This is a genomic window from Nonomuraea sp. KM90 (assembly GCF_052246675.1).
Taxonomy (GTDB): Bacteria; Actinomycetota; Actinomycetes; order Streptosporangiales; family Streptosporangiaceae; genus Nonomuraea.
The window spans coordinates 1-84,361 of sequence record NZ_JBQQCB010000043.1 but is presented as its reverse complement, the minus strand read 5'-3'; the positions used below and the strand labels follow the sequence as shown (position 1 = coordinate 84,361).

69 protein-coding genes and 3 pseudogenes are annotated in these 84,361 nt (G+C 71.9%); 37 read left to right on the top strand and 35 right to left on the bottom strand.

All coding sequences use genetic code 11. The features are described from left to right. Positions 1 to 601, bottom strand: a pseudogene (locus tag ACTWPW_RS33230) (histidine kinase); the annotation flags it as partial. Between the two features lie 109 nt (positions 602 to 710). On the opposite strand from ACTWPW_RS33230, the gene ACTWPW_RS33225 reads away from it, so the two are divergent. After that, on the top strand, positions 711 to 2,060 hold the full coding sequence (locus ACTWPW_RS33225) for a cation:dicarboxylate symporter family transporter (RefSeq protein ID WP_443170916.1): 1,350 nt from the start codon (positions 711 to 713) through the stop codon (positions 2,058 to 2,060). A 234-nt stretch (positions 2,061 to 2,294) separates the two neighbouring features. Here ACTWPW_RS33225 and ACTWPW_RS33220 read toward each other — a convergent pair whose 3' ends face one another. Continuing rightward, positions 2,295 to 3,695: an ATP-binding protein gene (locus ACTWPW_RS33220; RefSeq protein WP_443170915.1), complete on the bottom strand. Its 1,401-nt coding sequence runs from the start codon at positions 3,693 to 3,695 to the stop codon at positions 2,295 to 2,297. A 75-nt stretch (positions 3,696 to 3,770) separates the two neighbouring features. Beyond that, positions 3,771 to 5,264 carry a glycoside hydrolase family 13 protein gene (locus tag ACTWPW_RS33215; RefSeq protein ID WP_443170914.1) on the bottom strand — a complete coding sequence of 498 codons (1,494 nt, stop codon included), beginning with the start codon at positions 5,262 to 5,264 and terminating at the stop codon, positions 3,771 to 3,773. 295 nt (positions 5,265 to 5,559) lie between these two features. Here ACTWPW_RS33215 and ACTWPW_RS33210 point away from each other — a divergent pair. From ACTWPW_RS33210 to ACTWPW_RS33180, 7 genes and pseudogenes are all read left to right on the top strand, one after another. Beyond that, positions 5,560 to 6,831 (top strand): annotated as a pseudogene (locus tag ACTWPW_RS33210) (sugar ABC transporter substrate-binding protein). 4 nt (positions 6,832 to 6,835) lie between these two features. Then, on the top strand, positions 6,836 to 8,419 hold the full coding sequence (locus tag ACTWPW_RS33205) for an ABC transporter permease subunit (protein WP_443170913.1): 1,584 nt from the start codon (positions 6,836 to 6,838) through the stop codon (positions 8,417 to 8,419). Between the two features lie 2 nt (positions 8,420 to 8,421). After that, a complete protein-coding gene (locus ACTWPW_RS33200) occupies positions 8,422 to 9,255 on the top strand; it encodes a sugar ABC transporter permease (RefSeq protein ID WP_375116577.1) in 834 nt (277 codons plus the stop codon). A 6-nt stretch (positions 9,256 to 9,261) separates the two neighbouring features. Beyond that, positions 9,262 to 11,043, top strand: coding sequence for a glycoside hydrolase family 13 protein (locus ACTWPW_RS33195; protein ID WP_375116512.1), 1,782 nt, complete (start codon positions 9,262 to 9,264; stop codon positions 11,041 to 11,043). Positions 11,044 to 11,124: 81 nt separating this feature from the next. Further along, on the top strand, positions 11,125 to 12,363 hold the full coding sequence (locus ACTWPW_RS33190; protein ID WP_375116511.1) for a right-handed parallel beta-helix repeat-containing protein: 1,239 nt from the start codon (positions 11,125 to 11,127) through the stop codon (positions 12,361 to 12,363). Positions 12,364 to 12,384: 21 nt separating this feature from the next. Then, entirely contained in the window at positions 12,385 to 12,696 is a 312-nt protein-coding gene (locus tag ACTWPW_RS33185) for a hypothetical protein (RefSeq protein WP_375116510.1), read from the top strand. A gap of 93 nt (positions 12,697 to 12,789) precedes the next feature. Continuing rightward, positions 12,790 to 13,185, top strand: a complete 396-nt coding sequence (locus ACTWPW_RS33180) for a VOC family protein (RefSeq protein WP_443170912.1) — start codon at positions 12,790 to 12,792, stop codon at positions 13,183 to 13,185. Here the strand turns inward: ACTWPW_RS33180 and ACTWPW_RS33175 are convergent. The 3 genes from ACTWPW_RS33175 to ACTWPW_RS33165 all read right to left on the bottom strand — a co-directional run bounded on the left by ACTWPW_RS33175 (position 13,172) and on the right by ACTWPW_RS33165 (position 15,659). Next, entirely contained in the window at positions 13,172 to 13,870 is a 699-nt protein-coding gene (locus ACTWPW_RS33175; RefSeq protein WP_375116508.1) for an SDR family oxidoreductase, read from the bottom strand. The two genes, ACTWPW_RS33180 and ACTWPW_RS33175, sit on opposite strands and share 14 nt — an antisense overlap. After that, on the bottom strand, positions 13,867 to 15,027 hold the full coding sequence (locus tag ACTWPW_RS33170) for a thiolase family protein (RefSeq protein ID WP_375116507.1): 1,161 nt from the start codon (positions 15,025 to 15,027) through the stop codon (positions 13,867 to 13,869). The genes ACTWPW_RS33175 and ACTWPW_RS33170 overlap by 4 nt, the downstream gene beginning before the upstream one ends. A 68-nt stretch (positions 15,028 to 15,095) precedes the next feature. Then, on the bottom strand, positions 15,096 to 15,659 hold the full coding sequence (locus ACTWPW_RS33165) for a TetR/AcrR family transcriptional regulator (protein WP_375116506.1): 564 nt from the start codon (positions 15,657 to 15,659) through the stop codon (positions 15,096 to 15,098). Between the two features lie 53 nt (positions 15,660 to 15,712). Here ACTWPW_RS33165 and ACTWPW_RS33160 point away from each other — a divergent pair, with 53 nt between their 5' ends. From ACTWPW_RS33160 to ACTWPW_RS33145, 4 genes are all read left to right on the top strand, one after another. Then, positions 15,713 to 18,832 carry a bifunctional cytochrome P450/NADPH--P450 reductase gene (locus tag ACTWPW_RS33160; RefSeq protein WP_443170911.1) on the top strand — a complete coding sequence of 1,040 codons (3,120 nt, stop codon included), beginning with the start codon at positions 15,713 to 15,715 and terminating at the stop codon, positions 18,830 to 18,832. Between the two features lie 194 nt (positions 18,833 to 19,026). After that, the gene (locus ACTWPW_RS33155) at positions 19,027 to 19,641 is read left to right on the top strand and encodes an ACT domain-containing protein (protein WP_375116504.1); all 615 of its coding nucleotides are present in this window, start codon (positions 19,027 to 19,029) and stop codon (positions 19,639 to 19,641) included. 61 nt (positions 19,642 to 19,702) lie between these two features. Next, positions 19,703 to 20,215, top strand: a complete 513-nt coding sequence (locus ACTWPW_RS33150) for a MaoC family dehydratase (protein WP_375116503.1) — start codon at positions 19,703 to 19,705, stop codon at positions 20,213 to 20,215. Positions 20,216 to 20,228: 13 nt separating this feature from the next. Further along, positions 20,229 to 21,392: an acyl-CoA dehydrogenase family protein gene (locus ACTWPW_RS33145; protein WP_364112296.1), complete on the top strand. Its 1,164-nt coding sequence runs from the start codon at positions 20,229 to 20,231 to the stop codon at positions 21,390 to 21,392. A 10-nt stretch (positions 21,393 to 21,402) separates the two neighbouring features. Here the strand turns inward: ACTWPW_RS33145 and ACTWPW_RS33140 are convergent, their stop codons facing one another. Next, on the bottom strand, positions 21,403 to 21,756 hold the full coding sequence (locus tag ACTWPW_RS33140) for an ArsR/SmtB family transcription factor (protein ID WP_364112298.1): 354 nt from the start codon (positions 21,754 to 21,756) through the stop codon (positions 21,403 to 21,405). 49 nt (positions 21,757 to 21,805) lie between these two features. On the opposite strand from ACTWPW_RS33140, the gene ACTWPW_RS33135 reads away from it, so the two are divergent. The 4 genes from ACTWPW_RS33135 (at position 21,806) to ACTWPW_RS33120 (ending at position 27,006) form a co-directional block, all read left to right on the top strand. After that, complete coding sequence (locus ACTWPW_RS33135) at positions 21,806 to 22,951, top strand: cation diffusion facilitator family transporter (protein WP_375116502.1); 1,146 nt, start codon at positions 21,806 to 21,808, stop codon at positions 22,949 to 22,951. Between the two features lie 321 nt (positions 22,952 to 23,272). Beyond that, on the top strand, positions 23,273 to 24,616 hold the full coding sequence (locus ACTWPW_RS33130; RefSeq protein ID WP_443170910.1) for an acyltransferase family protein: 1,344 nt from the start codon (positions 23,273 to 23,275) through the stop codon (positions 24,614 to 24,616). Positions 24,617 to 25,042: 426 nt separating this feature from the next. After that, positions 25,043 to 26,233, top strand: a complete 1,191-nt coding sequence (locus tag ACTWPW_RS33125; protein ID WP_443170909.1) for a hypothetical protein — start codon at positions 25,043 to 25,045, stop codon at positions 26,231 to 26,233. Positions 26,234 to 26,358: 125 nt separating this feature from the next. After that, complete coding sequence (locus ACTWPW_RS33120) at positions 26,359 to 27,006, top strand: Uma2 family endonuclease (RefSeq protein WP_443170908.1); 648 nt, start codon at positions 26,359 to 26,361, stop codon at positions 27,004 to 27,006. Here the strand turns inward: ACTWPW_RS33120 and ACTWPW_RS33115 are convergent. Both ACTWPW_RS33115 and ACTWPW_RS33110 read right to left on the bottom strand, forming a co-directional pair. Continuing rightward, entirely contained in the window at positions 27,003 to 27,626 is a 624-nt protein-coding gene (locus ACTWPW_RS33115; RefSeq protein WP_375116499.1) for an FMN-dependent NADH-azoreductase, read from the bottom strand. The two genes, ACTWPW_RS33120 and ACTWPW_RS33115, sit on opposite strands and share 4 nt — an antisense overlap. A gap of 140 nt (positions 27,627 to 27,766) precedes the next feature. Further along, positions 27,767 to 29,059 (bottom strand): ABC transporter ATP-binding protein, encoded by a 1,293-nt coding sequence (locus ACTWPW_RS33110; protein ID WP_375116498.1) that lies wholly within the window; start codon positions 29,057 to 29,059, stop codon positions 27,767 to 27,769. A gap of 235 nt (positions 29,060 to 29,294) precedes the next feature. Here ACTWPW_RS33110 and ACTWPW_RS33105 point away from each other — a divergent pair, with 235 nt between their 5' ends. From ACTWPW_RS33105 to ACTWPW_RS33095, 3 genes are read left to right on the top strand one after another with little or no spacing between them, the layout of a single operon-like run. Beyond that, entirely contained in the window at positions 29,295 to 30,788 is a 1,494-nt protein-coding gene (locus ACTWPW_RS33105) for a glycoside hydrolase family 13 protein (protein ID WP_443170907.1), read from the top strand. Next, complete coding sequence (locus ACTWPW_RS33100; RefSeq protein ID WP_375116496.1) at positions 30,785 to 31,810, top strand: LacI family DNA-binding transcriptional regulator; 1,026 nt, start codon at positions 30,785 to 30,787, stop codon at positions 31,808 to 31,810. Before ACTWPW_RS33105 ends, ACTWPW_RS33100 begins: the two co-directional genes overlap by 4 nt. Further along, complete coding sequence (locus ACTWPW_RS33095; RefSeq protein WP_443170906.1) at positions 31,807 to 32,679, top strand: carbohydrate kinase family protein; 873 nt, start codon at positions 31,807 to 31,809, stop codon at positions 32,677 to 32,679. Before ACTWPW_RS33100 ends, ACTWPW_RS33095 begins: the two co-directional genes overlap by 4 nt. A gap of 5 nt (positions 32,680 to 32,684) precedes the next feature. Here ACTWPW_RS33095 and ACTWPW_RS33090 read toward each other — a convergent pair whose 3' ends face one another. Further along, on the bottom strand, positions 32,685 to 33,896 hold the full coding sequence (locus ACTWPW_RS33090; protein ID WP_375116494.1) for an MFS transporter: 1,212 nt from the start codon (positions 33,894 to 33,896) through the stop codon (positions 32,685 to 32,687). A gap of 140 nt (positions 33,897 to 34,036) precedes the next feature. On the opposite strand from ACTWPW_RS33090, the gene ACTWPW_RS33085 reads away from it, so the two are divergent. The 4 genes from ACTWPW_RS33085 (at position 34,037) to ACTWPW_RS33070 (ending at position 37,485) form a co-directional block, all read left to right on the top strand. Continuing rightward, positions 34,037 to 34,963, top strand: a complete 927-nt coding sequence (locus ACTWPW_RS33085; RefSeq protein WP_443170905.1) for a sugar kinase — start codon at positions 34,037 to 34,039, stop codon at positions 34,961 to 34,963. 23 nt (positions 34,964 to 34,986) lie between these two features. Continuing rightward, on the top strand, positions 34,987 to 35,607 hold the full coding sequence (locus ACTWPW_RS33080; RefSeq protein ID WP_364112322.1) for a bifunctional 4-hydroxy-2-oxoglutarate aldolase/2-dehydro-3-deoxy-phosphogluconate aldolase: 621 nt from the start codon (positions 34,987 to 34,989) through the stop codon (positions 35,605 to 35,607). Positions 35,608 to 35,612: 5 nt separating this feature from the next. Further along, on the top strand, positions 35,613 to 36,332 hold the full coding sequence (locus ACTWPW_RS33075; protein ID WP_375116492.1) for a FadR/GntR family transcriptional regulator: 720 nt from the start codon (positions 35,613 to 35,615) through the stop codon (positions 36,330 to 36,332). A gap of 247 nt (positions 36,333 to 36,579) precedes the next feature. Then, positions 36,580 to 37,485, top strand: a complete 906-nt coding sequence (locus ACTWPW_RS33070; protein ID WP_443170904.1) for a D-isomer specific 2-hydroxyacid dehydrogenase family protein — start codon at positions 36,580 to 36,582, stop codon at positions 37,483 to 37,485. Between the two features lie 167 nt (positions 37,486 to 37,652). Here ACTWPW_RS33070 and ACTWPW_RS33065 read toward each other — a convergent pair whose 3' ends face one another. The 7 genes from ACTWPW_RS33065 to ACTWPW_RS33035 form a co-directional block, all read right to left on the bottom strand. Further along, positions 37,653 to 39,644: a protein kinase domain-containing protein gene (locus ACTWPW_RS33065; RefSeq protein ID WP_443170903.1), complete on the bottom strand. Its 1,992-nt coding sequence runs from the start codon at positions 39,642 to 39,644 to the stop codon at positions 37,653 to 37,655. Between the two features lie 100 nt (positions 39,645 to 39,744). Then, positions 39,745 to 40,881, bottom strand: a complete 1,137-nt coding sequence (locus ACTWPW_RS33060) for a cytochrome P450 (RefSeq protein ID WP_443170902.1) — start codon at positions 40,879 to 40,881, stop codon at positions 39,745 to 39,747. 155 nt (positions 40,882 to 41,036) lie between these two features. Further along, complete coding sequence (locus tag ACTWPW_RS33055; protein WP_375116488.1) at positions 41,037 to 41,837, bottom strand: IclR family transcriptional regulator; 801 nt, start codon at positions 41,835 to 41,837, stop codon at positions 41,037 to 41,039. Positions 41,838 to 41,935: 98 nt separating this feature from the next. Beyond that, positions 41,936 to 42,709, bottom strand: a complete 774-nt coding sequence (locus tag ACTWPW_RS33050) for an XdhC family protein (RefSeq protein WP_443170901.1) — start codon at positions 42,707 to 42,709, stop codon at positions 41,936 to 41,938. Next, complete coding sequence (locus tag ACTWPW_RS33045) at positions 42,706 to 45,054, bottom strand: aerobic carbon-monoxide dehydrogenase large subunit (RefSeq protein WP_364112336.1); 2,349 nt, start codon at positions 45,052 to 45,054, stop codon at positions 42,706 to 42,708. The genes ACTWPW_RS33050 and ACTWPW_RS33045 overlap by 4 nt, the downstream gene beginning before the upstream one ends. Next, positions 45,051 to 45,551: a (2Fe-2S)-binding protein gene (locus ACTWPW_RS33040; protein ID WP_375116486.1), complete on the bottom strand. Its 501-nt coding sequence runs from the start codon at positions 45,549 to 45,551 to the stop codon at positions 45,051 to 45,053. Before ACTWPW_RS33040 ends, ACTWPW_RS33045 begins: the two co-directional genes overlap by 4 nt. Position 45,552: 1 nt before the next feature. Continuing rightward, positions 45,553 to 46,416, bottom strand: coding sequence for an FAD binding domain-containing protein (locus tag ACTWPW_RS33035; protein ID WP_375116485.1), 864 nt, complete (start codon positions 46,414 to 46,416; stop codon positions 45,553 to 45,555). A gap of 85 nt (positions 46,417 to 46,501) precedes the next feature. Between ACTWPW_RS33035 and ACTWPW_RS33030 the strand changes: the two genes are divergently transcribed. Beyond that, a complete protein-coding gene (locus ACTWPW_RS33030) occupies positions 46,502 to 47,410 on the top strand; it encodes a LysR family transcriptional regulator (protein ID WP_375116484.1) in 909 nt (302 codons plus the stop codon). A 251-nt stretch (positions 47,411 to 47,661) separates the two neighbouring features. On the opposite strand, the gene eda is transcribed toward ACTWPW_RS33030, so the two are convergent. From eda to zwf, 4 genes are all read right to left on the bottom strand, one after another. Continuing rightward, a complete protein-coding gene (eda, locus tag ACTWPW_RS33025; RefSeq protein ID WP_375116483.1) occupies positions 47,662 to 48,273 on the bottom strand; it encodes a bifunctional 4-hydroxy-2-oxoglutarate aldolase/2-dehydro-3-deoxy-phosphogluconate aldolase in 612 nt (203 codons plus the stop codon). 63 nt (positions 48,274 to 48,336) lie between these two features. After that, positions 48,337 to 49,302 (bottom strand): glucokinase, encoded by a 966-nt coding sequence (gene glk, locus ACTWPW_RS33020; RefSeq protein WP_375116482.1) that lies wholly within the window; start codon positions 49,300 to 49,302, stop codon positions 48,337 to 48,339. A gap of 75 nt (positions 49,303 to 49,377) precedes the next feature. Then, the gene (edd, locus tag ACTWPW_RS33015; RefSeq protein WP_375116481.1) at positions 49,378 to 51,321 is read right to left on the bottom strand and encodes a phosphogluconate dehydratase; all 1,944 of its coding nucleotides are present in this window, start codon (positions 51,319 to 51,321) and stop codon (positions 49,378 to 49,380) included. Then, positions 51,318 to 52,793, bottom strand: coding sequence for a glucose-6-phosphate dehydrogenase (gene zwf / locus ACTWPW_RS33010; RefSeq protein WP_375116480.1), 1,476 nt, complete (start codon positions 52,791 to 52,793; stop codon positions 51,318 to 51,320). The genes edd and zwf overlap by 4 nt, the downstream gene beginning before the upstream one ends. 142 nt (positions 52,794 to 52,935) lie before the next feature. On the opposite strand from zwf, the gene ACTWPW_RS33005 reads away from it, so the two are divergent. After that, positions 52,936 to 54,147, top strand: a complete 1,212-nt coding sequence (locus ACTWPW_RS33005; protein WP_375116479.1) for an ROK family transcriptional regulator — start codon at positions 52,936 to 52,938, stop codon at positions 54,145 to 54,147. 99 nt (positions 54,148 to 54,246) lie between these two features. On the opposite strand, the gene ACTWPW_RS33000 is transcribed toward ACTWPW_RS33005, so the two are convergent. After that, on the bottom strand, positions 54,247 to 55,821 hold the full coding sequence (locus tag ACTWPW_RS33000) for an ABC-F family ATP-binding cassette domain-containing protein (RefSeq protein WP_443170900.1): 1,575 nt from the start codon (positions 55,819 to 55,821) through the stop codon (positions 54,247 to 54,249). 70 nt (positions 55,822 to 55,891) lie between these two features. On the opposite strand from ACTWPW_RS33000, the gene ACTWPW_RS32995 reads away from it, so the two are divergent. Then, positions 55,892 to 56,686 (top strand): TetR/AcrR family transcriptional regulator, encoded by a 795-nt coding sequence (locus ACTWPW_RS32995; protein WP_443170899.1) that lies wholly within the window; start codon positions 55,892 to 55,894, stop codon positions 56,684 to 56,686. Between the two features lie 176 nt (positions 56,687 to 56,862). Here the strand turns inward: ACTWPW_RS32995 and ACTWPW_RS32990 are convergent, their stop codons facing one another. From ACTWPW_RS32990 to ACTWPW_RS32975, 4 genes are all read right to left on the bottom strand, one after another. Then, complete coding sequence (locus ACTWPW_RS32990) at positions 56,863 to 58,344, bottom strand: MFS transporter (protein ID WP_443170898.1); 1,482 nt, start codon at positions 58,342 to 58,344, stop codon at positions 56,863 to 56,865. A gap of 111 nt (positions 58,345 to 58,455) precedes the next feature. Next, on the bottom strand, positions 58,456 to 60,615 hold the full coding sequence (locus ACTWPW_RS32985; RefSeq protein ID WP_443170897.1) for a bifunctional polysaccharide deacetylase/glycosyltransferase family 2 protein: 2,160 nt from the start codon (positions 60,613 to 60,615) through the stop codon (positions 58,456 to 58,458). Further along, the gene (locus ACTWPW_RS32980) at positions 60,612 to 61,142 is read right to left on the bottom strand and encodes a hypothetical protein (RefSeq protein ID WP_443170896.1); all 531 of its coding nucleotides are present in this window, start codon (positions 61,140 to 61,142) and stop codon (positions 60,612 to 60,614) included. The genes ACTWPW_RS32985 and ACTWPW_RS32980 overlap by 4 nt, the downstream gene beginning before the upstream one ends. 113 nt (positions 61,143 to 61,255) lie before the next feature. Then, positions 61,256 to 61,957 carry a DUF2470 domain-containing protein gene (locus tag ACTWPW_RS32975; RefSeq protein ID WP_364112364.1) on the bottom strand — a complete coding sequence of 234 codons (702 nt, stop codon included), beginning with the start codon at positions 61,955 to 61,957 and terminating at the stop codon, positions 61,256 to 61,258. A gap of 75 nt (positions 61,958 to 62,032) precedes the next feature. Between ACTWPW_RS32975 and rpsD the strand changes: the two genes are divergently transcribed. Next, the gene (gene rpsD / locus ACTWPW_RS32970) at positions 62,033 to 62,647 is read left to right on the top strand and encodes a 30S ribosomal protein S4 (protein WP_375116576.1); all 615 of its coding nucleotides are present in this window, start codon (positions 62,033 to 62,035) and stop codon (positions 62,645 to 62,647) included. Between the two features lie 76 nt (positions 62,648 to 62,723). Here the strand turns inward: rpsD and ACTWPW_RS32965 are convergent, their stop codons facing one another. Continuing rightward, a complete protein-coding gene (locus ACTWPW_RS32965) occupies positions 62,724 to 63,509 on the bottom strand; it encodes an ion transporter (RefSeq protein ID WP_364112366.1) in 786 nt (261 codons plus the stop codon). Positions 63,510 to 63,535: 26 nt separating this feature from the next. Between ACTWPW_RS32965 and ACTWPW_RS32960 the strand changes: the two genes are divergently transcribed. Then, on the top strand, positions 63,536 to 63,946 hold the full coding sequence (locus tag ACTWPW_RS32960; RefSeq protein WP_443170895.1) for a DUF4190 domain-containing protein: 411 nt from the start codon (positions 63,536 to 63,538) through the stop codon (positions 63,944 to 63,946). On the opposite strand, the gene ACTWPW_RS32955 is transcribed toward ACTWPW_RS32960, so the two are convergent. Continuing rightward, positions 63,854 to 64,579: a TetR/AcrR family transcriptional regulator gene (locus ACTWPW_RS32955; protein WP_375116472.1), complete on the bottom strand. Its 726-nt coding sequence runs from the start codon at positions 64,577 to 64,579 to the stop codon at positions 63,854 to 63,856. The genes ACTWPW_RS32960 and ACTWPW_RS32955 overlap by 93 nt on opposite strands. A 66-nt stretch (positions 64,580 to 64,645) precedes the next feature. On the opposite strand from ACTWPW_RS32955, the gene ACTWPW_RS32950 reads away from it, so the two are divergent. Beyond that, positions 64,646 to 65,401 carry an ABC transporter ATP-binding protein gene (locus tag ACTWPW_RS32950; protein WP_443170894.1) on the top strand — a complete coding sequence of 252 codons (756 nt, stop codon included), beginning with the start codon at positions 64,646 to 64,648 and terminating at the stop codon, positions 65,399 to 65,401. Beyond that, positions 65,401 to 66,126: an ABC transporter permease gene (locus ACTWPW_RS32945; protein WP_443170893.1), complete on the top strand. Its 726-nt coding sequence runs from the start codon at positions 65,401 to 65,403 to the stop codon at positions 66,124 to 66,126. Before ACTWPW_RS32950 ends, ACTWPW_RS32945 begins: the two co-directional genes overlap by 1 nt. Positions 66,127 to 66,168: 42 nt before the next feature. Here the strand turns inward: ACTWPW_RS32945 and ACTWPW_RS32940 are convergent, their stop codons facing one another. Further along, on the bottom strand, positions 66,169 to 67,527 hold the full coding sequence (locus ACTWPW_RS32940; RefSeq protein WP_375116469.1) for a S8 family serine peptidase: 1,359 nt from the start codon (positions 67,525 to 67,527) through the stop codon (positions 66,169 to 66,171). Positions 67,528 to 67,713: 186 nt separating this feature from the next. On the opposite strand from ACTWPW_RS32940, the gene ACTWPW_RS32935 reads away from it, so the two are divergent. The 3 genes and pseudogenes from ACTWPW_RS32935 to ACTWPW_RS32925 form a co-directional block, all read left to right on the top strand. Then, a complete protein-coding gene (locus tag ACTWPW_RS32935; RefSeq protein ID WP_375116468.1) occupies positions 67,714 to 69,753 on the top strand; it encodes a spermidine synthase in 2,040 nt (679 codons plus the stop codon). 244 nt (positions 69,754 to 69,997) lie between these two features. Next, on the top strand, positions 69,998 to 71,338 hold the full coding sequence (locus tag ACTWPW_RS32930; RefSeq protein WP_375116467.1) for a hypothetical protein: 1,341 nt from the start codon (positions 69,998 to 70,000) through the stop codon (positions 71,336 to 71,338). 49 nt (positions 71,339 to 71,387) lie between these two features. Further along, positions 71,388 to 72,440: pseudogene (locus tag ACTWPW_RS32925) on the top strand (cytochrome P450 family protein); the annotation flags it as partial. Between the two features lie 206 nt (positions 72,441 to 72,646). Here ACTWPW_RS32925 and ACTWPW_RS32920 read toward each other — a convergent pair. Then, positions 72,647 to 74,239: an LCP family protein gene (locus ACTWPW_RS32920; protein ID WP_375116465.1), complete on the bottom strand. Its 1,593-nt coding sequence runs from the start codon at positions 74,237 to 74,239 to the stop codon at positions 72,647 to 72,649. A gap of 132 nt (positions 74,240 to 74,371) precedes the next feature. After that, the gene (locus ACTWPW_RS32915; RefSeq protein WP_375116464.1) at positions 74,372 to 75,382 is read right to left on the bottom strand and encodes a neutral zinc metallopeptidase; all 1,011 of its coding nucleotides are present in this window, start codon (positions 75,380 to 75,382) and stop codon (positions 74,372 to 74,374) included. Between the two features lie 606 nt (positions 75,383 to 75,988). Between ACTWPW_RS32915 and ACTWPW_RS32910 the strand changes: the two genes are divergently transcribed. Next, positions 75,989 to 76,858, top strand: a complete 870-nt coding sequence (locus ACTWPW_RS32910; RefSeq protein WP_364112390.1) for a LysR family transcriptional regulator — start codon at positions 75,989 to 75,991, stop codon at positions 76,856 to 76,858. Between the two features lie 139 nt (positions 76,859 to 76,997). On the opposite strand, the gene ACTWPW_RS32905 is transcribed toward ACTWPW_RS32910, so the two are convergent. The 3 genes from ACTWPW_RS32905 to ACTWPW_RS32895 all read right to left on the bottom strand — a co-directional run bounded on the left by ACTWPW_RS32905 (position 76,998) and on the right by ACTWPW_RS32895 (position 80,236). Then, positions 76,998 to 78,137 (bottom strand): ScyD/ScyE family protein, encoded by a 1,140-nt coding sequence (locus ACTWPW_RS32905; protein ID WP_443170892.1) that lies wholly within the window; start codon positions 78,135 to 78,137, stop codon positions 76,998 to 77,000. An 85-nt stretch (positions 78,138 to 78,222) separates the two neighbouring features. Beyond that, positions 78,223 to 79,569 carry a sensor histidine kinase gene (locus tag ACTWPW_RS32900; protein WP_443170891.1) on the bottom strand — a complete coding sequence of 449 codons (1,347 nt, stop codon included), beginning with the start codon at positions 79,567 to 79,569 and terminating at the stop codon, positions 78,223 to 78,225. Then, on the bottom strand, positions 79,562 to 80,236 hold the full coding sequence (locus ACTWPW_RS32895; protein WP_364112396.1) for a response regulator transcription factor: 675 nt from the start codon (positions 80,234 to 80,236) through the stop codon (positions 79,562 to 79,564). Before ACTWPW_RS32895 ends, ACTWPW_RS32900 begins: the two co-directional genes overlap by 8 nt. A gap of 127 nt (positions 80,237 to 80,363) precedes the next feature. Here ACTWPW_RS32895 and ACTWPW_RS32890 point away from each other — a divergent pair, with 127 nt between their 5' ends. From ACTWPW_RS32890 to ACTWPW_RS32880, 3 genes are read left to right on the top strand one after another with little or no spacing between them, the layout of a single operon-like run. After that, positions 80,364 to 81,530, top strand: coding sequence for a LolA family protein (locus ACTWPW_RS32890; RefSeq protein WP_443170890.1), 1,167 nt, complete (start codon positions 80,364 to 80,366; stop codon positions 81,528 to 81,530). Beyond that, positions 81,527 to 82,501: an ATP-binding cassette domain-containing protein gene (locus ACTWPW_RS32885; RefSeq protein ID WP_443170889.1), complete on the top strand. Its 975-nt coding sequence runs from the start codon at positions 81,527 to 81,529 to the stop codon at positions 82,499 to 82,501. Before ACTWPW_RS32890 ends, ACTWPW_RS32885 begins: the two co-directional genes overlap by 4 nt. Then, on the top strand, positions 82,488 to 83,459 hold the full coding sequence (locus tag ACTWPW_RS32880; RefSeq protein ID WP_375116459.1) for an ABC transporter permease: 972 nt from the start codon (positions 82,488 to 82,490) through the stop codon (positions 83,457 to 83,459). Before ACTWPW_RS32885 ends, ACTWPW_RS32880 begins: the two co-directional genes overlap by 14 nt. 176 nt (positions 83,460 to 83,635) lie before the next feature. Here the strand turns inward: ACTWPW_RS32880 and ACTWPW_RS32875 are convergent. After that, the coding region (locus tag ACTWPW_RS32875) for a YcnI family copper-binding membrane protein (RefSeq protein WP_443170888.1) at positions 83,636 to 84,361 on the bottom strand (726 nt) is incomplete at its 5' end.

Sequence of the window (84,361 nt, the reverse complement as noted above, 5' to 3'; positions counted from 1 at the left end):
GGCCAAGGCCGTGCGTCTGGCGGCGCAGCCGGGCGGTGACCAGCCAGGTGCCCGCCGCGCCCAGGGACAGCGCGAGCGCGACGAGCAGCGCGCCCCAGGCGAGCTGGTCGCGCAACCTGCCGCTGATCCTGTCGATCGTGATGCCGGCGCTGACCAGCGCGCGCACCCGCCCGTCCGCCATGACCGGCGTGACCGCCCGCCTGGAGGCGCCGAGCGTGCCGGTGTAGGTCTCGGTGAACGTCTCACCCGCCAGGGCCCGCCCGGTGTGCCCGAGGAACCGCTTGCCGATCTCGGCCCGGTTCGGGTGGGTGTAGCGGGTGCCGTCGGGCTTCATGATGGTGACGAAGTCGACCCCGGTCGCCGTGCGCACGCGCTCCGCGTACGGCTGCAGCCGCGTGCTCGGATCCGCCTCGTCCAGGGCGTCCAGCACGTCCGGGGAGGCCGCCACGCTGACCGCGACGGCGCTCGCCGTGCGGCCCGCCTCCTCGGTGAGCAGCTCGCGGGCCTGCACCAGGGCGAGCGCCGCGCCGCCCGCCACGGTGACGGCGACCACGAGCAGTTGCAGGACGAGCATCTGCCCCGCCAGGCTCCAGCGCCGCATCTGACATCTCTTTCGTGAACGAAACTTACTCAATAGTGACCTGCATCACTGGTGAGCCGCATAGTCGCACATCAAGAAGGTCCCTCCCAAAAAGCCGGAGAACCCCCCTATGCGCGATCGCACTCGCTATCTCTACCTGGCCGTCATCGTGGCGGTCCTGCTCGGGATCCTGGTCGGCTTCATCTGGCCGGACGTGGGCAAGGAGCTCAAACCCCTCGGCACCGGTTTCGTCGCGCTGATCCAGATGGTGATCGGTCCCATCATCTTCTGCACGATCGTGCTCGGGATCGGCTCGGTGCGCCAGGCCGCCAAGGTCGGCAAGGTCGGCGGCCTCGCCCTCGGCTACTTCATCGTCATGTCCACAGTAGCGCTGGTCATCGGCCTGGTCGTGGGCAACCTCATCGACCCCGGCTCCGGGCTGCAGCTCACCGACACCGCCCGGCAGGCCGCCGAGGCGGAGGCGGCCAAGGGGGCGGACGCCAGCACGGTCGACTTCCTGCTCGGCATCATCCCCGAGACGGTCGTGTCGGCGCTGACCGACGGCTCCGTGCTGCAGGCGCTGCTGGTCGCGCTGCTGACCGGGTTCGCGCTGCAGGCCATGGGGCCCAAGGGCGCGCCGATCCTGCGCGGGGTGGAGCACTTCCAGCGGCTCGTGTTCCGCATCCTCGCCATGATCATGTGGGCGGCGCCGGTGGGCGCGTTCGGGGCGATCGCGGCCGTCGTGGGCGCCACCGGCATCGAGGCGCTCAAGAGCCTGGCCATCATCATGGTCGCCTTCTACGTGACGTGTCTGCTGTTCGTCGGCGTGGTGCTGGGCACGATCCTGTGGCTGGTCGCCCGGATCAACCTGTGGTCGCTGCTGCGCTACCTGGGCCGCGAGTTCCTGCTGATCCTGTCCACGTCGTCGTCGGAGACGGCCCTGCCCAGGCTCATCGCCAAGATGGAGCACCTGGGCGTGAGCAAGACCGTGGCGGGCATCACCGTGCCGACCGGCTACTCCTTCAACCTCGACGGCACCGCGATCTACCTGACCATGGCCACGCTGTTCATCGCCACCGCCACGGGGTCGCCGCTGGAGTTCGGGGAGCAGGTGGCGCTGCTGCTGTTCATGATGATCGCGTCCAAGGGCGCGGCGGGCGTGACCGGGGCGGGGCTGGCCACGCTGGCCGGCGGCCTGCAGGCGCACCGGCCCGAGCTGGTGGACGGCGTGGGCCTCATCGTGGGCATCGACCGGTTCATGTCCGAGGCCAGGGCACTGACGAACTTCGCCGGCAACGCCGTGGCCACCGTACTCGTCGGCACCTGGACCGGGGAGTTCGACCGGGAGCGGGCCGACCGCGTGCTGGCCGGGCAGGCGCCGTTCGACGAGGCCACGCTGCTGGACGACGACGACGCCGGGACCGGCGGGGACACGGGCGACGAACCGCGCGAACCCGCCAAGCAGATGTCCCCCGCCTGACGCCCCACGACCGCCGCCCGGCGTCCTGCCGGACGCCCCCACAACGGCCGCCCGGCGCCCTGCCTGACGGCCCCACGACCGGCTGCGACGGGCCTCCCCTGCCGGAGGCCCCATCGCGGCCGCTCCGGCTCTCCCCGCCGAGAGGCGGCCCGCTCCTCATCAGGACCCCAGCCGAAGTGCGGTGGGAGAGAGCCTGCGGGACGACGAAAGCGCCGGACTTCTGGAAAAGGCCGCTCAGACGGCCGGAAGGCGCAGGACGAACCTGGCGCCTCCCCTGAAGTCCTCCACGCAGATCTGGCCGCGGTGCGCCATCGCCACGTCCCGCGCGATGGCCAGCCCCAGCCCGGTGCCGCCGGCGTCGCGGCTGCGGGCGGCGTCCAGGCGGGTGAAGCGCTCGAAGATGCGCTCGCGGTCCTCCACGGCTATCTCCATGCCGTCGTTCTCCACCGCCAGCACCGCCGTGCCGCCGTCCCTGTGGCCGTCTCTGGGGGTGTCTCTGTGCCCGTCCCTGGGGCCCTCCCTGGGGACTTCCCGGGAGACCGTGACCCGGACCGTGTGCTCGGCGTGCCGCTGGGCGTTGTCCAGCAGGTTCGTCAGGACCCGGGCCAGCTGCAGGCGTACGCCCTCGACCACCACCCCCTCGGCCAGGTCCACGCGCACGGGGATCTTGTCGCTGCGTACCGCGAGCTCCTGGCGCACCAGGTCGGCCAGGTCGATGCGCTCCTTGGCCATGTCCACCCGGGAGCCGATCCTGGCCAGCAGCAGCAGGTCCGTGATGATCGCCTCCAGCCGGTCGGTGTCCCGCAGCGCGCTCTCGACCAGCGCCTCCATGTCGGTGTCGTCCGGGTAGAGCTGGGCGCTCTCCAGCTGGGCCCGCAGGCCGGCGATCGGGGTGCGCAGCTCGTGCGAGGCGTCGGAGGCGAACTGGCGCTGCTGCTGTGCGGAACGTTCCAGCCGGGCCAGCGTGCCGTTGACGGCGCGGGCGAGCTGGGCCACCTCGTCGTCGCCCGGCGGCTGCGAGACGCGGTGGCTGAGGTCGCCGGCGTGCACGGCGTCCAGCTCGGCGCGCATGGTCGCCACCGGTCTCAGCGCCCGGCCGGTGACCAGCCACGTCGCCCACGCGGCCAGCGCGATGAGCAGGGCCACCTCGGCGAGCACGATGACCTCGAGGGTCCGGCCGGCCAGCGCGTCGGGTGTGCTGCGGCCGGCGTAGACGATGGGGGAGTCGGAGTACATGGACACCCGCACCGCCGACAGGTGTACGCACTCGGTGGGCAGGCAGCTGGTGGTGTTGACCACCCGGTTCTCCGTGGTGGGGCGCACGTCGCTGAGCGGCGGCAGGTTCCTGGCCGCGTCACTGGTGGCCAGGAACCGCCCGTCGGGCCCGACGATCTGGATCAGGTCCACCGACGGGTCGGGCAGCGGGATGGAGGCGCCCATGGGCAGGGCGCCCCCGCGCATCTCGTACGCGATCCGCTCGGCGGTGTCCCTGGTGGCGTTGTAGACGCTGGCGGCGATCAGGGCCCGCGCGGTGAGGATGCCGCCGATGGCCACGGGGATCAGCACGAGGGCCGCTACAGCCGTCGCGATGAGGGTGACGCGTCCGCGCAGGGACCTGGCCCACCAGGGTGCCACTCCCCGAGGTTACCGAGCGTGATTGCTGCCATTTGTCGGGTATTTGCCGGGTAGAGGGAAAGATTCCGCCAATCGTCAGCGCTGCAGCCAGATTGTGGTGTCGGGCGGGAGGGTGCCGTCGGCCGCGAGCGGGCCGCTGGACAGCAGCACCTCGCCGGCCACGTCGAGCCGCACCGGCTCCTCACCGGTGTTCAGCACCACGACCAGCCCGGGGTCGCGCTCGATGGCCAGCACGTCCTTGGGGGAGTCGAGCCACGTCAGTGTGCCGCCGCCGAGCGCCGGGTGCCGCTTGCGCAGCTTCAGCGCGGCCCGGTAGAGGTTCAGCGTGGAGGCGGGGTCGTCCTCCTGGGCCTCGGCCGACAGCGCCGACCACTCGGCCGGGATCGGCAGCCACGGGTCGCGCCAGCCCAGGCCCTCGGCGGAGATCCACGGGAGCGGCACCCGGCAGCCGTCGCGGCTGTCGCCCCGCCGCCGGAACGCCGGGTCCTGGCGCAGCTCGTCGGGCAGGTCGAGCACCTCGGGCAGGCCGAGCTCCTCGCCGTTATAGAGGTAGGCAGAGCCGGGCAGGGCCAGCATGAGCAGGGTGGCCGCCCGGGCGCGGGCCAGGCCGCCGTGCCGGGTGACGTGGCGCGGCTTGTCGTGGTTGGACAGCACCCATGTGGTGGGCGCGCCGACCAGCTCGGCCTCCTTCAGGGACTTCTCGATCACGTTGCGGAACGACTTTGCGTGGAAGTCCGCCATCATGAACTCGAAGTTGAACGCCTGGTGCAGCTCGTCCGGGCCCACATAGCGGGCCAGGCGCTCGGGCGAGGACACCCACGCCTCGGCCACCGCCATCCGCCCGCCCGGGTAGGAGTCGAGGATCGGCCGCCACTCGCGGTAGATGTCGTGCACGCCGTCCTGGTCGAAGTAGGGCACCTGCTCGTCGCCCAGCATCTCGGCCTGGGGGCCGTCCTTCTGCCCCACGTCGGGCAGGCCCGCGGCCTTGATCATGCCGTGCGCCACGTCGATCCGGAAGCCGTCCACGCCCCGGTCGAGCCAGAAGCGCAGGATGTCGCGGAACTCGGCGCGCACCTCCGGGTTGTCCCAGTTGAGGTCCGGCTGCTCGGGGGCGAACAGGTGCAGGTACCACTGCCCGTCCTCGACCTGCGTCCACGCCGGGCCGCCGAAGATCGACTCCCAGTCGTTGGGCCGGTCGCGGAAGACGTAACGGTCACGCAGGCCGGCCTTGAACCAGGGGTGCTGGTCGGAGGAGTGGTTCGGCACCAGGTCCACGATGACCCTGATGCCCTTGGCGTGCGCGTCGGCGACGAGCGCGTCGAAGTCTGCGAGCGAGCCGAACATCGGGTCCACGTCCCGGTAGTCGGCCACGTCGTAGCCGCCGTCGGCCATGGGGGAGGTGTAGAAGGGGCTCAGCCAGATGGCGTCCACGCCCAGCTCGGACAGATAGTCCAGGCGCTCGCGCACGCCTGCGAGGTCGCCGACGCCGTCGCCGTTGGCGTCGGCGAAGCTTCGCGGGTAGACCTGGTACACAACGGCGTCGCGCCACCAGTCGTCGTTGCCGAGCATGGTTGTCCTTCCCCCGGATGACCCGAGATGTCGGGTGATGTTCTGTGAAGGATGTCGCGATCGCCCGCCCATGGTCAAGTGCAAGTTTCGGAAAGTTGCAGATCTCCTCCGCAGCCGCCGGGACGGGTTGCCCGCCAGGTCAGGCAGGCTGGGCAGGATCTGGATCAGGTAACGCTCTTTCGCAAGTTCTTCCAATTCTTGCAAAGAGCCGCTAACGTCCCGGAAACGTTCAAGCTTTCCTCTGACGGCGGCGCGTGTCGCGCCGCCGTTCCTCCGTGACCTCAGGAGGTCCCCCATGCGCATGCGGGCTCTGGGTGTGGCAGCCCTCGCCACCCTCGCGTTCGCCGCGACGGCGTGCGGCAGTTCCCAGTCGGCGGCACCGGCGGCACCCAGTGCGTCAGCCTCCGCCCCCACCGCGGCGGCCGGCGGCGGCACGCTCGTGATCTGGGCGGACCCCAGCCGGGTGCAGCCGCTCAAACCCTTCGCGGACCGGTTCGGCACCGAGAACGGCGTGACCGTGGAGGTGAAGGAGATCAGCAAGGACAACCAGATGACCTTCCTGACCGCCTCCCAGCAGGGCAGCGGGCCGGACATCATGATCGGCGCGCACGACTGGATCGGCAACCTGGTGCAGAGCGGCGCCATCGACCCGGTCACCCTGACCGAGGAGCAGAAGGCGGCCTTCTCCCCGAAGGCGATCCAGGCGGTGACGTTCAACGGCCAGATCTACGGGGCCCCGTACGCGGTCGAGAACATCGCCCTGATCCGCAACACCGAGCTCGCCCCCGACGCGCCCGCCACGATCGAGGACATGATCGAGAAGGGCACGGAGCTCAAGAAGGACGGCAAGGTCAAGGAGGTGCTCTGCATCCCCGTCGGCCAGAAGGGCGACGCCTTCCACGTCTACCCGATCTTCGCCTCCGGCGGCGGCGCCCTGTTCGGCGCCACGGCCACCGGCGACCCCGACCCCAAGCAGGTGCGGCTCGGCTCGCCGGAGTCGGTCAAGGCGTTCTAGAAGCTCAAGGCGCTCGGCGAGAAGGGCGACGGCGCCCTGCGCACCTCGCTGACCAACGAGAACTACATCGTCAACTTCGCCGGCGGCAAGTGCGCCTACCTCGTCTCCGGCCCGTGGGCGATCAGCGAGGTCAAGAAGGGCGGCATCACGTACGACATCACGGCCGTGCCGTCGTTCAAGGACGGCGAGCCCGCCACCCCCTTCGTCGGCGTGCAGAGCTTCTTCGTCGCCTCCAAGGGCAAGAACAAGGCCCTGGCCCAGGAGTTCGTCGCCAACTACGTGACCGACAAGGACGTCGCCAAGGCGCTCTACGACGCCGACCCGCGGCCCCCGGCGCTGACCGCCGACCTCCAGGAGGTCCAGGCGAGCGACCCGGACGCGGCCAAGTTCATGGACGCCGGCAAGGACGGCATGCCGATGCCCGCCATCCCCGAGATGGCCGCCATCTGGGAGCCGTTCGGCATCGCGGAGACGGCCGTGGTCAAGGGCGGCGACGCGGCCAAGGCCGCCGCGGCGGCGCAGAAGGCCATCGACGGCTCGCTCAAGAACTGACGTCATGGCTCTGGACGTGCGTGAGGCACCCAGAGAGGGCGCGGGGCCGGCCGAGCCGGCTCCGCGGCCCCGCCGGGAGATCACCACGGCGTTCGTGGTGAGCAGGATCGTGGTGCTGGCCATCGCCGCCGCGATCCTGCTCTACGCCGTGCCGCCGCTGGTCGCCGCCGGGTCGTGGGTCTCGCTGGGGCTGCTGTGCGCGGTGGGCGCGCTCATCGCCTACCTCTACCTGACCCGGCGTTTCATCCCCGCCAAGTACCTCGTTCCCGGCACCGTCTTCCTGCTCGCCTTCCAGGTGTTCCCCGTCGTCTACACGGTGACCACCGCGTTCACGAACTTCGGCGACGGGCACCGCGGTGACAAGGCCGCCGCGATCACCGCCATCGAGACCGGCTCGGTCCGGCAGGCGCCCGGCTCGCCCGAGTACTCCCTGACCGTGGCGCTGCGCGGCGAGGAGCTGGTGTTCCTGCTGGTGGACCCGGCGACCGAGCAGGTTTCGCTGGGGACCGCCGACGGGCTCTCGCGGCTGGACGGAGCGCAGGTCGGCGTCACGGGCAAGGTGCTGAGCGCGCCCGGGCTGACCGTGCTCAAGGCGCCCCAGGCGGCCGCCCGCGGGCCGGAGGTCTCCGCGCTGGCCGTCCCGACCGGCGACGGCCTGATCAAGGCGAACGGGCTCAGCCGGGCCGTCGAGGGCAAGGCCGCCCTGGTGTACGACGCCGGCTGCGACTGCGTACGCGGCGAGGGCGGCACCTGGACGGCCGACGAGGGGCAGGGCTACTTCGTCAACGCCGAGGGCGAGCACCTGGCACAGGGCTGGCAGGTCAACGTCGGCCTGGACAACTTCTCCCGCGTGCTGACAAATCCCACTATTTCGGGATACTTCGCGGGGGTGCTGGGCTGGAACATCTTCTTCGCCCTGGTCTCCGTGCTCGGCACGTTCGGGCTCGGCATGTCGGTGGCCCTGGCGCTGCACCATCCGCGCATGCGCGGCACCCGGTTCTACCGGATCGCGCTGATCCTGCCGTACGCGATGCCCGCCTTCGCCATGCTGCTGGTCTGGCGCGACATGTTCAACCGCGACTTCGGCCTGATCAACCAGCTGCTCGGCGCCAACATCGACTGGCTCGGCGAGCTGGGCACCGCCCGGTTCGGGGTCATCCTGGTCAACCTGTGGCTCGGCTTCCCGTACATGTTCCTGGTCACCACCGGCGCGCTGCAGGCCATCCCGCGCGAGCTGACCGAGGCGGCCGCCATCGACGGGGCCACGCCGTGGCGGGCGTTCCGCCGGGTGACGCTGCCGCTGCTGCTCGTCGCCCTCACGCCGCTGCTGATCTCGTCGTTCGCCTACAACTTCAACAACTTCAACGCCATCGCGCTCACCACCGACGGTGGCCCCTTCCCCGCCGAGAACCCGCAGGTGGGCGGCACCGACCTGCTCATCACCTACACGTTCAGGCTGGCGTTCGGGGCGGGCGGCGCGCAGTTCGGCTTCGCGGCGGCGATCTCGGTGTTCATCTTCACCATCGTGGCCGTCATCTCGGCCGTGGCGTTCCGGCGCACCCGCAGGCAGGAGGAGATCTACGCGTGAAGATGACGCTACGGCACGCCTACGTGCTCATCGTGTGCGCGTTCGCGGTGTTCCCGATCCTGTTCGTGCTCTCCGCCGCGATCAACCCGATGGGCACGCTGGCCTCCACGGACCTGCTGCCCACCGGCGCGAGCCTGAACAACTTCGCCAACCTGCTGACCTCCGACACCTACCCGTTCGCCCGCTGGTTCTTCAACTCGGTCTTCATCGCCCTGGTGTCGTCGTTCGCCAGCCTGCTGCTGTCGATGCTGGCCGCGTACGCCTTCAGCCGCATGCGCTTCGCCGGGCGGCGCGTCGGCCTGCTGGCGCTGCTGCTCATCCAGATGTTCCCGCAGTTCCTCGCCATCGTGACGATCTTCATGATCTTCACCGAGGTGACCGAGCTCTACCCGGCCTTCGGCTTCAACACCGTCTGGGGGCTCCTGCTGCTCTACCTCGGCGGCGCGCTCGGCGTGAACACCTGGCTGATGAAGGGGTTCCTCGACACGGTGCCCAAGGAGCTGGACGAGGCCGCCACCGTGGACGGCGCCACGCACGCCCAGATCTTCTGGCGCGTCATCATGCCGCTGGTCACGCCCATCCTCGCGGTCACCGCGCTGCTGGCGTTCATCGGCACGATGAGCGAGTTCCTCATGGCCAACGTGTTCCTGCGCGACCCGGAGAGCAAGACGCTCGCCGTCGGCATGTACGGCATGATCGCCGGCGACCACCGCAACGCGAACTTCGGCATGTTCGCCGCGGCCACGCTGATCACCGCCGTTCCCACGGTCGGTGTGTTCCTGTGGTTGCAGAAGTACATCGTCTCCGGGCTCACCGCCGGAGCTGTCAAGGGATAGGTGCAGATGCGCTATCTGGGGGAGCCGCATCACGACGGCTCAGCTCTGTATGTCTCCGACCAGCGGCCCGAGCTCGGCTCGCGGGTGACGGTCTGGCTGCGGGCGCCGCTGGCCGCGGGGGTCACCGGCGTGCACGTGCGCGCGGTGCACGACGGGGAGCCGCGCTACTTCGAGGCGTCCCCGGACCCCTCGCGCCGGGACGCGGGCGGGTACGGCCGCACCGACGTCTGGTGGCGGGCCGAGATCACCGCGGTCAACCCCGTCACCCCGTACCGCTTCCTGCTGCGCACCGGGAGCGGGCACTCCTGGCTGACCGCGGCCGGGCTGTTCGGCCACGACCTCACCGACGCCGGCGACTTCCGCCTGGTCTGCCACCAGGCGCCGCCGTCGTGGATGCCGGACGCGATCGTCTACCAGATCTTTCCCGACCGCTTCGACCGCTCCGGGCCCATGCCCGACGTGCCCGACTGGGCGATGCCGCGCGACTGGGACCGCGACCCGGTGATCGCCACCGGCCCCGGCACCTCGCAGCAGTTCTACGGCGGCGACCTCGACGGCATCGTGCGGCGGCTGGACCACGTCCAGAGCCTCGGCGTCGACACCGTCTACCTGACGCCGTTCTTCCCCGCCCGCTCCAACCACCGCTACGACGCCTCGAACTTCGAGCACGTGGATCCGCTGCTCGGCGGCGACGACGCCCTGCACCGCCTGTCCGGCGCGCTGCGCGACCGGGGCATGCGGCTGCTCGGCGACATCACCACCAACCACTGCGGCGACGCGCACGAATGGTTCACCGCGGCCGTCTCCGACGTGAACGCCCCCGAGCGCGAGATGTTCTACTTCGACCCCGAGACCGGCGACTACGAGTCCTGGTGGGGGTTCAAGACGCTGCCCAAGCTCAACTGGGGCAGCGAGCTGGTGCGCTCCAGCATGACGGCGGTGCTGAAGAAGTGGCTCGGCCCGCTGGACGGCTGGCGGGTGGACGTGGCCAACATGACCGGCAGGCGCGGGGGCGACGACTACGCCCACGAGGTCGCCGCCCTGCTGCGGGCCCAGCTCGGCCCCGAGGCCGCCTTCATCGCCGAGCACAACCACGACGCCACCCGCGACCTCGACCGCGACGGCTGGCACGGCACCATGAACTACGGCGGCTTCACCCGGCCCGTCTGGGCCTGGCTGCGCGACCCCGGCCTGGACCTGGAGCACTTCCTCGGCGCCCCGGGCGGCGTGCCGGAGCGCGACGGCCGGGCCACGCTGGCCGCGTTCCGGTCGTTCGCCTCGCAGATGTCGTGGCGCTCGCTCGTGCACTCCTGGCAGCTCCTCGACTCGCACGACTCGCCCCGCATCCGCACGGTGACCGGCTCGCGCGAGCGCCACCTGCTCGCGCTCGGCCTGCAGGCCACGCTGCCGGGCACGCCCATGGTCTTCGCCGGCAGCGAGTTCGGCCTGACCGGCGTGAACGGCGAGCACTCCCGCACCCCGATGCCCTGGAACCGGCCGCACGACCAGGACCTGGAGACGCTGGCCGGCTACCGGGAGCTGTTCGGGCTGCGCCGGGCCGAGCCCGCCCTGCGGCACGGCGGCCTGCGCTGGCTGCACGCCGACGCCGACTGCCTGGTCTTCGCGCGCGAGACGTACGAGGAGTCACTCCTGGTGTGCGCGCGCCGCGCGCCGGGCGAGCCGCTCGCCCTCGGCACGCACGCGACCGGCCTGTACAACGCGCCGGACGGTGACGTCATCCCCGGCGAAGGACCTTCGCTACGTGTGTGGCGCCTCACGCGTCGATGACGCTACGGTTGCCTCTGCTGATTCTCCGTGTCCCCAACTAGATAGTGGTGTGCTCGCATGAGGTTGCTCTCCGTAGCCGTTATGGCCTCGCTCCTGCCTGCCGTACCGTCCGCGGCCGCAGCCCAGACGAGCGCACAGGCGGGCACCACCTACTACGTCGACTCCAGGTCGGGCGACGACGCGGCGGCCGGCACCAGCGCGGCCGCCGCGTGGAAGTCGCTGGCCAACGTCAACGCCGCCGAGCTCAAGCCGGGCGACACCGTCTCCTTCAAGCGGGGCAGCTCCTTCACCGGGCCGCTCACGCTGGAGGCCAACGGCACCGCCGCCCGGCCCATCGTCGTCCGGGCCTACGGCAGCGGCGCGCTCGCCAGGATCAGCGGCGGCGAGGCCGACTGCGTGGTCGTCAAGGGCAACCACTGGCGCATCAGCGGCCTGCGCGCCTCCGGCTGCCGCTGGTCCGGCTTCGAGGTCGGCGGCGACTCCAACGAGCTGGCCGGCGTGCAGGCCGACCGCAACATCGCCGGCGTGTACGTCACGCCGTCCGGCTCGCGCAACACCATCCGCGACAGCGTCCTGACCGACAACAACCGGATGAGCGTCAACGACGACGGCGGCGACAACGACTCCGGCGCGTTCGGCGTGCTCCTCAACGGCGACGACAACGTGGTGACCGGCAACACCATCACCGGCAGCTTCGCCAAGAGCGAGGACTACGGCACCGACGGCGCCGCCGTGGAGATCTTCAACGGCGACCGCAACCGGGTCACCCACAACACCTCCCGGAACAACGAGACGTTCACCGAGCTCGGCGCCCAGAAGGGCAAGACCGCGACCGGCAACCTCTTCGCCTTCAACGTCGTCACCTCCTCGCGCAGCCGCGGCTCCTTCCTCATCACCCGCGGCCCGCGCCACATCGTCGGCCCGGTCAAGGGCACGGTCGCCGTGCACAACTCGGTCTATCTGCCGGCCGCGGACACCATCGGCTGGTCCTGCCACGACGGGTGCTCGCCGTCGATCCTGAAGCTGCGCAACAACGTGATCCTGGTGGGCGGGGAGGCGGGCTGGGAGGACGGCGCGGGCGCCGACGAGGCCGGCAGCGTGTACAAGGGCCGCACGGCCAGGTTCAAGCTCGGGCCCAAGTCGGTCATGGCCGACCCGAAGTTCGTCTCCCGTACGGACCTGCGCCTGCGCCCCGGCTCCCCGGCGCTGGGCCGCGGCGTGTCCCTCACCGCCAGGTGGTACGGCGGCAAGGCCTTCGCCAAGGACCTCGCGGGCAAGCCCCTGACCGGTTCCCCGGACGCCGGGGCGTACCAGCGCTGAGACGTGTCTAGAGTGGTCAGCGTGGTTCCAGAGGTTCCTGAAGATCTTCGCCGGCCGCTGGTGCGGCAGCTCGCCGAGTCCGACGCCCCCCGCCACTACTGGCACATGGGCGACGACGACGGGCGCGCCTGGCTGTTCGAGAGCGTCGAGGGCGACGGCGAGCACTGGGCCGTCCGGCAGGTCGAGGTGGGCGCCGACCGCGCCGCCCGCCGCTACTGGTGGCGGCACCTGCACGACGAGCAGGGCTTCCTCACCGACCAGCCGCTGGAGATCTGGGAGCTGACCGAGATCACCCCGGTGGCGTTCGAGGCCGTCTGGGAGGCGGCGGGCTGAGACGATCCGCCGGGAGAGCCGGTCGAATCCGGGGCCGCCTGTTCGACGCTTTGGTGACAGACCAGCACAGAGCATCGGAAAGGAAGGGACCCAGTGGACTGGAAGCTCGAGGTGGTGTCGATCCCGGTGGCCGACGTGGAGAAGGCGAAGCAGTTCTACAGCGAGCGGCTCGGGTTCGTGGTCGACCACGACACCCGGATCAGCCCCGGCACGCGGATCGTGCAGCTCACCCCGCGCGGGTCGGCCTGCTCGATCGTGATCGGCGCGCCCGCCGGGGGTGCCGTGCGGGGGCTGCAGCTCGTGGTGCCCGACATCGACGCCGCGCGGGCCGAGCTGGCCGGGCGCGGCGTCGAGGTCAGCGACGTCAAGCACTACGAGAAGGACGGCACCCTGGCCGACGGCAAGGGCAGCCGGTGGAACTCGTTCGTGTTCTTCAACGATCTCGACGGCAACGGATGGGTGCTGCAGGAACGCCCTAGCGGGGAGTGAGCGCGGGGTAGAGGAGCTCGAGGCCGCCCGACAGGGCGGCCTTGACGTTCTGGCTGACGCCGTCGGCCAGGACCTCGTACGCGCCCTGCTCCAGGCCGTCGAGCGCCTGCGCGACCACCTCGGCCGGGCTGACCTTGGGGTCGGTGACGCCGGCGGCCATGTCGGTGTCGATGTAGCCGGCGTGCACGCCGAGCACGTGGGTGCCCTGCTCGCGCAGCTCCACCCGCAGCGCGTTCGTCAGCGACCAGGCCGCCGCCTTGGCCGCCGAGTACGTGCGCAGGTGCGGGAACGTCACCCACGACAGCACCGACAGCACGTTCACCAGGGCCCCGCCACCGTTGCGGGCCAGCACGGGCGCGAAGGCGTCGCTCATGGCGAGCGTGCCGAAGTAGTTGACCTCCATCTCCGCGCGGGCCGATTCCTGGCCGGGGCCGTACGGCAGGAGGACGCCCGCGTTGTTGATCAGGAGGTCCACGTCGGTGCAGCGCCCGGCTGCGGCCGTCACGGCGGCCGGGTCGGTGATGTCGAGCGCGATGGGCGTCAGGTCCGGGTCGGTGACGGTGTCCGGGTTCCTGGCGGCGGCGTAGACGGTGCGGGCGCCGCGCTCCAGGAGGGCGCGGGCGAAGACGGCGCCGAGGCCGCGGTTCGCGCCGGTGACGAGGGCGGTGCTGCCGGAGATCTTCATGAGGTGTGCTCCAGGATGAGGGCGTTGGCCAGGCCGCCCGCCTCGCACATGGTCTGCAGTGCGTAGCGGGCGCCGTGCTCGCGCATGGCGTGGACGAGGGTGGTGGTGATGCGGGCGCCGCTGGCGCCCAGGGGATGGCCGAGGGCGATGGCGCCGCCCTTGACGTTGATCTTGGCGGGGTCGGCGCCGGTCTCCTGCTGCCAGGCCAGTACGACGCTGGCGAACGCCTCGTTGACCTCGAACAGGTCGATGTCGGCCAGCCGGAGCCCGGCGCGGCGCAGGACCTTCTCCGTGGCCGGGATCACGCCGGTGAGCATGAGGACCGGGTCGGAGCCCGTGACGGCGAAGGTGTGCAGCCGGGCCAGCGGTTTCAGGCCGAGGCGGGCCGCCGTCTCCGAGGTGGTGATGAGCACCGCCGCGGCCCCGTCGTTGATCGGGCTGGAGTTGCCCGCCGTGACGGACCAGGAGATCTGCGGGAACCGCTCGGCGTAGCCGGGGTCGGCGAAGGCGGGCCGGAGCCCGGCGAGGATCTCCCCGGTGGTGGACGGCCGTACCGACTCGTCGTGGTCGAGGCCCGCCACGGGTGCGAGCTCGTCGGCGAAGGACGCGGCGGCGGCCTTGGCGTGCGAGTGCGCGGAGAACGCGTCGAGCTGCTCGCGGCCGAGTGACCACTTGGCGGCGATCAGCTCGGCGCTGATGCCCTGCGGCACCAGGCCCTCCGGGTAGCGGGCGGCCACGGCGGGGCCGAACGGGTCGGCTCCGGCGGGCACGTTCGACCACATGGGCACGCGGCTCATTGACTCCACGCCACATGCCACGACCAGGTCGTACGCGCCGGACAGGACTCCCTGGGCGGCGAAGTGCACGGCCTGCTGGGACGAGCCGCACTGCCGGTCGACGGTGACCGCGGGCACCGAGTCCGGCAGGCCGGCCGCCAGCCAGGCGTAGCGGGTGGTGTTCATGGCCTGCTCGCCCACCTGGTCGACGCAGCCGCCGATCACGTCGTCCACCAGGGACGGGTCGATCCCGCTGCGCTCGACCAGCGCGCTCAGGGCGTGGGCGAGCAGGTCGACCGGGTGGACCCCGGACAGGGCCCCGCCGGGCTTGCCCTTGCCGATCGGGGTGCGTACGGCCTCCACGATGACGGCGTCACGCATCGCGGCCCCTCCTTGTCAGTTGGAAAACCGAACCCACTCTAGGTGAGTTGGATTTTCCAACGCAACACTTAGCTGGAGAAACCCGCCAATCCATGGATGATCAGCCGGATGGCCGTGTCGAAGTCGCGGCTGATCTCGTCCGGGTCGTCCGGCAGGTGGCCGCGCGTCTCGGCGACGACGAAGCCCGTCACGAACGCGTGCAGCACGTCGCTCGTGCGCCGCAGCTCCGACTCCGGCACCCCCGCCAGCCGCAGGATGCGATAGAGCGCCTGCCAGATCGACATCTGCCGGTCCGCGACGGCCTCCGGATGGTTCTGCAGGTAGGTCCACAGGCTCTGGTGCTCCCGCGCGTGCCGGTAGTAGGCCAGGGCCAGCTCCCTGAGCTGCTCCTGCCAGGGCGAGCCGTCGTCCGGCGGCAGCTGGACGTGGTGGGCCGCCGTGGCGCAGATCAGGCCGATCAGCGCCTCCTTGCTCGCCACGTGGTGATAGAGCGACATCGGGTTGACGTTCAGCTCGGCCGCCAGCTTGCGCATGGACAGCCCCTCCATGCCGCCCTCGTCTATCAGGCGCAATGCCACGGAGCTGATCTCTTCGAGAGTCAGGGGTGCGCCCCTGCGCGCGCTCACTGCCATACACCGTATGGTAGCGTCAGCCATACGGTGTATGGCTATGGAAGGGAGCACTCATGGCGCGGATCCCCGCCCCGCAAGGTCTGCCGATCGTGGGCAACACGCTGCAGATCCCGTCGCACTCGCCGGTGGAGCACTTCGTGAAGGTGGCCGCAGAGCACGAGGAGGGCATCTTCCAGCTGGAGATCGCCGGGCGCCGGGTCGTGCTGGCGTACGACCCGGACCTGGTCGTCCAGCTGTGCGACGAGAGCCGGTTCGTCAAGCGGATCAACCCGCCGCTGTCGATCGTGCGCGACTTCGGCGGCGACGGCCTGTTCACGGCCGAGCTGCACGAGCCGGTGTGGGGCCAGGCGCATCGCATCCTGATGCCGGCCTTCAGCCAGCGCTCGATGAAGGCCTACTATCCCCAGATGCTCGAGGTCGCCGAGCAGCTCGTCGAGTCGTGGGCAGGTCGCCAGGGGGAGGACCTGCCCGTCGCCGACGACATGACCCGGCTGACGCTCGACACGATCTCGCTCACCGGGTTCGGCTACCGGTTCCACTCGTTCGACTCGCCCGAGCTGCACCCGTTCCTGAAGGCCATGGGCGGCGCGCTGACCGAGGCCATGCTGCGCAACCAGCAGCTGCCGTTCGTCACCCGGCTCAAGAAGAAGCACGAGGAGACCTACCGGCGCGACATCGCCACCATGCAGGCGCTCGTCGACGACGTGATCAGGCAGCGCCGGGCCGAGGGCGGCGGGGGCGCCAAGGACCTGCTGGGGCTCATGCTGGAGGCGTCCGACCCGCGGAGCGGCGCCCGCCTGTCCGACGAGAACATCCGCAACCAGGTCCTCACGTTCCTGATCGCCGGCCACGAGACCACCAGCGGCCTGCTCGCCTTCGCCCTGTACAACCTGCTGCGCGAGCCGCACACCCTGGCCCGCGCGTACGACGAGGTGGACCGGCTGCTGCCGGGCGACGAGCCGCCCACGTACGAGACGATCATGAAGCTCGACGTCATCCCCCGCATCCTGGAGGAGACGCTGCGGGTCTGGTCGCCGATCCCCGTCTTCGCCGTGAGCGCCGTCCAGGACACCATGCTCGGCGACTACCTCATCCCGCGTGACCAGGGCGTCGGCGTGCTGCTGCCGCCGCTGCACCGCAGCGCCAAGGCGTGGGAGCGGCCCGACGAGTTCGACATCGACCGCTGGCTGCCCGAGCACAAGAAGCACCACCACCCCGGCGCGTACAAGCCGTTCGGCAACGGCGAGCGGGCCTGCATCGGCCGCCAGTTCGCCCTCACCGAGGCCCGGCTCGCGCTGGCGATGATCCTGCGGCGCTTCGCGCTGTCCGACCCCGGCGCCTACCGGATGAAGATCAAGCAGACGCTCACCCTCAAGCCGGACGGGTTCACGCTCCGGGTCCGCGAGCGGCGCGCGCACGAGCGCGCCGTCGTGGCCGAGCAGCGGGCGCAGGAGAGCGAGCAGCAGGACATCGCCGTGACGGGCGTGCCGCTCACCGTCGCGTACGGCTCCAACCTCGGCACCAGCGCCGACCTGGCCGAGCGGCTGGCCGAGCGGGCCGGGCGGGCCGGGTTCGCCACCACGCTGACCACGCTGGACGAGCTGACGCCGCCCGCCGAGGGCCTGCTCGTCGTGGTCGCCTCCTCCTACAACGGCAAGGCCCCCGACAACGCCCAGCGCTTCGACGCCCTGGAGTCCCTGCCCGACCTGTCCGGAGTGCGGCTGGCCGTGCTGGGCTGCGGCAACACGCAGTGGCCGACGTACCAGGACTTCCCCCGGCGCGCGTTCGAGAAGCTGACCGCCGCCGGGGCCGTGCCGCTGGTCGAGCGCGGCGAGGCCGACACCGACGGCGACTTCGACGGCGACGTGTCGGCCTGGACCGCCCGGCTGTGGGCGGCGCTGGCCGCGGAGTACAGCGCGGCCACGGATCTGGGGGCGGGCGCCGGGCCGCGCTACGCCATGGAGGTGCTCACCGAGGCCGAGGTCAGGCCCTCGGTGGTCTCCGAACGGGCCGTCCCGCTGACCGTCGTCTCCAACGAGGAGCTCACCGGCGACCCCGAGGGGCTCTGGGACTTCTCGGTCGAGGCGCCGCGCCCCGGCGTGCGCTCCATCGTGGCCCGGCTGCCCGAGGGCGTGACGTACTCGGCCGGCGACCACGTGGCCGTCTTCGCCAAGAACGACCCCGAGCTGGTGGAGTGGGCGCTGCGCTGCCTGCGCGTCCCGCGCGAGCAGGTCGTGCGCCTGCGCACCGCCGGCGCGACCCACCTGCCCGTGGACACGCCGGTCACGGCCGGGCTGCTGCTGACCGAGTTCGCCGAGCTGCAGGAGGTGGCCACCAGGTCCGACCTGCGGGCGCTGGCGGACCACACCGCCTGCCCGTGGACCACGGGCCAGCTCGCCGAGCTGACCGAGAGCTACGCCGACGAGATCCTCGCCAAGCGCGTCTCCCCGCTGGCCCTGCTGGAGCGCTTCCCGGCGATCGAGCTGCCGCTGCCGGTGTTCCTGGAGCTGGCCGGGCCGATCAAGCCGCGCTACTACTCCGTGTCCTCCTCGCCGCTGGCCGACCCCGCCCTGGTACGCCTCACGGTCGGCCTCGTCGAGGGCCCCGCCTGGTCCGGCACCGGCACCTACCAGGGCATGTGCTCGGCCTACCTGGCGGGGCTGAAGGAGGGCGAGGTGTTCTACGGCTACGTCCGGGTGCCCGCGCCGCCGTTCCGCCTGCCGGACGACCCGGCCACGCCGGTGATCCTGGTGGGCCCCGGCACGGGGTTCGCGCCGCTGCGCGGCTTCCTGGAGGAGCGCGCGCTGACCGGGGCCACCGGGCGGGCCGAGGTGTTCACCGGGTGCCGCCACCCCGAGCACGATCTGCTCTACGCCGCCGAGCTGGCCGCCTGGGACGAGGCCGAGGGGGTGACGGTGCACCGCGCGTACTCGGCCGTGGCGGGGCACCCGTACCGGTTCGTCCAGGACGCGGTCGCCGCCCGCGCGGACGAGGTGTGGGAGCTGCTCTCGCAGGGCGCCCACGTCTACGTCTGCGGCGACGGCCTGCGGATGGCGCCCGCCGTGCGGCAGGCCCTGCTGGACATCCACCGCGACAGGACCGGTGCGGACGGGGCCGCCTGGCTGGCCGGGCTGGAGGCGGTGGGCCGCTACCAGCAGGACGTGTTCGCCTAGCGGCAGGTAATGAGGGAATTGTCAGAAATTGGCAGCAACAACACGATGACCTGCGGAAACCCCAACTCCCTTTTATCGACAATCCGGACTTAACACTGCATCCTGGGATATAACCGCAGCATGTGCGACATATCCGTGGAACATGCTGGAAACCTTTCCACGGCACTGTGAGAGCCTCTGGAAAGGGGGCGGCAATGCTGCTGCGACTGAGGGTGTCGTTGCCCGACCGGCCGGGCGGTCTCGGGCAGGTCGCGAAGGCGCTGGGTGCGCTGGGAGCGGACATCCTGCAGGTCACCGTGCTCGAGCGGGAGGCCGGTCGGGCCGTGGACGACTTCACGGTGTCCTGGCCGGGCCCGGTGACCGCCGCCGAGGCGCGCGAGCGGCTGTCCGCCATGCCTGGCGTACGCGTTGAAGGGGTTTGGCCCACCAAGGAGGTGCCCGGCTCGGCCCTCGACTACGACCTGCTCATGCACGTGGCCGCCGAGCCCGCCAGGGGCTTCGCCACGCTGGTGGACGCGCTGCCGGGGCTGTGCGGCGCGGAGTGGTCGGTGGCGGTGGTCGACGGGGCGGTGCGGCACGCCTCGCTGGCCGCCCCCAGCGAGTTCGAGCTGCCCGAGCCGCCTCCCCGGGCCATCACGATGGACGCCAAGGAGCTGCGGCTGATGTTGCTGCCGGTGGTCGCGGCCGGGCTGCACCTGGTGGTCGCCCGCGCCGAGGGGCCGGTCTTCCACCGCGCCGAGGTCGAGCGCGCCGCCCGCATCGTGGACGTGGTCTCGAAGATGGCCGCCCGGTCGTACGTGGCTGATTGACCGAACAATCATCTGGTCACTAACGTGAGCGGTCTGATCGTTGTCAACAGGAGCAGAGCCCTTGACCGTTCACGAGCCCGCCATCGGCCGCTACTACGAGGACTTCACCGTCGGGGACGTCTACCAGCATCCCATGGGCCGCACGATCAGCGAGGCCGACAACACCTGGTTCACGCTCCTGACCATGAACACGAACCAGAACCACTTCAACGCCCACCTCGCCGCCAGGTCCCCCACCGGCAAGATCATCGTGAACTCCGGGCTGACCGTGGCGATCGTGCTCGGCATCTCCGTCATCGACGTGAGCCAGACGGCGATCGTGAACCTCGGCTGGGAGGACATCAAGCTCACCCACCCGGTGTTCGTGGGCGACACCCTCTACGCCGAGTCGAAGGTGACCGCGAAACGCGAGTCGAAGTCGCGCCCGTACGCGGGGATCGTCACCTGCTACACGCGCGGGCTCAACCAGGACGGTGACGAGATCATGTCCTGGACGCGGACCGTCATGGTCTACAAGCGCCACGCCCCGCACGACAAGGGCTACTTCCCCCAGGCCAGGACCGGCCCGCTCTGAGGAATTGAGGCACATGGACTTCGAGCTGACCGACGAGCAGAAGGCCTTCCGCGAGACCCTGCGCGCGTTCGTGGAGAAGGAGATCCTGCCGGTGGCCACCGAGTGGGAGCACTCCGGCCGCTATCCCACCGAGATCGTCGACAAGATGAAGCAGATGGGGCTGTTCGGCCTGTCCGTGCCGGAGGAGTACGGCGGCATGGAGGCCGACATGGTCTCGTTCGCGCTGGTCTTCGAGGAGATCGCGCGGGGCTGGATGGGCGTGGCGGGCACCATCGGGTCCCACTCGCTGGCCTGCTGGATGATCGCCCGCCACGGCACCGAGGAGCAGAAGCGGCTGCACCTCGCCGACCTGGCCAGCGGCGCGCGCCGCACCGCGATCGCGCTGACCGAGCCCGGCGCGGGCACCGACCTGCAGGGCATCCAGACCCGGGCGGTACGCGACGGCGACCACTACGTCGTGACCGGCACCAAGACGTGGATCACCAACGCCCGGCACGCCGACCCGCTGCCGGTGCTGGTCAAGACCTCCATCGCCGAGCCGGCGCACAAGGGCATGTCGGTGCTGCTCGTGGACCCGTCGTCGGCGGGCTTCAGCGTCAGCCGCGACCTGCCCAAGCTCGGCTACAAGGGCACCGAGACGTGCGAGGTGGTGCTCGACGAGGTGCGCGTGCCGGTGTCCGGCCTGCTCGGCGGCGTCGAGGGGCGCGGCATGCAGCAGGTGCTCGGCGGGCTGGAGATGGGGCGGATCAACATCGCCGCCCGCGCCGTCGGCGTCGCCCAGGCCGCGTACGACGCCGCGCTGAACTACTCGCGCGAGCGCACGGCCTTCGGGCAGCCGATCGCCGAGTTCCAGGCCATCCAGCTCAAGCTCGCCGACCTGGCCACGGAGATCCAGGCCGCCCGGCTGCTCACGTACTGGGCCGCGTCCCAGGCCGACGGGGGCAAGCGGGTCGACATGGAGGCGGGGATGGCGAAGTACTTCGCCTCGGAGGTGGCGCTGAAGGCGTCGCTGGAGGCGATGCGGATCCACGGCGGGTACGGCTACTCGCAGGAGTTCGTGGTCGAGCGGCTCTACCGGGACGCGCCGCTGATGGCGATCGGCGAGGGCACCAACGACGTCCAGCGCATGGTGATCGCCCGCGCGCTCATCTCGGGCAAGGGCAAGGTGGGCTGGTAACCTCCCCGGATCAGTCGTGCCGGGGCAGGCCCGACACCTCGTGGTCGGCGTGGAACAGGGCTTCCGCGATCAGCGCCCGTACGTGGGAGTCCCTGGCCCGGTAGAGCACCCGGCGGCCGTCCCGGCGGGTGTTCACCAGTCCGGCCAGCCTGAGCTTGGCCAGGTGCTGGGACACCGACGGGCGGGGCACGCCGATGGCCCCGGCAAGTGAGTTCACATCGCGTTCCCCGGACGACAGAAGCCACATCAGGCGGAGACGGGTGCCGTCGCTGAGCATCCTGAACGCCTCGATGGCCGCGTCCACCTGGGCGGGGGTGGGTTCTTGCGACGGTTCCGCACCTGAGGTGTTGTCGCGTGCGTACATGACTACATATCCTGGTCAAAAGGGACGAATTGCGCAAGCGAGGGATGCCATGTCTGACCAGCGCGACCCGGCTTCGACACCGCACCAGCACGATCATGGGGACGAGCACGGTCATGGGCACGGTCATGGCCACGGTCATGGCCACGGTCATGGGCACGGTCATGAGACCGGCCACGGCCACGGGCACGGTGAGGAGCGGGGCCGGGGGATCAAGGCGGTGCTGGGCCGGGTCGTCCACGCGCTCGCCCCCCACAGCCACGACACCTCGGACAAGACCGACTCCGCCCTGGAGAGCAGCAGCCGCGGCATGCGCGTGCTGGGCATCTCGTTCGCCGTCCTCATGGTCACCGCCGCCGTCCAGGCGGTCATCGTCGTGGCCTCGGGCTCCGTCGCGCTGCTCGGCGACACCCTGCACAACCTGGCCGACGCGCTCACCGCCGTGCCGCTGGCCATCGCGTTCTCGCTCGGCCGCCGCGCCGCCACCCGCCGCTTCACCTACGGGTACGGCCGGGCCGAGGACCTGGCGGGCATCGTGATCGTCGCGCTCATCACCGCCTCGGCCGCGCTGGCCGGGTACGAGGCCGTCCGGAGGCTGCTGGATCCCCAGGAGATCACGGCACTGGGCTGGGTGGCCGTGGCGGCGCTGATCGGGTTCGCGGGGAACGAGTGGGTGGCCCGCTACCGGATCAAGGTGGGCAAGGAGATCGGCTCGGCCGCCCTGGTGGCCGACGGCCTGCACGCCAGGACGGACGGCTTCACCTCGCTGGCCGTCCTGCTGGGCGCGGGGGGCGCCGCGCTCGGCTTCCCGATCGCCGACCCGATCGTCGGGCTGCTGATCACGGTCGCCATCTGCTTCGTGCTGCGCGACGCCGCCCGCGAGATCTACCACCGGCTCATGGACGCCGTGGACCCCGCCCTGGTGGACGACGCCGAACGCATCCTGGCCGGGGTCGACGGGGTGCGGCAGGTGGGATCCGTACGGCTGCGGTGGATCGGGCACGCGCTGCATGCCGAGGTGGAGATCCTCGTCGATCACGACATGTCGGTCGTGGCGGCGCACAAGGTGGCGGTGGAGGCGGAGCACCGGCTCATCCACGAGCTGCCCCGGCTGCGGGCCGCCACCGTCCACACGGACCCGCACGGCCCGGCCGGCGCCGACCACCACGCCTCCCTGACCGCCCACCGCACCCGCTGACCCTCCCCTCCGCCCACCGACGTCTCATCCGCCCGTCTCATCCGCCCGTCTCATCCCCCCGGCCCATTTCGGCTGCCCTGACCAGCCGCCCTGACCGGCTGCCCTGACCGGCCGCCCTGACCGGCTGCCCTGACCGGCTGCCCTGACCGGCCGCCCTGACCGGCCGCCCTGACCGATCGCGTTCCGGTCCCGCGCCGCACGCCGCACGTCCTCGCCGCCGTGCCGCGCCCTCCTGACGGACTGCCGCAACCCCGCGGGAGGTGGGGCCCGAAAGGCGCCAACCCCCGCATCACCCCCTGCGGAACGGGTAAGTTGGGGCGAGTGTCCGCCACCGCCGCCGCCCTGCCCGCGCCCACCCCCGTCGCGAGGCTCGCCTGGCTGGACGCCCTGCGCGGCATCGGCGCCCTCGCGGTGGTGGCCGAGCACCTGCTGCCCTGGTTCCTGCCGGCTCTCCGGCCTTACTGGTTCAACCTGGGCGTCTACGGCATTCTGGTGTTCTTCCTGGTCAGCGGCTACATCATCCCGACCTCCCTGGAGCGCCACGGCGACGTGCGCGCCTTCTGGATCAGCCGCTTCTTCCGCCTCTACCCCCTCTACCTCGCCGTCATCGTCCTGGTCCTGGCGCTGGCCTGGTGGGTGCCGGTGCGGGAGGCCGTGCCGCGCGACGGGAGCGCGGTGGCGGCGCACGCGACCATGCTGCTCGACGTCGTCAGCGTCGGCGGGGTGGCCGACACCATGTGGACGCTCTCGTACGAGATGGTGTTCTACCTGCTGGTCACGGCGCTGTTCCTGACGGGCGGGCACGGGCGCAGCGGGCTGCTGGCGATGCTGTTCGCGGCCGGGGCCGTGGTGGTCGGGCTGGTCGCGCCGGGGGCGGTGCTGGGCGGCGGGTGGCCGGCGTACGCGTCGTGCGCGGTGTTCGTCGTGGGGCTGGCGGGCGTGCTGCTGGGCAGGCTCCGTACGGCCGCGGCCTGCGTGCTCGGGCTCATGGCGGTGGTGTTGCTGGTGCTGAGCAGCCGGGTGCCGTGGCTGGGGACGGCGGTGCTGGCGGTGATGTTCGCGGGCACGGCCATCCACCGGTGGGAGCGGGGCAACGGCGGCCTGTGGCCGGTGGCGGTCACCGCGGCGCTGGTCGGGATCTCGCCGCTGTGGGCCATCGAGAGCGGCTGGTGGTGGGTGCAGGCCGACGTGTGGTTCACGACGATCGCGCTGGCCGGAGCCACGTTCGCGGGCGGGATGGCGCTGCGCGGGCGGCGGCTGCCCCGGCTGCTCGTGTGGTTCGGGCTGATCAGCTACTCGCTCTACCTGGTGCACCATCCGCTGCTGAAATACTTCGTGGAGGTCACCGGTGACCTGCGGCGGGCGGAGGTGCCCCGCCAGGTCGCCATGGCGGTGCTGGCCGTCGCCCTGGTCGTGGGCGCCAGCGCGCTGACCTACCGCTACGTCGAGCGTCCCATGCAGGAGATGGGCCGCCGCGTGTCACGCCGGTGCCGTGGCGGGCTCCAGGGCGGGCCTGAGGGCGGGCTTCAGGGCGGGCTTCAGGGCGGGGGCGATGCCGGGGTGGCGGGACAGGGCGCGGGAGACCACGGGGTCCTCGGCCATGAGGAAGGCCAGGTGCCTGACCGCGTGCGCGACCACGTTGGCCAGGGCGAGCCGCTCAGGTGACGGCGTCGCCGGGGCCCGGCCGCGGGCGATCTCCAGCACGGGCACCTCGACCGCGGGCAACCAGGGCGACGGATCGGGGCAGACCGCGTACGTCAGCACGACCTTCCCGTCCGGCTCATATCGCCAGCTCGTGGAGTGCACGACGACGTCCGGGTCGCCGGCGGCGACCCCGCTGAGCCGCCGCGCCGCCTCATCAGGGCTTTCCCCGCGTAGCGGCTGGGTAATGGCATGCCGGTAGGACCAGCGATTGTCGGTGCCCACCCGTAGCATGAGCGTCTCAACCGAGACCACGTGTCTTCCCGTCACCGCCACCAACTTCCTGCCCATCATATGCAAGTGCGTTCCCAACGCATATTGTCTCCCGCTCTTGAACACCGCGGCGGACCGGGCTGTAGTCGAGGGCGTGCGAGAGAGAGGCCGACAGCCATGCCCGGTTTGCTGGTGCTGATGGGGTCGGGCGAGACGAGCCCGACCATGGTCGAGATCCACCGTGCCGCGGCGCGGACGCTCCGCCCGGGGGCGCGAGCCGTGCTGCTCGACACTCCCTACGCCTTCCAGGAGAACAGCGCCGACATCTCCGCCCGCGCCTGCCGATACTTCGCCCACAGCGTCGGGCTGGATGTCGAGGTGGCTCCCGCGATCACGGGCGCCGACTGGGTGTTCTCCGGGCCCGGCAGCCCGACGTATGCGCTGGACCGGTGGGCGGGCTCCGGGGTCGCGGGCGACCTGCGGGCCCGGATTCGCGCTCGCGAGGGGGTGACCGTGCTCGCCTCGGCGGCGGCCTGCACGGCGGGGCTGGCCACCGTGCCGGTCTACGAGATCTACAAGGTGGGCGCGGAGCCCCACTGGCGCGAGGGCATCGACCTGCTGGAGCCGCTGGGGCTGCAGGCCGTGCTGATCCCGCACTTCGACAACGCCGAGGGCGGCACCCACGACACCCGCTACTGCTACCTCGGCGAGCGCCGCCTGTCGCGCATGGAGCGCGAGCTGCCGGCGGGCACGGCGGTCCTCGGGCTCGACGAGCACACGGCGCTGGTCGTCGACCTGGAGAGCGAGTCGGTGCGGGTGGCGGGCCGGGGCGGCCTGACCGTGCGCCGGCCGGGGTCGCTGACGGTGCTGCCGTCGGGGAGCCGTACGCACCTGGCCGAGCTGCGCCGCCTGGCCGAGGGCCGGGCCGGCACCCCGGCCCCGCCCCCGCCCGGCCCCGTCGAGACCACTCCCGCCGAGGTGACGCTGGAGGAGTCCATCCAGTCGTGCGAGGAGCTGTTCAAGGCCGCCGCCGCCCGCCCCGACATGGTGGCCGCCGCCCAGGCCGTGCTCGACCTGGAGGCGGAGATCGTCAAGTGGGCCGCCGACACGGAGGAGGACGCGGGCGGGGTGGAGCAGGCCAGGGAGCTGATGCGGCTGCTCATCGCCCGGCTCGGCGAGCTCGCCTCGACGGCGACCCAGCGCTCCCAGGGCCTGCCCGCCCTGGTGGAGCCGCTGCTGGTGCTGCGGGCGGAGCTTCGGGAGAAGGGGTGCTACGACGTGGCGGACGCGCTGCGGGCGGCGATGGCACGCGGCGGCGTCCTGATCGAGGACACCCCGGACGGCCCCCGCTGGACCCCGCCCTCCTGACCCCGGACGAACATCCGCGGATCACGGACAGCCCCGGTAAAGCGCAGGTAATCTGATCACGTCACTCGACGTGCTCGTCCGGTCACGCCTGGCTCCCGGCTGGTGTCCGTGCGAGACTCTCATTCATGGAAGGCGATGAGGCGATGACTGCTCTGCCGGATCACGGCTGGCTGGATGCGCATCCGCCGCCCGGCCGCGCGAGGCTCTTCTCCGTGCCACATGCCAAAGGTGACTACACCGTCGAGGACTGGCTCAGGCTGCCCGAAACCGGGGAGCGCATAGAGTTGATCGACGGGAGTTTCCTGGTGAGTCCCATGCCCGGCTACGATCACGCGATCGCTGCCAAGCGCCTGCTCCGGATTCTTGACGACGCCCGTCCCGAGGACTACGAGGTGGTGGAGACGGGCAACCTCGAGGTCGGTGAGGACGGCCTGATCCCCGACATCGTGGTGGGGCATGCCGAGGCGATGCTCTCGGGGGTGTCCAAGCTCTCATCGGGCGACGTCGTCTGCGTGGTCGAAATCGTCAGCCCCGGCAAGAGCAGCCACCGACGCGACTACGAGATCAAGCCGCCGAAATATGCCGCCGGTGGCATACCGGTCTTCATCAGGGTCGAGCTGCAGGGTGACGGTGCTCCGCGGGTCGAGGTCTTCAACCTGGGTGCCCGCGGTTACGAGCTGGTGGCCGAGGCCAAGGCGGGGGACACACTGACGGTCGGCATCCCCTACCCGGTCTCCTTCGATCCGGCCGCGCTCACCGGGCTCCGCCGCTAGAACGTCCTGGCGACTTCCCTGGCCCGCTCGCCCGCCTGCTTGCGCTCGTTCTCGTACGACCCCGTCAGCGTCGGATGGTGCCGGATCTCCTGGACGTCGGCGATGCCGGCCCACGTCAGCCATCCGCCGAAGAACGTGGACTGGAAGTCGGTGCCGAACTCCGGCCCCAGCGCCGGGCCCCAGACGGAGCTGGTGTAGACGACGGCCGCGCGCTTGCCGGTCAGCAGGGCGCGGTAGCCGGTCTCGGGATGCACGTCGAAGATCATCGCCGGCTGGCTGACGACGTCGATGAACTGCTTCAGCTTGTACGGCACCCCCGAGTTCCACATCGGCACGCTGAACAGGTAACGGTCATAGGCGTCGAACCGCTCGAAGGTTCGCACGGCGGCCGCCCACGCCTCCGCCTGCTCGCCCACCGGCGTGCCGCCCCCGAACACGGTCATCTTGGCGCCCGCGGCGGCGGGGCCGAACTCCGGGAGCGTCCCGTCCCACAGGTCGAAGTGGTCCACGCGGGAGCCCGGGTGGGTGGCCAGGTACTCGTCGGTGAAGGTCCGCGCGAGGTCCAGCGAGATCGACTCGCTGCCGCGCGGGGAGGCCGAGATGTGCAGCAGGTGGCTCATGAGATCAGGTCCCTTCAACTTTCCGGACTGCGGTCCGGTTGCTGCTCCCGAAGATACGGACTGTGGTCCGGTTGGTCAAGGGCAAAAGAAACGGCCGGTCGCCATGGTGGCGTCCGGCCTGGAAGGGGGAGAAGGAAGGGCTAGCGGCGCGGGGGGTCGATGCGGGCGCCGTCCGAGGTGAAGATCATGATGCGGGAGAGGTCCACCGCCACCTTGGCAGCGTCGCCGGCGCGCCAGACGGGGCGGTTCCCGAGCCGGATGATCAGGTCCGACCGGCGGTGGATGCCGCTGTTCGGGTGCTGGCCCACCTGCTCCTGGTCCTGCGGCTCCTCCCTGGGGTGCGAGAACAGCCGCCGTACCAGGTTGGACACCATGCCGTGCCCGTTCTTCTCGCCGTTGACGCGGCTCCCGCGCCCGCGCGGGTCCGGCGGCTCGGGCACCGGTACGGCCGGCATGCCGCACTCCAGGTACGCCAGCCATTCGTGCCCGTGATACTCCAGCGCCCGCACCCGCCCGAAGAACGACGGCCCGTCGTACGACTCCGGCACCGGGGCCAGCCCGTCCGGCCGCAGCCCGATGAGGACCTGCCCGCCCGTGTGCTGCGAGATGGCGTACGCCCTGGGATCGCTCCACGGCATCGTCAGCCTGTGCGGGCCGAAGTCGAGCATCACATATTGGTTCTGCGGAGTCCTGACACCCGCCGCCAACAGGTTCAACTGCTGGGAGTTGAGAAAAGCCGCCACGAAGGCCGTCGCTGGATCGTTGTAAATCTGGGCCGGAGTTCCGACGTCCTGCAGGACGCCGCGATTCAGGATCGCGATCCGGTCCGCCAGCGTCAGGGCCTCCACCTGGTCGTGCGTGACGTAGATCGTGGTGACGCCGAGCGACCTGACCAGCGACGAGATCTCCATCCGCAGCTCGGTGCGCATGCCGGCGTCCAGGTTCGACAGCGGCTCGTCCATGAGGAACAGCTTGGGCTGGCGGACGATCGCCCGGCCCATCGCCACCCGTTGCCGCTGGCCGCCGGAGAGCGTGCCAGGACGGCGGTCGAGCGTCTCGTCGATGTGTAACGCCTTGGACAGCTCGGTGACGCGCTCGCGCACCAGGCCGGGATCGGACTTGGCGATCTCCAGGGGGAAGGCGATGTTCCCGCGTACCGTCCGGTGCGGGTAGAGCGCGCCGTTCTGGAACACCATCGCCACGTCGCGGTCACGCGGGGCCAGGTGGTTGGCCATCTGCCCGTCCAGCCAGAGGTCCCCTTCGGTTATCTCCTCCAAGCCCGCGATCATGCGGAGCAACGTGGACTTGCCGCATCCGGAGGGGCCGAGGAGGACGAGGAACTCGCCGTCTTCCGCCCGCAGGCTCAGCCGGTCGACTGCGAGGTAGTCGCCCGGATACACCTTGGTCACTTTGTCGAGAACGACCGAGCTCATGGGCCCACACCTTGCGTGTCACCTGTGACGAGGCTGATTGAAGAGGTAGTACATCGCGCCTTAACGCTACATGTCCACCCTTGACATAAAGATTCTCGTTCGTGGGGGTTTCGGTCGGGGGTTTTGGGTGTCCGTACACCGAAATTTCCGGTTCTGGGCTCTGTGGAAGGGCTTGCGTAAAGTTGCGGAAAGAGCTTTCATAGTCGGAACGTACGGGGGAGATTCGGGGGAAACCATGACCGCTTGGTGGCGGAACGCCGCGATCTACCAGGTCTACGTGCGCAGTTTCGCTGATGGCAACGGCGACGGGATCGGGGACCTGATCGGCGTTCGCGATCGCCTGCCGTATCTCGCGGAGCTGGGCGTGGACGCCATCTGGCTGACGCCGTTCTACACCTCGCCCATGGCGGACTTCGGCTACGACGTGGCGGACTACAGGGACGTTGACCCGCTGTTCGGATCACTTGCGGATGCCAAGGCGCTCATCGACGAGGCGCACGGCCACGGGCTGCGGGTCATCGTGGACGTGGTCCCGAACCACACCTCCTCCGCCCACCCCTGGTTCCAGGAGGCGCTGCGCGGCGAGCACCGCGACCGCTACATCTTCCGTGACCGGCCCAACGACTGGGAGTCGATCTTCGGCGGTCCGGCGTGGACGCAGGTCGAGGACGGGCACTGGTACCTGCACCTGTTCGACTCCGCGCAGCCGGACCTGAACTGGGACAACCAGGAGGTGCGCGGGGAGTTCGAGTCGATCCTGCGCTTCTGGCTCGACCTGGGCGTCGACGGCTTCCGCGTGGACGTGGCGCACGGCATGGTCAAGCCGCGCGGCCTGCCCGACATCGGCCGCGGCAACCAGGCCAGGATGGTCGGCAGGGAGCCGGTGCCGTTCTTCGACAACGACGGCGTGCACGAGATCCACCGCGCCTGGCGGCGCGTGCTCGACTCCTACCCGGGCGAGCGCATCGGCGTGGCCGAGGCGTGGGCGCCGACGGCCGAGCGGCTGGCCATGTACGTCCGCCCGGACGAGCTGCACCAGGCGTTCAACTTCCACTACCTGTTCACCCCGTGGGACGCCGCCGAGCTGCGCGCGGTGATCGACTCCTCGCTGGCCACGGCCGCCTCCGTGGGCGCGCCGACTACCTGGGTGCTGTCAAACCACGACGTCAAGCGGCACGTGACCCGCTACGGCAGCCTGGCCAGGGCCCGCGCCGCCGCGCTGCTGACGCTCGCCCTGCCCGGCTCCGCCTACGTCTACCAGGGCGACGAGCTCGGCCTGCCCGAGGTGCTCGACCTGCCGGCGGAGCTGTGCCAGGACCCCCAGCGGCTGCGCGACCCCGACAGCGGCCGCGACGGCTGCCGGGTGCCGCTGCCCTGGACCCGGGAGTCCGGCTGGAGCGACCCCTGGCTGCCCATCCCGGCGGACTGGGCCGAGCTGAGCGTGCAGGCCCAGCAGGGCGTGCCCGGCTCGACGCTGGAGCTGTACCGGGAGGCGCTGCGGCTGCGGCGCGACCTGGAAGGGGAGCTCACCTGGCACGACTCGCCGGAGGGCACGCTCGTGTTCTCCCGGGGCGAGTTCGTCTGCGCCGTCAACCTGACCGCGGCACCCGTGGACTTCGGGCTCGATGAGTTGTTCGGCGGGGAGTTCGGCGGGGAGCTCCTGCTCGCCTCCGATGTCCCTGGAGCAGCGGATTCGGCGGCCTGGTGGAAAGTAAAGTGTGTGCCATGAACGGTCACGCTCGCCTAGCCGACATCGCCGCCCAGGCCGGGGTGAGTGAGGCCACGGTCAGCCGGGTGCTCAACGGCAAACCCGGTGTCTCGGCCGCCACCCGCCAGGCGGTCATGACCGCGCTCGACCTCATGGGCTACGAGCGCCCGCCCCGCCTGCGGCAACGCAGCAACGGGCTGATCGGCCTGGTGACGCCCGAGCTGGACAACCCGATCTTCCCCGCGTTCGCGCAGGCCATCGAGAAGGCGCTGACCCAACACGGCTACACGCCCGTGCTGTGCACCCAGCTGCCCGGCGGCGCGCCCGAGGACGAGTTCACCGAGCTGCTCGTCGATCGCGGCGTGAGCGGCATCGTGTTCGTCTCCGGCCTGCACGCCGACACCACCGCCCGGATGGACCGCTACACCCGCCTGACCGACCGCGGGCTGCCGATCGTGCTGGTCGACGGCTACAGCGAGCACATCGACGCCCCGTTCATCTCGCCCGACGACCGCCTGGCCGCGCGGCTGGCCGTGCAGCACCTGGTCGACCTCGGCCACGAGCGGATCGGGATCGCGCTGGGGCCGCGCCGGTTCGTGCCGGTGATCAGGAAGATCGAGGGCTACAAGCAGGCCATGGCCCAGCTGCTCGGCGCGGCCGACGTCGACGACCTGATCTCGCACTCGCTGTTCTCGGTCGAGGGCGGGCAGGCCGCCGCCGCGCAGCTGCTCGCCCGCGGCTGCACCGGCATCGTGTGCGCGAGCGACCTGATGGCGCTGGGTGCGATCCGCGCCTGCAGGCAGAAGGGGCTGTCGGTGCCGGGAGAGGTGTCCGTGGTCGGGTTCGACGACTCGCCGCTGATCGCGTTCACCGATCCGCCGCTGACCACCGTGCGCAAGCCGATCGGCGCGATGGCCTCGGCGGCCGTGCAGACGCTGCTCGAAGAGGTCAACGGCGCCCCCGCCAAGCACGTCGAGCTGATCTTCCAGCCCGAGCTGGTCGTGCGCGGCTCCACCGGCTCCGGCCCGCTGGTCAACCGATGACGCGGGACGTCCTCGTCCTGGGCGGCGCCGGGGTGGACACGACGGTCTACGTGCCCGAGCTGCCGCTGCCGTACAAGGACACCTATCTGGTCCCCCCGGTCGTCGACCGGATCGGCAGCACCGGCGCCGGCGTGGCGCTGGGCTGCCACGCGCTCGGGCTCGGCGTCGCGTTCGCCGACCTCATCGGCGACGACCCGCAGGGCGCGCTGATCCGCCACGCCCTGCGCGACCTCGACTGCCGCTGGGGCCCGGCCGCGGCGGGCACCCGGCGCAGCGTCCTGCTCGTGGGGCCCGACGGGCGGCGCACCTCGCTCCACGACCCGAAGTTCACGCCCGGCGAGCGGCTGCCCCGGGAGCTGTACTCCGACGTGCGGCCCCGCCACGTACACGTGTCGATCATGAACTTCTGCCGCCACGTCTACCCCGACCTGGACGGCGTGCCCGTCTCCACCGACCTGCACGACTGGGACGGCGCCGCCGACTACCAGAAGGACTTCGCCTACGGCTCCGACCTGGTCTTCCTGTCGGCCGCCGCCCTGCCCGACCCCGCCGCCACGATGCGCGACATCCTGGAGCGCGGGCGCGCTCACACGGTCGTGTGCACGCGCGGCGCCGGCGGCTGTCTCGTCCTGACGCGCGGCTCCGAGGTGCGCGCCTTCCCGGCCGCGCCGCTGCCCGGACCGGTGGCCGACAGCAACGGCGCCGGCGACGCGTTCGTCTCCGGATTCCTGTACGGCACCCTGCGCGGCAGGCCGCTGGAGGAGTGCGTGCGCCTGGGGGCGATCGCCGGCGCGCACGCCTGCACGGTCGCCGGCACCCACGAGTCCCCGATCACCGAGCGGCTGCTGCTCAACAGGGTCTCGGCGTAGCCCCGTCACATCCTGGCCGGCTGCCGCCGGTCCAGCTCCCGCCAGGTCCGGCAGACGAAGGGCGGGACGGAGATCACCACGTAGACGCAGGTGAAGGCCAGGAGGGTGGCGTCGAGGCCGGTGAGGGCGGTGAGCGAGCCGGCCAGCAGCCCGCCCACCGGCATGCCCGCGTACGCGGCCGCCGTCATGGTGCCGATCACCCGGGCCCGCATCGGGGCGGGGATCCGGTCGTACTGGAGGATGCCCAGGATGGGGTTGATCGCGCCGGCCGCGAACCCCGACACCGCGGTGACGGCGAGCACGGCGGGGAAGGGCGCGCCCACGGCCAGCACCAGCACGCGCGGGACCCCGGCCATGAGGAAGCACAGCCCATAGGTCAGCCTCATGGGTAATCGGTGGCCCGCCGTGCCGTACACGATCGTGCCGGCCACCGCGCCCGCGCCCAGCACGCCGGTGAGCAGCCCGAACACCCGCGGGTCGCCGGCCACGTCGCGCGCGTACAGCACCAGCAGCACCTGCGTCACTCCCGTGTCCAGCAGGTTGACCACCACGATCATCGCGGTGGCGCTCAGCTGCAGCCGGTCGTGCCGGAGGAAGGTCAGCCCGGCCCGCAGGTCGCTCACGTACCCGCCGGATTCGCGCCGCTGCCGGCTGACACGCGGGACCCCGACGGCGATGAACAGCGCGGACAGCAGGAACGTGACCCCGTCCACGAGCAGCAGCAGGCTCGGCCCGAGCCACAGGATCAGCACCCCGGCCAGCGGCGCGCCCACCATCGCGGCCCCGCGGTAGACGCCGTCGTACGCGGCCGTGGCCCGCTCGATCCGCACCCCGGCGATCCCGGCGAGGTCGGGCAGCATGGCCTTGCGCGCGGTCTCCCCGGGCGTGGCCGCCAGCCAGCGGACGAACAGGAGCAGCAGCAGGAGCGGGTAGCTCAGGCCGGTGGTCAGGTAGAGCGCGGGGACGGCCAGCACGATCAGGCCGCTGGCCAGGTCGGACAGCACGCTCGTGACGCGGAACCCGAGCCGGTCCACCAGCGCGCTGCCGAAGGCGGCGGAGATGACGATCGGGAAGGTGGTGGCGAACGAGGCCACGCCCGTCAGCACGGCGCTGCCGGTGATCTCCAGGACGAACCACGGGATGGCGAGGATGGAGAGCATGCTCCCGGTCACGGAAAGGGCGTTGGCGGCCAGCAGGGTGATGAATGGACGCCTCACGCGTTGAGCCCCCGGCATCGGTCTCCGGATTCAGCGTTCCTCATGGGCGGCTTGTGGTCAAGGGAGCCCGTTTGAGGGGATAAGTCGCGATATAAGGTCATTTGATAGTACTATTCCGCCGTGATCGAGAGGTACGAGCTGTGAGCGTCGTGGTCTGTGGCGAGGCGATGCTGCTGATGCTGGCCGAGCCGGGCATCCCCCTGGAGCGCGCCACCGCGTTCCGCCGGTCCGTGGCCGGCGCGGAGAGCAACGTGGCCGCCGGCCTGGTCAGGCTGGGCCACGAGGTGCGCTGGCTGGGCCGGGTCGGCGCGGACCCGGCGGGCAAGTCCGTGCTGGCCATGCTGCGGGCCGAGGGCATCGACACCCGCCACGCCGTCACCGACCCGCACGCGCCGACCGGGCTGCTGCTGCGCGACAGCCACCCGGCCAGGGCCATCGACGTCCAGTACTACCGCGCCGGCTCGGCCGCCTCCAGGCTGGCCCCGGAGGAGCTGGCTCCCGGGATGCTGAGCGGCGCCAGGCTCGTGCACGTCACCGGCATCACGCCGATGTTGTCCGACTCCGCGCACCGGGCCACGCTCCGGCTGCTCGACCTGGCCGCCGAGGCGGGCGCGCTGATCTCGTTCGATCCGAACATCCGGCTCAAACTGGGCGCGCCCGCGCAGTGGCGCGAGCGGGTCGCGCCGCTGCTCGGCCGCGCCGACGTGGTGCTGGCGGGGGAGGACGAGCTGGAGCTGCTCGGCGTGGACCCGGCCGGGCTGGGCGGGCTCGTCGTGGTCAAGCACCGCGACAAGTCGGCCACGTGCGGCGGGCTGCGGCAGGAGGCGTTCCCGGTGCCCGTGACGGATCCGGTGGGGGCGGGGGACGCCTTCGCCGCCGGGTTCCTGTCCGGGCTGCTGCGCGGGGCGCCGTACGAGGTGTGCCTGCGCGAGGCGGCGGCCGTCGCGGCGCTCGTGGTGCAGTGCGCCAACGACACCGACGGGCTGCCCGACCGGGCCGGCCTGGACCGCGCGCTGGCCTCGTTCACCGCCTCGAAAACCGGGGCCGGCGAGACCGTGCACCGCTGATGAGAACGCCAGGAAGGGAAGTCATGTACCGCTGGGAAATCGTCGAGGCCGTCACCGCGCAGCGGGTGTTCGGGATCGTCAGGAGCGCGGGGCCGCAGGAGGCGGTGGCCGCCGCCGAGGCCGTGCTGGACGCCGGGCTGAAGGCCGTGGAGGTGGCGCTCACCACGCCGCGCGCGCTGACCGCCGTCGCGCGGCTCACCGAGCAGCGGCCCGAGGCGCTGGTCGGGGCCGGCACCGTGCTCGACGCCGCCGCCGCCCGCGCCGCCGTGGAGGCCGGCGCGCGCTTCCTGGTCTCGCCGAACCTGCATCCCGAGGTGATCCGCGCCGGGCACCGCTACGGCGTGCCCGTGTTCCCCGGCGTTGCCACGCCGACCGAGATCGTGCGGGCCCTGGAGGAGGGCGCGGACGCGGTGAAGCTCTTCCCGGCCTCCGCCGTGTCGCCGTCGTGGCTGCGCGACGTACGGGCCGCGCTGCCGCAGCTGCCCGCGATCCCCACCGGCGGCGTGACCATCGACAACGCGCCTGACTGGATCGCGGCCGGCGCGGTGGCCTGCGGCATGGGCTCGGCGCTGACCTCGGGCGGCGCGCAGGCGGCGGGGGAGCGGGTCACCGCGCTGCTGGCCCGGCTCGCCCGGGCGCGCTGACCGTCATGGGGCTTCAGGGCCTGCACGGGCAGGTGGTCGACGGGATCGGGTGCTCGCTCGCGGCCGGGGAGATCCGCGCGGGCGAGGTGCTGCGGCTGGAGGACGTCCAGGAGCGGTACGGGGTCTCGCGCACGGTCGCCCGCGAGGCCGTACGCGTGCTGGAGTCCAAGCGCATGGTCACCAGCCGCCCCCGCGTCGGCGTCACCGTGCGCCCGGAGTCCGCGTGGAACCTCTACGACCCCCAGGTGATCCGCTGGCGGCTCGCCTCGCCCCGGCGCGAGGCGCAACTGCGCGAGCTGGCCGAGCTGCGGGCCGCGGTCGAGCCCGCCGCGGCGGCGCTGGCGGCCGGGCACGCCGCGCCCGGCGAGCGGCAGGAGCTCATCGCGCAGGCGCGGGCCCTGATCGGCGCGGCGCGGGCCCGCGACAGCGAGGCGTTCGTGACCGCCGACGCCGCCTTCCACCGGGTCCTGCTCGGCGCCTCGGGCAACGGCATGTTCGCCCAGCTCGCCGAGGTGACCGAGGAACTCCTCGTGGGCCGGCGCGACCTGCTGCTCCTGCCCGAGCGGCTGGACAACCCGGCCGTCCGCCGCCACCTCGACGTGGCCGAGGCGATCGCCGCCGGCCGCGGCGCGGAGGCGGCCCAGGCGGTCGGCTCCATCGTGGCGGCGGCCCGCAACGAGGTCGAACGCATCCTGGACGGCACCGCCTGCCCCCTCCCCACCTGAAACCCCGCGCCCCCGCCCGTGCGCCCCCGCGTCCCGCGCCCCCCGTCCGACGCCTTCAGTGCCGATGAGCTTTCGCCTCACGCCACACCACTCTCAAAAGGACGCCCGCCAACTGCGGGGGGAAAGCCGTGCGGGGGCTCAGGGACGACGGACGGCTGGCCGGAGCGTCAGGGGCGCGGAGCATCCGGACAACCTGGGCGATATATGCTCACACGTGATCAACATCCTCTGACCGGGAGGCCGCCCGATGACCGTCGCCGTTCACGTCGGCCCGGAACCCGTGCCCGTGCTCATCGACGCCGTACGCCAAGCGGGAGGCCGCGTCGTGCCGCTGGCGGAGGCCGAGGCGATCGTCTACTACGGCAGCGACGACCCCGCCGAGGTGCGGTCGATGCTCCACGAGGGCATCCGCTGGGTGCAACTCCCGCACGCGGGCGTCGAGCGCTGGGCCGACGCCGGGGTCATCACCGAGCATCCCGTCTTCACCGCCGCCACCGGCTCCTACGGCCCTGCGGTGGCCGAGCACGCGCTGGCCCTGATGCTGGCCGCCGCCCGCGGGCTGCACCGGGCGGCCCGGGCCACGACGTGGGGACCCAACACCTCCAGGGTGTTCGCCGGCTCGACGGTCGCGATCGTCGGCTGCGGCGGCATCGGCCGGGCGCTGATCCGGATGCTGGAGCCGTTCGGCTGCACGGTGGTGGCGGTCAGCGACAGCGGTGACGTGCCCGGCGCGGCGAAGGTGCTCCCGCGCGCCCGCTACCGCGAGGCGCTGCCGGGGGCCGACTACGTGGTCGTCTCGGCGCCCGCCACCCCGGGCACGCGGGGCATGTTCGGGACGCGCGAGTTCGAGCTCATGGGCACGGACGCGTGGCTGGTGAACGTGGCCAGAGGCGGCCTCGTCGTCACCGGCGACCTGGTGGCGGCGCTGCGCGCGGGCGACATCGGCGGGGCGGCGCTCGACGTCACCGACCCCGAGCCGCTGCCGGCCGGCCACCCGCTGTGGGAGCTGGACAACGTGCTGATCACGCCGCACAGCGCGAACCCCCGTCCCGCCTACTGGCGCGGCCTGGCCGAGCGCGTCACCGCGAACGTGCACCGCTTCCGGGACGGCCTTCCGCTGGAGGGCGTGGTCACCCCGGCCCGCGGCTTCTAGGCCCGGCCGGGTCCGGGCCTTCCGGCGTGGCCGGGCCGAGGCCGCCGCTTCCGGCTCCGGCCGCTGCGGGCACGCAGTGCACCGGTGGTCGGCGGCGCAGCGGCGGTGAGGCGGCGCAGCGGTGGTCGGCGGTGCAACGGTGGCGGGCGAGCGTGCTGGAGCCGCCGCTAGTCGAGGTTGAGCCGGGCTCCGGTGCTCTGCCCCGAGTCGTGCACCTCGATCCCCGTCGGGTCGAGGTTCTTCGGCAGCTCGAACACCAGCGCACCGGTGAACGTCTGGCCCGCCTCGATGCGGATCGGGGTGATCTCCTTGCCGCCCTTGTCGAGCAGCCTGGTGCCGCCGTGCAGCGTGTCGTCCTCGTCGATCAGCTTCTGCTGGCCCGGGTCGAGCACCCTGGCCTCCTCGCCGACGTTCCTGACCTGCACGCCGACCTGGCACGTTCGCTTCGCCGCCGCCTTGGCGGGCTTGGGGCACTCGGAGCCGGTCACGGCGAAGCGCAGCTTGCCGTCCTGCACCGGCCCGTCCTCCCCGGCCGCCGTCGAGCGGAAGAACCAGGCCAGCACGGCCAGCAGCACCACCATCACCACGACCGCGATCACCAGGGCGGTCAGGCAGCCCGCGAACACGCCGCGCTTGGGCCGGGCGGGACGGTAGCCCGGCAGCCGTCCCTGACCGGTGGTCGCGTGGTGCGGCAGCGGCACCTGGCCCGTCTGGTGGGGGAGCGGCACCTGCCCGGTCTGGTGCGGCAACGGCCCGCGCGCCGGCGGCGGCCCCTGCGGCACGCGCGCGCCGCCCGGCCTGGGCCCCGTGCGCTCGGCCGGTGACGGCTGTTGCGGCAGGCGGGACGAGCCGCCCGGCGTAGGGCCCGGTGTCGGGCCCGTGCGCTCGGCGAGCGGTGGCTGCTGCGGCACCCGGGACGAGCCAGGGGTCGGTCCGGTGCGCTCGGCGGGGGAGGGCTGTCGCGGCCCGTGGGACGACCCGGGCGTCGGCCCCGTGCGCTCCGCGGGCGGTGGCTGCTGCGGCACCCGGGAGGAGCCCGGCGTGGGACCCGTGCGCTCGGCGGGGGGAGGCGGCTGCGGGGCGCGGGACGACCCGGGCGTCGGGCCGGTGCGCTCGGCCGGTGGCGCCTGGCGCGGACCGTGGGCCTCGGGGGGCCGAGGCGACTGGGGCGGCTGGGCGAGATGGCCGGGGACGGGACCGGTGCGGTCGGGCGGCATCGGGTGCGGCATCAGCGGCCCGAACTCCGACGGGTTCCAGGCGCTGGTGAGGTGCTTGCTGGCGGCGAGCTGCGCGGCCGGCTCGTCGGCCGCGCCCACGAGCTCCAGCAGCAACTGCTTGGCCGGGGGCCGGCGCGCCGGGTCGGGGTGGATGGCCGCCGCGACCAGCCGGTCGAGCGGCGCGGGCAGCCCGCGCAGGTCCGGCGGCGCGCTGCGGGCCCTGGCCGCCATCACGTAGGCGTCGCCCTCGCCGAACGGATGCCCGCCCAGCCCCGCGTACGCGATCAGCGACCCCCACGCGAACACGTCGCCCGCCGGGCTCGTGCGCCCCTCGAAGACCTGCTCGGGAGCGATCCAGCCGGGCGTGCCCATCACCATGCCGGCGTTGGTGTGCCGGGAGTCCACGTGGGTCGAGCGTGCCAGCCCGAAGTCGATCACCCGCGGCCCCGCCAGCGTCAGCATCACGTTGGCCGGCTTGAGGTCGCGGTGCACCAGCCCCACCGCGTGGATCGCGGTCAGCGCGGCGGCCACGCCCACGGCCGCCGCGTGCAGCACCGACGGCGACAGCGCGCCGTGCTCGATGAGGTGGTCCTCGAGGGAGATGCCGTCGATGTACTCGGTGACGAGGTAGAGGACGCCGCGGTCCTCGCCGTGGTCGAGCACGCGGGCCGTGCAGAACGAGGCCACCTTGCGCGCGTTGGACACCTCTTCGTGGAAGCGCGCCCGGTAGACGGGGTCGGCGGTGTAGTCGCGGCGGATCGCCTTGAGCGCCACGCGCGGGCCGTCGGCGGCCTTGGCGAGGTAGACCACGCCCATCCCGCCGGAGCCGAGACGGCTGATCAGCTCATAGGGGCCGATCGCCGGCGGGTCTTCCGGCTGCAGAGGAGTGCCTGCCGAGCGCCCCAACGTCGCCGTCCTCTCGCCGTCGTCATCGCGTCTCAACCCGAACCGATCCTCCCGCCGGCTCGTTCTCTGGCAACCCGAACCGTTCCGCCCGTTTGTACCCCAGACTCTAACGGAGGAAGGGCCTGCCCGTTGGCCACTAGCCCTGAGCAGGGTCGCGCCGCAGGGGGCGCATCGACACCCGCAGCCGCGACAGGTCGATCGTGTGAGGCAGCGGCCGGTGCGGCGACAGCAACCGCCCGACCGGCTTGGGGCGGGCGGTGCGCAGGACGGCCCCGAGGAAGGCCGTGCCGACCGCGAGCGTCAGGTGCACGCCGTCGCAGCCCGGCCGGGCCCACCACTCGTCCGCGGCGGTGCCGTCCAGCCAGATCTCGGGCGCGAACGTGTTCGCGTACGGCAGGCGCGCGCTGCGCTGGTGCGCCTCGATCGGCACGAGCACGGTGGTGCCGGCGGGCAGGGCGGTGCCGTACCACTCGGTCTCGGCGGTCGTGACCCGCGACAGCGCGGGCACCGGCGGCCACAGGCGCAGCCCCTCGCGCAGGCAGGCCCGCAGGCGGTCGGGGTCGTGGCGGGCCGCCTTGCGGTGGGCCGGGTGGATGGCCAGCAGCGCCAGGGTCTGCGTCAGCCCCGCCGCGGTCGAGCCCAGCCCCATCAGCCAGTACGCCGCCTGCATGAGCCCGCGCGACTCGGCCTCCGGCGTCTCGGCGATCAGCCCGGCCAGGCTGCCGGGCTCGGCACGGCGCAGGTGGTCGATGATGCGCGCGTCGTAGCGGCCCGAAAGGATCTCCCGGCGCCGCCGGGCCCGCCACCGCCCGGCCCGGGTGACGCCCGCCAGCAGCCGGGTGAGCTCCTCGTCCCGGGCCGCGCCGTCGCCGTAGACGCAGCGCCGGGCCACCCGCTGCCAGCAGGCGTTCACCCGCGCGTGGTCCACCACGCCGCTGGTCAGCTCCTTGGCCTCCTGCGCGGCGATCTCGATGAACCGCGGGCGCAGCACGTCGGTGGGCAGGCCGAACGGGCGCTCCTCCAGCGCGGGGGCGTAGGCGTCGCCGTCGGACAGCACGCGCAGGGCGTCGCGCTTGGACAGGACGAGCAGGACGGAGCGGCGCAGGCCGCGCACCAGCACGGGACGCCCGCCGTAGCGGGCCTCGAAGGCGGCCAGGAGCGCGCGGGAGCGCAGCGGGTCGCGGCCGTGCGTCACGTGCGGGGTGCCCGGTGGCACCAGGGTGGCCAGGCGCAGGCTCTCCAGCAGGGTGGCCCTGGGCAGACCCCTAGGCACGTTCGGCCTCCCGCAGGGCTCGGTCCCGCGGGGCGGGTGGGAAGGTCATGCGTCGATGTGATCGCCCCGGGGACCGCGTTCGCAATCACGGGTTTCGGTCACTGGAACACTTTCGGCCTCAAGATCTGCCGACGTTCCGGTGACCGGAACAAGGGTCACAGGCGGAGGAGCATCGCCGAGATGGCCTGGGCGGCGCCGCGTACGGAGATGCTCAGCTTGGCCAGCGGCGCCAGATGGGCGGGCGCCGCCACGCCGAGGGACATGCAGATCCGCCCGCCAGGACCGAACACCGGCGCGGCCACGCAGGCCACGCCCTCGGTGTACTCCTCCTGGGAGTAGGCGATGCCGTGCCTGCGGACCTGGGCCAGCTCGCGTTCGAGCCCGGCCAACGTGGTGATCGTGCGGCGGGTCATCCGCTCGAACGAGCCGCGCGCCAGCAGCTCCTGGCGCAGCTTCGGGTCGAAGGCCAGCAGCGCCTTGCCGGTCGCCGTGCAGTGCAGCGGCGCCCGGTCGAGGCTGTCGGAGCGCGAGCAGACCCGGTTGTGGCCGTACAGGCGCTCGACGTAGCGGGCCTCCAGGCCCGAGGGAACGGCCAGGTTCACCGTCTGCCTGGTGGTCTCGTACAGGTAGAGCAGGTAGGGGAGCACCAACTGCCGCGTGCCGGGGACACGCGCGCGGGTGATGCCCGCCATCGACTCCAGCAGCTCGCCGGGCAGGTAGGCGTTGCCCACCCGCCGGGCCAGCTCCCGCGAGCAGAGCACGCCCAGGATCCGGTGCGCGGTGGACTTGGGCAGGCCCGTGCTCCGGCAGAGCTGCGACAGCGTGACCGGGCGGGAGGCCGCGCTGAGCGCGAGCAGGATGTCGATCCCCCTCTCCAGGCTGCCCGGCTGGGACGCGGGGCGCTCGTCCGTCACCGTGTGCACGTGCGGTAGGTGGCTGGCCGTTTCCGTCGGCATCAAGTTCCCTTTCGCTCTCCGAGTAGCGGAAGGGGCTTCCCGGGGCTGCGTTTTTCCATTTCTTGGCGTACCCGGCTGCCGCCCGCTGATACCCCGGCTCAGCGAAGTGCGATGATCTCCGCGTACACGGAAACTGCCACCTCACCAGGCGTTCTGGCCCCAATGTCCAGACCCGCCGGGACATGCACCCGTTCCCCTCCCTTCACCCGCGCCAGCACCGCCGCGCCCCGCTTGCGGCTGGCGATCAGCCCGATGTACGGCACGCCCTCGGCCAGCGCCTCCGCCAGGACCGCCTCCTCGCCCACCCCGTGCGAGGCGACCAGCACGGCCGTGGTGTCGGGGGCGATGGGCGTCATGCCCGATTCGACCGTGTAGCCGAGCGCCTTGCCGACGTCGGCGAAGGCCCGCGCGATGGGGCTGTCGCCGTGCACGTGGACGAGCGTGGGCGGCAGCACGGCCTCCAGGAAGATCTCCAGCGTGCCGCCCGACAGGCAGGGCTGGCCCACCGCGACCAGGCCCTCCTCCTCGTGCGGCTGCTCCGCCTCGGGAGTGATCCGCAGCAGCGTGGCCTGCCCGGTGCGCATCAGGCGCAGGCCCTGCGCGCGTACGGTGTCGGTGGCGCAGGTGCCTCCGACGAACCCCTCGATCGTCCCGTCGGGCAGCACCAGCGCGCGGTCGCCCGCCTTCGCGCTGGTCGGCCGCTGCGCCCGCACGACGGTGGCCAGCACGTACGGCTCCCGCCCCGACCGCAGCCGCGCGGCACGGTCGTCCAGGCCGGCCCCCGGCGGCGGGGTCAGTGGGCCCGGCGGGACCGGCGAGGCCGACGGCCCGCCGCGGGGGCGGGGCGCCGGCATGCCGATGAACTCGCTCACGGGATCGCCAGGTCCGTGCGGAACGGGTCGCCGTTGATGACGCGCCACACGTTCGCCGGGGTGAGCGGCATGTCCGCGTGCCGCACGCCGTACGTCGAGAGCGCGTCCACCACGGCGTTGACCACGGCCGGGGGCGACCCGACGGTGGCCGACTCGCCGACGCCCTTGGCCCCGATCGGATGCGTCGGCGAGGGCGTCACGGTCTCGCCCAGCTCCCACGACGGGCACTCCATCGCGGTCGGCAGCAGGTAGTCCATGAACGAGGCCCCCAGGTGGTTGCCGTCCTCGTCGAACGCCATCACCTGCATGAGCGCCATGCCCACCCCGTCGGCCAGCCCGCCGTGGATCTGCCCCTCGACGATCATCGGGTTGATCCGCACCCCGCAGTCGTCCACGGCCACGAACCTGCGCACCTTGACCTGCCCGGTGCCGGGATCGACGTCCACGACGCAGATGTAGGCGCCGAAGGGGTAGGTGAGGTTGGGCGGGTTGTAGACGGTGACGGCGTCCAGGTGGCCCTCGACGCCCTCGGGCAGCTCCAGGTTGGAGTGCGCGGCCAGCGCGATCTCCGCCAGCGACCGGCCGGTGCCCGGGTCGCCCACCACCGACCACTTGCCGTCGGCCCACTCCAGGTCGTCCGGGGACGCCTCCAGCATGGCCGCGGCCACGATCTTGGCCCGGTCGCGCACCTTCCTGGCCACCAGCGCCGTGGCGGCGCCGGAGACGGGGGTGGAGCGGGAGCCGTACGTGCCCAGGCCGAACGGCGTCTGGTCGGTGTCGCCGTGCACCACCTCCACGTCGTCGGCCGGGATGCCCAGCTCCTGCCCGACGATCTGCGCGAACGTGGTCTCGTGCCCCTGCCCCTGCGACTGGCACGACACCCGCAGCACCGCCTTGCCCGTCGGGTGCACGCGCAGCTCGGCGCCGTCGGCCATGCCGAGGCCGAGGATGTCCATGTGCTTGCGCGGGCCCGCGCCGACGGCCTCGGTGAAGAAGCTGATGCCGATGCCCATCAGCTCGCCCCTGGCCCGCTTGTCGGCCTGCTCGGCCCGCAGCTTGTCGTAGCCGATCATGTCCATGGCCAGGCGCAGCGCCTTCGGGTAGTCGCCCGAGTCGTACTCCCAGCCGGTGGGGGAGTGGTACGGGAACTGCTCGGGGCGCAGCAGGTTGCGCATGCGCACCTCGGCCGCGTCCAGGCGCAGCTCGGCGGCCAGCACGTCCACCATGCGCTCGACCAGGTACACGGCCTCGGTGACGCGGAAGGAGCAGGCGTAGGCGACGCCGCCGGGGGCCTTGTTCGTGTAGACGCCGGTGACCTCGCAGTGGGCGGCCTCGATGTCGTACGAGCCGGAGAAGACGTGGAAGAACCCGGCCGGGAACTTGGTCGGCTGCGCGGTGCCGTTGAAGGCCCCGTGGTCGGCCAGCACCTTCACCCTGATCGCCTGGATCTTGCCGTCGCGCGTCGCGGCCACCTCGCCGCGCATGTGGTAGTCGCGGGCGAAGGCGGTGCTCATGAGGTTCTCGGAGCGGTCCTCCATCCACTTGACCGGCTTGCCGGTGACGATCGAGCCGACGATCGCGCAGACATATCCCGGATAAATCCCGACCTTTCCGCCGAAGCCGCCGCCGATATCCGGCGAGATCACCCGGATCTTGTGCTCGGGCAGCCCGGCCACCATCGCGTACAGCGTGCGGTGCGCGTGCGGCGCCTGCGTCGGGCACCAGACGGTGAGCTTGCCGGTGACCTTGTCGAAGTCGGCGACCGCGCCGCACGTCTCCAGCGGGGCCGGGTGCACGCGCGGGTAGATCAGGTCCTGCTCGACCCGGACCTCGGCCTGCTCGAAGATCGCGTCCGTCCGCGCCCGGTCCCCGGCCTCCCAGTCGAAGATGTGGTTGTCGGTACGGCCTTCGAGGTCGTCCCTGATGACCGGGGCGCCCGGGTCGAGGGCCTTCCTGGCGTCGACGACCGCGTCGATGGGGTCGTACTCGACGTCGATCAGCTCCAGCGCGTCGCGCGCCGAGTAGGCGTCCTCGGCCACCACGAACGCGACCTCCTGCCCCTGGAAGCGCACCTTGTCCGTGGCCAGCACGGCCTGCGTGTCCTGCGACAGGGTGGGCATCCAGGCCAGGTTCAGCCCCGCCAGGGTCTGGCCGGTGATGACGGCCTTGACCTTCGGGTGCGCCTCGGCGGCGCTGGTGTCGATGGAGACGATCCTGGCGTGGGCGTGCGGGCTGCGCAGGACGGCGCCGTACAACATGCCGGGCAGCCGTACGTCGTCGGTGTAGTTGCCGCGCCCCCTGATGAAGCGGGCGTCCTCCTTGCGCTGCATGCGGCCGTAGCTCATGACGTGGCCTCCACGCTGGTCGCGGGCTCGGACCCGGCGGCATCAGAAGCCGCGGCCCACTGGATCGAGCGGACGATGTTCTCGTAGCCGGTGCACCGGCACAGCTGTCCCGAGATGGCCTCGCGGATCTGGCCCTCGTCGGGATCGGGGTGGCGGTCCAGCAGCCAGCGCGCGGTCAGCAGCATGCCCGGCGTGCAGAACCCGCACTGCAGCCCGTGGCACTCCACGAACCCCTTCTGCACCGCGTCCAGCTCGCCGTCGCGCTCCAGGCCCTCCACGGTGGTCACCTCGTGCCCGTCGGCCATGACGGCCAGCACGGTGCACGACTTGACCGGCACGCCGTCGAGCTGCACCGTGCACACCCCGCAGTTGGAGGTGTCGCAGCCCCAGTGGGTGCCGGTCAGGCCCAGCTCGTCGCGCAGGAAGTGCACGAGCAGCAGCCTCGGCTCGACGTCCCTGGTGTACGGCTGCCCGTTCACGGAGACCGTGATCCGCATGTCAGATCCTTCCCGCGGCAGTGGTCAGGGCGCGCCGGGTCAGCTCGGCGGCCAGGTGTCGCTTGTAGTCGGCGGGGCCGCGCTGGTCGGCGTGCGGCTCGCAGTTCGCGGCCGCGATCCGGCCCGCCTCCGCGAACGCCTCCTCGCCCGGCGCCCGGCCCTCCAGGTACGCCTCCGCCTCCGGGGCGCAGAAGTGCTCGGCCCCGACCGCGGTCAGCCCGATGCCCGCCTGCGCGATCACGCCGTCCTCTATCCTGAGGACCGCGCCGGCCGCCGCGACGGGCCAGTCGCCGACGCGCCGCTCGACCTTCACGTACGCGCTGCCCGTGCCGGGCGTGACGGGCACGCGGAGCTGGATCAGCAGCTCGCCGTCCGCGACCGCGGTCTCGTAAGGACCCTCGTGGAATTGTCTGACCGGAACGGTACGAGTGCCGCCACGCCCCTGGATGACCGCGGTCGCCCGCAATGCCGAGAACACCGCCGACAAATCCTCAGAAGGATCGCCTTGACACAAGGAACCTCCAACGGTCCCCCGATTTCGCACTATTGGGTCGGCAATAACGCGTTCCGCATCCCGAAATATCGGGAAAATGTCGGTGGCGGTGGTGCTCTCCAGCAACTCCGCGTGCCGCACCAGCGCCCCGATGGCCAGCTCGTCGCCCTCGACCCCGATCCGCCCCAGCTCAGGGGCCAGGCCGTTGATGTCGATCAGCGCCTCGGGCTGGGCCAGGCGCAGCTTCATCATGGGGATGAGGCTGTGCCCGCCGGCCACCACCCGTGCCTCGGGACCGTACCGCTCCAGGAGCTCGAGCGCGTGCGGAACGCTCTCGGCTCTCTCGTATTCGAACCTCGCGGGAACCTGCATGAGAGCACAGTGCTGTTACCGATTTGTCGCGACAATCCGCAAATAAGGGTTTCCTTAATGGGGTCCGGAGAACTATGAAGGGTGCGTGACACTCAGCCAGCTCGGCGCGTTCGTTTTCGTCGCCCGCCTCGGCTCCGTCAAGGCCGCCGCGCGGGCGCTCGGCGTCAGCGAGCCCGCCGTCTCCCAGTCGCTGGCGCAGCTGCGCCGGCACCTCGGCGACCCGCTGGTGACCCGCTCCGGCGACCGGATGGTGCTCACGGAGGGTGGCCGGCGGCTGCTCGGCATCGCCTCCCAGATGGTCGCCCTCGGCGCGGAGGCGGTCGCCGCCGTGCAGTCCGGCCACGTGGCGCGCCTGCACGTGGTCATGGACGCCGGGCTGGCCGAGTACGTCGCCGGGCCCCTGATCTGCCTGTTCACCCAGCGCAAGTCGGTGGACGCGACGACCGGCGTGGCGGCCACGACGGAGGTGCCGCTGCTGCTGACCAGCCGCCTGGCCGACGTCGCGCTGGGCGCCCAGGCGCCGGGGGAGGGCCTGGTCAGCCGGCCCGTCCTGCGCTGCCGCCTCATCGTGGTCGGGGCGCCGCGCGGCCGCCGGGACCACTGGCTGGTCGGCCCGTCCGGCACCGACCCGGCCAGCGACACCAGCCGCCTGCTGCGGTTGTTACGGGTGCCGGAGTCGCAGGTGCGCGTCTTCGCGAACCAGACGGCGGCCTGGAAGGCGGCGGCCGAGGGCGCCGGGGTCGCGCCCGCCACCGCCCACCTGGTGGCCTCCCAGGTCCGCAGGGGCGAGCTCGTGCCCATCGACACCCCGGCCACCCCGCTGCCCGCCTACTGGTACGCCACCACCCTGGAACCCACCAGCCGCCCGGCCGCCGCCGGCACGTTCCTGGACTTCCTGACGACCCCGGCGGCCACGCAGATCATGCGTACCCCGGACGACGGCATCCCCCGCAGCCGCTTCCGCCCGCCGGTGCACGTGTCGATCTGGAGCTGATGAACCGCGCCGGAGCCGCCTGCCCGGGCTCGGCTCAGTATTTGGCCCAGTAGATCATGCGGCCGTAGGAACGCGGCTTCGCCGGATCGGGAGCTCCGTCATGAATCCTCGGCTCGATGACCGGACCTTCCCCGGAGCGAAGAGCGTCCATCTCGAAGACCCAGGAGCGCCTGAACGGCGTCCGAGCTGCTCCCATGCGCGGAACACGAACACCTTCCACGATCAAGCGGCCGGGTCACCCGGAACGCGAGTTACCTGAGGGCCGCCGCCTCCGAGGCCAGCTTCTCCACGCGTCCCCAGTCGCCGGCCGCCAGCGCGTCGGAGGGGGTCAGCCAGGTGCCGCCGACGCAGCCCACGTTCGGCAGCGCGAGGTAGTCGGGGGCGGTGTTCACCCGGATGCCGCCGGTCGGGCAGAAGCGTACGTCCGGGAGCGGCCCGCCCATCGCCTTCAGGTAGGGGACGCCGCCCGCGGCCTCGGCCGGGAAGAACTTCAGCTCCTTGATCCCCCGCTCGACCAGCGCCATCGCCTCGGACACGGTGGCCGCACCCGGCAGGTACGGGACGCCGCTCGAGTCCATCGCCTCCACCAGCGACAGGGTCGTGCCGGGCGAGACCAGGAACTTCGCCCCCGCCGCCACGGACGCCGCGATGTCGTCGGTCGTCCGGATCGTCCCCGCGCCCACGGTCGCCTCGGGCACCTCGTCGGCGATCCTGGCGATGGCCTCGCGCGCGGCGGGCGTGCGCAGGGTCACCTCGATGACCGGCAGGCCACCGGCGACCAGCGCCCGGGCCAGCGGGACGGCGGTCTCGACGTCCTCGATCACCACGACGGGGATCACTGGGGCGAGATCGAGCAGGCTCATGGATTCCTTCTCCTCATCGGCCGGTCGACGGCCGTCCAATGCCGGGAACGGCTGGTGCCGCTCTCAGCTCACGAACTCCCTGCGGGCACGCTGGCTCAGCCAGGCGGCCGCGCCCGTCATCCCCGGCTGGGATGCGACGATCAGCACGGTCCCGATGCCCGCCAGGTAGGCGGCCATGTCGGGATTGGCCTCGAACCGCGTACGGAAGCCACTGGTACGCACGCGTTCCACGATACGTGGCAGCACTCCGCCGGCCAGGTAGACCCCACCCCGGGCCCCGAGCGTCAGCGCCACGTTCCCGGCGAAGCTGCCCAGCATCTCGCAGAACACCTCGATCGTCTCGGCGCACAGCGAGTCGTCCTGCCGCGCCACGATGTCCGAGGACGTCAGGTCCGGCGCGCTGACGCCGTTGACCAGGGCCAGCGCCCGGTACAGCCGCACCAGCCCGGGCCCGGACAGCACGTGCTCGGCCACCACGTGCGGCATTCCCATCGTCTCCAGCGCGCGGACGATCTCGAACTCCCGCTGCTCCACCACCGGCACCGTGACGTGCCCGCCCTCGCCGGGGACCGCCGTCCAGCCGTGCTCGGTCGGCACCAGCCCGCCCACGCCGAGCCCGGTCCCCGGGCCCAGCACCGCCTTGACCCCGTGAGCCGGCTCGGGCCCGCCCAGGGACACCAGCTCGTCGCCCGCCAGGTGCGGCAGCGACACGGCCAGCGCCTCGAAGTCGTTGAGCAGCCGGGCGTACGGCACGTCGAGGTCGCGTACGGAGCCGGCCCACTTCGAGTTCGTGAGCCGGTAGCGGTCGCCGTCGATCGGTCCCGCCAGGGCCAGGCACGCCGCCCCCGGTCGCACTCCGCCCGCGTGTTCCGCGAGATAGGCGGCTACGGCTTCGGGGAGGGTGTCGTAGTCGGCACCGGCCAGGACCGCGACGTTCGACGGGCGCGCTCCGGGCGAGGTGACCAGGCCGAACCTGGCGTTGGTCCCCCCGATGTCGGCGACGAGCCAGGGAAGGTCAAAGGCACTCACACATACCTCCGGCGTTCAGGGCGGCATCAAGATCGCTCGCCGTACACCGAAGAATGCCACGACCGCACACGAGGGTCACCGCATCAGCCCGGCGGGGCGCGCACCTACCGGCGCGCCCGTCTCCAGGTGGGAGGAGCCGGCCTCGGCCGGGAAGCCCAGACCGGGGCCGTGGTGCGGCGACTCGGCGCCGCTCACCCCGAAGATGCCGGCGCCCTGCTCGGCGTGCCCGGCCATCCGGCGGAAGGCGGCGAACAGCTCGCGGCCCGTGCCGACCCACTGCGCGTCGCTCAGCGGGCGGCCCTCGGGCACGCGCCGGGCCAGCTCCTCGGCCGGCACCAGCAGTTCCAGCGTGCCGTCCGCCGAGTCCAGCCTGATCACGTCGCCGTCGCGCACGAGCGCGATCGGCCCGCCGTCGGCGGCCTCGGGCGACAGGTGGATGGCCGCGGGCACCTTGCCGGACGCGCCCGACATGCGGCCGTCGGTGACGATCGCCACCCGCTGCCCCCGGTCGAGCAGCACGGCCAGCGGCGAGGTGAGCTTGTGCAGCTCGGGCATGCCGTTCGCGCTCGGGCCCTGGTAGCGGATGACGGCCACGAAGTCCTGCCCGTCCAGCTCGCCCGCCTCGAACGCCTTCATCAGGTCGAGCTGGTCGTGGAAGACCTTGGCCGGCGCCTCGATGACCAGGTGCTCGGGCTTGACCGCGGAGACCTTGCTGACGGCGCGGCCGAGGTTGCCCTCCACCATGTGGATGCCGCCGTCCGCCGAGAACGGCCTCGCGACCGGCCGCAGCACGTCGAGGTCCTTGCTGCCCCCGGTCACCGGCGACCAGACCAGCTCGCCGTCCACCAGCTCCGGCGCCTCCCGGTAGCGGTCGAGGCCGGGGCCGGCCACGGTGAGCACGTCGCCGTGCAGCAGCCCCTCGTCGAGCAGGTCGCCGATGAGCACCTGCATGCCGCCGGCGTCGCGGAAGTGGTTCACGTCCGCCTGGCCGTTCGGGTAGATCTTGGTGAGCGAGGGCACGACCTGCGACAGCTGCGCCAGGTCGTCCCAGGTCAGCACGATGCCCGCGGCCGCGGCCATGGCCACCAGGTGCAGGGTGTGGTTCGTGGAGCCGCCGGTGGCCAGCAGGGCGACGCAGGCGTTCACGATGGACTTCTCGTCGACCAGCTCGCCGATCGGCGTGTACTCCGAGCCGTGCGCGGTGATCTCCACCGCGCGCCGACCGGCGGCCCGGGTGAGGGCGTGGCGCAGCTCGGTGTGCGGGTTGACGAACGTCGAGCCCGGCAGGTGCAGGCCCATGACCTCCATCAGCGCCTGGTTGGAGTTCGCGGTGCCGTAGAAGGTGCAGGTGCCGGGGGAGTGGTACGACTTCGCCTCGGCGTCGAGCAGCTCGTCCCTGCCGACCTTGCCCTCGGCGAAGAGCTGCCGGGTGCGGGCCTTGACCTTGTTCGGCAGGCCGGAGGCCATGGGGCCGGCGGGCACGAACAGCGCGGGCAGGTGCCCGAAGTGCAGCGCCCCGATGAACAGGCCGGGCACGATCTTGTCGCACACGCCCAGCAGCAGCGTGGCGTCGAACATGTCGTGCGACAGCGCGATAGCGGTCGCCATGGCGATCACGTCGCGGCTGTAGAGGGACAGCTCCATGCCGGCCCGTCCCTGCGTGATGCCGTCGCACATCGCCGGCACGCCGCCTGCCACCTGCGCCACGCCGCCCGCCGCGCGCACGGCCGCCTTCAGCTCCGGCGGGTACGTCTCGTACGGCTGGTGCGCGGACAGCATGTCGTTGTAGCTGGTCACGATGGCCACGCCGGGCTTGGCCGCGGCGCGCAGGACCGGCTTGTCCTCGGCCGGGGCGCCCGCGAAGCCGTGCGCCAGGTTCGCGCACCCGAGGTGCGCCCGCGCCGGGCCCTTCGCCCTGGCGGCCTCGCCGTCCTGGCGGATCCGCTCCAGGTACGCGCTCCGGCTGGCGGAGCTGCGCTCGGCGATGCGGTCGGTGATGTCCTGGATGATGCGGTTCACAGTTCCTCCTCGTGCCAAGCGCGACCGCTGCGGCCGAGCAGTTCGTGGGCTCCGGCGGGGCCGGTCGTACCGGCGGGGTAGGGCTCGGGCAGGGCGGGGTCGGCCTTCCAGGCGTCGAGGATCGGGTCGATCCAGCGCCAGGCCGCCTCCACCTCGTCACGCCGCATGAACAACGTCGGGTTACCGGCCAGCACGTCGGTCAGCAGCCGCTCGTACGCCTCCGGCACCCGGGTGGTGAACGTCTTGCCGAAGCTGAGCGACATCGGCACCGGCTTCAGCGTCACCTCGCCCGCGCCCGGCTCCTTGGCCATGATGTGCAGCTCGATGCCCTCCTCCGGCTGCAGCCGCAGCACCAGGCGGTTGGGCGCGCCCCCGGGGAAGATGGAGTGCGGCACGTCCTTGAACTGCACCACGATCTCCGAGCGCCGGTACGGCATCCGCTTGCCGGTACGCAGGTAGAACGGCACCCCCGCCCACCGCCAGTTCTTGACCTCGGCCCGGATCGCGGTGAACGTCTCCACCCGCTCCGACGCCTCCGTCGGCGGCGTGGAGGCGGGCTCGTCGAGGTAGCCCGGCATGCCGTCGGCCTCGGTGTACTGGCCGCGCACCGTGAACCGGTCCACCTCGCCGCCGGTGATCGGCCGCAGCGACTGCAGCACCTTGACCTTCTCGTCGCGGATCGACTCGCGGTCGTTGCGGGCCGGCGGCTCCATCGCGGTCAGCGTGAGCAGCTGGAGCAGGTGGTTCTGCACCATGTCGCGCAGCGCGCCCGCGTGGTCGTAGTAGCCGCGCCGGCCGGGCGTGCCGACGGTCTCGGCGGCGGTGATCTGGACGTGGTCGATCCACAGGGAGTTCCAGACCGGCTCCAGGAAGGCGTTGGCGAAGCGCAGCACCAGGAGGTTCTGGACGGTCTCCTTGCCCAGGTAGTGATCGATGCGGAAGATCTGGCGCTCGTCGAAGATGGCACCGACCTCGTCGTTGATGCGCTGCGCGCTCGGCAGGTCGTGGCCGAGCGGCTTCTCCAGCACCACGCGGGAGCGCGGGGTGACGAGGCCGACCTCCTCCAGCTCGCGGCAGAAGGGGCCGAACGTCCTGGGCGGGCTGGCCAGGTAGAAGACCCGGTCGCGCTGCTCGTATCCGGCGAGGAGCCTGGTCAGCGCGCTCCACCCGGACCTGTTCTGGCCCCCGACGTCCACCGACACGTGGTGCAGGCGGCCCAGGAAGCGCTGCCACATGGCGGGATCGTCGACGGGCACCTGGTCGCGTACCTCGGCGTCCACCTTGCCGCGGAAGTCTGCGTCGGTCAGTCCACCCCTGGACATGGCGATGATGCGGGTCTCCGGGGCGAGCCGGCCGTCCCTGTCGCAGTGGTACAGCGCCGGGAGCAGCTTGCGCATGGCGAGGTCGCCGGTTCCGCCGAAGACGACGAGGTCGGCGATGTGGGCAGGGCTGGTTGCCGGGTGGGTGGACACGGTAAGGGGCTCCGATGATCTACCAAGCAGGGACAGAACGGACACTAACGAGAGTTTGGGTCACACACAAGCGGAGTTTTGGTATTTGAGATAAAAAAGTTCTGACTTTTCATGACACAACCCCATGTGGTTCACTTAGCCGATGCCACGACGTACCGCCGCGACCCTTGCCACAAGTGGTGAGGTGCTCCGCCTCATCCGCACCGGTGAGGCCGTGACGCGGGCCGACCTCGGCCGGGTGACCGGCCTGTCGCGCCCCGCGGTGCAGCTGCGCGTCGGTGAGCTGCTGGAACGCGGCCTGGTCGTGGAGCGCGACGACGCCCCGTCCACGGGCGGGCGGCCGCCGGTCCGGCTGGAGTTCAACGCCGCGGGCGGCGTGGTCCTGGTGGCGGCGCTCGGCGCCAGCCGCACCCGCGTGGCCGTGTGCGATTTGGCCGGGCAGGAGCTGGCCGGGCGCGAGTTCACCATGGACGTGGAGCAGGGGCCCGACATCGTGCTGCCGCTGCTCATGGACACCTGGGACGAACTGCTCGGCGACCGGCCGCGCGCGATGATCAGGGGCGTCGGCATGGGCGTGCCGGCCACGGTCGAGTTCGCGCAGGGCCGTACGGAGAGCGCCCGCGTCATGGCCTCCTGGACCGGCGTGGTGATCCCGCCGATCATCCGCGAGCGCTTCCCCGTGCCCGTGCTCGTGGACAACGACGTGAACGTGCTGGCCATCGGCGAGCACCGCGGCACCTACCCCGAGCTGGACGACCTGATGTTCGTGAAGATCTCCACGCGCATCGGCGCGGGCGTGATCGCGGGCGGCGGCATCCTGCGCGGGGCGCTCGGCGCGGCGGGCGAGATCGGGCACATCCCCGTGCTCGACGGCGGCGGCGTGCTGTGCCGCTGCGGCAACTACGACTGCGTCGACTCCGTGGCCAGCGGCACCGCCCTGCTGCGGGAGCTGCGCGGGCGCGGCAAGGACGTCAAGACGATCTCGGACGTGACGACGCTGGTGCGCGCGGGCGACGCCGAGACGATGGCCACCGTCCGCGAGGCCGGCCGCCGGATCGGCGAGGTGCTGGCCGGGGCGGTCAACATCCTCAACCCGTCGGTGGTCGTGCTCGGCGGGGACGTGGCGGAGGCGTTCGGGCCACTGGTGTCGAGCATCCGGGAGGTCGTCTACCGCCGCTCCACGGCCCTGGCGACCAGGCGGCTGCGCATCGAGCCGAGCCGGCTGGGAGCGGGCGCGGGCATCAGCGGCTGCGCGGTGATGGTGCTGGACCACGTACTGTCGCCGGAGGCCGTGGACGAGACCATGACCCTCACGACACTGCGCCGCGACCGCGCGACCCCGACCCCGGCGTAGCGACCGCGCGACCCCGATCCCGGCGTAGCGACCTCGACCCCGACCCCGCCCCGGCGTAGCGTCGGTGCGACCCCGGCCACTGGTTGCCGCGCGCCGGCCTCAGAGATCCCAGCGAGGCTCGTCGGTCTCCCGCACGAGGCCGTCCGCCCCGAAGATCAGATACCGGTCGAGGTCGTCGGCGAACCACCGGTCGTGCGTCACGGCCAGCACCGTCCCCTCGAACCCGCCCAGCCCCCGCTGCAACGCCTCCGCGCTGGCCAGGTCGAGGTTGTCGGTCGGCTCGTCGAGCAGCAGCAGCGTCGCGCCCGACAGCTCCAGCAGCAGGATCTGCAGCCTGGCCTGCTGCCCGCCCGACAGGGTCTCGAACGGCTGCCCGCCCGCCGGCGCCAGCTCGTACCGGGCCAGCGCCGCCATCGCCTCGTTGCGGGTCATCGCGTGCTCGCGCATCACCACCTCGGCCGCGGGCCGCCCGTGCAGGTCGGGCCGCAGGTGGGTCTGGGCGAAGTGGCCGGGGGACACCCTGGCGCCCAGCCGCGCGACGCCGCTGTGCGCGATCGGCTCGCCCGCCAGCAGGCGAAGGAAGTGGGACTTGCCGGTGCCGTTCATGCCGAGCACGCCGACGCGCTCGCCGTACCAGATCTCGGTGGCGAACGGCCGCAGCAGACCGCTCAGCTCCAGCTCCTCACAGACGACCGCGCGCTTGCCGGTGCGGCCGCCGCGCAACCGCATCCGTACGTTCTGCTCCTTGGGCGCGCGCTCCGGCGGCCCCGCCCGCTCGAACCGCTCCAGCCGCGTCACCGCCGACTGGTACGCCCCCGCCAGCGCGTCGTTGTTGGCCGAGCGCTGCCGCAGCGTGTGCACCAGGCGCCGCAACCGCCCCCGCTCGTCCTCCCACCGCTGCCGCCGCTCCTCCAGCCGCTCCTTGCGCTGCCTGCGGGCCTCGGCGTAGCTCGCGAACCCGCCGCCGTGCACCCACACCCCGCGCGCCTCGACGGTGACGATCCGGTCGGCGGCCTCGGCCAGCAGCCGCCGGTCGTGCGAGACGAGCAGCACGGTCTTCCCCGACGCCTGGATCGCCCGCTCCAGCCATTGCTTGCCCCGTACGTCCAGATAATTGTCGGGTTCGTCGAGGAGCAGCACCTCGTCGGGCCCGCGCAGCAGCGCCTCCAGCATGAGCCGCTTCTGCTCGCCGCCGGACAGCGTGGTCAGGCTCCGATCCCTGATCTCCTCGTACGGCACCCCCATCGCCTCGGTGGCGCACACGTCCCACACCACTTCGAGCTCGTAACCGCCGGCGTCGGCGTAGTCGGCGATGGCCTGCGCGTAGCCGAGCTGGTGCTCCTCGTCGTCGCGCGCCGAAATGGCCGCCTCGGCGCCTTCGAGCGCCGCCCACGCCTCCTGGATCCGCCGGGGCGCCACGTTGAGCAGCAGATCGCGCACGGTCCCGGCGCCCAGGAACTGCCGCATGACCCCGACCCCCCCGCTCGCCACGACTCTGCCTGCCACGGGGGCCACCTCCCCGGCGATCAGCCGCAGCAACGTGCTCTTGCCGGCCCCGTTGGGCCCGACCAGCGCCGCCTTGGCGCCGTCACCCACCTTGAACGACACCTCCAGCAGCAACGGCCGCCCGTCGGGCAGCAGGTACGTCACCTCGCTCACGTCGATGTGCCCCATGACCACCCTCCTCCGGACCAACGTTCCACCCACTAGACCATCGATCCCTCGTACAACGTATTATCTCCGGATGGACAACGTGTGGTCGCGCCCCCGCAGGACGCCCCGGCAGACCCTGACGCTGGACCGGATCGTGGAAGAGGCGATGGCGCTGCTGGACGAGGAGGGGGTCGGCCGCCTGACCATGCGCCGCCTCGCCGAACGCCTGAACACCGGCTCGACCACCCTCTACTGGCACGTCAAGACCAAGGACGACGTCCTGGACCTGACCCTGGACGCCATCTTCCGCGAGGTCCGCCTGCCGGCGCCCCCTCCTGCAGGCCACGGCCGGGGAGAGGCGGGCTCGGCGGACACCGCTTCCCGGGATGTCGAGCGGGGAGGGGGCGGCCTGTCCGGCACTGCTGCCGGGGATGTCGAGCGGGGAGGGGGCGGCCTGCCTGGCACGGCTTCCGGGGATGACTGGCAGGCGCGGGTGCGCGGATTGATGCGCGGCTGGCGTGCGGCCCTGCTCCGCCACCCGTGGTCGGCCACCATCCTCGACCGGCCCCTCATGGGCCCGAACGCGCTGGAGCGCACGGAGTTCCTCTACGAGACCCTCACCGCCGCCGGCTTCACCGCACCGAACGCGGCGGCGTACAGCCTGTCCAACTACGTCATGGGTTCGGTCATCATGCAGGTGACCTGGGAGGGCCGGAACGGCACGGACACCGACGGATTCCTCCGCGACCGTGCCGACCGCTACCCGGCCCTCGCCGAACACGGCCTGGACCTGGACTGGGACGCCACGTTCGACGAGGGCCTGGGCTACTTGCTGAGCGGAATGGAGCAGTCCCGCACCCACCCCTCCCAAGACGCCCACCCATAACCTCCCCACACCCACCCACCCACGTCCGCCCACCGACGTCCGCCCGCCGACGTCCGCCCGCCGACGTCCGCCCGCCGACGTCCGCCCGCCGACGTCCGCCCGCCGACGTCCGCCCGCCGCTCGCCCACCGCTCGCCCACATCCGCCCACCACCCGCCCACTCCGGGGCGAGCGAAGTCAGTGGGTGGGGTGGGGAGGCGTCTCGTCGCGGGTCTGGCGGGGGAGCATCAGACCCGCCACGAACGTCGCGGCGATCATCCCCGCCGCCACCCCCAACGCGACCTGCACGCTCCCCGTCCCGAAGTACACGGTCCCCAGCAGTGCCAGCCCCAGCGCCCCGCCCACCTGCTGCAGCGCTGACAGAGTGCCGGAGGCGGAGCCGGTCTCCGAGGGGTCGACGGCGGCCATCACGATCCCGAAGTACGGCGTCATGATCAGCCCGCTGCCCAGCCCCGCGACGGCGAGCGCCGGAGCGAGCTGCCACGGCGAGACGCCGGGCCCGGAGACGACGATCATGGCGAGCACCCCGAGCCCCATGACGAGCGCCCCCGCCAGCAGCACCTTGCGCCCGTGCCTCCGGGCGGCCTGCGCGACGCCCATGCCCGCGATCATGCCGAGCGAGGACGGTACGCCGGTCAGTGCCGCCTTGAGCGGGGAGTAGTGCAGCCCGAGCTGGGTGTAGAGGCCGACGATCAGGAGGAACCCGGCGAAGGCGGCGAAGTAGATCGCCCCCGTCACCATGCCGGACACGAACGCGGGCTTGCCGAACAGGCTCGGCGCCACCAGCGGGTCGCCGCCCCGCGCGGCCTTCCTCCTCTGGTGGGCGGCGAAGAGCGCGAACACCGCGACGGAGGCGGCCACCATCGCGAACGACCAGGCGGGCCAGCCGTGCTCCCGCCCCTGCACCAGCGGGAAGACCAGCAGCACCACGCCGGCCGAGGCCAGGACCGCGCCGGGCAGGTCGAGCCGGGTGCCCTTGCGGGGGCGGGAGGCGGGCAGGAAACGCAGGGCGGCCAGCGCGGCACCGGCCCCGATGGGCAGGTTGATCAGGAAGATCAGCCGCCAGTCGACGGCGGTCAGCGCGCCCGCCAGGATGGGCCCGCCCACCGCCGACAGCCCCATGACCGGCCCGAACAGCCCCATCGCGGTCGCCAGCTCCCTGGGCGGGAACATCTCCTTCATCAGCCCCATGCCCTGCGGGATCATGGCCGCCCCGAACAGCCCCTGCACGATCCTGGCCGCGATGATCGTCTCCGGGGAGAAGGCCAGGGCGCACAGCAGCGAGCCCACCGTGAACCCGGCCACGCCGATGAGGAACATGCGCCTGCGGCCCACGATGTCGCCGAGCCGCCCGCCGGTCAGCAGGCCGGCGGTCATGGCCAGGATGTACGCCGCCCCCAGCCACTGGATCAGCGAGGTGCCGCCGCCGAGGTCCGCCCGCATGGTCGGGCCCGCGATGTTGGTGACGGTGGCGTCGAGCAGCTCCATCACGGAACCGGCGAGGATCACGGCGAGCGCCGGCCACCGCCACCGGTAAGGCGCCGCCTCCGAGGCGGCCGGGGGTTGCAGCGTGGCGGCCCCTGCGGTCCCGACGGGGTCCGGGGAGGCGGGCGTGGAGTCCGTGGGTGATTGTGCCGGGCGGGTGTCCAGTGCGGTCATCGTGGACCTCCAGATGCGGAACGGCTTGTTCTGTTCCAACAATAACAGAACGGAACGCTTCATTCCACAATGAAGGCAAGATCCTTCCCCTGGACACCCCGGACCGGGGGATCAGGAGGAGGAAGGAGAGGCGAAGGTGCCTTCGCGGCGGATCGTCTGCCAGGGCAGCCGCACCCCGAGCAGCGCCGTGGCCAGCGACTGAATGACCACCAGGTACATGAGCTGCCGGTACACGAACTGCTGCAGCGGCAGCACCCAGAGCACCCTGGCCCGCTCCCGGTCGAGCCGCAGCGCGTACCAGCCCGTCAGCGCCTGTACGGCCACGAACCCGGCCCACACCGCCACCACCGGCAGCGGATCGCCCATCAGCACGCTGTAGACGGCCATCACGTCCACCACCGGCGCGAACAGCGGCAGCACCACCTGGAACAGCGCCAGATAGCCGAGCCCGCGCCGCCCGAACGTCCCCCGCTCGGTCACCGCCCGCCGGTGCTTCCACATGGCCTGCAGGGTCCCGTAACACCACCGGTAGCGCTGCCGCCAGAGCTGCCGCAGCGAGGTCGGCGCCTCCGTCCAGGCCAGCGCCTTCTCCTCGTAGACCACCCGCCAGCCGTTGCGGCAGATGGCCATCGTCAGGTCGGTGTCCTCGGCCAGCGTGTCCACGCTGAGCCCGCCGGCGGAGTCCAGGGCGGCCCGGCGGAAGGCGCCGATCGCCCCGGGCACGGTGGGCATGCAGCCGAGCAGGTCGAACGCGCGGCGGTCCAGGTTGAAGCCGATCACGTACTCGATGTGCTGCCAGCGGCCGAGCATGCCGCGCCGGTTGCCGACCTTGGTGTTGCCGCTGACGGCGCCCACTCCCGGGTCGCTGAGCGGCGCCACCAGGTGGCCGATCGTGTCCGGCTGGAACACGGTGTCGCCGTCCACCATGATCAGGATGTCGTGGGCCGCGTACGCGATGCCGGTGTTGAGCGCCGACGGCTTGCCGCCGTTGCGCTGCCTGATCACCCGTACGCCGGGCAGCCCGAGCGCGGCGGCCTTGGCGGCGGTGTCGTCGGTGGACCCGTCGTCCACGACGATCACCTCCACCTCGCCCCGATAGCCGGTGGTGACCAGCGACAGCACCGTCGCCTCGATCCCCGCCGTCTCGTTGTACGCCGGGACGATCACGCTGACCGGCGGCGGCGACGGCCACGGCGCCGCCCGCCCGGCCCGCCTCTTCCCGCCGCGCACGCGCCGCACGTGCACCCACGCCAGGACCAGGAAGAACAGCAGCCGGGCCAGCGTGAGCACGCCCGCCCCGGCCAGCACCCACGCCAGCGTCTCCACGAAGGCCGCCGAGCCCCGTTGCGCCAGGCTCAGCCCCTGGCCGATGAGGACGTCCGCGCTGCCGGCCGGCACGTACGCCGAGCTCAGCCCGAGCCCCTCGGTCAGCGTCGTGGCCCGGTACCCCCGCTCGCCCAGCCGCGTGAGCAGCCGGTCCACGGCCTCGACCGTCTGGCTCCGGTCGCCGCCGGAGTCGTGCAGCATGACGACCGCGCCGCGTCCGCGGGCGGGCGTGCCGGCCCGGACGATCTCGTCGGTGCCGGGCCGGCTCCAGTCCTTGGTGTCCAGGTCGGTCAGCGCCACGAGGTACCCCTCGCGCCCCAGCTCGCGCATCGCCTGCCACTGCGGGGCGGTGACGGAGTCGGGCGTGGAGGAGTACGGGGGCCGCAGCAGGCGGGTGTGCACCCCGGTCGCCCCCGCGATGGCCTTCTGCGTGAGCGACGCCTCCAGCCTGAGCCGCCAGGCCGGGACGCCCGAGATGTCGGCGTGCGCGTAGGTGTGGTTGCCCAGCTCGTGGCCCTCGTCCACGATCCGCCTGGCCAGGGCGGGGTTCTCGGCGACGCGGGCGCCCACGGCGAAGAACGTCGCCTTGGCGCCGTGCCGCTTCAGCACGTCGAGCAGGCGCGGCGTCCACACCGGGTCGGGCCCGTCGTCGAACGTGAGCGCCACGGTACGCGCGGGCAGGCGCAGGCTGGCGGGCCCCTGACCGGTCGTGTTCACCACGGGGCCGCCCTCGCGCACGCGCTCCGGGGCCGGGGACGCGGCGCTCGGGGCGCGGGTCTCGCCGACCTCGTTGGTCGCGTACCCGTGCAGCACGAGCGCGACCGACATCAGCAGCACCGCGACGACCATCAGGAACCAGTGACCGCGCGGGTCGGCCTGCCGGGGACGGTGGGTCGCGGGGGAGGCGGGTTCGACGGGCCAGACGTGGGTGTCGGCCTGGGTCACGTCTTGGGGCCCTGCGTCTTGTTCGGGGCCAGGCCCGGGGGCTCCTTGGTGTGGCCCGGCGGCGTGTGCCCGGCGCCGCCCGTCGGCCCGGTCGTGGGCGCGTCCGGCGTCGGGGACGCGGAGGAGGAGGGGGCCCGCGTGGCGCTGGGGGTGGCGGAGGCGGTCGTGCCCGGCCGGGCGGTGGGTTCGGTGCTCCGCTCGGGAGTGCGGAGCACGGTCCTGCTGCGGGTGGGCGTCGAGGTGACCTCGGTGCTCGCCGGGGGAGCGACCGACCGGCTGGGCCGCGGGGTCGGCGACTCGGACGGCCGCGACTCTGCGGTGGCGGGCGCGGACGTCTCAGGGCCGCCGTCGCCCGGCCAGTCCACGGCGTCGAGCCTGGTCGTGCTGAACGCGCCGCCGATCAGGATCGCGGCCGTGGCCAGCATCAACGTGCCGAGCAGGATCCCGGCGACCATCAGCACCCGCCTGCGCCGGCCGCTCTGATCGACGAACACCGCTGTGCTCGGCGTCCGATCCGTTCCACTCACGGGTCAAATGGTAGAGAGGAGAGCGCACTCCTATGACCGATGTAAAGGTTTGTCCGAATAATTCACAGTTAATCGTGATCAACTCTGCCGCTGACCAGCGAAACAATGATCTGTCAGCACGAGCACAACAGCCCGCGCAGCGCCGTCTCCAGGCACAGGTCGGTGCCGGCGGGCGTCGGCCACTGGAAGCGCACGAGTGACTCGTCCACCCGTACGGTCGCCCCGAACCGGTCCAGCTCCCACAGCCACACCTCCCCGGCCGGCTCGCCGAGCTGCCTGGTCACGCCCGCCGTGAGCTGCGGCCGGTGCGAGGCGTTGACGTGCGCGAGCACCCGCTCCGCCGTCTCGGTCAGCGGGTCGGGCGCCGCCCCCAGGTAGTCGTCGGCGTCCAGCAGCCCGGACTCCTGCCCGGTCAGGTAGACGACCTGGCCGACGTCCAGCCGCAGCAGCCGCGGCGCGTCCCGCTGCCCGAACCGCTCCAGCGCGTCGAACAGGCTCTCGTCCGCGGTGTGCGCGGCCACCGCCACGGCCGCGGCGCGCGCCTCGGCCTCCGGTACGGCCTCCGCCCAGCCCTGCACCTCGATCAGCCCGCGCGGGTGGGTGACCGTGCCCAGTTGCCGCATCGACGTGAGGTTCACCGCCACGACGGCGTCCTCGCGCAGGCCGTGCAGCGACTCGCCGGGCAGGACGAGCAGGATGGGCCGCCCGCGCTCGTCCACCCCGCCGCGCGCGGGCGAGGGGGCGCCGTCCACGGAGAGCTTGGCGACGCCGGCGGTCGCGGCGAGGGTGCGGACCCGCTCGGGGATCGGCAACATGGCGACTCCTTGAGCAAACAATGGTGTAGGTTAGCCTTGCCTAAGTAAGGATTACCTAATCACATTGAGGTGAACGTGCGCTACACCGGCCCCAAGGTGCGACTGTCGCGTCGCGCGGGCGTCCCGCTGACCAGGAAAGCCGTCCGCTACTTCGAACAGCGCCCCTACCCGCCGGGCGAGCACGGCCGCAAGACCAACCGCCGCACCACCGGCGACTACGGGCTGCGGCTGATGGAGAAGCAGAAGCTGCGCTGGTACTACGACGTGTCGGAGCGGCAGCTCCGCCGCTACTGGGACCTCGCCGTGCGCAAGCCGGGCGCCTCCGGCGCCGAGCTGGTCACGCTGCTGGAGAGCCGCCTGGCCTCCCTCGTGCTGCGCTCCGGGCTGGCCCCGTCGATCTACGCGGCCAGGCAGTACATCACCCACGGGCACATCGCCGTGGACGGCCGCAAGGTGGACATCCCCAGCTACCTGGTCAAGCCAGGACAGGTCATCACGGTCCGGGAGCGGTCCCGCGGGATGCAGCCCTTCGTGGCGGCCGCCGAGGGCGTGCACGCCGACGAGCGCATCGCGCCGTACCTGTCGGTCGACCTGAAGGAGCTGCGCTTCACGCTGGTGAGCCGGCCCGAGCGCGAGCAGATCGTCGTTCCCGTGGACGAGCAGCTCGTGGTGGAGTTCTACTCCCGTTAGGCGCGGCGGGAGCGGCAGAGCGCCACGTGGCCGGACGTGGCGCTCTTTTCATGTCGCCTTTCGTGCCGCCGGGGGCTCAGCCGCTGCGCACCCCGCGCAGCTCGGCGATCTCCTTGCGCAGCTCGGCCAGCTCGTCGAGGATCTGCTGGGTGTGCGCCGTGGTGTCCTCCAGCGCGGCCCGCTCCTCGGCGTTCTCCTCGTCCATCGCGCTCACCACCACCGCGAGGAAGAGGTTCAGCACCACGAAGGTGCACACGAGGATGAAGATGGTGAAGAAGATCCAGGCCGTGGGGTGCCGGCTCATGACCTCGCGGGCGATGTTGCCCCAGTCGTCGCCCGTCATCGTCTGGTAGAGGGTGAACAGCGAGGTCGGCAGGCTGCCGAAGCGGTCGGGCGCGGTCTGCCCGTAGAGCTTGGTGGCCATGACGGCGGCCACGTACAGGACGAGCGAGAGCAGCACCACGATCGAGCTCATCCCCGGCATCGCGCGCAGCAGCGCCGAGACCACGCGGCGCAGGCTCGGCACGACCGACAGCAGTCGCAGCACCCGCAGGATGCGCAGCGCGCGCAGCACCGACAGGCCGCCGGTCGTGGAGGCGAAGGCCACGCCGATGATGAGGGTGTCGAAGATGTTCCAGGGGTCGCGGACGAAGGCGGTGCGCTCGACGTAGAGCTTGGCGATCAGCTCGGCGGTGAAGATGTAGAGCGCGATGTGGTCGATCACGGTGAGCAGGGCGCCGTGGCGCTCGACGACGGCCGGGAAGGTCTCGAGGCCGAGGGTGACCGCGTTGAGCAGGATGACGCCGATGACGAACCGCTGGAAATGCCGGTGGGTGAGGAAGGCACGGGTGCGTTCACGCACGGGGGAAGGCTCCTAAAGGGTGGATCATGTGCCAGACCATGATGACGCAACATGATCAAGAGCGGGATCGTGGTATAAATGCCGACCTGACCGCAGAGATGAGGGGGCGAGCGAGCGTGTCTTATCCCGATTACGGTCCTGGCTATTACGGCCCGCCGCCGCAGAGCCATCCCAGCGGCACCACGATCCTCGTGCTGGGCATCCTCAGCCTGGTGGTCTGCACCTTCATCGGCCCCTTCGCGTGGTCGATGGGCACCAAGGCGCTACGCGAGATCGACGCCAGCGGCTATGTCTACGAGAACCGCGGTCACGTCCAGGCCGGGCGCATCTGCGGCATCATCAGCTCAATCATGCTGATGGTCACGCTCGGCTTCGTGGCCCTGGGCCTCTCCGTCGCCCTCATCGGCGGCGCCTTCTCCTCCACCGGCTCCTACTAGAGCCCGCCCGCCGAAGCCGCCCAGGCCGGCTTCGAGCAGGTCGAACGCCTTCTCCGCCTGCGTTCTGAGCAGCGGCGCGATCCTCTCCCACGGCTCGCCCGCCAGCATCATGGCGACCGCGTGCTCGCTCAGGATGCGGGTGGTGTTGAGGATGTGCGCCGCCGCCAGCTCCGGGGTCAGGTCGTCGGGGTCGGTGTCGAGCTCGTCGGCCAGCGCCCGCGCCAGGCCCCGCACCCGCTCGACGTGCATCTCGCGCAGCCGGGCCACCAGCGCCGGGCTGGCGTTGACGATCCCGGTGAACACGTCGTTGCCCGCGTTGAGCCCGTGACGCCAGTCGCGCGTGTCGATCGCGTCGAGGAAGTCGCGCCGGAACGCGCGCACCACGCCCTCGCCGGGCCCGCGCTCCCGGAGCACCTGCTGCGGCAGCTCCACCGCCAGCTCCTGCCGGTCGGCGAACAGGTCTTCCTTGGTGCTGAAGTAGTTGAAGACCGTGTTGACCGACACGTCCGCGGCCTGCGCGACCTCGGCCACTGTCACGTTGTCGAACCCCCGGGCCATGAACAGCCCCATCGCGATGTCCGAGATGCGCTCCCTGGTCTCGCGCTTCTTCCGCTCCCGCAGCCCCTCTCGCATGCCTCCATCCTATCGAGTTTGCAGTGACCCCAAAATTGTGGTTACTCTAATTTTGGAGGCGATTAAATGATCAAGACATCGGGTCTGAGCAAGACCTTCGACGGCGGCGTGGAAGCCGTCAGGGGCGTCGACCTGTCGGTGGAGCCCGGCCAGATCGTCGGCTTCCTCGGTCCGAACGGCGCGGGGAAGACCACGACCATGCGCATGCTGACCACGCTGCTGCGCCCTACCGCCGGCACCGCCACGGTGGCCGGCCACGACCTGATCGGTGCGGCGAAGGAGGTGCGCAGGCGCATCGGATACGTCGCCCAGGGCAGCGGGATGCCGCCCGTCACGCCGGTGAAGGGCGAGCTAGAGCTCCAGGGCCTGCTGTACGGCCTGAGCCGCCGCGAGGTCGCCGCCAGGACGGCGGAGGTCCTGGCCAGGCTGGAGCTCACCGGGCTGGAGACCACGTTCCCCGCCGCGCTCTCCGGCGGCCAGCGCCGCCGCTTCGACATCGCGTTCGCCCTGCTGCACGAGCCGGCGCTGCTCTTCCTCGACGAGCCGACGACCGGTCTCGACCCGCAGAGCCGGGCCAACCTGTGGGACCACATCCGCTCGCTGCGCGCGGAGAAGGGAATGACGGTGTTCCTGACCACCCACTACCTGGACGAGGCCGACGCGCTCTGCGACCGGCTGCTGATCATCGACCACGGCCGCATCGTGGCCGAGGGCGCCCCGGCCGAGCTCAAGAGCGGCGGGCGCACGCTCGACGACGTGTTCCTCGACATCACCGGCAGGTCGCTGCGCGAGGAGAACGAGCTGTCCGGACAGGGGGCCTGATGCTGCGCGACACCTGGGTGCTCTTCCGCCACGGCGTGAGCGTCACGCTCCAGCAGAAGGTCGGCATCGTCTTCGGCGTGATCCAGCCGCTGCTGTTCCTGGTGCTGTTCGGGCCCATCTTCGCCACGATCGGCACGTGGGAGACGCTGGTCCCGGGGCTGATCGTTCAGCTCGGGCTGATGAGCACGGGCATGGCCGGGTTCGGGGTGGTCTTCGAGAAGCGGCTCGGCGTGCTGGAGCGCATGCGCGTCACCCCGGCCAGCCGCCTGGCGCTGCTGCTCGGGCGGGTGCTGAACAACGTCGTCACGCTGATCGTCCAGACGCTGCTGCTGCTCGCGGTGGCCTTCGCCTTCGGCCTGCGCGCCCCGGCGCCGGGACTGGCCGCCGGGTTCGTGCTGGTCGTCGTGCTCGGGGCGGGCCTGGCCGCGCTGTCGTACGCGGTGGCGCTGAGCCTGAACGAGCAGCTCTTCGCGCCGGTGATGTCCACGGCGGTGGTCCCGCTGGTCCTGCTGTCCGGGGCCTTCCTGCCAATGTCGATGGCGCCGGGCTGGCTCGACGCGATCTCGCACATCAGCCCGTTCAGGTACGTCCTGGAGGCGATGCGCGACCTGTTCCAGGGCCGGTACGCGACCGGCACGGTCGGCGCCGGCGTGACCGTGACGGTGGTGTTCGCCGTGGTCTGCCTCACGATCGGGACACGGGTGTTCAACCGGGAGCAGGCGTAGGAATCCGGGCCGGGAGGGCGGCCCGGTCCTCGCCGGAAGGGGTCAGGGCACGCTCTTGGCCCGCCGCTGGAGCGCGGCCATGAGCCCGGCCGGATCCACGGTCCCGTAGCCGTAGTCGTAGTCGAACCCGACCTCGCTGCGGTCCTCCGCCGTACGCCGCAGCAGCGCCCGCAACTGGGCCGGCGACAGCTTCGTGGCCGGCCACCGGGTGCGCACCGCCGCCACGAGCCCGGCCGCCACCGGCGCCGCGGCGGACGTGCCCGTGTCCGGCTGGTCCGCGCCGAACGCCTTCGACCCGGAGAAATGCGTGTACGCGCACACGTCGGGCTTGCGGGCGGTCAGCCGGCCCGGCCCCTGCGAGGAGTAGCCCACCCGCTCGCCGTTGACGTCGACGCCGCCCACCGACAGGGCCTTGGGATGGGAGTTGGCGCCCACGATGGGCCTGCTGGAGTAGGCGCAGCGGCCGTCCGCGCACTCCCGCCCGCAGTTGCCCGCCGCGAACAGCACGTCGGCGCCCGCCTTGTCGAGGGCGGCCACCATCAGGTTGAACGGATGGGCGGCGTTGTCGGAGTAGTTGCCCGGATGCCCCACGGGGAAGTCCCACTCGGGCGAGAACGAGCCCCACGAGTTGTTCACCACCAGCGCCCTGGTCCCGGCCGGCTGGGCGTCGAGCACGTTGCGCAGGTGCGCGAAGGCGGCCACCGCGTCCGACAGCAGCCCGTCGAGCGCCGAGCCGCCCGGCCGGGTGGACAGCAGCACCGGGATGTCGATCAGCGTGGCCTGCGGGGCCGCGATGAGCGTGTCGAACGCGCACATCGTCCCGTGGTCGACCTCGAACTCGCCCGGCCGGCCCGGCACGCCCGACGGGCTCCAGCACCGCTCGGCGTCCAGCGTGACGCCCCTGCCGAGGTGCCGGGCCGTGTGGGCCGCGTTGATCCCGGTGTCCAGCACCGCCACCGCGACGCCGGTGCCGTCGAGCCCCTGCGCGTGCAGGCCGGGCACGTTCAGCAGCCGCTCGACGTCGTGCCAGTCGCCGACCGGCGGGTCGCCCCCGCAGGCGGGCGTGGACTCGATGACGGGGTCGGCGAAGATGCCCACCACGTCGGGCCTGAGCGCGGGCAGCAGCGTGACCCTGGCGGCCAGCTCGTCGTCCGAGATCGTGCCCCTGACCAGCACCGACGCGTCCTCCGCGGCCAGGGAGTAGTCAAGCGGCTGGTTGAGCGAGAGGGGATCGCCGCCCGCGGAGGGAACGGGCCTCGGCACGGCCACGGGGACGAAGGCCGGGTCGAGCTCCACCCCGGGCAGACCATCGGCGACGTCGGCCGTGCTGGCGCTCTGGCCTGGGTCGACGACGGCCGCGACCAGGTCGGGGGAGGGACGGAGCTGGATCAGTATCCGCATGTGTCACCACCGGACGGTTTCTTGGAGGGAACGAACCTCCCAACATTCCTTCATCCGTCCCGGCACGTCCAGCACATCTCGGGGGTTTTGACCTGCGCGAACACCCCAATCGGCGCGAAGCGGACGACATTTGTTCTGGGCTGTCAGACTTCCTTGTTTTCGGTCTGTTCACTACGGTGAGGCATCATGACGCTCCAGGCGCAAAAGCCGGTAGACGACGGGGAAAAGGCACACTGGCTGGCGGTGCGGCCGCGGCTCATCCTCGCCAGTGCCTTCATGCTCTTCCTCGAGTTGGCGCTGATCCGGTGGACCGGGTCCAACATCGTCCATCTCAGCTATTTCACCAATTTCGTGCTGCTCGGCTCTTTCCTCGGCATCGGGCTCGGCTTCCTGCGCGTGGGGCGCTCGCGGCGGCAGCCGTACTACTCGCCCGTCGTGCTGGCCGTCCTGGTCATTGTCGTGCTGACCTTCCCGGTCACCGTCGACCGCAACACCGAGGGCGTCCTGTACTGGACGAGCCTGTCCACCAGCGGGCCGCCCGCGTGGGCGATCCTGCCGGTGATCTTCTGCGCCGCGGCGGTGGTGCTCATGGGGCCGGCCGAGCTCGTCGGGCGGTGCTTCCCCGAGTTGCCGCGCCTTGAGGCCTACCGCTACGACCTGATCGGCAGCCTCACCGGCATCGCGGCGTTCACGGCGCTGTCGTTCCTGAGCGCGCCGCCGGTGTTCTGGGGGCTGATCGGGGCGATCTGCTACGGCTTGCTGCTGGTGCCCCGGCCGCGCGCGCTCTACGTGGGGCTGGTGACCGTGCCGTCCCTGGCCGTGGTCGGGCTGCTGCTGGCCGAGACGCTCACCGCCGGGGCCATCTGGTCGCCCTACTACAAGGTCACCACCAAGCAGCTCCAGCAGCTCGGCATCCCCGTCACCGACATCGCGGTCAACGGCATCCCGCACCAGCAGGCCGTGCCCGCCGCCGCCCGGCTGCAGTGGGAGGCCCAGTACGGCCTGCCGTACGAGCGGACCAGCAAGCCGCCCAAGGACGTGCTCGTCGTCGGCGCGGGCAGCGGCACCGACGTGGCGATCGCGCTGTCCAAGGGCGCCACCCGCGTCGACGCCGTCGAGATCGACCCCAAGCTGCGCGAGCTGGGCGGGTCGGTCCACCCCGACCGGCCCTACGACGACCCGCGCGTCACCACCCACGTCACCGACGGCCGCGCCTTCCTCGAGCGCACCGGCGACAAGTACGACCTGATCCTCTTCGCCCTGCCCGACTCGCTCACCCTGGTCTCCGGCGCCAGCTCGCTGCGGCTGGAGAGTTACCTGTTCACCGAGGAGGCCATGCGGGCGGCCCGCGACCACCTCAAGCCGGGCGGCACGTTCTCGATGTACAACTACTACCGCGAGAGCTGGCTCGTCGACCGCCTGGCCTCGACCATGCAGGGCGCCTTCGGCCACAAGCCGTGCGTGGACGTGGTCAGCACCGCGGGCCAGCAGGCCGTGATCACCGCCGGCCTGGCCCCCGCCGACCAGCGCTGCGCCACGGAATGGCCGGGCGCCGCGCCGGGCACGCCGCAGCCCGCCGGCGACGACCGGCCGTTCCTCTACCTCAAGGACGCCACGATCCCGCCGATCTACGTCATCACGCTCGCCCTGATCCTCATCGTCAGCCTGCTCGCCGTCCGCGTCGTGGCCGGCCCGTACCGGCGGATGCGGCCGTACGCCGACCTGTTCCTGCTCGGCGTGGCGTTCATGCTGCTGGAGACGAAGAGCGTGACCGGGTTCGCGCTGCTGTTCGGCACCACGTGGGTGGTCAACGCGATCGTCTTCGCGGGCGTGCTCGTGGCGGTGCTCGCCGCCGTCGAGGTGACCCGCCGCTTCCGCACCCCACCGCTGCCGGTCATGTACGGCGTGCTGCTCGCGGGCCTGCTGCTGGCCTGGCTCGTGCCGAACGAATGGCTGCTGTCGCTCCCGCTGCCGCTGCGCGCGGTGGCGGCCGTGACGGTGGCGTTCCTGCCGATCTTCGCCGCGAACGTGGTCTTCGCCAAGCGCTTCGCCGAGACGGCCGACGCGACCACGTCCTTCGGCGCGAACCTGCTGGGCGCCATGGTCGGCGGCTGCCTGGAATATGTCGCGCTGGTGATCGGCTACAAGGGCCTGCTCATCGTGGCGGCCCTGCTCTACCTCGGCGCCCTGGCCCTGCTGCCGAGGAAGAACTCCGCACTGGTGTGACACTCCGGCGAATTACCGAGGTCATTTCTGAAATGGCCTCGGTATTTTCTTGACCGATGGTCAGATGGATTGTTTCGGATGTGGGTTGATTTGTCGGAGACTGCGAGGTGAGGTAGACGTAGGGGTACCAGCCATGCCTTGATCGCGATGTTCGTTGAACGTGGAAAGGGAAATTCTTCTTCCCGGAAATGGAGGTACGGGATCGGGGGTGACGTCCGGTAAACCCACGAGAAAAGGTGTAATCATGGCGACACAAGGGGCAGCAAGGATAGATGTCGAGCTCGCCCTGCGGCAGGAGTCCGACCCCGTGCCCGCCGGTCGCGCCGAGCAGATCGCCGGAGTGCTGCCGAAAGGAGTGCTGTTCGCGACCCCGGCGCCGCCGCCCACCGGAGAGCAGCGGACGCCGCAGGAGGAATGGACCCTCACCTCCGCCTGGCCCTACCTGGGCCGTACCGCCACCGGGACCGCCGCCGTCCACTACGGCGCCGGCCACGACCGCCTCGTCCGGCCGATGATCCTCGCCGACGGCTTCAACCACGGACCCAGCGACCTGCCGGGGCTGTGGCGCCACCTCAACGCGCCCTACCCGCCCCACCAGCACCGCCTGCTCGACCAGCTCCTCGCCCAGGGCATCGACGTCGTGCTGCTCGGCTTCGGCGCCCGGCACACCCACATCCAGGCCAACGCCGGGGTGGTGGCCACCTGCGTCCGCCGGGCCATCAGCGGGCGGGCCGGTGACGCGCCGCTGATCGTCGGCGGCGTCGGCATGGGCGGGCTGGCCACCCGCTACGCGCTGGCGGAGATGGAGAACCGCGGCGAGGACCACCAGACCATGACGTACCTGTCCTACGACTCGCCGCACAACGGCGCGTGGATCCCGCTGATCCTCCAGCAGCTCGCCTACTTCGCCGCGAAGCTCTCCCCGGCCGTGCCCGGCCAGGCCGACCTGATCAGGAGCCCCGCCGCGCAGCAGCTCCTGTGGGCGTGGGTCGAGAGCGGCCGCTACTCCGGCCCGGTCGCCACCGCCAGCCCGCTGCGCGTGGAGTTCCTGGAGGACCTGCGCCGCGTCGGGTGGTTCCCGGTCCGGCCGCGCAAGCTCGGGGTGGCCAACGGCGCCGCCGACGGCACCGGCAGGAACGTGCCACCCGACGAGCTGGTGTTCGAGTGGAGCGCGCTGGGCGGCCTCGTCGGGGCGAACGCGCGTACCCAGCCCGATCGCGGCCGCAGGCGGCACGTCGGCGGCATGCGGGCGGTGCCGATGTGGGCCAGCAAGAGCTACACCAGCGACGTCGCGCCGTTCGACGGCGCACCGGGCGGGACGCTGGCCGTGTACGGCATGCTCGCCGACAAGCTGGGCGTGCCGATCGCGACCCGCCTGCGCTCGGCCTGCTTCGTCCCGACGGTCAGCGCGGTCGCGCTCCACTACGACCCGCTGGAGTGGACGGTCGATCTCTACACCGACATCACGTCGCTGTCGCCGGAGCACAGCCAGCTCGACGACTTCCAGTGCGACTCCCAGAACTCCGAGCACGGCCAGGTGACCGGTCCGCTGGCAGAGTGGATCCTGGGACAGCTCGGCAAGTAGCCGAAGAGCGGTCCGGCGGGCGCCCCGCCGGACCGCGTCGGGGGAGGACATGTTGCTGGAGGAGATGCTGCCGGGGGACGACGGGCTGCTCGCCGACCCCTACCCGGCCTACGCCCGGCTCCGGGAGGCGGGCGTGCCCCACCTGGTGACCCTGCGCAGCGGCCTGTACGGCTGGCTGGTGACCCGCTACGACGACGCCCGCGCCGCGCTCGCCGACCCGCGGCTCAGCAAGGACCCGCGGCACGCGCCGCCCGACTGGCAGGCGGCGGGGCGCGGCCGGCCGCTGGAGGACCGCTCCGGCCTGGGCACCCACCTGCTCACCACGGACCCGCCCGAGCACACCCGGCTGCGCCGTCTGGTGACCGGGTTCTTCACCCAACGGCGGCTGGAGCGGCTGCGGCCCCGGACCGAGGAGCGGGCGCGCGACCTGGCCGCCGGGCTCCGCCCCGGCGACGACCTGGTCGGCGACTTCGCCTCGCCGCTGCAGCTCGCCACGATCTGCGACGTCCTGGGCGTGCCCGAGGGGGACCGTACGGACTTCCAGCGGTGGACGACGGCCGTGGTGTCCTCCGACTCGGGCAAGGAGGCCCGGCCGCAGGCGCTGCGGCGGCTGGCCGCTTACGTGGGGGAGCTGGTCGAGGGCAGGCGGCGGGCACCGGGGGACGACCTGATCAGCGCGATCACGGCCGCCGCGGACGACGGCGAGCGGCTGTCCGAGGACGAGCTGCTGTCGATGATCTTCCTGCTGCTCGTCGCCGGCTACGAGACGACCGTCGGGCTCATCGGGCTGGGCGCGCACACGCTGCTGCGCCACCCCGGCGCGCTGGAGCAGCTCCGCGCCCGCCCCGAACTGATCGACCGGGCGGTGGAGGAGCTGCTGCGCCACGACAGCCCGGTCGAGCTGGCCACGTGGCGCTTCGCCCTGGAGCCGGTGGAGTACGGCGGCGCCCGCGTCGAGGCCGGGCAGCCGATCCTGGTGGCGCTGGGCGCCGCCAACCGCGACCCCGGGCGCTTCCCCGGGGCGGACCGGCCCGACCTGACCCGGGAGGACAACGCCCACCTGAGCTTCGGGCACGGGCCGCACTACTGCCTGGGCGCCCTGCTCGCCCGCATCGTGGGCCGGGCCGCCCTGGGCGAGGTGGCCCGCCTGCCCGGGCTGGCCCTCGCCGTGCCGCCGGAGCGGCTGCGCTGGCGGGCCAGCCTCACCATCCGGGGGCCAGTGAGGCTGCCCGTGGCGTTCTGTGCCGGCTCGCCTGCCAGGGGCCAAAGACCGGCCGGCCGGTCCGAGGACAAAGACCGGCGAGTCGGTCAGAGGCCGCAGAGGTCGTCGATCGACTGGGCGCTCTTCTGGCTGTTCTTCGTGGGCGTCTGGGTGGGCGCGGCCAGCCGGGTCTTCGTGGGGGTCGGGGTCGAGCCGGTCGCGCTCGGGGAGGCGGTCACTCCGGCGGTCTGCGCCTGGCGGGCCGGGCGCATCGAGTCGCTGATGGCCTTTCTCGTGGCCTGGCGGATCTTCGCCCAGTCGGGGCGGCCGGAGTAGAACTCCGGCGGCACGAACTGCAGGCTGGTGATCTTGGCGTCCTTGACCTTGACGGCCAGCTCGACCAGCGGCTTGACGAGGTCGCGAGGGATGTTCGTCTGGGCCAGCCGCTTGGCCGCGCCGGCGATGCGCTCGAACCTGGTGAGGATCACCGAGGGCGTGGCCTGCTGCGCGAAGGCGGCGATGACGCAGCGCTGGCGGGCCATGCGGGAGAAGTCGTCGCTGCCGACGCGGGAGCGGCCGTACCACAGCGCCTGCTCGCCGGTCAGCTTCCGGTCGCCCGCCTTGATGGTGCCCGCCGTGCCGTACAGACCGCCCCACTTGACGTCCTGCTCCACCCTGATCCTCAGGCCGCCGATGGCGTCCACGAGGTCGGCGAAGCCGTACATGTTCATCAGCATGTAGTAGTCGATCTTCAGGTTCAGCGTGTAGCCGATGGCGTCCATCAGCGCCCGCGGGCCCTTGTCCTTGCCGCCCATGAGCTGAGGGTTGTCGTTGGCGTACTGCCAGACCTCGTTGAGCAGGCCGCCGTTGGGCAGCTCGGCCATGAAGCCGTTCGGGAACTGCTTGTGCAGCGGCGAGGACGGGGGGAAGCGGACGTGCTGGAGGTTGCGCGGGAGGCTGAACAGGACCGTGGCGCCGGTTTTGAGGTCGACGCTGGCCACGTTCATGCTGTCGGTGCGCACGCCGGTCCGGTTGCCCGCCGCGTCACCGCCGACCAGCAGGAAGTTCACCCGGTCCCGGCCGTTCCACGGGTCCTCGGGGTTCTGGGCCACCTGGGGGGTGTCGGGGTCGGGCCGGGACTGGAAGACGTCCCCGATCGCGTTGCGGGCGGTCAGCACGTAGTTGGAGGCGAGGGCGAACGGCGACATGACCGCCACGCACAGCACGCCCACCACGATGCCCGTCACCACCTGGCCCTGCTGGTGCAGCTTGTTCGGGCCGAGCGCCACGTAGGACGTCACCAGCAGCGCGAACCAGGCCAGCGCGAGTGCCGAGGCCACGACGACGACCGTGAGCATCATCCCGTCGTCGGCGAACGTGGCGATGTTCGACAGGTCGCCGATCACGATCAGGCCGTAGGCCAGGAGCCCGAGCAGCAGCACCGCGTACACGCTGACCAGCACCAGCCCGGTACGGCGGTGCCCGGCCCGCAGATGAGCGGCGCCGGGCACGACGGCGGACAGCGCGGTCCAGCCCAGGACGGCGCCGGGTGTCAGCGGTTTGGCGAAGCGCGGCCCTCTGGAGGGCGCCTTCTCGCGAGGGGCGGATCCGGCGGTGGCTGCGGAGGCCGGGCCGGACCGTCGCATGGGGCGGCGTTTCCTGCCTCCTGGCACGGTCTCCACCCCATCGCGATTGCTCACACCCGGCTCCTTACACGCCTACCAGGCAAAATTGGCGTATGCCCCCGATGGGCACAAGATTGCCAGGATTCTAGTGCCCTTATATGGACATCAGAGACATGTGCTCAACATGAGATGAACGCCACGGGGACATCAGGAGACCGTTGAAGAGGGCGCCAGCCACGTGTTGCACTGGTATGTCTTGCTCTTCTCCCACCCCTGCCGGAACCAGCGGTTGTTGTTGGCCGGCGTGCCGTGGTCGCGCGGCCAGCCCGGATGGTCGCCCACCTGACCGTAGAACCAGTACAGCCGGCTCCGGTTGGAGGTGTTCACCGGGTACGACGCCGCCACCGACCGCATCCACATGCCGCCGAAGCAGGTGGCCTGCAGCTCCAGCCGCCGGCTGAGCGCCAGCTTGCCGCTCTGGCTGGTCGAGTCCAGGGTCGAGCGCCACCACGAGTCCATCAGGCCCGTGATGTTCTGGACGTGGTGGCCGTACTCGTGGGCCATCATGCTGATGATGCCGCCGTGCCAGTTGATGATCTGGCCGTACCCTCGGGCGTTGCCGTTGCCCGTGGCCATGGCCGAGGTGGAGGCGTAGATGGTGTTGTTGCGCGGGCAGTAGTACGGCACCATGCTGCCCGCCGACGGATAGTCGCCGCAGGCGCCCCTGCCGCGCTTGGCCGCGATGGCGTAGCCGGGCGGGCTGAACCGGATGCCCTGCTTCTCCAGGATCGGCTGCCAGGCCCGGTCCATGCACCTGCCGGTCTTCAGGATCAGCGCCTTGAGCTGGCTGTGGTTGTAGATGTTGGCGTTGCCGGCCCGGCAGTTGAGCCTGGGCAGGGTGCCGGCCCGATACATGGTGTTGTTCTTCAGGCTCGTGTTGAGCGTGACCTTGGCGGGCGGGGTGACGGTGGTGTCCGGCTCCTCGTCCTCGGTCGGCCGCTGCGTGGGCTCCTGGTCGCGGGTCCGCGTGGGGGCGGGCTCGGGGTCCTCGTCGGAGCGCCGGGTGGGCTCCTCCGACGGCTCGTACGTCGGGTTCGCGACCGGCGTGGACGTGTCCGAGCTCTTCGAGCCGCCGAGCATCACCGCCCCGATGACGATCAGCACGAACAGCGCCGCCAGCGACCCGAACACGGTGCCGAGCACCGCGACGACCCCCATCCCCGACTTCCTGCGCGGCGGGGGGTGCGGCCACCGCAGCGTCGGCGCGACCGGCGGTGGCGGCGGAGGAGGCGGCGGCTGCCGGTACGGTGGCCCGTGCGGCGGCTGCCCATAGGGCGGCCCCTGCGGCGGCTGACCGTAAGGCGGCCCCTGCGGCGGACCGTATGGTGGTTGCGGGTAGGGCGGCTGAGGGTGGGGCGGCCCCTGCGGCGGCGGTGGCCCCTGCTGGTAAGGATTCCCCTGTGGCGGCGGTGGGGGAGGGGGCGGCGGCTGCGGGTACGGGTTCTGCTGGCCGCCCTGCGGCTGCGGTTGCCGGTAACCCGGCGGCGGCCAGGGTAACGAGGGGGGCCGCTGTGGCTGTCCTGGTCCCTGTGGCGGGGGTGGATACTGCCCGTTCCCTGTCACCGTGTCTCCCCGTTCACCCGGTTGTCTGCTATGCCAGATTTGCGCCGCGACTTGGCGGACCCTTGTCAAATTTGGGGCAAAAGCATACTGATTTATCACCCGTCACGGATGTAGCGGTGCTCGGTTACAGTCCGAAATCATTCGAGGTGATCTCCGCTATCTTTCGGTCCCGGCGGCGGGCGGTGTCCTAGCTTCATTGACATGAATCTCCAGCAGCTCCGCTATGTGGTCGCGACTGCGGAGCACCGCACCATGACCGACGCGGCCAGATCGCTCTACATCGCGCAGCCTGCGCTGTCCCGCGCGATCCGCGATCTCGAGCGCGAGCTCGGCATGACGCTCTTCGCTCGTTCCGGCCGCGGGGTGGTCGTCACCGCGCAGGGACGCCGGGTGGTCAAGCTGGCGAGGGAGGCACTCGACGCGGTTCACGAGATCGAGGGCCTGGCCAACCAGGGCACGGTCACCGAGGCGGAACTTCGCATCGCCGCCACGCCCAGCCTCGAACCCGGCCTCGCGGGGCGGCTGCTGCCCGCCTACGCGGCCGAGCACCCGGGAGTACGCGTGCACATCGTGCGCTGCGACGGCCGAGACGGTGTCGTCAGCGCCATCAGGGATCAGCGGGCCGACCTGGGTCTCACGGACCTGCCGGTGCCCACCGATCTCATCACCCATCCACTCGAACGCCAGGAGATCGTGCTGATCTCCCCGCCCGCGCTCGATCTCCCCAACCCCGTGCCGATGGGCAAGCTGCACGGCATGCGCCTGGCGCTGCCCGCCCGTGGCAGCATGCGGCGCAGGGAGCTCGACGCGATGTTCGGCAAGTACGCGGTCACCCCGGTGGTCGTGCTCGAAACCGACGAGCGCAACGGATGGCTGAACGCCGTACGCGCCGGGCAGGCATCGTTGCTGTGGTACCGCGGCATGGCCGAGCAGGCCGGACGCGCGGGCCTGGTGGTGCGTTCGCTCGAACCCGCGGTGCGTCGCGTCATAGCCGTCGTGCACGCCCGCCGCCGCCTGCCACTCATCGCCCAGGACTTCCTGGCCACCGCGGAAAAGGGGACAGCCGCCTGACCACTTTCGGAACGATCCATGTCCATCCACGAGCCGACCGGCGTACCATCTGACGAGTCATGTGATCGGGCCCGGAACAACGGAGCCCGGGGGGCCCGGCGACGCGGCCGTGCCCCTGAGGGCCGTCGAGAACCCGCCGTCAGCTCCCGATACGCAGTACCTCCCCGGAACCCGCCAGCGTGCCCCTGTTGGACACGTAGTAGGCGCCGTCCGGCCCGGCCACCACCCCCGTCGGGGTGAACAGGCCGTCCCTGGCGACAAGTGTCCTGGTGCCGTCGCGTTCGACGCGGTGCAGGGCTCCCGCCGGGTCGCCGGAGAGCAGCCCGTTGGCGGCGATCTCCAGCACCAGCAGCCGGCCGCGCCGGTCGAAGGCGATGTCCACGATGTTGGTGAAGCCGGAGGCGTACACCGCCGGCGCCTTGCCCGGTGCCAGGCGCCACACACTGGCTCCCCCCACGGGGAAGGGGAAGCCGGTGAGCCGGCCGACGTACAACGCGCCGTCGGGCCCGCGGGCCACGCTCGTGGGCACCGGGTGCATCGGAATGTCGCCCCCACCCGGCCCGGGGACCATGCGGACGTCGAACACGGCGACCGTCGAGATCCGGCCGCCGGGGCGCACGCGCAGCACGTCGTTGGCGCCCGCGTCCACGACCAGCGCGCCCGCTCCCTCGGGCAGCACCGCGTAGGGCTGGCTGTCCGGGCCGGTGCCGGGCTGGCCCTGGTCGGGGTCGTTGGCGCTCTCGTACGCGCCGAGGTCGGCGACGGTCCGCCACCGCGCGCCCGAAGCCTTGACGAGCGTGGCGAGGGCGGCGCCGTCCGGGCCGAGCTGCGCCCGCCTGGCCGGGTCCGTGCCCAGCCCGATCGGGACGAGCAGCCCGCCATGGGTCACGGCCACGTCGTGCGCGCCGAGCACCTCGCTCAGGTTCGGCGTGCCCAGGGACGGCAGGCCCGTCACCACCCGGCGCTGCCCGTCGCGGGAGACGGCCGTCACGGCGCCGCTGGGGCCGAGGCAGAACGTCTGGTCCTGGGCGCCGGTGATGCACGGGCCCGGGCCGCCCCGGCCCGCCTCGGCCACGTACAGGGTCCCGTCGGGGCCGAAGCCGAGCCCTCTGGGGTTGTCCAGCCCCGAGGCGATCACCGTCACGGCGGCCTGATCAGCGGCCTGATCAGCCGCCGCCGCCGGTAAGGCGCTCGCGGCGACCGCGAGGACCGCCGCGAGGACCGCCGCGAGGGCGGCCGACGTGAGGCGGCCGGCGGGCCGCTCGCGTGCTGCGCGCATGGCCCGTGCCTAACACGTCGCGCGCCCGGTGAACAGGGTCCCCGTCCTCATCCGGCCACAGATAGCCGCAAAAGGTATTAATGGGTCAGCGGGTCACCGGCAGGGCGACCACGGCGCGCAGGCCCGGTGCCGCGTCCTCCAGGTGCACCGTGCCGCCGTGCGCCCGCACGGTCTCCCGCACGATGGCCAGCCCCAGCCCCGCGCCCCCCTCGTCCCGGCTGCGGCCGGAGTCGAGCCGGGTGAACCGGTTGAAGACGCGCTCGCGGTCCTGCTCGGGAATGCCGGGGCCGTCGTCGGTGACCGTCAGCACGCCGTCGGCGGTCAGCGTCACCTCGACCTTGGAGGCGGTGTGGCGGACCGCGTTGTCCATCAGGTTCGTCAGCACCCGGCTCAGGTCGAGGGCGTCGCCGCGGACCACGACGGGGTCGCACACCGTCAGGCGGGCCTCGGCGTACCGGTCGACGGTCTGGCGTACGACCTCGTCGAGGTCGACGGGCTCGCGCCGGGCCGGCACGCCGCCGCGCTCGTCCAGCCTGGCCAGCGCGAGCAGGTCCTCGGCCAGCCGGGACAGCCGCATCGTGTCCTCCAGCACGCCCTCGGCGGTCTCCTGCCAGTCCTGCTCGTCGGGATGCCCGAGCGCCACCTCCAGCTGCAGCCGGATGCTGGCCAGCGGGCTGCGCAGCTCGTGCGCGGCGTCGGAGACCAGCGCCCGCTGGCGCTGCTCGGCCTCCTCCAGCCGGGCCAGCATGCTGTTGAGCGTGGTGGCCAGCGAGTGCACCTCGTCGCGCGACTGCGGCACCGGCAGCCGGCGCGACCTGGCCGTGTGCGTGATCTCCGCCGCGCCCCTGCGCAGCGCCGCGATCGGCCGCAGGGTACGCCCGATCATCAGCCAGCTCGCCACCGCCAGCAGCACGACCAGCGCCGGCGTGCCGACCAGCAGCACCCGGCCGGCCGTGCCGAGGCTGGTCTGGATCTCGCCGATGGGCCGGGCCGCCACCACCGTCACCCCCCGGTCCGCGCTGAGCACGACGACCCGCAGGAACCCCGGGATGGCGTACGGCCGGCCGTCCAGCAGCGTCGCCTGCCCCTGCCGGAGCACCTTCGCCCGGCCCGCGGCGTCCAGCAGCGGCACCAGCCGGTCGGTGCCGTACGTGACGTGCGTGATCCGCCCCTGGGCGTCGATCACCTGCACGATCGTGCCGTCGTGGGTGGTGATCGGGCTGGTGAGCGTGCCGGCGTCGGCCGCCACCCGCACGGCCTGCGCCTGCTGCACGGTGGACTCGTCCACCGTGTCCATCAGGGCCCGGTCCAGCACGCTGAGCAGCACCGACGCCGACAGGGCCAGCGCCAGCGCGAGCACCGCGGCCGCCGCCACCGTCAGCCGGAACCGCAGCCCCTGCCGCCGCCACCAGACCAGCGGCGACTCAGCCACCGTCGCCCGCCAGCCGGTAGCCCGCGCCGCGCACGGTCTGCAGCGAGTTCCTGCCGTAGGGGACGTCGATCTTGCGGCGCAGGTAGCCGACGTAGACCTCGACCACGTTGGGGTCGGTGTCGAAGGTGTCCCACACGTGCTCCAGGATCTCCGACTTCGACACCACCTCGTCCCGCCGCCGCATCAGGTATTCCAGCAGCGCGAATTCCCGCGGCGTCAGCTCGATCGGGCTCTGCCCCCGCTCGACCTTCCGCCTGGCCGGATCCAGCGACAGGTCGCCCGCGACCAGCACCGACGGCCGCCGCCCCGCGTCGCGCCGCATCAGCGCCCGCAACCGGGCCACCAGCACCACGTACGAGAACGGCTTGGTCAGGTAGTCGTCGGCCCCCAGGTCCAGCCCGTCGGCCATGTCGTACTCGCCGTCCTTGGCCGACAACATCAGGATCGGCACCCAGTTCTCCTCGGCGCGCAACTGCTTGCACACGTTGTAGCCCGACAGCCTGGGCAGCATGATGTCGAGCACCACGACGTCGTAGTCGCCCTGCCTGGCCGCGTGCAGCCCCTCCTCGCCGTCGTGGGCGAGGTCCACGGCGAAACCCTCGGCCTGGAGCCCTCGCTGGAGCGCAGCCGCCATGCGCCGCTCGTCCTCGACGACAAGTACTCTCATGTGGCGATTCTCCCGTTCGCGCGCTGAGACGACGCTGAGAAGGCTGAGAGCCGTCTCAGACTGTCTCAGGTCTCCCACAGGATGCATGACGCAGGCTCTGGGCATCGACATACGGTTAAGGAGTGAGATGCGTAGAGGCACGTTCGTGAGGTGGGGAGTCCCGATCGCGGCGGCAGCCGTGATCGGAGCCGCGATCGGCGCCGGTCCCGTGATCGCCGCGGTGAGCGGCGAACCCGTGCTGCCGGAGCGCTCGGCCCAGCAACTGCTGGCCGACGCCGTGGCGGCCACCGGCAAGGACGGCGGGATCCCGCCGATGTCCGGCACCGTTCAGCAGACGGCCTCGCTCGGCCTGCCGGCGCTGCCGCAGACCGGCTCGGCCTCGCCGCTGAGCCTGCTGTCCGGCTCACACGAGGTGAAGGTCTGGTACGGCGCGGCCGACAAGCTGCGCGTGGCCTTCCCGACCCAGCTCAACGAGACCAACCTGATCCTGAACGGCGGCCAGGCCTGGTACTGGGACAGCGCCACCAACACCGCCACCAAGCTGACCATCAAGCCGGAGGCCGGCCCGGGCCATGCCACGCCCGTGCCGCGCCCGACCGAGCTGACGCCGCCGCAGCTGGCCGAGCGGCTGCTGGCCGGCGCCGACGAGCACACCGCGGTCCGGGTGATCAACACGGCGGAGGTGGCGGGCCGCCCGGTCTACCAGCTCGTGCTGTCGCCCAAGGACGAGAGCTCCCTGGTGCAGGAGGTGCGCATCGCCCTCGACGGCGAGACGTACGTCCCGCTCCAGGTGCAGGTGTACGCCAAGGGCTCGGCCGAGCCGGCGTTCCAGCTCGGGTTCACCCAGGTGACGTTCACGCCCCCGGCAGCCGAGAACTTCACCTTCACCCCGCCCGCGGGCGCCAAGGTGGAGGAGCAGACGATCGGCGCGGACCAGGGCTTCGGCGAGCACGCGGAGGAGCGGGCCGAGAAGGCCCACGACGTCGCGGGCGACCTGAAGGTCGTCGGTGAGGGCTGGTCGGCCGTCGCGGTCGTCCCGTTCTCCATGGCGGACCAGGCCGCCAAGCCCGCCGAGACGCCCGAGGGCTCCGGCGAGCGGTTCGGCGGTGGCGGGGGCGACCCGGCCGCGCTGCTGGACAGCGTGCTCAAGTCCGCCACCCCGGTGAGCGGCACGTGGGGCTCCGGCAAGCTGATCAAGACCAAGCTCGTCACGGCCCTGCTGACCGACGACGGCCGCCTGCTGGTCGGCGCGGTCACGCCGGAGGAGATCACCAAGGCGGCGGGCACCAAGTGACCGCCGTCACGTACGAAGCGGGGGCGCCCTTCGGGGCGGCCCCGCCCTCCGGGGACGCCGCGATCGTCACCCAGGGGCTGACCAAGCGCTTCCGCGGCGGCCAGGTCGCGGTGGACGCGCTGGACCTGGCGGTGCCGCGCGGCTCGGTGTTCGGCTTCCTCGGGCCCAACGGCTCGGGCAAGACCACCACGATCCGCATGCTGCTCGGCCTGGTGGCGCCCACGGCGGGCGAATACTCCGTGCTCGGGCTGCCGCAGGCGCAGGCCCTGCCGAAGGTGGGGGCGCTGGTCGAAGGGCCGGCCTTCTACCCGTACCTGTCGGGCGCGGCCAACCTGATGCGCTTCGACGCGGCCGACCCGACGGCGCCGGGCGGCACCGCCCGGCGGCGCGTCGCGGACGCGCTCGACCGCGTGGGGCTGTCGGCCGCCGCGGGCAAGCGCTACCGCAACTACTCGCTCGGCATGCGCCAGCGCCTGGCCATCGCGGCCGCCCTGCTGGGACCGCGCGAGCTGCTCGTCCTGGACGAGCCCACCAACGGGCTCGACCCGCAGGGCACCCGCGAGGTGCGCGCGCTGGTCAAGGAGATCGCCGCCGACGGCACCACGGTGTTCGTCTCCTCGCACCTGCTGGCCGAGGTCGAGCAGATGTGCACGCACGCCGCGATCATGCGGACCGGCAAGCTCGTCGCGCAGGGCACGATCGCCTCGCTCAACGGCGGCCTGGTCACCCGGATCAGGGTGGAGACGCCGGACACGGGCGCCGCCGCGCGGGTGCTCGCCGGTCTCGGCCTGGCCGACGTGCGGCCGGAGGGCGGGCAGGTCCTGGCGGAGCTGGGCGGCCACGCGCCGGAGCAGGTCAACGCCGCGCTGGTGGGGGAGGGCGTGGCCGTACGCGGGCTGGCCGTGGTGCGGCCGAGCCTCGAGGACGTGTTCGTGGGACTCACAGGGGAGGGCTTCGATGTCGACGGCTGAGAGCCGGGCCACGACGGCCACGCGGCGGATGCCCGGGCTCGTGCCGGTGACCGAGACCATGCGCACCACCGAACGGCACGCGCCCGAGCCACCGCCCCCCGCACCCGCCGCACCCCCGCCCGGGCCGTCGGCCAGGACGACGTGGGCGTTCTGGCGGCTGCTCGGCTCGGAGCTGGGCCTGACCTTCCGCCGCCCGCGCAACCTGGCGATGCTGGCCGTGCTCGCCGGCGTGCCGGTGATCATCGGCGTCTCCCTGCGTGCCTTCGGCTCCTCCGGCGACGACGACATGGGCGGGATCATCCAGGCCGTCGCGGGCAACAGCCTCATGCTGACGTTCGTGTCGTTCTCGTTCCTGGTGCTGCTGCTGATGCCGGTGGCCGTGAGCGTGGTGGCGGGCGACTCGATCGCCGGCGAGGCCGGGGGCGGGACGCTGCGCTACCTGCTGGCCGCGCCGGCCGGGCGGACCCGGCTGCTGGCCGTCAAATATCTCAACGCGGTCGTCTACGCCTACGCGGCCACGGCGGTGGTGGCGCTGTCCGCGCTGGTGACGGGGCTGCTGCTGTTCCCGGTCGGTGACGTGACGCTGCTGTCGGGGACCACGATCTCGATGGCGGACGGGCTGGTGCGGATCGCCATCAGCGTCGGGTACGTCGGGGCCGGCATGGCGGCGCTGGCCGCGATCGGGCTGGCGCTGTCCACCTTCACCGAGGTGTCGATCGGGGCCGTCGCCGGCACCATGGTGCTGGTCATCATCTGCCAGGTGCTGCGGGCCGTCCCCGAGCTCGGCGCGATCACGCCCTACCTGCTGCCGACCAGGTTCACGGACTTCGACGCGGTGCTGCGCAGCCCGATCGACACGGGGGCGCTGGGGGAGGGGCTGCTGGCGTTCGGGGCGTACATCCTGCTGTTCGGGTCGATCGCTTGGGCACGCTTCTCGGGCAAGGACATCACGTCCTGACGGCACCCGTCCTGCCTGGGCTCGTCTTGACGGCGCCGGCCCTGCGCCTTGACGGCCCCCTTCCTGCGGGTGGCAGCGGGACGCCCCGGAGCGGGCGGCGGAGGCCGGGGGTCGGGGCCGTGCGCTCCGGGACGCCGTCGGTGGCGTCCCGGAGCATTGGCGTCCGGGTCCCGCTGTCAGGCGGAGGGGCGGCGGCGCAGGCCCAGGGCGCCGATCACGACGCCGATGACGCCCACCGCCAGGCCGGCCCCGCCGAGCAGCCGGGCCGTGCCGTCGGAGGCGGACGCGGCGGCCATCGGCGTGACCGACGGCGCGGCGACCGCCGGGGTCGCACTCGGACTCGCACTGACCGAAGCGCCCTGTGAGCTGCCGTCACCGGCGGCCGGCACCAGCTTGAGCAGTGGCGCCGGGTGCTCGGGCTCGGTCCCGTCCGTCTTCGGGGCCTCCGACCAGTCCACGACCTCGCCTCCCGAGTAGGTCTGCTTCGTCGGGAACATCAGCGAGTCGACGTCCTTCGGCAGCTGGCCCATGGACACCTCGAACTCCTGGAACTCGCCAGGATTGATCTTCCCGCCCTCCCAGACGACCTTGGTGACGGCCTCCTCCAGGTCGCCGTACTCGGTCTTGACCGGGGCGGGCAGCTTGCCCTCGGTCACCTTGACCTCCCACCCGGGCACGGGCTTGACGGACACGAAGGCCAGCGGGTGGTCGGCGGGGAAACTGACTTCGATCTTGGTGGTCGAGGCGTTGTCGCGCTCGTTGGGCACCCGGAAGGCGACCTTGGTGAACCCGCCCTGCTCGGCGGTGCCCGGCTGGATGGTGACGTGGGCCAGCGCGGGCAGGGCGAGGCCGGCGGTGAGGGCGGTGGTGGCGGCGAGCACGGTCGCCGCACGGCGTACGAA

Excerpts from the sequence above, each read along its gene's own strand:
- ACTWPW_RS33225 (WP_443170916.1), top strand. The coding sequence starts at position 711 with ATGCGCGATCGCACTCGCTATCTCTACCTGGCCGTCATCGTGGCGGTC.
- ACTWPW_RS33215 (WP_443170914.1), bottom strand. The coding sequence starts at position 5,264 with ATGCTCGGCAACGACGACTGGTGGCGCGACGCCGTTGTGTACCAGGTC.
- ACTWPW_RS33205 (WP_443170913.1), top strand. The coding sequence starts at position 6,836 with ATGGCTCTGGACGTGCGTGAGGCACCCAGAGAGGGCGCGGGGCCGGCC.
- ACTWPW_RS33200 (WP_375116577.1), top strand. The coding sequence starts at position 8,422 with ATGACGCTACGGCACGCCTACGTGCTCATCGTGTGCGCGTTCGCGGTG.
- ACTWPW_RS33195 (WP_375116512.1), top strand. The coding sequence starts at position 9,262 with ATGCGCTATCTGGGGGAGCCGCATCACGACGGCTCAGCTCTGTATGTC.
- ACTWPW_RS33190 (WP_375116511.1), top strand. The coding sequence starts at position 11,125 with ATGGCCTCGCTCCTGCCTGCCGTACCGTCCGCGGCCGCAGCCCAGACG.
- ACTWPW_RS33175 (WP_375116508.1), bottom strand. The coding sequence starts at position 13,870 with ATGAAGATCTCCGGCAGCACCGCCCTCGTCACCGGCGCGAACCGCGGC.
- ACTWPW_RS33170 (WP_375116507.1), bottom strand. The coding sequence starts at position 15,027 with ATGCGTGACGCCGTCATCGTGGAGGCCGTACGCACCCCGATCGGCAAG.
- ACTWPW_RS33165 (WP_375116506.1), bottom strand. The coding sequence starts at position 15,659 with ATGGCAGTGAGCGCGCGCAGGGGCGCACCCCTGACTCTCGAAGAGATC.
- ACTWPW_RS33160 (WP_443170911.1), top strand. The coding sequence starts at position 15,713 with ATGGCGCGGATCCCCGCCCCGCAAGGTCTGCCGATCGTGGGCAACACG.
- ACTWPW_RS33155 (WP_375116504.1), top strand. The coding sequence starts at position 19,027 with ATGCTGCTGCGACTGAGGGTGTCGTTGCCCGACCGGCCGGGCGGTCTC.
- ACTWPW_RS33145 (WP_364112296.1), top strand. The coding sequence starts at position 20,229 with ATGGACTTCGAGCTGACCGACGAGCAGAAGGCCTTCCGCGAGACCCTG.
- ACTWPW_RS33140 (WP_364112298.1), bottom strand. The coding sequence starts at position 21,756 with ATGTACGCACGCGACAACACCTCAGGTGCGGAACCGTCGCAAGAACCC.
- ACTWPW_RS33135 (WP_375116502.1), top strand. The coding sequence starts at position 21,806 with ATGTCTGACCAGCGCGACCCGGCTTCGACACCGCACCAGCACGATCAT.
- ACTWPW_RS33125 (WP_443170909.1), top strand. The coding sequence starts at position 25,043 with ATGCCCGGTTTGCTGGTGCTGATGGGGTCGGGCGAGACGAGCCCGACC.
- ACTWPW_RS33120 (WP_443170908.1), top strand. The coding sequence starts at position 26,359 with ATGGAAGGCGATGAGGCGATGACTGCTCTGCCGGATCACGGCTGGCTG.
- ACTWPW_RS33115 (WP_375116499.1), bottom strand. The coding sequence starts at position 27,626 with ATGAGCCACCTGCTGCACATCTCGGCCTCCCCGCGCGGCAGCGAGTCG.
- ACTWPW_RS33110 (WP_375116498.1), bottom strand. The coding sequence starts at position 29,059 with ATGAGCTCGGTCGTTCTCGACAAAGTGACCAAGGTGTATCCGGGCGAC.
- ACTWPW_RS33105 (WP_443170907.1), top strand. The coding sequence starts at position 29,295 with ATGACCGCTTGGTGGCGGAACGCCGCGATCTACCAGGTCTACGTGCGC.
- ACTWPW_RS33100 (WP_375116496.1), top strand. The coding sequence starts at position 30,785 with ATGAACGGTCACGCTCGCCTAGCCGACATCGCCGCCCAGGCCGGGGTG.
- ACTWPW_RS33095 (WP_443170906.1), top strand. The coding sequence starts at position 31,807 with ATGACGCGGGACGTCCTCGTCCTGGGCGGCGCCGGGGTGGACACGACG.
- ACTWPW_RS33080 (WP_364112322.1), top strand. The coding sequence starts at position 34,987 with ATGTACCGCTGGGAAATCGTCGAGGCCGTCACCGCGCAGCGGGTGTTC.
- ACTWPW_RS33075 (WP_375116492.1), top strand. The coding sequence starts at position 35,613 with ATGGGGCTTCAGGGCCTGCACGGGCAGGTGGTCGACGGGATCGGGTGC.
- ACTWPW_RS33070 (WP_443170904.1), top strand. The coding sequence starts at position 36,580 with ATGACCGTCGCCGTTCACGTCGGCCCGGAACCCGTGCCCGTGCTCATC.
- ACTWPW_RS33055 (WP_375116488.1), bottom strand. The coding sequence starts at position 41,837 with ATGCCGACGGAAACGGCCAGCCACCTACCGCACGTGCACACGGTGACG.
- ACTWPW_RS33045 (WP_364112336.1), bottom strand. The coding sequence starts at position 45,054 with ATGAGCTACGGCCGCATGCAGCGCAAGGAGGACGCCCGCTTCATCAGG.
- ACTWPW_RS33040 (WP_375116486.1), bottom strand. The coding sequence starts at position 45,551 with ATGCGGATCACGGTCTCCGTGAACGGGCAGCCGTACACCAGGGACGTC.
- ACTWPW_RS33035 (WP_375116485.1), bottom strand. The coding sequence starts at position 46,416 with ATGCAGGTTCCCGCGAGGTTCGAATACGAGAGAGCCGAGAGCGTTCCG.
- eda (WP_375116483.1), bottom strand. The coding sequence starts at position 48,273 with ATGAGCCTGCTCGATCTCGCCCCAGTGATCCCCGTCGTGGTGATCGAG.
- ACTWPW_RS33005 (WP_375116479.1), top strand. The coding sequence starts at position 52,936 with ATGCCACGACGTACCGCCGCGACCCTTGCCACAAGTGGTGAGGTGCTC.
- ACTWPW_RS33000 (WP_443170900.1), bottom strand. The coding sequence starts at position 55,821 with ATGGGGCACATCGACGTGAGCGAGGTGACGTACCTGCTGCCCGACGGG.
- ACTWPW_RS32995 (WP_443170899.1), top strand. The coding sequence starts at position 55,892 with ATGGACAACGTGTGGTCGCGCCCCCGCAGGACGCCCCGGCAGACCCTG.
- ACTWPW_RS32990 (WP_443170898.1), bottom strand. The coding sequence starts at position 58,344 with ATGACCGCACTGGACACCCGCCCGGCACAATCACCCACGGACTCCACG.
- ACTWPW_RS32975 (WP_364112364.1), bottom strand. The coding sequence starts at position 61,957 with ATGTTGCCGATCCCCGAGCGGGTCCGCACCCTCGCCGCGACCGCCGGC.
- ACTWPW_RS32960 (WP_443170895.1), top strand. The coding sequence starts at position 63,536 with ATGTGCCAGACCATGATGACGCAACATGATCAAGAGCGGGATCGTGGT.
- ACTWPW_RS32955 (WP_375116472.1), bottom strand. The coding sequence starts at position 64,579 with ATGCGAGAGGGGCTGCGGGAGCGGAAGAAGCGCGAGACCAGGGAGCGC.
- ACTWPW_RS32950 (WP_443170894.1), top strand. The coding sequence starts at position 64,646 with ATGATCAAGACATCGGGTCTGAGCAAGACCTTCGACGGCGGCGTGGAA.
- ACTWPW_RS32945 (WP_443170893.1), top strand. The coding sequence starts at position 65,401 with ATGCTGCGCGACACCTGGGTGCTCTTCCGCCACGGCGTGAGCGTCACG.
- ACTWPW_RS32940 (WP_375116469.1), bottom strand. The coding sequence starts at position 67,527 with ATGCGGATACTGATCCAGCTCCGTCCCTCCCCCGACCTGGTCGCGGCC.
- ACTWPW_RS32935 (WP_375116468.1), top strand. The coding sequence starts at position 67,714 with ATGACGCTCCAGGCGCAAAAGCCGGTAGACGACGGGGAAAAGGCACAC.
- ACTWPW_RS32930 (WP_375116467.1), top strand. The coding sequence starts at position 69,998 with ATGGCGACACAAGGGGCAGCAAGGATAGATGTCGAGCTCGCCCTGCGG.
- ACTWPW_RS32915 (WP_375116464.1), bottom strand. The coding sequence starts at position 75,382 with ATGGGGGTCGTCGCGGTGCTCGGCACCGTGTTCGGGTCGCTGGCGGCG.
- ACTWPW_RS32910 (WP_364112390.1), top strand. The coding sequence starts at position 75,989 with ATGAATCTCCAGCAGCTCCGCTATGTGGTCGCGACTGCGGAGCACCGC.
- ACTWPW_RS32905 (WP_443170892.1), bottom strand. The coding sequence starts at position 78,137 with ATGCGCGCAGCACGCGAGCGGCCCGCCGGCCGCCTCACGTCGGCCGCC.
- ACTWPW_RS32895 (WP_364112396.1), bottom strand. The coding sequence starts at position 80,236 with ATGAGAGTACTTGTCGTCGAGGACGAGCGGCGCATGGCGGCTGCGCTC.
- ACTWPW_RS32890 (WP_443170890.1), top strand. The coding sequence starts at position 80,364 with ATGCGTAGAGGCACGTTCGTGAGGTGGGGAGTCCCGATCGCGGCGGCA.
- ACTWPW_RS32880 (WP_375116459.1), top strand. The coding sequence starts at position 82,488 with ATGTCGACGGCTGAGAGCCGGGCCACGACGGCCACGCGGCGGATGCCC.